Annotated in this window: 99 protein-coding genes, 3 tRNA genes and 1 pseudogene (2 of these 103 cut by a window edge); 71 read left to right on the forward strand and 32 right to left on the reverse strand. The window is 59.5% G+C overall.

All coding sequences use genetic code 11. The annotated features are described in order from the left end of the window. The 4 genes from AACP62_RS02125 to AACP62_RS02140 form a co-directional block, all read left to right on the forward strand. Positions 1-954, forward strand: partial view of a GTP-binding protein gene (locus tag AACP62_RS02125; protein WP_339346002.1) — the 3' end only. Its footprint begins 1,068 nt before the window's first position; 954 of the gene's 2,022 nt are visible here — the last part of the coding sequence; its start codon lies off the left edge, out of view; it ends in the stop codon at positions 952-954. A gap of 112 nt (positions 955-1,066) precedes the next feature. After that, complete coding sequence (locus tag AACP62_RS02130; protein ID WP_029678733.1) at positions 1,067-1,453, forward strand: VOC family protein; 387 nt, start codon at positions 1,067-1,069, stop codon at positions 1,451-1,453. Positions 1,454-1,510: 57 nt separating this feature from the next. Further along, a complete protein-coding gene (locus AACP62_RS02135; protein ID WP_339346517.1) occupies positions 1,511-3,043 on the forward strand; it encodes a xylulokinase in 1,533 nt (510 codons plus the stop codon). 367 nt (positions 3,044-3,410) lie between these two features. Beyond that, on the forward strand, positions 3,411-3,710 hold the full coding sequence (locus tag AACP62_RS02140) for a hypothetical protein (RefSeq protein ID WP_339346004.1): 300 nt from the start codon (positions 3,411-3,413) through the stop codon (positions 3,708-3,710). A gap of 364 nt (positions 3,711-4,074) precedes the next feature. Here AACP62_RS02140 and AACP62_RS02145 read toward each other — a convergent pair. Together AACP62_RS02145 and AACP62_RS02150 are read right to left on the reverse strand one after the other, a co-directional pair. Beyond that, positions 4,075-4,146 (reverse strand) — tRNA-Glu (locus tag AACP62_RS02145). Positions 4,147-4,206: 60 nt separating this feature from the next. Further along, entirely contained in the window at positions 4,207-5,100 is an 894-nt protein-coding gene (locus AACP62_RS02150; protein ID WP_029678731.1) for a glycosyltransferase family 2 protein, read from the reverse strand. A gap of 90 nt (positions 5,101-5,190) precedes the next feature. Here AACP62_RS02150 and AACP62_RS02155 point away from each other — a divergent pair, with 90 nt between their 5' ends. The 10 genes from AACP62_RS02155 (at position 5,191) to AACP62_RS02200 (ending at position 17,469) form a co-directional block, all read left to right on the forward strand. After that, complete coding sequence (locus tag AACP62_RS02155) at positions 5,191-6,630, forward strand: AI-2E family transporter (RefSeq protein ID WP_029678730.1); 1,440 nt, start codon at positions 5,191-5,193, stop codon at positions 6,628-6,630. Continuing rightward, positions 6,630-7,856 (forward strand): glycosyltransferase family 2 protein, encoded by a 1,227-nt coding sequence (locus tag AACP62_RS02160; protein ID WP_029678729.1) that lies wholly within the window; start codon positions 6,630-6,632, stop codon positions 7,854-7,856. The genes AACP62_RS02155 and AACP62_RS02160 overlap by 1 nt, the downstream gene beginning before the upstream one ends. 53 nt (positions 7,857-7,909) lie before the next feature. Beyond that, complete coding sequence (locus tag AACP62_RS02165; protein WP_044097855.1) at positions 7,910-8,755, forward strand: ABC transporter ATP-binding protein; 846 nt, start codon at positions 7,910-7,912, stop codon at positions 8,753-8,755. Further along, positions 8,752-10,383 carry a hypothetical protein gene (locus AACP62_RS02170; protein WP_339346006.1) on the forward strand — a complete coding sequence of 544 codons (1,632 nt, stop codon included), beginning with the start codon at positions 8,752-8,754 and terminating at the stop codon, positions 10,381-10,383. Before AACP62_RS02165 ends, AACP62_RS02170 begins: the two co-directional genes overlap by 4 nt. A gap of 32 nt (positions 10,384-10,415) precedes the next feature. After that, positions 10,416-11,921 (forward strand): D-alanyl-D-alanine carboxypeptidase/D-alanyl-D-alanine endopeptidase, encoded by a 1,506-nt coding sequence (gene dacB / locus AACP62_RS02175; RefSeq protein WP_339346008.1) that lies wholly within the window; start codon positions 10,416-10,418, stop codon positions 11,919-11,921. After that, a complete protein-coding gene (gene tilS, locus AACP62_RS02180; protein WP_339346009.1) occupies positions 11,863-13,050 on the forward strand; it encodes a tRNA lysidine(34) synthetase TilS in 1,188 nt (395 codons plus the stop codon). Before dacB ends, tilS begins: the two co-directional genes overlap by 59 nt. Further along, on the forward strand, positions 13,037-13,639 hold the full coding sequence (gene hpt / locus AACP62_RS02185) for a hypoxanthine phosphoribosyltransferase (RefSeq protein ID WP_339346011.1): 603 nt from the start codon (positions 13,037-13,039) through the stop codon (positions 13,637-13,639). The genes tilS and hpt overlap by 14 nt, the downstream gene beginning before the upstream one ends. Then, the gene (ftsH, locus tag AACP62_RS02190; protein WP_339346013.1) at positions 13,636-15,750 is read left to right on the forward strand and encodes an ATP-dependent zinc metalloprotease FtsH; all 2,115 of its coding nucleotides are present in this window, start codon (positions 13,636-13,638) and stop codon (positions 15,748-15,750) included. The genes hpt and ftsH overlap by 4 nt, the downstream gene beginning before the upstream one ends. A gap of 82 nt (positions 15,751-15,832) precedes the next feature. Beyond that, positions 15,833-16,915, forward strand: coding sequence for a dihydroneopterin aldolase (locus AACP62_RS02195; protein ID WP_339346014.1), 1,083 nt, complete (start codon positions 15,833-15,835; stop codon positions 16,913-16,915). After that, positions 16,912-17,469 (forward strand): DUF3180 domain-containing protein, encoded by a 558-nt coding sequence (locus AACP62_RS02200; RefSeq protein WP_339346016.1) that lies wholly within the window; start codon positions 16,912-16,914, stop codon positions 17,467-17,469. The genes AACP62_RS02195 and AACP62_RS02200 overlap by 4 nt, the downstream gene beginning before the upstream one ends. Before the next feature lie 83 nt (positions 17,470-17,552). Here the strand turns inward: AACP62_RS02200 and AACP62_RS02205 are convergent, their stop codons facing one another. Then, on the reverse strand, positions 17,553-18,467 hold the full coding sequence (locus tag AACP62_RS02205) for an acyl-CoA thioesterase (RefSeq protein ID WP_339346018.1): 915 nt from the start codon (positions 18,465-18,467) through the stop codon (positions 17,553-17,555). A 39-nt stretch (positions 18,468-18,506) separates the two neighbouring features. After that, complete coding sequence (gene ettA, locus AACP62_RS02210; protein ID WP_024626701.1) at positions 18,507-20,183, reverse strand: energy-dependent translational throttle protein EttA; 1,677 nt, start codon at positions 20,181-20,183, stop codon at positions 18,507-18,509. A gap of 304 nt (positions 20,184-20,487) precedes the next feature. Between ettA and AACP62_RS02215 the strand changes: the two genes are divergently transcribed. The 3 genes from AACP62_RS02215 (at position 20,488) to AACP62_RS02225 (ending at position 22,966) form a co-directional block, all read left to right on the forward strand. Further along, entirely contained in the window at positions 20,488-21,114 is a 627-nt protein-coding gene (locus AACP62_RS02215; RefSeq protein ID WP_339346021.1) for an ECF transporter S component, read from the forward strand. A 79-nt stretch (positions 21,115-21,193) separates the two neighbouring features. Continuing rightward, positions 21,194-22,822, forward strand: a complete 1,629-nt coding sequence (locus AACP62_RS02220) for a peptide ABC transporter substrate-binding protein (protein WP_339346023.1) — start codon at positions 21,194-21,196, stop codon at positions 22,820-22,822. A gap of 70 nt (positions 22,823-22,892) precedes the next feature. Next, positions 22,893-22,966 (forward strand) — tRNA-Ile (locus AACP62_RS02225). 174 nt (positions 22,967-23,140) lie between these two features. Here AACP62_RS02225 and AACP62_RS02230 read toward each other — a convergent pair. The 4 genes from AACP62_RS02230 to AACP62_RS02245 all read right to left on the reverse strand — a co-directional run bounded on the left by AACP62_RS02230 (position 23,141) and on the right by AACP62_RS02245 (position 26,581). Then, positions 23,141-24,034, reverse strand: coding sequence for an Ltp family lipoprotein (locus AACP62_RS02230; RefSeq protein ID WP_339346025.1), 894 nt, complete (start codon positions 24,032-24,034; stop codon positions 23,141-23,143). A gap of 95 nt (positions 24,035-24,129) precedes the next feature. After that, positions 24,130-24,330, reverse strand: coding sequence for a hypothetical protein (locus AACP62_RS02235; RefSeq protein WP_339346026.1), 201 nt, complete (start codon positions 24,328-24,330; stop codon positions 24,130-24,132). Positions 24,331-24,332: 2 nt separating this feature from the next. After that, the gene (locus AACP62_RS02240) at positions 24,333-24,683 is read right to left on the reverse strand and encodes a hypothetical protein (RefSeq protein WP_339346028.1); all 351 of its coding nucleotides are present in this window, start codon (positions 24,681-24,683) and stop codon (positions 24,333-24,335) included. Between the two features lie 1,121 nt (positions 24,684-25,804). Further along, the gene (locus AACP62_RS02245) at positions 25,805-26,581 is read right to left on the reverse strand and encodes a helix-turn-helix transcriptional regulator (protein WP_198205598.1); all 777 of its coding nucleotides are present in this window, start codon (positions 26,579-26,581) and stop codon (positions 25,805-25,807) included. 140 nt (positions 26,582-26,721) lie between these two features. Here AACP62_RS02245 and AACP62_RS02250 point away from each other — a divergent pair, with 140 nt between their 5' ends. After that, entirely contained in the window at positions 26,722-27,933 is a 1,212-nt protein-coding gene (locus AACP62_RS02250; protein ID WP_339346029.1) for a MalY/PatB family protein, read from the forward strand. Positions 27,934-28,020: 87 nt separating this feature from the next. Here AACP62_RS02250 and AACP62_RS02255 read toward each other — a convergent pair whose 3' ends face one another. Next, positions 28,021-28,794: a (S)-acetoin forming diacetyl reductase gene (locus tag AACP62_RS02255; protein ID WP_198205596.1), complete on the reverse strand. Its 774-nt coding sequence runs from the start codon at positions 28,792-28,794 to the stop codon at positions 28,021-28,023. A 207-nt stretch (positions 28,795-29,001) separates the two neighbouring features. Here AACP62_RS02255 and rpmE point away from each other — a divergent pair, with 207 nt between their 5' ends. The 8 genes from rpmE (at position 29,002) to AACP62_RS02295 (ending at position 37,242) form a co-directional block, all read left to right on the forward strand. Beyond that, the gene (rpmE, locus tag AACP62_RS02260) at positions 29,002-29,214 is read left to right on the forward strand and encodes a 50S ribosomal protein L31 (protein WP_015022244.1); all 213 of its coding nucleotides are present in this window, start codon (positions 29,002-29,004) and stop codon (positions 29,212-29,214) included. A gap of 103 nt (positions 29,215-29,317) precedes the next feature. Then, the gene (gene prfA, locus AACP62_RS02265; protein WP_101432704.1) at positions 29,318-30,406 is read left to right on the forward strand and encodes a peptide chain release factor 1; all 1,089 of its coding nucleotides are present in this window, start codon (positions 29,318-29,320) and stop codon (positions 30,404-30,406) included. Between the two features lie 23 nt (positions 30,407-30,429). After that, on the forward strand, positions 30,430-31,362 hold the full coding sequence (gene prmC, locus AACP62_RS02270) for a peptide chain release factor N(5)-glutamine methyltransferase (protein WP_339346032.1): 933 nt from the start codon (positions 30,430-30,432) through the stop codon (positions 31,360-31,362). Between the two features lie 88 nt (positions 31,363-31,450). Next, complete coding sequence (locus AACP62_RS02275; RefSeq protein ID WP_339346034.1) at positions 31,451-32,098, forward strand: L-threonylcarbamoyladenylate synthase; 648 nt, start codon at positions 31,451-31,453, stop codon at positions 32,096-32,098. After that, positions 32,095-33,285, forward strand: a complete 1,191-nt coding sequence (locus AACP62_RS02280; RefSeq protein WP_029678706.1) for an MraY family glycosyltransferase — start codon at positions 32,095-32,097, stop codon at positions 33,283-33,285. Before AACP62_RS02275 ends, AACP62_RS02280 begins: the two co-directional genes overlap by 4 nt. A 66-nt stretch (positions 33,286-33,351) precedes the next feature. After that, positions 33,352-34,899: an IMP dehydrogenase gene (gene guaB, locus AACP62_RS02285; RefSeq protein ID WP_029678705.1), complete on the forward strand. Its 1,548-nt coding sequence runs from the start codon at positions 33,352-33,354 to the stop codon at positions 34,897-34,899. A 194-nt stretch (positions 34,900-35,093) separates the two neighbouring features. Next, positions 35,094-35,795: an oligoribonuclease gene (orn, locus tag AACP62_RS02290; RefSeq protein WP_339346037.1), complete on the forward strand. Its 702-nt coding sequence runs from the start codon at positions 35,094-35,096 to the stop codon at positions 35,793-35,795. A gap of 40 nt (positions 35,796-35,835) precedes the next feature. Then, a complete protein-coding gene (locus AACP62_RS02295) occupies positions 35,836-37,242 on the forward strand; it encodes a PIF1 family DEAD/DEAH box helicase (RefSeq protein WP_339346038.1) in 1,407 nt (468 codons plus the stop codon). A 45-nt stretch (positions 37,243-37,287) separates the two neighbouring features. Here AACP62_RS02295 and AACP62_RS02300 read toward each other — a convergent pair whose 3' ends face one another. From AACP62_RS02300 to AACP62_RS02315, 4 genes are all read right to left on the reverse strand, one after another. Continuing rightward, a complete protein-coding gene (locus tag AACP62_RS02300) occupies positions 37,288-37,758 on the reverse strand; it encodes a GNAT family N-acetyltransferase (RefSeq protein ID WP_339346040.1) in 471 nt (156 codons plus the stop codon). Positions 37,759-38,011: 253 nt separating this feature from the next. Continuing rightward, the gene (locus tag AACP62_RS02305; RefSeq protein WP_339346042.1) at positions 38,012-38,791 is read right to left on the reverse strand and encodes a hypothetical protein; all 780 of its coding nucleotides are present in this window, start codon (positions 38,789-38,791) and stop codon (positions 38,012-38,014) included. Next, a complete protein-coding gene (locus AACP62_RS02310) occupies positions 38,791-40,305 on the reverse strand; it encodes a hypothetical protein (protein ID WP_339346043.1) in 1,515 nt (504 codons plus the stop codon). The genes AACP62_RS02305 and AACP62_RS02310 overlap by 1 nt, the downstream gene beginning before the upstream one ends. Beyond that, the gene (locus AACP62_RS02315) at positions 40,293-41,078 is read right to left on the reverse strand and encodes an ABC transporter ATP-binding protein (RefSeq protein ID WP_198177395.1); all 786 of its coding nucleotides are present in this window, start codon (positions 41,076-41,078) and stop codon (positions 40,293-40,295) included. Before AACP62_RS02315 ends, AACP62_RS02310 begins: the two co-directional genes overlap by 13 nt. Before the next feature lie 314 nt (positions 41,079-41,392). Here AACP62_RS02315 and AACP62_RS02320 point away from each other — a divergent pair, with 314 nt between their 5' ends. After that, positions 41,393-43,207: a proline--tRNA ligase gene (locus AACP62_RS02320; RefSeq protein ID WP_339346046.1), complete on the forward strand. Its 1,815-nt coding sequence runs from the start codon at positions 41,393-41,395 to the stop codon at positions 43,205-43,207. Between the two features lie 128 nt (positions 43,208-43,335). Here the strand turns inward: AACP62_RS02320 and AACP62_RS02325 are convergent, their stop codons facing one another. Further along, the gene (locus AACP62_RS02325) at positions 43,336-44,190 is read right to left on the reverse strand and encodes an exodeoxyribonuclease III (protein WP_029678697.1); all 855 of its coding nucleotides are present in this window, start codon (positions 44,188-44,190) and stop codon (positions 43,336-43,338) included. A gap of 1,131 nt (positions 44,191-45,321) precedes the next feature. Between AACP62_RS02325 and AACP62_RS02330 the strand changes: the two genes are divergently transcribed. Continuing rightward, on the forward strand, positions 45,322-45,822 hold the full coding sequence (locus tag AACP62_RS02330) for a single-stranded DNA-binding protein (RefSeq protein ID WP_339346048.1): 501 nt from the start codon (positions 45,322-45,324) through the stop codon (positions 45,820-45,822). Between the two features lie 119 nt (positions 45,823-45,941). Here AACP62_RS02330 and AACP62_RS02335 read toward each other — a convergent pair whose 3' ends face one another. Beyond that, a complete protein-coding gene (locus AACP62_RS02335; protein WP_339346050.1) occupies positions 45,942-48,035 on the reverse strand; it encodes a M13 family metallopeptidase in 2,094 nt (697 codons plus the stop codon). 174 nt (positions 48,036-48,209) lie between these two features. On the opposite strand from AACP62_RS02335, the gene AACP62_RS02340 reads away from it, so the two are divergent. From AACP62_RS02340 to AACP62_RS02350, 3 genes are all read left to right on the forward strand, one after another. Continuing rightward, positions 48,210-48,923: a DUF308 domain-containing protein gene (locus AACP62_RS02340; RefSeq protein ID WP_154312681.1), complete on the forward strand. Its 714-nt coding sequence runs from the start codon at positions 48,210-48,212 to the stop codon at positions 48,921-48,923. 103 nt (positions 48,924-49,026) lie between these two features. Beyond that, entirely contained in the window at positions 49,027-49,803 is a 777-nt protein-coding gene (gene map / locus AACP62_RS02345; RefSeq protein ID WP_029678693.1) for a type I methionyl aminopeptidase, read from the forward strand. A 332-nt stretch (positions 49,804-50,135) separates the two neighbouring features. Then, positions 50,136-51,425 carry a citrate synthase gene (locus AACP62_RS02350; RefSeq protein WP_339346054.1) on the forward strand — a complete coding sequence of 430 codons (1,290 nt, stop codon included), beginning with the start codon at positions 50,136-50,138 and terminating at the stop codon, positions 51,423-51,425. Between the two features lie 18 nt (positions 51,426-51,443). On the opposite strand, the gene dapD is transcribed toward AACP62_RS02350, so the two are convergent. After that, positions 51,444-52,403, reverse strand: coding sequence for a 2,3,4,5-tetrahydropyridine-2,6-dicarboxylate N-succinyltransferase (dapD, locus tag AACP62_RS02355; RefSeq protein WP_339346055.1), 960 nt, complete (start codon positions 52,401-52,403; stop codon positions 51,444-51,446). Positions 52,404-52,550: 147 nt separating this feature from the next. Between dapD and AACP62_RS02360 the strand changes: the two genes are divergently transcribed. From AACP62_RS02360 to AACP62_RS02415, 12 genes and pseudogenes are all read left to right on the forward strand, one after another. Further along, on the forward strand, positions 52,551-52,682 hold the full coding sequence (locus AACP62_RS02360; RefSeq protein WP_255297770.1) for a hypothetical protein: 132 nt from the start codon (positions 52,551-52,553) through the stop codon (positions 52,680-52,682). 109 nt (positions 52,683-52,791) lie between these two features. Next, the gene (gene prfB, locus AACP62_RS02365; protein ID WP_339346057.1) at positions 52,792-53,925 is read left to right on the forward strand and encodes a peptide chain release factor 2; all 1,134 of its coding nucleotides are present in this window, start codon (positions 52,792-52,794) and stop codon (positions 53,923-53,925) included. Positions 53,926-54,022: 97 nt separating this feature from the next. After that, positions 54,023-55,054 (forward strand): annotated as a pseudogene (gene ftsE, locus AACP62_RS02370) (cell division ATP-binding protein FtsE); the annotation flags it as partial. 794 nt (positions 55,055-55,848) lie between these two features. Then, positions 55,849-56,772, forward strand: a complete 924-nt coding sequence (gene ftsX, locus AACP62_RS02375) for a permease-like cell division protein FtsX (protein WP_339346059.1) — start codon at positions 55,849-55,851, stop codon at positions 56,770-56,772. A gap of 85 nt (positions 56,773-56,857) precedes the next feature. Further along, the gene (locus AACP62_RS02380; protein ID WP_339346061.1) at positions 56,858-58,282 is read left to right on the forward strand and encodes a CHAP domain-containing protein; all 1,425 of its coding nucleotides are present in this window, start codon (positions 56,858-56,860) and stop codon (positions 58,280-58,282) included. Between the two features lie 92 nt (positions 58,283-58,374). Then, positions 58,375-58,851: an SsrA-binding protein SmpB gene (gene smpB / locus AACP62_RS02385; protein ID WP_339346062.1), complete on the forward strand. Its 477-nt coding sequence runs from the start codon at positions 58,375-58,377 to the stop codon at positions 58,849-58,851. 286 nt (positions 58,852-59,137) lie between these two features. After that, positions 59,138-60,076 (forward strand): ABC transporter substrate-binding protein, encoded by a 939-nt coding sequence (locus tag AACP62_RS02390; RefSeq protein ID WP_339346063.1) that lies wholly within the window; start codon positions 59,138-59,140, stop codon positions 60,074-60,076. 107 nt (positions 60,077-60,183) lie between these two features. Beyond that, positions 60,184-61,158, forward strand: a complete 975-nt coding sequence (locus AACP62_RS02395; protein ID WP_154312664.1) for an amino acid ABC transporter permease — start codon at positions 60,184-60,186, stop codon at positions 61,156-61,158. 16 nt (positions 61,159-61,174) lie between these two features. After that, positions 61,175-61,987 carry an amino acid ABC transporter ATP-binding protein gene (locus AACP62_RS02400; protein ID WP_339346066.1) on the forward strand — a complete coding sequence of 271 codons (813 nt, stop codon included), beginning with the start codon at positions 61,175-61,177 and terminating at the stop codon, positions 61,985-61,987. 86 nt (positions 61,988-62,073) lie between these two features. Continuing rightward, the gene (gene glmS, locus AACP62_RS02405; RefSeq protein WP_339346518.1) at positions 62,074-63,966 is read left to right on the forward strand and encodes a glutamine--fructose-6-phosphate transaminase (isomerizing); all 1,893 of its coding nucleotides are present in this window, start codon (positions 62,074-62,076) and stop codon (positions 63,964-63,966) included. Positions 63,967-63,975: 9 nt separating this feature from the next. After that, positions 63,976-64,728, forward strand: a complete 753-nt coding sequence (locus AACP62_RS02410) for a pseudouridine synthase (protein WP_044097851.1) — start codon at positions 63,976-63,978, stop codon at positions 64,726-64,728. Positions 64,729-64,838: 110 nt separating this feature from the next. Then, positions 64,839-66,941 (forward strand): beta-galactosidase, encoded by a 2,103-nt coding sequence (locus AACP62_RS02415; RefSeq protein ID WP_339346069.1) that lies wholly within the window; start codon positions 64,839-64,841, stop codon positions 66,939-66,941. Here the strand turns inward: AACP62_RS02415 and AACP62_RS02420 are convergent. Continuing rightward, positions 66,898-67,695 (reverse strand): type III pantothenate kinase, encoded by a 798-nt coding sequence (locus AACP62_RS02420; RefSeq protein ID WP_339346070.1) that lies wholly within the window; start codon positions 67,693-67,695, stop codon positions 66,898-66,900. The two genes, AACP62_RS02415 and AACP62_RS02420, sit on opposite strands and share 44 nt — an antisense overlap. A 145-nt stretch (positions 67,696-67,840) precedes the next feature. On the opposite strand from AACP62_RS02420, the gene AACP62_RS02425 reads away from it, so the two are divergent. The 10 genes from AACP62_RS02425 (at position 67,841) to AACP62_RS02470 (ending at position 78,213) form a co-directional block, all read left to right on the forward strand. Then, positions 67,841-69,487, forward strand: coding sequence for an ABC transporter substrate-binding protein (locus AACP62_RS02425; RefSeq protein ID WP_339346071.1), 1,647 nt, complete (start codon positions 67,841-67,843; stop codon positions 69,485-69,487). A gap of 2 nt (positions 69,488-69,489) precedes the next feature. Beyond that, on the forward strand, positions 69,490-70,467 hold the full coding sequence (locus tag AACP62_RS02430; RefSeq protein WP_339346520.1) for an ABC transporter permease: 978 nt from the start codon (positions 69,490-69,492) through the stop codon (positions 70,465-70,467). Between the two features lie 77 nt (positions 70,468-70,544). Beyond that, a complete protein-coding gene (locus tag AACP62_RS02435) occupies positions 70,545-71,519 on the forward strand; it encodes an ABC transporter permease (protein ID WP_339346521.1) in 975 nt (324 codons plus the stop codon). Next, positions 71,503-72,297 carry an ABC transporter ATP-binding protein gene (locus AACP62_RS02440; protein ID WP_339346072.1) on the forward strand — a complete coding sequence of 265 codons (795 nt, stop codon included), beginning with the start codon at positions 71,503-71,505 and terminating at the stop codon, positions 72,295-72,297. The genes AACP62_RS02435 and AACP62_RS02440 overlap by 17 nt, the downstream gene beginning before the upstream one ends. Continuing rightward, positions 72,284-73,132 carry an ABC transporter ATP-binding protein gene (locus tag AACP62_RS02445; protein WP_339346074.1) on the forward strand — a complete coding sequence of 283 codons (849 nt, stop codon included), beginning with the start codon at positions 72,284-72,286 and terminating at the stop codon, positions 73,130-73,132. Before AACP62_RS02440 ends, AACP62_RS02445 begins: the two co-directional genes overlap by 14 nt. Before the next feature lie 246 nt (positions 73,133-73,378). Then, positions 73,379-73,744: a GntR family transcriptional regulator gene (locus AACP62_RS02450; RefSeq protein ID WP_339346076.1), complete on the forward strand. Its 366-nt coding sequence runs from the start codon at positions 73,379-73,381 to the stop codon at positions 73,742-73,744. Further along, positions 73,741-74,601: an ATP-binding cassette domain-containing protein gene (locus AACP62_RS02455; protein ID WP_339346077.1), complete on the forward strand. Its 861-nt coding sequence runs from the start codon at positions 73,741-73,743 to the stop codon at positions 74,599-74,601. Before AACP62_RS02450 ends, AACP62_RS02455 begins: the two co-directional genes overlap by 4 nt. After that, complete coding sequence (locus tag AACP62_RS02460) at positions 74,598-75,560, forward strand: hypothetical protein (protein WP_339346078.1); 963 nt, start codon at positions 74,598-74,600, stop codon at positions 75,558-75,560. The genes AACP62_RS02455 and AACP62_RS02460 overlap by 4 nt, the downstream gene beginning before the upstream one ends. An 88-nt stretch (positions 75,561-75,648) precedes the next feature. Then, positions 75,649-77,652, forward strand: a complete 2,004-nt coding sequence (locus tag AACP62_RS02465) for a RecQ family ATP-dependent DNA helicase (protein ID WP_339346079.1) — start codon at positions 75,649-75,651, stop codon at positions 77,650-77,652. A 78-nt stretch (positions 77,653-77,730) separates the two neighbouring features. Beyond that, entirely contained in the window at positions 77,731-78,213 is a 483-nt protein-coding gene (locus AACP62_RS02470) for an S-ribosylhomocysteine lyase (protein WP_029678668.1), read from the forward strand. Between the two features lie 79 nt (positions 78,214-78,292). Here the strand turns inward: AACP62_RS02470 and AACP62_RS02475 are convergent, their stop codons facing one another. The 5 genes from AACP62_RS02475 to AACP62_RS02495 form a co-directional block, all read right to left on the reverse strand. Further along, positions 78,293-79,192, reverse strand: coding sequence for a dihydrodipicolinate synthase family protein (locus AACP62_RS02475; protein ID WP_339346082.1), 900 nt, complete (start codon positions 79,190-79,192; stop codon positions 78,293-78,295). Positions 79,193-79,194: 2 nt separating this feature from the next. Continuing rightward, positions 79,195-79,992, reverse strand: a complete 798-nt coding sequence (locus AACP62_RS02480) for an amidohydrolase family protein (RefSeq protein ID WP_339346084.1) — start codon at positions 79,990-79,992, stop codon at positions 79,195-79,197. Position 79,993: 1 nt separating this feature from the next. Next, entirely contained in the window at positions 79,994-81,262 is a 1,269-nt protein-coding gene (locus AACP62_RS02485; protein WP_339346085.1) for an MFS transporter, read from the reverse strand. Between the two features lie 8 nt (positions 81,263-81,270). Further along, on the reverse strand, positions 81,271-82,062 hold the full coding sequence (locus AACP62_RS02490) for an SDR family oxidoreductase (RefSeq protein WP_045924701.1): 792 nt from the start codon (positions 82,060-82,062) through the stop codon (positions 81,271-81,273). Positions 82,063-82,143: 81 nt separating this feature from the next. Continuing rightward, entirely contained in the window at positions 82,144-83,427 is a 1,284-nt protein-coding gene (locus AACP62_RS02495) for an enolase C-terminal domain-like protein (protein WP_339346090.1), read from the reverse strand. A 150-nt stretch (positions 83,428-83,577) separates the two neighbouring features. On the opposite strand from AACP62_RS02495, the gene AACP62_RS02500 reads away from it, so the two are divergent. From AACP62_RS02500 to dnaG, 6 genes are all read left to right on the forward strand, one after another. After that, positions 83,578-84,633 (forward strand): LacI family DNA-binding transcriptional regulator, encoded by a 1,056-nt coding sequence (locus tag AACP62_RS02500; protein ID WP_339346092.1) that lies wholly within the window; start codon positions 83,578-83,580, stop codon positions 84,631-84,633. 146 nt (positions 84,634-84,779) lie between these two features. Continuing rightward, positions 84,780-85,415: an N-acetyltransferase gene (locus tag AACP62_RS02505; RefSeq protein ID WP_339346093.1), complete on the forward strand. Its 636-nt coding sequence runs from the start codon at positions 84,780-84,782 to the stop codon at positions 85,413-85,415. Positions 85,416-85,457: 42 nt separating this feature from the next. Then, entirely contained in the window at positions 85,458-86,816 is a 1,359-nt protein-coding gene (gene alr, locus AACP62_RS02510) for an alanine racemase (RefSeq protein ID WP_339346094.1), read from the forward strand. A 70-nt stretch (positions 86,817-86,886) separates the two neighbouring features. Further along, positions 86,887-87,345 (forward strand): Ohr family peroxiredoxin, encoded by a 459-nt coding sequence (locus AACP62_RS02515; RefSeq protein WP_339346095.1) that lies wholly within the window; start codon positions 86,887-86,889, stop codon positions 87,343-87,345. 18 nt (positions 87,346-87,363) lie between these two features. After that, positions 87,364-88,647 carry a deoxyguanosinetriphosphate triphosphohydrolase gene (locus tag AACP62_RS02520; RefSeq protein ID WP_339346096.1) on the forward strand — a complete coding sequence of 428 codons (1,284 nt, stop codon included), beginning with the start codon at positions 87,364-87,366 and terminating at the stop codon, positions 88,645-88,647. Positions 88,648-88,704: 57 nt separating this feature from the next. Next, a complete protein-coding gene (gene dnaG / locus AACP62_RS02525; RefSeq protein ID WP_339346097.1) occupies positions 88,705-90,795 on the forward strand; it encodes a DNA primase in 2,091 nt (696 codons plus the stop codon). A gap of 94 nt (positions 90,796-90,889) precedes the next feature. On the opposite strand, the gene AACP62_RS02530 is transcribed toward dnaG, so the two are convergent. Further along, positions 90,890-91,042 (reverse strand): hypothetical protein, encoded by a 153-nt coding sequence (locus AACP62_RS02530; protein WP_339346098.1) that lies wholly within the window; start codon positions 91,040-91,042, stop codon positions 90,890-90,892. Positions 91,043-91,602: 560 nt separating this feature from the next. Between AACP62_RS02530 and AACP62_RS02535 the strand changes: the two genes are divergently transcribed. After that, positions 91,603-92,376 (forward strand): HAD family hydrolase, encoded by a 774-nt coding sequence (locus AACP62_RS02535; protein ID WP_339346099.1) that lies wholly within the window; start codon positions 91,603-91,605, stop codon positions 92,374-92,376. Between the two features lie 10 nt (positions 92,377-92,386). On the opposite strand, the gene AACP62_RS02540 is transcribed toward AACP62_RS02535, so the two are convergent. Further along, positions 92,387-92,719 carry a nucleotide pyrophosphohydrolase gene (locus tag AACP62_RS02540; RefSeq protein ID WP_045935602.1) on the reverse strand — a complete coding sequence of 111 codons (333 nt, stop codon included), beginning with the start codon at positions 92,717-92,719 and terminating at the stop codon, positions 92,387-92,389. 67 nt (positions 92,720-92,786) lie between these two features. On the opposite strand from AACP62_RS02540, the gene AACP62_RS02545 reads away from it, so the two are divergent. The 5 genes from AACP62_RS02545 to AACP62_RS02565 all read left to right on the forward strand — a co-directional run bounded on the left by AACP62_RS02545 (position 92,787) and on the right by AACP62_RS02565 (position 100,176). Then, on the forward strand, positions 92,787-94,940 hold the full coding sequence (locus AACP62_RS02545; protein ID WP_339346101.1) for a DNA/RNA helicase domain-containing protein: 2,154 nt from the start codon (positions 92,787-92,789) through the stop codon (positions 94,938-94,940). Between the two features lie 105 nt (positions 94,941-95,045). Next, positions 95,046-95,990 carry a uridine-preferring nucleoside hydrolase UriH gene (gene uriH, locus AACP62_RS02550; protein WP_015022193.1) on the forward strand — a complete coding sequence of 315 codons (945 nt, stop codon included), beginning with the start codon at positions 95,046-95,048 and terminating at the stop codon, positions 95,988-95,990. Positions 95,991-95,995: 5 nt separating this feature from the next. Beyond that, complete coding sequence (gene uriT, locus AACP62_RS02555; protein ID WP_483413705.1) at positions 95,996-97,444, forward strand: uridine transporter UriT; 1,449 nt, start codon at positions 95,996-95,998, stop codon at positions 97,442-97,444. Positions 97,445-97,692: 248 nt separating this feature from the next. Continuing rightward, on the forward strand, positions 97,693-98,874 hold the full coding sequence (locus AACP62_RS02560; RefSeq protein WP_198205895.1) for an SLC13 family permease: 1,182 nt from the start codon (positions 97,693-97,695) through the stop codon (positions 98,872-98,874). Positions 98,875-99,024: 150 nt separating this feature from the next. After that, the gene (locus tag AACP62_RS02565; RefSeq protein WP_339346524.1) at positions 99,025-100,176 is read left to right on the forward strand and encodes an MFS transporter; all 1,152 of its coding nucleotides are present in this window, start codon (positions 99,025-99,027) and stop codon (positions 100,174-100,176) included. 46 nt (positions 100,177-100,222) lie between these two features. Here AACP62_RS02565 and AACP62_RS02570 read toward each other — a convergent pair whose 3' ends face one another. From AACP62_RS02570 to AACP62_RS02580, 3 genes are read right to left on the reverse strand one after another with little or no spacing between them, the layout of a single operon-like run. Next, on the reverse strand, positions 100,223-100,828 hold the full coding sequence (locus AACP62_RS02570) for a DNA-3-methyladenine glycosylase (protein ID WP_198205561.1): 606 nt from the start codon (positions 100,826-100,828) through the stop codon (positions 100,223-100,225). Next, on the reverse strand, positions 100,825-101,211 hold the full coding sequence (fdxA, locus tag AACP62_RS02575) for a ferredoxin (RefSeq protein WP_198205560.1): 387 nt from the start codon (positions 101,209-101,211) through the stop codon (positions 100,825-100,827). The genes AACP62_RS02570 and fdxA overlap by 4 nt, the downstream gene beginning before the upstream one ends. Then, positions 101,208-101,939 carry a helix-turn-helix transcriptional regulator gene (locus tag AACP62_RS02580; RefSeq protein WP_339346104.1) on the reverse strand — a complete coding sequence of 244 codons (732 nt, stop codon included), beginning with the start codon at positions 101,937-101,939 and terminating at the stop codon, positions 101,208-101,210. Before AACP62_RS02580 ends, fdxA begins: the two co-directional genes overlap by 4 nt. A 58-nt stretch (positions 101,940-101,997) precedes the next feature. Here AACP62_RS02580 and AACP62_RS02585 point away from each other — a divergent pair, with 58 nt between their 5' ends. Further along, positions 101,998-104,655 carry a multicopper oxidase domain-containing protein gene (locus AACP62_RS02585; RefSeq protein WP_339346106.1) on the forward strand — a complete coding sequence of 886 codons (2,658 nt, stop codon included), beginning with the start codon at positions 101,998-102,000 and terminating at the stop codon, positions 104,653-104,655. A gap of 25 nt (positions 104,656-104,680) precedes the next feature. On the opposite strand, the gene AACP62_RS02590 is transcribed toward AACP62_RS02585, so the two are convergent. Then, positions 104,681-104,926 (reverse strand): TM2 domain-containing protein, encoded by a 246-nt coding sequence (locus tag AACP62_RS02590; protein ID WP_172636718.1) that lies wholly within the window; start codon positions 104,924-104,926, stop codon positions 104,681-104,683. A gap of 834 nt (positions 104,927-105,760) precedes the next feature. On the opposite strand from AACP62_RS02590, the gene AACP62_RS02595 reads away from it, so the two are divergent. Both AACP62_RS02595 and AACP62_RS02600 read left to right on the forward strand, forming a co-directional pair. Beyond that, positions 105,761-107,317: a hypothetical protein gene (locus tag AACP62_RS02595; RefSeq protein WP_339346108.1), complete on the forward strand. Its 1,557-nt coding sequence runs from the start codon at positions 105,761-105,763 to the stop codon at positions 107,315-107,317. Between the two features lie 21 nt (positions 107,318-107,338). Then, positions 107,339-107,959, forward strand: a complete 621-nt coding sequence (locus AACP62_RS02600) for an NUDIX hydrolase (protein WP_339346109.1) — start codon at positions 107,339-107,341, stop codon at positions 107,957-107,959. A gap of 14 nt (positions 107,960-107,973) precedes the next feature. Here the strand turns inward: AACP62_RS02600 and AACP62_RS02605 are convergent. Next, positions 107,974-108,050: transfer RNA gene (locus AACP62_RS02605), tRNA-Arg, on the reverse strand. A 38-nt stretch (positions 108,051-108,088) separates the two neighbouring features. After that, on the reverse strand, positions 108,089-109,990 hold the full coding sequence (locus AACP62_RS02610; protein ID WP_339346111.1) for a 1-deoxy-D-xylulose-5-phosphate synthase: 1,902 nt from the start codon (positions 109,988-109,990) through the stop codon (positions 108,089-108,091). 178 nt (positions 109,991-110,168) lie between these two features. Between AACP62_RS02610 and purE the strand changes: the two genes are divergently transcribed. The 3 genes from purE (at position 110,169) to AACP62_RS02625 (ending at position 112,338) form a co-directional block, all read left to right on the forward strand. Next, positions 110,169-110,675, forward strand: a complete 507-nt coding sequence (gene purE, locus AACP62_RS02615; RefSeq protein ID WP_339346113.1) for a 5-(carboxyamino)imidazole ribonucleotide mutase — start codon at positions 110,169-110,171, stop codon at positions 110,673-110,675. Continuing rightward, entirely contained in the window at positions 110,659-111,825 is a 1,167-nt protein-coding gene (gene purK / locus AACP62_RS02620) for a 5-(carboxyamino)imidazole ribonucleotide synthase (RefSeq protein ID WP_339346114.1), read from the forward strand. Before purE ends, purK begins: the two co-directional genes overlap by 17 nt. A gap of 69 nt (positions 111,826-111,894) precedes the next feature. Beyond that, entirely contained in the window at positions 111,895-112,338 is a 444-nt protein-coding gene (locus AACP62_RS02625) for a Fur family transcriptional regulator (protein ID WP_339346115.1), read from the forward strand. On the opposite strand, the gene AACP62_RS02630 is transcribed toward AACP62_RS02625, so the two are convergent. Together AACP62_RS02630 and AACP62_RS02635 are read right to left on the reverse strand one after the other, a co-directional pair. Further along, positions 112,310-114,919 (reverse strand): bifunctional lysylphosphatidylglycerol flippase/synthetase MprF, encoded by a 2,610-nt coding sequence (locus AACP62_RS02630; protein WP_339346116.1) that lies wholly within the window; start codon positions 114,917-114,919, stop codon positions 112,310-112,312. The genes AACP62_RS02625 and AACP62_RS02630 overlap by 29 nt on opposite strands. A gap of 52 nt (positions 114,920-114,971) precedes the next feature. Next, positions 114,972-115,343, reverse strand: the end of a protein-coding gene (locus AACP62_RS02635; RefSeq protein ID WP_339346118.1) for an alpha/beta hydrolase. Its footprint extends 993 nt past the window's final position; the window shows 372 of its 1,365 coding nt (coding positions 994-1,365); the start codon falls outside the window, past its right edge; its stop codon occupies positions 114,972-114,974.

A 115,343-nucleotide genomic window follows, 5' to 3' on the forward strand; every position in this document is an offset into this window, starting at 1 on the left:
TCCTATGCAGTCGAGGCCGAAGGGGTGGACCCGCACCGCCTGTTGAGCGCCTTGCGCATCCTGGAGGATGAGGATCCCCTCCTGCATGTGGCCTGGCAGGAACGGCTCCAGGAGATTCACCTGCGTATCATGGGCCAGGTTCAGTTGGAGGTGATTCAGGAGGAGCTGGAGCGGCGGTTCGGCATGCAGGTCTCCTTCAGTCAGGGCGGGATCCTATACAGGGAGACCATCGCCGCTCCGGTTGAAGGGGTCGGGCATTTTGAGCCCCTCCGCCACTACGCCGAAGTCCATCTGCTCCTGGAACCCACGGAGCCGGGCAGGGGTCTCAGTTTCGCGTCGACCTGCAGTTTGGACCGCCTTGACGGGAACTGGCAGCGGCTTATCATGACCCACCTGGCGGAGAAAGAGCATCTGGGGGTTCTGACAGGGTCGCCCATCACCGATATGCGCATAACCTTGTTGGATGGGCGCGGGCACATCAAGCACACCGAAGGCGGGGACTTCCGCCAGGCCACCTACCGGGCAGTCCGGCAGGGGCTGATGAAGGCGCACAGTATACTTCTGGAGCCCTGGTACCATTTCAGACTCACCGTTCCCCAGGCGAATCTTGGCAGGGCCATGTCAGACATTTATCGGATGAAGGGCAACTTTGCGGAGCCACAGGCAGACGGGGATGTTGTCGAGCTGGAGGGGGATGCACCGGTATCGCAGATGCGTGATTATGCTATGGAGGTCAGTGCCTATAGCCACGGTTGCGGGCATCTGACCTGTTTTTTCAACGGGTATCGTCCCTGCCAGGACCAAAATGCCGTGGTGGATTCCATCGGCTATGACCCCGAGTCCGACCTGGAGAACACCCCTGATTCGGTTTTCTGCGCCCACGGAGCAGGATACCCGGTCAAATGGAACAAGGTGGAGGACTTCATGCATCTGCCTGGCGGCCAGTACATCTGAAACACAGCCTTGAGGTCTGCGCTTGGTTATCCTCGGCATCGAGCGGTACGAGGGAAGGATCATTCTGGGCGGTTTGCCATTGTTGCTTGATGATTCACCTAGAATTACGGGCATGATTGATCATCTGACGCTGAAGGTCCGTGACATCCAGGCTTCCATCGATTTCTATAGCAAGGCCCTGGCGCCATTGGGGTACGTGGCCAAGGCCCACCACGAGCCCACCATTGGGTTCGGTGCAGAGGATGACGGGGCCCACTCGGACTTTTATCTGACGCCGAGTGAGGACGGGACTGGCTCGCCGGTGACCCACATAGCCTTCAGGGCCGCCGATGCTGCAACGGTGGATGCCTTCTACAGGGAGGCGCTCGCTGCCGGTGGCCGTGATAATGGTGCTCCAGGGTTGCGCGACTATCATCCAAAATACTATTCGGCTTTCGTCTTGGATCCGGACGGGAACAATGTCGAAGCAGTGGTGGACTGGTCAGGGGCCCAGGGGTAACTGCGTCAGTCCACATACGGGATCATGTCAGCCTCGGAGCGGCTGGGAAGGCCTAGGATGACCGGTATGACCTATACAGCCGCATTCGATGTGGGGACCACGCAGGTCAAGGCCGTTCTTGTGGATGACCAGGGCTCTGCAAGAGAGTGCGCGTCCAGCGGTCTTCTGCCGATTGACACGGGTGACGGGCGTATCGAGCAGAATCCCGAGGATTGGCTACAGGCTTTCATCGAGGTGTCCCGTGATCTTTTGGCCAGGGCCGGGCGGAGCATCGAGCACTTCAAGAGCGACCAGGTCACCGGCATCATCATGAGTGGGCAGATGCAGGACCTGATCGCCCTGGATGCGCAGGGCCAGCCCGTCGGACCAGCGATTCTGTACGCGGATGGTAGGGCCGAAGAGGAGTCTGTTGAGCTGACTGAAATCTATGGGACTGAGTCCTTCCGCGCCCGAGTGGGGAATCCGTGCGATGGGTCCCTGCCCGTAGCCAAGCTGATGTGGATGTCCAGGCATCAGCCCGACCGGTATGCGCAGGTTCGCCATGTGCTCATCGATGCCAAGGATTATCTGATTTGGTGGCTGACCGGTGTTTACTGTGGCGATGTGACGGCCTGTTCGACGGCAGGCGCCATGGATCTGCGCTCGCGGAAGTGGAGAAGGGACATTCTGGAGGCAGCAGGCGTGGATGCTGCGATCTTCCCGGAACTTTACTGGCCTTGGGAGAGCGTCGGCACCAGCACGCCAGGCGCATCCGCTGCCACGGGGTTTGCTCCGGGAACCACAGTCTATGCGGGAATGGGGGATGCTGGGGAATCCACCTTGGCTGGCGGGGTATTCCATCCTGGTCAGTTCAATATCAACCTGGGCACATCCGGGTGGATTGCCACAGTGACAGACCGAGCTGTAACTGACCGCCCTGGGATGGTCAACCTGGCCTATCTGGGCATAGACAGCATCATCAACACGGTGCCATTCCTCAATGCCGGCAATGTGCATGCTTGGGCCACCGGAGTCTTCGCGGGGGGCAGTCCGACCGAGGGTGACGGCGACCCCTATCGACGAATGGGACACTTGTTGGAATCCAGCCCTGTAGGAGCGCGTGGTGTGATTTGCCTGCCCTATCTGGTGGGGGAGCGCTTCCCGATGATGAACCCCTTGATCCGCGGAGCCTATATCGGCATTTCTTCCGAGACCGGGGCCTGCGACCTTGCCCGAGCGGCGCTGGAGGGCGTGTCCTATTCGATTCGCCAGGGGCTCGACCTGATGGGCACGCCTATCGAACGCGTCACCCTGATTGGTGGCGGCACCCGTGAGCCCCAGTGGTGCCAGATACTGGCGGATATCCTTGACGCGCCCGTTCAGGTGCTTGATGATGCCCATCTCATGCCTGCAGTGGCCTTGGCCGAGCTGGTCTCTGTTGGCAAACAGATCGGCTCGTCTTCCCGGCCCGATCTGCAGGCCTTGGAAAAGTTGGTGGAGGCGAACCTTGTTGGACGGGTCTATTCACCCGACGACGCAAACCGTCATGTGTATGATGTCGGTTACAACCAGTTCCGTCGGTTATATCCGGTTTTGGATTCCCTCCGGTAAAAACCCCCGAATGCAATCGCGCTTTATGATTTCTGTGAGTACAGTCGAGGTTTGTGGAATGATCACTCTGGAAATTTAGAGTTTTCAAGCTTTTCGGTTTGAGACAATCATGTCTTCGAATGACAATGATAATTAGTGACTGTTCTCACTTAATCACGCGTTCTGCCATGTGAGGTTGTCGAAGTCCGATCAAGTAAAGTACTGTGTCAATTCCCTGATGAATCTGACATTAGGCTCAATGATTGAGAGTATAGAAGTTTCGAACAATAGAAATGGCACTTTTGTTCTTTTTCAATGATTCGCCTATGTACAGTAACTACAAGGGGAACGATTTGGTTGTCCAGAAAACGGGCTGAAAGGTATAATAATGACAAACAGTAATCCTCAACCTATGTACAGCGTCGAGGAAGCAGCAGATGAGCTCGAGTGTTCCCGAAGCGAGATAAAAGAAGCAGTGGGAGCACTAGGTCTAATACTTCCTCTTTCTGAGCAAGATCTAAAAAATATTAAATCGCATATACTGCTAAAAAGGGATGAAGAGGAAAAAATAAAGAAAAATGAACAAACCAAATCTAATGGTCAGAGTACATCCAGTCGGGTTATACAAGAAACTTCGGAACTCAAATCACGCAATCTAGAAGATGGGGATAGCCGAGGCATTGGCTGACGTATCATGTTTGTCGGTTAGATTGTGCAACAATATATCCGCATCGGGATTTCAAAAACTTTTTACAGGATAAGAGAGTAATAACTCTAACTTTAATTACTTTTATTTTTTATTAAAGGTGCATTAGAGAATATGCGATGATTCTCCTCAGATCTGCTAAAAGTTAACAACTTTAATTGTATGATGCATGGCGATTACTCGTTTAGTGCTTAAGTGAAAAGCAGATCTGAACCCCGTATCAAAGCTAAGTGCATAACTATATAAGGCTTGCCTTATGTGTGCATATCCCTATTTAGTAGGAAACAGAAATAAAACAATATCTTAAATCATAAGGCTAGATGTAAATCTTTATAGTGTACTTTTGTACCCCCGGAGAGAGTCGAACTCTCGCTGTCAGATTGAAAGTCTGGTGTCCTAACCGTTAGACGACGGGGGCGAACGTGCCCATGATACCCGCCCCCCATGGACCAGGCAAGCCTGGTGTGCCGTCCGCTGGTCAGTGGTCCTCCTGATCCAGCTCCTGGTCGCGCCGGTGGAAGAGCTCCATCTGTTCGCGGATCCAGACACGTTCCGCAGGGTTGATGTCGGCGGATTCCAGGTACTTCTGATAAACGGGGTAGAAGGCTCGCAGGATGGGGTAGATGGCGTAGAGGGTGTGCTCGGGCTTCTGCTCCCGGGTGTGCTGCGGGTGGGCATCGAAGGTGTTCTTGAAGCGCTGCATGTAGTGGCGGAAGGATGTGAAGGAGGTGTCCATCCGGCGGGCGCTGATGCCCACGTTCATGTCCTTGCAGTAGACCGTCTTGAACCCTTGGTCGATCAGGTGCAGGGAGATATCGACATCCTCGTGCATGATGTCCTCCTTGTCCCTGCAGACCTGGTTGCGTATGGCCCGCCAGGCCGTGGCGCGCAGGGCCATGTTGGAACCGTAAAGCAGGTATTGACCGTCATCCGCCCGGTAGATGGCCCGGCGGATGGTGTTGTCGCCCTTGAGTCCTATTCGCTTGCCCGGCATGTCGTAGTAGGCCACTGGACCGGTGGCGCCCATGGCTTTAGGGTCCCGGGTGAAGATGCCGGAGACCACTTCGACCCAGTTGGGACGGAGCATGCAGTCGGCGTCGATTCGGCCCAGCACGTCGCCGGTGGCCCGGTCAAGTCCGTAATTGCGTGTGGGGATCAGCCCTTGTTCGCTGTCCTGATGGAGGAGCTTGACATGCTGGTCAGGGTGCTGGTCGATGAATTGCTGGACGATGGAGGCCGTTGCGTCCGTGGAGTGGTTGTCGACTACCAGCACCTCTTTGGGTGCCTGGCTCTGCCTGGTGGCGTTCAGGAGGCAGTCTTCAATGCGTTCTTCCTCATTCCAGGCGGGTATGACTATGGAAACGGTCAACATACCCTTCAGGATACGTGTGCCCGGATACACTGTCGGCTCAACCTGCGTCCCATAGCCCGCCATGTCAGCCATCTTGGGATAATGGAACATATGGCCAACGAGCAAAAGCAGCGCTTCGATTTCGCGACGGTCTTCCCGCCCAAGGGGGATCCGCGCCGACCTCCGGAATGGTTCGGCCGCGCCCTCCTCTACGTGGTCATAGCAGTCTTCCTGGCCTGGTTCGCATACTCCTCCTGGTGGAAGATCGAATTCCTGGTGCTGGACGTGGTGATCGCCATCTTCGTCTCCCTGGCCATGGAGCCCCTGGTGCTCAGGCTGGTCAAGCATGGCTGGCGACGGGGAGCGGCCTCGGCGGTCACCCTGATAGGCCTGATCATTATTGTGATCGTCCTCCTGGGCATGTTCGGCAATCTGCTGGTCCAGCAGGTCATCGGCATGGCTAACGGCTTGCCGGCCCTCTATGAGCAGGTGGCGGAATTCATCGCCAACCGCACCCCCTGGCACCTGCCGGCCATGCAGGATTTGGGCGGGGAGATCGTCAAGAACATCCAGACATCCTGGGTGACGGACTTCGCCGGGCAGGCCTTGACCACCACCGTGGGGCTGGCAGGGTCCTTCATCAACATCATGACCGTCCTGCTGGTCATCTATTACATCTCGGCTGCAGGCCCCAAGTTGCGCCGCAGTCTCTGTCAGTGGTTGGCCCCCAGGAGCCAACGCCGCTTCCTCTTCGTCTGGACCATCGCCCAGGACCAGATCTCCAGCTTCCTGTTCAGCAGGACCATCCTGGCGCTCATCTCCGCGGCCTGCATGTCGGTTTTCCTGGTCATCCTCAAGGTGCCCTACTGGCTGCCGTTGGCCCTATTCTGCGGGCTGGTGTCCCAGTTCGTGCCCACCATCGGCACCTACATAGGCGGGGCCGTTCCCATAGTGGTGGCCTGGGGGAGCCGCGGACTGCTGATGGCTGTTATTGTGCTGGTCTACATCATCATCTACCAGCAGATCGAAAACATGATCCTGGCCCCCAAGATCTCCCAGCGGACCATGGACCTCAACCCGGCCATCGCCTTCCTCTCCGTACTGGCACTGGGGGCGGTCTTCGGCGCCCTGGGAGCCTTCCTGGCCCTGCCTCTGGCGGCCAGCTTCCAGGCCATCTTCTCGGCTTCGGTCAAGCATTACGAGCTGATCGACTCCCCACTCATGCAGGATCCCAAGCCGGTAGGCAAGTCCAAGGTGGTCGAGGGTGTCGAGGCCTTCAACGAGCACGTGGTCCAGCCGGTGGCCAGCCATGTGGGCAGCCGGTCCGCCAAGGGGACCAGCGCCAGGGTCCGAGTGGAAGACCCTGTCATGACCATTGCCAGCCAGCTCTACCCGGCATCCTCACCGACGGCCAAGGACCTGGACGAGTCGGCTACGGTGCCCATACCCAAGTCCGCCTCGGCGCCGGTAAAGCACAGGCCGCTCAAGGGTGCCGAGACCGGGGACGAGGCCTCCGAGGGGGAGGACAACCCCCGCAAGGAGTGGCGCTGATGGCCCTGCTTAAGGTGTTGGACGTTCTGATGCTGCTGCTGGGTGGAGTGGGCATCGTCTACCAGGCCATCTGTATCGTCATCTCCTTTGTCTCCAAGCCGGTGGTCTTTCCCGATGCCCCCTTCGACAAGCGGTTCGCCGTCCTTATTTCCGCCCGCAACGAGGAGCAGGTGGTTGGTCATCTGATCAACTCCATCAAGGAGCAGACCTATCCATTCTCCATGGTCGACATATGGCTGGTGGCCGACAACTGCACTGACGATACCGCTGGGCTGGCCAGATCCCTTGGCTGCCATGTGGTCGAGCGGCAGGATCCAAACCGGGTGGGCAAGGGTTACGCTCTGACCTTCTTGCTGGAGCAGATACTCGATCGGGGACTTGACTCCCGTTACGATGCCTACTTCGTCTTCGACGCGGACAACATCCTGGACCGTCATTACATAGAAGAGATGAACAAGGCCTTCCAGTCCGGCTTCCGCATACTGACCAGCTACCGGAACTCGGTCAACTTCTCGGACAACTGGGTTTCCTCCGGCTCGGCCCTATGGTTCATCCGCGAATCCCGGTTCCTCAACACCTCAAGGATGGTCATCGGCTCCAGCTGCCATGTGGGCGGCACCGGATTCATGTTCTCCAGGGAGGTCATGGAGCGCAACAACGGCTGGAAATTCCATCTGCTGACCGAGGACCTGGAGTTCACCATGGACTCGGTTCTGCACGGCGAGCGCATCGGCTATTGCGGCACCGCCATCCTCTATGACGAGCAGCCGGTCACCTTCAAGCAGAGCTGGCGGCAGCGGCTGCGCTGGAGCAAGGGCTTCCTGCAGGTCTTCCGCTACTACGGGCCTGCTCTGATCTCCCGGGCCTTCCGTGAACGCGACTTCTCGGCCGTTGATCTGACCATCCTGATCTGTCCCTTGACCGTCTTGGGCCTGGTCCGCTGCTTCTTCGGCCTGCTCTTCCCGGCTCTGGGTTTCGTGACCTGGACCAGCCAGGTGACCACCCTGATCGATGGCATAGCGGCCGGGATTCTGGGCCTCCTGGCCATGATGGGCCTGGCTGCCCTGACCGTGCTGGCCGAGCGGGACAAGATCGGCGCATCCAACAAGGAGCTTTTCGCCTACTGCCTGAGCTTCCCCATCTTCATGCTCAGCTACGTGCCCATCTCCTTCCAGGCCATTTTCGCCAATCCGGGATGGAAGCCCATCGAGCACTCAGGGCATTAAGGGCAGTCGTTCCTCAATCGGCAGCGAGAGGGGCATACGGTAGACTTAAGGCCATGTCCGATGAAGCGCAAGCAACCAGCATGACCGCCCAGACGGCAGCGGTCCCTCCGCCAGATCCGCATGCAGCGGTTTCTATCCGTGCCCTGGTCAAGTGTTATCAGGGTCGGCCCGCTGTCAACGCCCTCTCTCTGGATATTCCCAGGGGATCCTTCTATGGGATAGTCGGCCCCAATGGCGCGGGGAAGACCACCACGCTGAACATGATGACCGGTCTCCTGGTGCCCGACTCCGGCAATGTCATGATCCTGGGCAGGGACGTGTGGTCGGACGTGGATACAGCCAAGCGGATCATCGGCGTCATGCCCCAGGGCGATCAGATCTTCGATAGGCTGACAGGTCTGCAACTGCTGGTTTACTCGGGCATGCTTCGACGGATGTCGCGCAGTGAGGCCCTGGGCCGGGCCAGGGACCTGCTGGAGGCCTTCGACCTGACTGATGCCGGTGGCAAGCGGGTCTGTGATTATTCATCGGGCATGACCAAGAAGATCTGCCTGGCCACAGCCATGATTCATTCCCCTAGGCTCCTGGTGCTGGATGAGCCCTTCGAATCGGTTGACCCAGTCTCCAGCGCCAATCTCAAGGACATCCTGGCCGAGTATGTCGATACCGGAGGAACAGTGGTCATCTCCTCGCATGTTATGGCCTTGGTGGAGCGGATGTGCACCCATGTGGCCATCATCGACCATGGTCTGGTTCGGGCTGATGGTACGGTGGCCCAGGTCGCTTCCGGCGAGGACCTGGAGGATCGCTTCCTGGAGCTTGTCGGCGGCCGTCACCAGGCTAAGCGAATCGCCTGGCTGAACGGCTCCGGGTCCGAGGAAGACCAGGAGACGCAATGAGCGCGGCATCCACCATCATCGCCATGCGTTGGTCCATTACCTGGGGAACCGCCAAGCGTTCCTCCTGGCAGATGGTCGGCGCCATCATCAGCCTGCTCATGGCCATAGGCATCTGCCTAGCCTCATGGCAGGGTGCGCTGACACTGGGGAGCTGGCTGCCCACTGCCGGTCCGGGTGACCGGCAGCGTATGGGAGCCATATTGGTCCTGCTCCTGGTCGGGTTGACTCTGGGAGTGATCCTGATTCAACTGGCCTTTCTGGGCCAGGGGTCGAACCTGAGCCCTTCGCGATTCGTCCTGTACGGGATTCCTGACAGCCAGCTGCAGGTGGGGCTCTACCTGGCTGGGCTGACCGGGCCTGCGGGATTGACGGGTCTTGTCTGCTTCCTGGCCCTGACGGCCATCTATGCCCGCATGGGTGTCGGAGCTATGATCGTGGCTTTGATTGCAGCCCTGCTGGCTGTCCTGGTAATGCTGGCCTTGTCCCGGGCTGTTTTGGACCTGGTCGGTACCCTGGTGGTCTCCAAGCGCACTCGATCCGGGCTCTACCTGCTGGTCACCATGGTGATCATGCTTTTGTGCATGTTGCCCTCTCTGTTGGACAGCGGGATTATGGATGGCATTACAGTCGACACTGACTCCCTCGAGTCCTTGGCCGACACACTGGCCTGGACGCCACTGGGCGCTGCTGTCCGCCTGCCGGAGGATTTCATTTCCGGATCATGGTGGGCTCTGGTCGGACGACTGTGTATGGAGCTGGCCACCCTGGCTCTCTGCTTCGTGATCGGCATGCTGTGCCTGCGTCATGACCGTTTGCATGCTGGGGCGAGTGCTGAACGGTCGGTTGCCCCCAAGGGGCTGGGGATGTTGGGCCGGTCCCGGGACGCTGTGGATGCCATGGCTGCGCGATTGCTGATCTATCTTCGTCAGGACCCTCGCAGACTTGTTAGCTATCCGCTTCTACTTGTTGTGGTGATTCTATACGCGGTGATCTTCCGCCAGATGCCCATGATGCTGTGGTTGGGGCCGGTTGTGGGTGCCTGGGTGCTGGAGGTTCCCGAGGGCAATGCATTGGCCTACGATGGGCTTGCCCTGCGCATGGAGATAGCGGCGGGAGTGAAGGGTCGTGAGGACCGGCTCTCGCGTGTCCGGAGCCATCTGAGCGTGGCCATGCCCTGCATACTCCTGCTTGGACTGGTGACTTTGGCGCTTTCCGGGGCGATGAAGGGGGGACGAGATCTGGTCATCTCCCTGGATATGCTAGCTGTGACCGTAGGATTGCTCCTGTCTGGGCTGGGAGTTGCCCAGGTCTTCTCGGCTCTGCTGATCTATCCGGTACCCTCCATGGACCAACCTTTCGCCTCACCGCAGGGACGAGCCGTTGCCCAAGGCTTCCTGCCTTTGTTGCAGTTGCTGGCTAGCCTGGTGATTATGCTGCCCACCTTCCTGGTGGCATTACTGGCCATGACCACGGTCGGGATTCTTCCGCTCTGGCTGCCCATGCCCGTCGCACTGGCGAACGGTCTGATTGTGCTTGCCGTTGGTGTCGCTATAGGGTCTCGAATCTTCGATCGTCGTCAGTCGGCCATTCTGCTGACTCTGGATCGATATGCCTCTCTGCAGTCCTGAGACAGTGACAGGACCAGTACTAGGCTAGTTGGATGATGCTGACCGAGCCGAACTCGGTTGGCGAAGGCAAGTCCGGGAGTGAGCAATTGGGTGACAGACATCAGCTGCGCATGACACGCCGTCGTCGGATCAAGCGACGCTGGCGGGTGGCCTTGGCCATGCTTGTGGCTGTCGTGCTTGTTGTCGGCTATGCGTGCATGGACCTGGCCGATCTGGTGCCCGGACCTCTGACCTTGGTAAAGACCAGTCATTCTTCGGTCCCTCCTGCTGTCTTGATGGGCGAGCCGCCGACCCTGGTCGCAGACAAGCCTGGGTCAGCAGTGGATGCCGGTCGGGTTCAGCAGTTGGTCAACACTTTCGCTGGCACGCCGGGCCTGGGCAATGCATACTCGCTGGTCGTCCGGCAGGCTGATGGGCGCGTGCTTGCTCAAAAGAATGCCGACCAGGCGCGCCAGCCGGCCTCCACCATGAAGACCTTGACAGCAGCCGCCGCCGCATCCGTTCTGGATATGTCCTCACAACTGGATACTGAGGCGGTTCTGAATTCCTCTTCCTCCTCGCAGGCGACGCTGACCCTACGCGGTCACGGCGATATGCTTCTAGGGGTCGGCAAGGACGATCCTCTGCACGTCAATGGCCGGGCCGGTCTGGGGACTCTGGCCGAGAAGACGGCCCAAGCTCTGCACCAGCAGGGGATCAGCCGAGTGACCCTGGCCTACCAGGACACGCTCTTCGGCGACGATCGGTCGCCGAAGGGAATTGAAGCAAACAATGCTGATGGAATCTACTTCCAGGAACCTGTCGCTATGGCTGTGGATGAGGCCAGGCAGGGACGGACTGAGCCCGTCACCTATCCGGACGCGGGTGGGGTCTACCTGCCCAGGGTCCAAAACCCCGCAGGGGCTGCTGCAGCAGTCTTTGCCAGCCGTCTGATGGAGTCAGGTATTCAGGTAGACAATGCCCAGGCGCCCGATCGGACCGACCATGCACAGGGTAAGGTGCTGGCCCATATCAGTTCGGCACGGCTCAGCGAGATCATGTCGCTGATGTTGCGCAACTCCGACAACAGTCTGGCCGAGCTTTTCGGCCGTCTGACCGCCTTGGCCCTGGACATGCCCAACAGCCCGGCCGGGGCCGTGAAAGCAGTGACCAGCACGCTGAACAAGCTGGGCGTAGACACCACGGGCCTCAACATGGCCGACTGCTCGGGGCTGACCCCTGGCTCCAGTCTCAAGGTGGGTACCTTGGCGGACGTCCAGCAGCTGGCCCTGTCCGAGAAGGGGTTGACCCCCCTGGTCAAGGGTCTGTCCGTGGTGGGGCTGACCGGCACAGCAGCCAGACGCAAAATGGACAATCAGGCCGACGGGCTGATCCGGGTCAAGACCGGCACCTTGGACCATGTGACTTCACTGGCGGGCAACGTGATTCGGCGCTCAGGCGGTGTTCTGGTCTTTGCCGTAGTCGTCAACGATCCTGAGGATGTGGCTGCTGCCCGGCATGCTGTGGACACCCTGGTCGGATCCCTGGATCGGCTCTAAGCGGGAAGTGGCCTGGACCATGGTCTATTCAGCGGAGATGAAAAGGGCGGTGGGACTCCTGCGTTCGACCCTGGACCGGGAGGGCCTGGGCCTGCAGGATAAGCGGTTCGCCCATCACGGGATGCACCGGCCCGATCCGGATGCCCCACTGATTCTGGTGGCATGCTCGGGAGGCCGGGATTCCCTGGCCCTGGCCTGCGTTGCCCACCTGGTGGCCGATATGACCGGGTTGCGGTGCGGGGCCCTGCTAATCGATCATGGTCTGGTGCCAGATTCGGATCGGATCGCCGAGCGCGCGGCTGGAACCTGCCGGGAACTGGGATTAAATCCGGTCCACGTCACCAGAGTGGATGTGCCCGTCACCTCGGCTGGTCCCGAGGCCGATGCCCGTGCAGCCCGTTATCAGGCCCTCTCCGAGCAGGCCCTCAAGCTTGGCGCCAGGGTCGTCCTCCTGGCGCACACCCGAGACGATCAGGCCGAGACGGTGCTGATCGGCCTGATTCGCTCCCAGGGGTTGGAGGCCATCACCGGCATGGCCCGGCGTGTGGAACGTGGAGGAATGCGCTACCTGCGCCCATTCCTGGACATGGATCGGAAAGACACCACGGCCATTTGCCGTCAGCAGGGGATCCACTGGTGGGACGACCCCACCAACGGCGACGATCAGCCGGCCGGCTCGACGCTTCCAGAGTCACTGCCGCTGCGCTCGCGTATTCGTCATGACCTGCTGCCCGCCTTGAATCGCTTCGCCGGCCGGGACATGGTCCGCCGCCTGGCCCTGGGTGCGGATATGGCCCGTCTTGATCAGGATTATCTGGACACCCAGGTGGATGGGTTGCTCCAGCGACTGGTCGCCCGCCCTGACTCGGACCAGAGAGCCGAGGGGGTGCTGGCCTGCTTGGATGCACGCGGATTGGCCGACTGTCATCCGGCCCTGCGCACCCGCTTGCTGGCCCAGGTGTTGACCGGGCTGGGCATACGGTTCACGGCCGTGCAGGTCCGGGCCCTGGATGATTTGGTATGCCGATGGCACGGCCAGCAGGGCCCCCGTTTTCCCAGCTCCCATACAGCAATCCGTAAGGGTCAAGTCATTCTCATATGCAATGATGGAGACCATGCGCATCGCTGATATTCAATCCCATATCGACCATGAACTGGTGTCCAAGGAACGGATAGAAGAGCTGATCAACCGGACGGCCGAGCAGGTCAGCCGGGATTACCAGGGTAAGAACCCGATCATGCTGGCCGTGCTCAAAGGGGCTTTCAACACGCTTGCCGCCCTCTCACAGGCCGTCACCATACCGGTTCAGATCGAGTTCATGAGCATTTCCAGCTATCCGGCAGGCAAGACCAGCGTTTCCAAGGGGGACCTGGACATCAGGATGGATCTGGACTGCGATGTGCGCGGACGGCATATTCTGATCGTTGAGGATATTATCGATTCCGGCTACACCTTGCACTGGTTGGTTGAGCATCTCAAAGAGCGAGGAGCTGCATCGGTGGAGATCTTCACCCTGCTGGACAAGACCTCGCGACACGAGGTCGAGGTGGATGTCAAGTATCCAGGGTTCGCCATACCCGACGAATTCGTTGTGGGCTTCGGACTGGATTACGACGAGCAGTACCGTAATCTTGATTCGATAGCTGTACTCAGGTCCGAGGAATACATGGACCCGACCCAGGAACAGGATCATCAGGATCAGGGGGAGCAGTCATGAGCTACTCGCAGGGACCGCAGCAGGGTCCGCCCAATGGAGGCAGGGACAACGGGGACAAGGGCAACAACCCCTTCAACTTCAACCTGGGCAACAACGGTTCCGGCCCCAACGGGGGCAACCGCTCCTTCTGGCGTTCCCCCTGGCTCTGGGGGATTCTGGCCGTGGTCATCATCCTGGCCATTTTCGGCTTCTTCAGCAGCCAGAACGGTGCCCAGACCATCAACACCCAGGATGGCCTGGAGCTGCTGAACGACCACAGCAGCATAATCAAGAAGGCCGAGATCACCGAGAAGATGCAGGTCGTCGAACTCAAGCTCAACAGCGACTTCGTCAAGGATGTACCCGGCTTCCGTGGCAACCGCACCTCCAAGAACTTCGGCAAGGACGTGCAGTTCTACTACGTTGAGGCCCAGGGAGAGCAGGTTGTCAAGGCCGTCGAGAAGGCCAAGCCCTCCGAGGGGTACAACTCGGTGGTGCCGCAGACCAGCATGATGAGCTACCTGATCTCCTCCATCCTGCCCATGCTGATCATTCTGGGAGTCTTCTGGTTCCTGCTCTCGCGTATGTCTTCGGCGGCCGGCGGCGGCATGTTCGGAATGGGCGGCAAGAAGAACTCCGCCCGGCTCAACGACGGGCAGACCCCCAAGACCAAGTTCTCGGACGTGGCCGGAGAGGAAGCCGCTGTCCAGGAGGTGGAGGAGATCAAGGAGTTCCTCAAGGATCCCTCCAAGTACAAGGCCCTGGGCGCCCGCATACCCCGAGGCGTCCTGCTCTATGGCCCTCCTGGAACCGGTAAGACCCTGTTGGCCAGGGCCATTGCCGGGGAGGCCAGCGTGCCCTTCTACTCAATGGCAGGCTCAGATTTCGTCGAGATGTTCGTCGGTCTGGGCGCCTCCCGAGTGCGTGACCTGTTTGACGAGGCCAAGAAGAATGCGCCGGCCATCATCTTCATCGACGAGATCGATGCAGTAGGCGGCAAGCGCGGCTCCGGTATGAGCGGCGGTCACGATGAGCGCGAGCAGACCCTGAATCAGCTGCTGGTCGAAATGGACGGCTTCGACAATGACACCAACCTGATCATCATTGCAGCCACCAACCGTCCCGACATCCTGGACCCGGCCCTGCTCAGGCCCGGCCGGTTCGACCGTCAGGTGGCCGTGGAGGCCCCGGACCTGGAAGGCCGCGAGGCCATCCTCAAGGTCCACGCCAAGGGCAAGCCTTTCGTGCCTGATGTGGATCTGCATACTGTGGCCGTGCGTACACCCGGCTTTACTGGCGCAGACCTGGCCAATGTGCTCAACGAGGCGGCTCTGTTGACCGCTCGCTCGGATGCCCAGCTGATCGACAACCGGGCCATCGACGAGGCCATCGACCGTGTGCTGAGCGGACCTCGGCGGCGGACCAAGGGCATGGCCCTGGCTGAGATGCGCAACACCGCCTACCACGAGGGCGGCCACGCCATGGTTGCTGCGGCCCTGCACCATACCGATCCGGTCACCAAGGTGACCATTCTGCCGCGTGGACGGGCCCTGGGTTACACCGCGGTCATGCCCACCACTGACCGCTACTCGCAGTCCCGCAACGAGCTGCTGGACCAGATGGCCTACGCCATGGGTGGCCGCGTTGCAGAAGAAGTAGTCTTCCACGACCCGACCACCGGTGCCTCCAACGATATCGAGAAGGCCACCAGCATCGCCCGGCAGATGGTCCTGCAGTATGGCTTCTCATCCAAGCTGGGTGCCATCAAGTGGGCTGACGAAAACGACCAGGATTCCGGGCTTGATGCTTTGAAGCCCCACAACTATTCGGAGAAGACCGCCGAGGCCATCGATGAGGAAATCCACAATCTTATCGAGACGGCACATCAAGAGGCCTGGCAGATCATCACCGAAAACCGTGACGTGTTGGACGAGCTTGTTCGGCAGCTCCTGGTCAAAGAGACTTTGAACAAGGACGAGCTGGCTGCGGTCTTCGCCGGCTTGCGCAAGGCTCCCGAGCGTCAGCTCTGGCTGTCTGCGCCGGATCGGCCGGACTCCGAGCAGCCACCTGTGGAAATTCCTGAGGAGCTCAGGCGCAGCGTAAACGGGCCGTCCGCAACGGACCAGCACTGAATTCTGGATCGGCTCGGTGCCTTGCTTATGGTTCCGGGCCATGCGGCAGTGAATGTTCCAAGGCAAGGGAGGAGCGTACATCATGGATGCCATCCGTCTGAGCTCCATCAAGGTCGCACCCCTGCATGGCCGGCAGAAGTCTGGATTCGGCTATCAGGTCGATGCCGTCCTCTACCTGGATTTGAGTGAGGCAGGCAGACTCAACGACGGCACCCAGACCGTGGACTATGTGCAGATTGTCCGTCGTATCGTCAACTTGATCCAGAACGAGCCGGCCTATGAGATTCTGGAATCTCTGACCGCCAAGGTGGCAGATGCCATTCTGCTCTCCCACCAGATTCGCCGCACGAGGGTTACGGTCACCCGTCTGGGCGCTGATCAGGGAACAGGAGTCGATTTTCAGGTAGGCGTCACCCTTGAACGTGCGGCCGACGATCAGATGGAAGGCAACCCGGGCAGTATGGAGTCTGGACGTGTAAGCGGCGGCGGGAATGCAGCTCTAGGGCATCCTTCCCTCCTGCTGTCCGGACAGGCCGATTCTGGTCATGCAACGCAGGCGAGACTGCGTCACCCCGTGACTTCCTCTACGCAGAACGAACTGTCCTCAGTTCCGGAGAACGATGACGAAGCGAACGGTCAGCAGACTGTTGGGGGAGCTCAACCACAGGGCCTTCTGATGCGTGATGTGATTGCTCTGGAAGGAGCATCGGGAACTGACCGATTGACCATGCTCCGTGCTCTTGCAGCCCTGGACGGGATCCCCGGCAGCCAGTTGGTCGGCATCTCGCCTCTGTATACCTACCGGGATGATCAGGGGGCTCAGCGTCTATCGGCTGTGGTTATCCTACAGACGCCGCTGAATCTGCGGGAGCTGCGGTCTGCTCTGAACATGGTGGCCGCTCCTATCAGACAGATGGGCGGGCTGGATGCCGATGTGGTGGAGGTGGAGACCTCGGACGGCTCGGTTCCGTCATCTCAGGACCGCCCTCCTCTGCTGACCGCTGATGCTCCATCGCGCATTCTGATCCCCTGGGCCTATTTGGAGCCTGAACACTGTCTGCCTGGCGCTGACGGATCCTGCCTGGCAAGCCTGGCCAACCGTGCTCCCGACCGTGATCGCATCAGCCTGGTCTCGGAGGACTGGATTCTGGACGGTCTGTCATGAGGGCCCGCCGCACACCGCTCGTGCACTACCTGGTCGCCCTGGTCCTTGGGCTGGTGGGAGGCGCCGGCATCTCGAAACTTGGCATGTCCACCAGGACGGACCTGATGGGGGTTCCCTGGCTGGTCAGCGTATTGCTCTTCCTGCTTGGGGTGGCCATCCTGATCATGGCCTTCCAGGTGCATCGCTACGCCAAGGGGGACCGCAAGGAGATGGATCTGCGCTTCGCGGTAAATGTGCTGATTATGAGCAAGGCCTTGGGCATTGCCTGTGCAGCCCTGTTGGGCTGGTACGGCAGTCAGGCCCTGATCAGCATGGGCCATGCAGGCGCGCCCTATTACACACGGGTCATGCAGGAGTGCCTGGTCGCCTCCCTGGTCTGTCTGCTCGATGTGGTGGCCGGAGCAGTGGGGGAGTGGCTCTGTCAACTGCCACCGGATGACGGACCTGAGAACCCCGAACGGCGCAAGAAGTCCTCACGAAGACCCATGGCCGATGCGGCCGATACCGCTGATAGGGCGGAGATAAAGGCCGATTCAGGCAAAAGGCATGGCTGACAGCGTTCGAGGCTATAGCTTCAGATATTCCTGAAGATGGTCGACCTGTTGTCTGGGAAAATATACGGCGATCCGGTGGACGCTCAGTCTTTGGGCACCCTGATCATGGCCTCTTGAACCATGTAGGCAGCTAGGTCACCCCGGCGGGTGTAGACCTTGGCCATGCACAGGCTGCGTCCGTGATCGGCCACGGGGGACTCCTGAATAAAGCAGTGCCACTCGCAGGGGTCCAGATCCTGATACCACCACATGGCATGGTCGATGGATGCGAAGGAGATCCCCGGGGTGGTCATGCTCAGCCCGGCACGGCGAAGGGCGGGCTCCATCATGATCTGATCGCATTCCATGGCCAGCAGGGCCCGGCGCATCAGCGGGTCCAGGTCGGCCTTTCCCTGGGTGCGGCTCCATACGGCCTGGCGATTCCTGTTGCCATCCTTGGAATCTTTATTTTCTGCATCATCAGCATCGTCCAGCAGTACCGTGCCGCCGACATGGCGCATGTCGAAGGGGCTCTGATGGGCGTAGTAGTCAGCGAAAGCGGACTGATCGGCATAGGGTTCCATCAGCTGCCGGGAGCCAGGCAGATCCTCCGGATCAGGCAGCCCTGTCGGCATAGGGTCGGCATAGCGGATGCCCTCTTGGCCGACCTGCTGGTAGGAGAGCAAGGCGTTCAGGATAGTCCGTTCACCCTGGTGCAGATCAACTCGTCGGGAGGAGAAGGAGCGTCCGTCGCGAATGGTCTCGACTTCCGCTTGTACGTCCTGATTCAGGAGTCCAGTGCGCAGGTAATAGGCGTGCATCGAGTGGGGCAGCCGACCTTCGGGCACGGTCCGCCCGCCGGCCATAATGGCCTGGCCCAGCAGCTGACCTCCGTAGAGGCGACCGGTTGGGAAGTCCAGTGATTTGCCCAGAAAACGGGAACGGCCATCGGCGGGCTGCTGCTCCTGCAGGTTCAACCCAGCGATGGCCTGGGCCAGTGCTTCGTCCTCGGTGCTCATGCTTTTCCTCGGCCCTCAATCCCTCGTGGTGTATTTCGTTCAGCGGGTCAGCTTGCGGTGGATGCGGTGGGGCCTGGAGGCCTCCTCGCCCAGACGCTTGACCTTGTTCTCCTGGTAGGCCTGGAAGTTGCCCTCAAACCAATACCAGGAAGCCGGATTCTCGTCCGTGCCCTCCCAGGCCAGGATATGGGTGGCGATACGGTCCAGGAACCAGCGGTCGTGGGAGATGACCACAGCGCAGCCAGGGAAGGCCAGCAGGGCGTTCTCCAGACTTTCCAGGGTCTCCACATCCAGATCGTTGGTGGGCTCATCCAGCAGGAGCAGGTTGCCGCCCTGCTTGAGGGTGAGTGCCAGGTTCAGCCTGTTGCGCTCTCCGCCGGAAAGCACGCCGGCCGGCTTCTGCTGATCCGAACCCTTGAAGCCGAAGGAGGCTACGTAGGCGCGGGTAGGCACCTCGACGCCGCCGACCTCGATGAAGTCCAGTCCTCCGGAGACCACTTCCCAGAGGTTCTTGTTGGGATCGATGCCCTCGCGGTTCTGATCCACGTAGGAGATCTTGACCGTGTCGCCGACCTCCAGGGTGCCCGAGGTCAGGGGCTCCAGGCCCACGATGGTTTTGAAGAGCGTGGACTTGCCCACGCCGTTGGGGCCGATGACGCCCACAATGCCGTTTCGAGGCAGGGTGAAGCTCAGATCGTCGATCAGGACGCGGTCGCCGAAGGCCTTGTGGATGTGCTCGGCCTCCAGCACCTTGGAGCCCAGGCGGGGTCCCGGCGGAATCTGGATCTCCGAGAAGTCCAGCTTCTTGTTGTTCCGGGCCTCATTCTCCATCTGCTCGTAGCGCTCCAGGCGAGCCTTGTTCTTGGCTTGCCGGGCCTTGGGGGAGGAGCGGACCCATTCAAGTTCGTTGTTGAGACGCTTGGCCAGTTTGGCATCCTTCTGCCCCTGGACCTCAAGACGCTTGGCCTTGGTCTCCAAGTATGTGGAGTAGTTGCCCTGGTAAGGGTAGAGATGGCCACGGTCCACCTCGCAGATCCACTCGGCCACGTTGTCCAGGAAGTACCGGTCGTGGGTCACGGCCAGGACGGCACCCTTGTAGGTGTGCAGGTACTGCTCCAGCCAGAGGATGGATTCGGCGTCCAAGTGGTTGGTGGGCTCGTCCAACAAAAGCAGGTCGGGGGCCTCAAGCAGAAGCCGGCATAGGGCCACCCGGCGGCGCTCGCCTCCCGAGATGACCGAAACCGGGGTGTCCGGGTCGGGGCACTGCAGGGCATCCATGGCCTGGTCCAGCTGGGAGTCAAGGTCCCAGCCATTGGCGGCATCGATCTGCTCCTGAAGCTGGCCCATCTCGGTCATGAGAGCGTCGTAATCGGCGTTGGGGTCAGCCATCTGTTCGCCGATCTGGTTGAAGCGGTCCACCTTGCTCATGATGTCGCCGAAGGCCATGCGGATATTCTCGCCCACGGTCTTGTCCTCGTCCAGAGGCGGCTCCTGCTGGAGGATGCCTACCGTGTAGCCGGGGGTGAGCTGTGCCTCGCCGTTGCTGACCGTGTCCAGGCCGGCCATGATTCGCAGCAGGGTGGATTTGCCCATGCCGTTGGGGCCCACCACGCCGATCTTGGCGCCGGGCAGGAAACTCAGGGTCACATCGTCCAGGATGACGCGGTCGCCGAAGGACTTGCGCGCCTTGATCATCTGATAAATGAATTCGGCCAAGAAGCTACCTCACAGAACCTTAGAAAGACAGTGCAAACTGCATTCATGGTAGTGGGAACTTCTGACTTATGCGCCGGGCTGATAAGCAAGCTAAGGCAGGCGGATGGCCACCTATAAACAAGACCTATGACCAGACCCTGGTTCTGCCGCCTTGGTCGGGATAGCCTTGAGTCGACGTTCCCGCCCGGCATGCGCAGGTCAAGGAGCGTCGGACGGGCCTTTGCCTGCTTGGGCGGGTCCCTTCTTATCGCTGTGCGCATGAGGAATGGGCCGTCCGCTCTATGGCGGTCGCAAGGGAGTATCAATGACGGTAAAACAGCAGCAGGGTCGGATTTCCGCTTCTCATCGGTTGCGCTGGAGGCCGCTTGACATTGCGGTCGGCGCCGGCCTGGGCGCGGTGTCGGGGTTGATTTACTGGTTGGCCAGCCTGCTCGCCTCGTGGATATTCCCGCTGATGACGGCCCTGCTTCCCGGGGCGGCGGCCCTTTTGCACGGGGTCTTCTACTTTCCCTGTACCCTGTCCTTGTTGATACTGCGCAAGCCCGGCGCGGCCGTCTACGTCGGCATTATCGGCGTCCTGGTCGAGATTCTGCCTGGCAATGCCTATAACGTGCCGATGATTTTGGTGGAGGCCATCGTCGAGGCCCTTTGCGCTGAGCTGGCCTTCGGAATATTCCGCTACCGCCGGTGGACCCTGGGAACGACCGTTCTGGGAGGTATCCTGATAGCCTTGGTCTATAACGCGTTTCTTCTGGCCTTCTACTATCAGGGGGTCTCCCTTCTCAGTCCGAGGGGGATCATCGGCACCGTCTGCGAACTGATCAGCGGAGTGGTCCTGGCTGGGCTGGTCAGCTGGTTCCTATTCCGGGCCATCGGCAGCACCGGTGCTCTGGATCGTCTGGCATCCGGGCAGGATGTCAGGCAGGTCTGAATATCGGCATCCTCGCCCAATCGACTGATTGACTATATCTTTCGTGACAAGGCCCGTACCGGGCAGGAAAGGTCCTATCATGACTAAGCTTCGTTCCTACCTCGCGGCGGTGCTGCTCCCGCTTATCCTGGCGGTGGGCGCCTGCGGCACCTCCCAGGCTTCCCAAGAAGACCGGGTCGACCCTCGGGCCGCCATCAGCGTCAACAATGCCGAACCTACGGCTCCTCTGATCCCCTCCAGCACCAACGACACCGCAGGATGGAAGGTGGTGACCCAGCTCTTCGACGGGTTGGTCGCCTTCGATGCCAAGGGCGGAATGACGCTGGTTCAGGCCAAATCGATTACTCCCAATGAGGATGCAAGCCGGTACACGATTGTCCTCAAACCGGGACTCACCTTCAGTGATGGGGAGAAGATCACAGCCAAGACCTATGCGGATTCCTGGTCTTTCGCGGCGAATGCAGCCAATGGGCAGCTGGGTGCCTCGGCTTTTTCGACCATCGCTGGGTACGAGCAGGTGCAGGATGAGCATGGCGACCCCAAGGCTCCTCTGTCTGGTCTTCGGGTGGTTGACGACCTGACCTTGGAGGTGACCATGAGCAAACCGGATTCCTCCTTCCCCTACAAGGTGGGAGATGTGGCCTTCCTTCCCCTGCCGGCATCCGCCTACAAGGACATCAAGTCCTTCGGTAAGAAGCCAATCGGGAATGGACCCTACCGCTTCAAATCATGGGTGCCCAACCAGGGAATCAAGCTGGAGAAGGATCCCACATACAAGGGACCGCGCAAGGCTCGCAACGGAAGCCTGGAGTTCAGGGACTACCAGAGTCTCGATGCCGCCTATGCCGATATCCAAGCCGGTCACCTGGATGTGCTCGATACGGTTCCGGTCTCCCGCCTGAAAACCTTCCATACCGATTCGGGCCTGCAGCCCTTGATCAAGCCGGGGCCTGCCTTCCGGTCCCTGACCATCCCGCAAGGCCTGCAGCATTTCCAGGGGCAGGAAGGTGCTCTTCGTAGGGCGGCCCTGTCATATGCCTTGGATCGCAAGGAAATAGCCGACAAGGTCTTTGCTGGTTCAGTTACGCCGGCCACTGATTTCCTGGCCCCAACCATCAGGGGGAATGCCTCCGACATCAAAGGCAAAGCGGTATTGAACCATGATCCGGACCAGGCCCGTAAACTTTGGAAGCAGGCTGACGACATCTCTCCCTGGGAGGGCACGCTTCGCATCGCTTACAGCGCCGACGGGGCAGACAAGGACTGGGTTGATGCGGTTCTGCATGAGTACGCCCAGGTTCTGGGCATCAAGACGGAACCGAATATCTTCCCGACGGGCAAGGAATTCAATACGGCGGTTCACAACCGTCAGGTCAACAGTATTTTTAATTCGGGCATCACCTCGGACTATCCCCACCCCGAAGGTTACTTGGTTCAGGGGTATGCCTCCAGCCAGGCCGATGGCAAGGGACTGAACAATGGGGACTACAAGAGCGCGGAATATGATGCCATCCTTTCCCGTGCTGCCTCCAAGACCGACCAGGACGAAGCCATGCAGGATTACCGCCAGGCCGAGGCCGTGCTCTTCAAGGATCTTCCGGTGTTGCCGCTCTGGTACAGGAAGGTCTCGGCAGTGGCCGGCAAGCAGGTTCGCCAGGCTCCTTTCGGATACATGGGTCTGCCTGTCTACAACCAGATCACCAAGTAGGTCCGACAACCCGGACCTGGCTGATGACGAGTCGTTTTGATACCATGACTCTGACCGATACGGTCGGCGCGGGGCCTTAGCTCAGTCGGTTAGAGCAAACGACTCATAATCGTTCGGTCCAGGGTTCAAGCCCCTGAGGCCCCACACTACGAAACCCCTGCAGGCACAAAGCCTGCGGAGGTTTTCTCATATCTGCTGGGATAGGGTTCGGACTCAAAATGTATACTAAATGTATACTATATTGCACGGGAAAACCGGGATGGTAGGGCAGACATAGAAAAAGCCCCGCCGGAGCGGGGCCGGATCTGTAGCGGTTGGCTACTGGTTGAGGTGCTGCACGGCGTAAGCCGCTTCCTCCGGCGTGAACTTTTCTCCGTACTGGCTGGTGAGCTGCTCCTGGATGGCTGCTGGGCTCATATGCATGGTCTCCTGGTATTCTTTGGCTTTGGCAAGGGCATTGGCGTTGTAATCAGCTTGGAGGTTGTCTACGGCGTATTGAGCGGCTTGCTGAGAGAATTTCTCTCCGTTCTCGCTTGATAGCTGTTCGCGGATACCTTCCTTGGACATGTGCATAATGCTTGAATAGTCTTGAGCCTTCGATAGAGCGGATTGGTGCTCGGCTGGGATTTCTTTCTGCTGTGCGCTGCCCCGCGCATCATTGGATGAGGCTTGGTCGGCGTTTCGTTTGATCCTTGCCGCTTGGGGGTGGTCTGGGCAGAAAGCTAGGACCTTGTATCCGTCCTTGGCTTCTTCTGCGTTGGCGAAGGGGTTCTTGTCTGGATCCTTGTTCGTGTCGCTGCGCCCGTCGATTGGGTATCCTGTGGTGCTGGCGCATTCTGCCAACACGCGTGTGAATCCATCGTCCGCGTCGGAGGCGTCGTCCTTTGTTTGGACCTTGCTCAAGGCTGTTCTCTGTTCCTCGGTGGGGTCTGGTGTTTCTCCCTGGGCCATACAGTCGAGCGGCGACGGGTACTTCCATGAATCCTTGTAATTTTTAATGGTTATAAGCTTGGTCTCGCCTTTATCGTTTTTAACGTCGTTGCCATTGTCATCTTTTACACTGCATGAGAAGAACAAGGGACGCTGGTCATACAAGGAGTCTGCGGAGTCGCTTGATGGTTTCGGTTTTGCGGTTGTGTTTTTAGGCGCACAACTGGCAAGGCTTGCCATCAAGCCACAGCACATAATGAAACCAAGAACTCTCTTGCTCATACAACTACCTTAGCTGCTATTGACCTGCCGACCAGCAAGCTGCTTCGCGGGCATGGGAAAAGCCCTGCCGGAGCGGGGCTCATTTTTTTTTTGTCTTACTTGAACAGGCCCCAGATGCTGAACGTGGTCTTCCGGTAGATCTTGTTGCAGGCGTCTTTCCTGGGGTTCCGTATCCACCCCATGCCTTCCTTCCCGTAGCCGGGGATGAGGGCCTTCTTCGCCTGCCGCTTCCACTTGCCCGTGGTTCGCGCCTTGAATGAGCGTCTGGGGCTAGGGGTACGCATGCCGATCTTCATGGCTACTTTCCCATATGGGACTGCAAGTACTCGGAAAGGCTGTCGAAGAAGGTAGTGAGGTTCTTCGCGTTCTTGGAACCCTGCCATACGGCGTTGCCACCAATCTTCGCCGCCACAGTGACGTTGACTTTCGCTCCGTCTCCGCTGGGGGAGACGACTGCTGTCATCTTCTCGCCCCATGTGGTCATGCTGATGCCGGTGTTGAAAGTGCAGGTGCAGGATAGATCGTCGGCGTGCTTAAGGGCGAAGCGTCTTGACTTTTCTAGCATCCCTTTCATCCCGTCGTACACAGTGCTGACCGGGAGATTGTAATAACGCTCCTGCACATCCTGATTTCCGCCGAATAGTCCCATTTCATTCGTCCTCTCCTTGCGTCTTCGGTGATTATCAGCAGGTTATCAGGAGCGGCCGAATTGCATAGTTCTCTGGATGTTTCCTGAATTGTTCAGGTGTAGCGAACACGAGGTGTGACCAGACTGTGAATACGACGATCCGTGCCATATTCGGTAATCGTTTGACGGTAGCCAACAGAAGGCTTCTCAAAGATTGTTTGAGGGCAAAAAGTAGCAATAATACCAGTTGATGTATCGTTTTGTCATCTCCTGCGGGTCGGGTACAGCGGGGCAAGTCACAGACAAGAGCCGCCTCGCAGACGGCATGGCTTAGGAGCCAGATCTCGGTGCACTACCGCAGACTCAACAAAATGCGAGTTGCCACTCAGGCATATACGGACCAAATTGACGCTTATCATGTCCTGTCGTATCTTTAAAGCGTTCGCACAGATGCTCGAGTGAAGCCCAGAGAAGGGCTCTACAGGACATAAAAAAGGGAAGCCACTCACGGCCTCATAATCGTTCGGTCCAGGGTTCAAGCTCCTGAGGCCCCACACAAGCAAGCCCCGGAACCTTGAAAGTTCCGGGGCTTTATTAGTGGATTGAATTAAGAGCTCAAGGTTTTTGCCTGAACACTGGTTCACGTCTTCAATGACTGCCAGCGAAAGCCATGAGGGTTTTGAGCCTCGAACTTTCTTGATAGTCTTAGTAGAAGGACAGCCCCGGCTATTGTCGGGGCCATCCTCTCGTCGCCTAGCTCTAGCATCCATGATTCACCGATGCAGAATGTACGGCTTCACATGTAAGCCGGGGGAAAAGAGCTAGGCGCGTTTTTTATGTCGGATCATAGGGCATCCTCGGTGTATATCCACTCTTCGGTGCCCCAAGCGTGCATACGTAGACAACCATAAGATCTGCGCATGTCGCAATAATCCGGAAGCGTTTCCGTAGAACCGCTAAGTATGAGAATTTATCAGGGAAAAGAATAAGGGACGAGCTCGAGTAGGAGCCGTCGGCATATGCCGGGAAACTATACGCATGTACATCTCCTCTGGAGCTGAAAATAGTTCAACCCCTGTAGGTCCATCGTGTATACGTCCCCCGTATATCTGTTCTTAATCATACACCCTGGAGGGGGTGTGTCAAAGCTGAGCAGGGCGAGCCGAAGTGCTCTGATCAGGGCCCGCAGCAGCATTGCGTATCGTATGCAAATAGCGGTAGACGCTGGGGGAGGAGATCCCCAGAGCTCGAGCAACCGTGTCCACTGAGCCCTTGACCAGAAAGACCCCTGACCCATCCAGTCGCGTAATCAGCTGCATTCGCTCCTGCCGGTTCATCCTTGCCGGAGGAATACCAAGTTCTGCGGCGAACTTGGCAATATTATGCGTCACCACTTCGTCTGTGTTGACGGAGAGTATTTCACGGGTCGATTGGTCGGTCCCGGTCTCGGCGTCTGATTCTTCTGGGGCGGTCGCATCGTCGTTCAGCTCCGCAGCAGGATCGGACAGTCCGAGAGCATCCAGATAAGCACTGGCCCGTCTGAGCTCTTGGCTGGCCTGTCGGAGGGCGGAATTGTCAAAATTAATGCAGAGAAAGCCGATCACCCGTCCCCTAGAATTTCGCACGAACAGAGTAGAGGAGACCATAGGGTGTCCCTGGACGGTGTAGCTCGTGTTATGGGTCAGATAGTTGTGCTGGTCGTATTCGTGGTTCTGCCAGATGTGCCGGACCAGGTCGGTGGCTGGGCTGCCTATGGTGCGTCCACTCAAATTGCCATTGGCTATGGCAACCACCGCATGTGAAAAATCCCTGACGTTCTGAAGCACCACTTCCGTCTTGGGCCCGAGGATTTTACCCAGGAAGTCCACTAGCGGGACGAAAAGCTGTAGAGAAGATGAAACGGGCTTTGATGCACTCATTTTGTCACCCCATCCACTGACTAAAGCCAGATAGTAGCATCGCTGCTCTGGTATTGGACGCAGACACTCGGGCGGAGCCCACGGCTGTAGACTGGCGGAAGGTCGCTGCGAGCGCATCTGCACGGGATGAGAGGTTGACTATGACATACGATTTCACCAGCATCATGGATAGGCACGGTAAGGACGCCATTGCGGTTGACTGCCTGGGCGCCGAGCCCGGATTCGCCCCCGACCCTCCCAAGGAGGGCTTCGATGTCATTCCCATGTGGGTGGCCGATATGAACTTTCCTACGGTGCCGACCATACCCGAGGCCATCATCGAGCGTGCCAAGCATCCTGCCTTCGGCTATTTCAATCCCACTGACGAGTACTACGACGCCATCATCAACTGGCAGCGCACCCGCAATGGCGTGGAGGGCCTGACGGCCGAGGACATCGGCTATGAGAACGGGGTCCTGGGCGGCGTCGTCTCGACTTTGACGGCCTTTGCTGCTCCGGGCGATGCGGTATTGCTCCATAGCCCGACCTATGTCGGCTTTACGTCCTGCATTGAGAACAACGGCTACCACATTGTGCACAGCCCCTTGAAGAAGGACGAGCAGGGCGTCTGGAGGATGGACTTCGAGGATATGGACCGCAAGCTCAAGGAAAACAACATTCATGTGGCGGTCTTCTGCAGCCCGCACAACCCCTGCGGCCGTGTCTGGGAGAAGTGGGAGATCGTAAAGGCCATGGAGGTATATAAGGAGAACGACTGCGTGGTCATCTCCGACGAGATCTGGTCAGATCTGATCCTGTCGGGCCATAAGCACATCCCCACCCAGTCGGTCAGCGAGGATGCCCGCAACAGGACAGCTGCCTTCTACGCGCCCAGCAAGACCTTCAACCTGGCCGGGCTGGTCGGCTCCTACCACATCATCTACAACAAGTACCTGCGTGACAGGATTGTGGCCAAGGGGTCCAAGGCCCACTACAACGACATGAACGTACTGTCCATGCATGCTCTGATCGGGGCCTACAGGCCCCAAGGCCAGGAGTGGGTGGATGAACTCCGGCAGGTCCTGACCGATAACGTGGACTACGCCTACGATTACATCCGGCAGCATTTTGAGGGAGTCGAGCTTTCCAAGCCCCAGGGCACCTACATGCTCTTCCTTGATTGCACACAATGGTGCAAGGACCACAATCTGAGCCTGGACCAGCTGCTCAAGCGTGCCTGGGATGTGGGTGTGGCCGTCCAGGACGGGCGGCAGTTCAAGGCTCCCTGCGCCATCCGCATGAACCTGGCCCTGCCCTTGAGCCGTGTCCAGGAGGCCATGGGCCGTCTGGACAAGTACGTCTTCAACGCCTGATGATCTCTAAATGAACATGGACCCTCGCTGTCGGACAGAACCGGCTGGCGAGGGTCCATCATATGTGGACGAAGCCTTGCTACAGACTCACTGGAACTGCATGCCGCCGTCCACAATCAGGGTCTGGCCGGTTACGTAGTCGGAGTCATGCCCGGCCAGGAAGGCTACGGCATTGGCCACATCCTCCGGCTCGGAAAGCCGTCCCAGGGCGATGCCGTCCGAGAAGGTGGACATGCCCCACTCGTCATCCTTGCCGGCGTTGACCCCGACCTGATGAGCGATGTCCATCATCATGGGCGTCTTGACAATGCCGGGGGCGTAGGCGTTGGCGGTGATGCCCTCCTTGGCAAGATCGCGTGCAGCCACCTGAGTCAGGCCGCGGATGGCGAACTTGGTGGAGGAGTAGAGCATCAGGTTGGGGTTGCCCACCACGCCGGCCTGGCTGGCGGCGTTGATGATCTTGCCCCCGTGGCCCCGATCGCGGAAGGCCTGAACGGCGGCCTGCATTCCCCAGATGGTTCCCGCCACATTGACGTGGTAGACCTTGTCGAACAATTCCGGCGTGATCGACTCGATGGGGGTGGTCGGTCCCAGGCCGGCGTTGTTGACGATCACATTGAAATCGCCCAGCTTGGTGGCGGTCTTCTCGACGGCTGAGCGCACCTGGACACGGTCGGTCACGTCCAGGGTGACGGCCATGGCCCGTCCCTCTGATTGATTGATGGAGTTGGCCACTGCCTGGGCCTTGTCTGTATTCATATCCGCCACGGCCACGGCGAATCCATCCTTGGCCAGACGGCGGGCAATAGCCTCGCCGATTCCCTGGGCTGCCCCTGTAATGAACGCTACTTCCTGCTGCATTGCTGCCCTCCTTTGTCGCCTTGCCGGGCCGGTCGGCCCGACTGTTTGATTCTAAAGGGCGCTCGGCTCGCCACACCGGTTGGCGGATTCGGCGTGTGGCGCAAGGGTGCCGTAATCTCTTCGGGTTGCGCTAGACTATTACGCGGTTGCCGGTTCACGTCCGCCACAGGGGCGGTCGACCCGGGGCCCTTGGATCTAGGAGTAACCATGAAGCAGGGAATTCATCCCGATTATCATCCCGTTGAGGTCACGTGCTCGTGCGGCAATACCTTCATCACCCGTTCGACCGCTCCCGGCGATCATATGACGGTTGATGTCTGCTCGCACTGCCACCCCTTCTACACCGGCAAGCAGAAGATTCTGGACACCGGTGGTCGCGTGGCTCGGTTCGAAGCCCGTTACGGCAAGAGGACCAAGTAGCACTTCCAACGCCAGTCCCTTCCGGGTCGCTCTGCTATGCCCGGTGGGGACTGGCGTTTTTTATGACTTGAACCATGCGGATAAGCGGACGGGAAGGGTGCAGATGAGCGAGGAGCAGTTTCCGGCGGCGGTGGCTGCCGTCGAGGAGTACGGTCGCCTGGAAAAGCAGATGAGTCAACCCGAAACGGCTTCAGATCCGGCGCAGATCCGCAAGTTGGGTCGCAGACATGCTGAGCTCGCTCCCATTGTTGAAGCCTATAAGGCCTACCAGAGCGCCTTGGAAGACAGCCAGGCGGCCGAGCAGATGGCACGGGAGGATCCTGACTTCGCGCAAGAGGCCAAGGCCATGGCTGACCGGATACCGGACCTGGAGCAGACCCTGCGCACCGCTCTTATTCCGCGCGACCCCGATGACGGCCGCGACACGATCATGGAAATCAAGGCCGGCAGCGGCGGCGAGGAGGCGGCCCTCTTCGCCGGCGATCTGATGCGCATGTACGTGCGGTATGCCGAAAAGCGTGGCTGGACCACCGAAATCATGAGTGAGAACCGTACTCAGCTGGGCGGGGTCAAGGATGCCCAGCTGGCCATTCGCGCTCGCGGCCAGGTGGCTCCTGCCGACGGCGTCTGGGCTTCACTCAAGTACGAGGGCGGCGTCCATCGGGTCCAGCGTATTCCCGTCACCGAGTCCCAGGGCCGCATTCAGACTTCAGCCGCCGGAGTCATCGTCTTTCCTGAGGCCGACGAGGACGACGACGAGATCGAGATCGACCCCAAGGACCTCAAGGTTGACATCTTCATGAGTTCCGGCCCGGGAGGACAGTCCGTCAATACCACCTACTCGGCTGTGCGCATGACCCACATTCCCACCGGCATCGTGGTCTCCATGCAGGATGAGAAATCCCAGATACAGAATCGCCAGGCTGCCCTGCGGGTGCTCAAGTCCCGTCTGCTGGCCATGAAGCACGAGGAGGAGGCCGCCCAGGCCGCCGACATGCGCCATTCCCAGGTCCGTTCCCTGGATCGGTCCGAGCGTATCAGGACCTACAACTTCCCGGAGAGCCGGATCGTGGACCACCGAACCGGCTACAAGGCCTACAACCTGGAACAGGTGCTGGACGGCGACCTGCAGGCCGTTATCGACTCCGATATTCAGGCCGATGAGGCCCGCAGAATGGCATCACAGGGGTGAATCAGCAGGAGCATGGGACCAGTATGGCTGAGCTGGTCGATAGGGGCCATCGCCTGCTGGCCCAGGCCGGTGTGCCTACGCCGCTCAATGATGCCAGGCTGCTGCTGGCCGATGCCCTTGGATGCGATCTTCATCAGCTGGATCAGGCCCTGCTCTTGGACCGGACAGCTGAGGAACTGCTGACGAATGAAGGTGGTCGCAGACAGGCTGATGGTTTTCAGTCGGCGGCCCTGGACCGTTATCGGTCCCATCTGCAACGGCGGGCCGGACGCGAACCCCTGCAGTACATTCTTGGCCATGCCTACTTCCGTTATTTGGATCTCCGCCTGGGACAGGGGGTCTTTATTCCCCGTCCTGAGACCGAAACGGTGGTCCAGGCGGGAGTGGATGCCTTGACCAGGGTGGATCATCCACTGGCAGTGGATCTGTGCTCGGGCAGTGGGGCTATCGGCCTGTCCCTGGCCACAGAGGTTCCAGGAGTGCGGGTCCGGGCCGTGGAGGTCGACAAGGAGGCATATCGGTGGGGCGCGTTGAACGCCGCCGCTCAGGAGGCCGCCATCCGGGAGGTTGGATCCGATTATCAGCTGATGCTGGCCGATGCCACGGATCCCGCCACCCTGTCTGATCTGGATGGCCGGGTGGATCTGGTCATCAGCAACCCTCCCTACGTCCCCATGGATGCGATTCCCAGCCAGCCTGAGGTGCGTGACTGGGATCCGGACCTGGCCCTCTATGGCGGTTCGCCTGACGGATGCCTTTTGCCCTGCCGCATTCTGGACAGGGCCAAAATCCTGCTGGCTCCCGGCGGTCTGCTGGTCATGGAGCATGACGTCTCCCAGGGACCGGCCATGGTCGCTGCTGCACAGGCCAGGGGGTACCTTGAGGCACGCACCCATCAGGACCTGACTGGTCGAGACCGTTACCTGACAGCCCGGCGGCCAGTCTTCGCGTCCTAGCGGCCTGCCGTGGTCCTGGGATAGATTAGTAGCTGGTCACGTGAACATGTCGAGCCGAAAGGTCGTGATGCAGGGTATGAGCCGGGTGATGACCTATGACAGTCGCTCGCCGCAATTGCTGGCCCGGGTGGTGGCTGCCGGAGGACTGGCGGTCATTCCTACCGACACGGTCTATGGCATCGTCTGTGATCCATGCAATGATGCGGCCATCGATAGGCTCTTCCGGGCCAAGCATCGTCCCAGGACCAAGTCCATTCAGGTGCTGCTGGAGGGGGTCGAGGCCATGGACCGGCTGGATCTTAGCCTGCCTGCGCCTCTGGATCGCCTGGCCGACGCCCTGTTGCCGGGTCCCTTTTCGCCTATCGCCCTTGTGGGGAGGTCCTGCCCCCTGCGCACCCCTCGGATGGAGCCCGATGGTCCCACCCAGGCCGTCAGGGTTCCTGACTCGCCCATCTGTCGGGCGCTCCTGCAGGTGACCGGGCCCTTGGCCGCTTCCAGCGCCAACCGATCGGGCAATCCCAGCGTGGAAACCGTCCAGCAGGCCAGAGCCGAGCTGGGTGACAGCGTCGACCTTTACCTGGACGGGGGGCCGACCCCGGGTTCAGTGGCCAGCACGGTGGTGGAAGCCGACAAGACTGATCCTGACGGAATACATGTGCTGCGGCAGGGCGTAATCGGCGAGGCCCGGGTCCGTGCCCTTCTGCCGGGCCGGTCCAGCGGAGGTGAGGGCCAGTGAGGGTATACCTGTTCATTGCTGCCATCGCTGGCGGGGCCACCTGGCTGGTCATGCCCATGGTTCGTCACCTCGCCATCCGTGTCGGCGCTGTAGGCGTGGTCCGCGCTCGCGACGTACATAAGGTGCCCACCCCTAGGATGGGCGGCCTGGGCATGTTGATCGGCTTTGCGGTGGCCATGTGCTTCGCCTCCCGCATTCCCTTCATTACAGGCCTCTTCCAGTCCGGCCATCAGGCCTGGGTCATCCTGGCCGGGGCCGTGGCCATCTGCCTGCTGGGTATAGCCGACGACCTTTGGGATCTGGACTGGATGCTCAAGCTGGCCGGCCAGTTGCTGATTTCGGTCTTCGTCTCCTGGGGCGGTATCCAGATCATCTCCCTGCCTCTGGGATCCCTGGTGGCGGCCTCGCCCAGCCTGTCCATGGCCATCACGGCATTCCTGATCGTGGCCTCCATCAATGCGGTCAACTTCGTGGATGGGCTGGACGGCCTGGCTGCAGGCATCGTGGCAATAGGAGGCATCGCTTTCGCCATCTACTCCTATATCATCGCCCGCATCTCGCCCGACTACGCCTCCCTGGCCACGCTGATCGACGTGGCCATGGTGGGCATTTGCGTGGGATTCCTCCTGCACAACTGGCATCCGGCCAAGCTCTTCATGGGCGACTCAGGATCCATGCTGCTGGGATACCTGATCACCTGCGCCTCCATTGTGGTCACCGGCCGGCTGGATCCGGCCACCATTCATGCCAGCATCTATCTGCCGGCCTTCATGCCCATTCTTCTGCCCATCCTGGTGCTTTTCCTGCCTGTTCTGGACATGTGCCTGGCCATCGTCCGAAGGCTCAGCCACGGGCAATCCCCCATGCACCCCGACCGCATGCACCTGCACCACCGTATGCTGCGCATCGGTCACACGGTTCGTTCCGCTGTCCTTATTCTTTGGGGCTGGGCCGCCCTGATCGCCTTCGGCTCGCTCTTTATCCTTTTCTTCCGTCTGCGATATGTCCTGATCGGTCTGGGCCTGGCCGCCATACTGCTGACCTTCGCCACCCTCTACCCCTACTACCGCCGTCGACTTCCCGAGATCAGGCGCGAGAACGCCCTACTTGCCGCCCAGGGCTCGCAGCATGCTGCCAGACCGCCTTGGCATCGCAGGAGCCGCCACGATAACAATGAGGACAGCTGATTCGCTGGATGAAACAGTACGGACACGATACTCTTAACGGTCAAGAAGCACTTGTAGCATGGTGCTATGGCTATGGAAAACCCACAAAGCGAACCCTCCTCCTACACTCAACTGCCCGACGCCTTCCAGAAAATCGGTCTGGCCTATGACGACGTCCTTCTGCTGCCCAACGAATCCGATGTCATCCCCTCCGAGGTAGACACCACCACCCGGCTGACTCGGAACATCACCATGAAGTCCCCGGTTCTTTCGGCCGCCATGGACACCGTCACCGAGGCCACCATGGCTGTGGCCATGGCCCGTAACGGCGGCATCGGCGTCCTCCACCGCAATCTCAGCATCGAAGATCAGGCCAATCAGGTCGACATCGTCAAGCGCTCCGAGTCCGGTATGATCTCCGACCCCCTGACCGTCACCCCGGATGCCACGCTGACCGACCTGGACAAGCTCTGCTCCACCTACAAGGTCTCCGGTCTGCCTGTGGTGGATCGTCGGCAGCGACTGGTGGGCATCATCACCAACCGTGACATGCGCTTCGTCAATCCCGCCGACTTCGACCGGCTCAAGGTCAGCGACATCATGACCAAGGACCACCTGATCACCGGTCCGTCCAACATCACCAAGGAGGATGCCCACCAGCTTCTGGCCAAGTACAAGGTGGAGAAGCTTCCCCTGGTCGATGACGAGGGCAAGCTGACCGGGCTGATCACCGTCAAGGACTTCGTCAAGACCGAGCAGTACCCCGAAGCCACCAAGGATGAGCGCGGCCGTCTGCGCGTGGCCGCCGCCGTCGGATTCTTCGGTGACGCCTGGCAGCGCATCACCGCCCTGGCCGATGCCGGGGTAGACATCTTGGTAGTGGACACCGCCCATGGCCACGCCAAGCTCATGCTGGATATGATTCGCCGGATCAAGGCTGATCACGCCTTCGACCATGTGGATGTGATCGGCGGCAATGTGGCTACCCGCGAGGGCGCCCAGGCACTGATCGATGCTGGAGTTGACGCGGTCAAGGTCGGTGTGGGCCCCGGCTCCATCTGCACCACCCGTGTGGTGGCTGGCGTGGGTGTGCCCCAGCTGACCGCGGTCTACGACGCCGCCCTGGCCTGCCGCCCTGCCGGTATCCCTCTGGTGGCCGACGGCGGAATCCATTACTCGGGAGACATCGCCAAGGCCATCGTGGCAGGGGCCGATTCGGTCATGCTGGGCGGTCTGCTGGCAGGCACTGAGGAGGCCCCTGGTGAGAAGGTCCTCCTGCATGGCAAGCAGTACAAGGTCTATCGGGGCATGGGCTCCCTGGGTGCCATGGCCCCTCGCGGCAAGAAGAGCTACTCCAAGGACCGCTACTTCCAGGCCGACGTCACCAGCTCCGATAAGGTGGTGCCCGAGGGTGTCGAGGGCGAGGTGCCCTACCGTGGTCCGCTCAACTACGTACTCTACGAGCTGGTCGGCGGCCTGCACCAGACCATGTTCTACACCGGTGCCCGCACCATCCCCGAGCTGCAGCGCAAGGGCCGGTTCATTCGGATCACCGATGCCGGTCTGCGTGAATCGCATCCCCATGACATCGTCATGACCAAGGAGGCCCCCAACTACTCAGGCTTCCACAACTAAGCCTACATAGGCGGGTGATCGGCGCAGGATCTCATCAGGACCTGCGCCGATTGCATATCTCGTGCCCGTTACGGTCCGGTGGGACGGGCTGACGAATCCTCTGCCGGTCACGTGCTGGCGGTATCTTGTAATGTTCCGTCCAAGGCGGCGGAAGGAGCGATCCGGGGCCCGACCCGGATCTGAAAGGCGTACAGATGAGCGATAAGAATGATCTGACTTTCTCTGCGGAGGAATCCCGCATGATCTGGATAGACTGCGAGATGACCGGTCTGGATATCTTCCATGACGAGCTGTGTGAGGTCTCCGTTGTTCCCACCGACTTCAACATGAAGGTTCTGGACAAGGGCATCGACCTGGTCATCAAGCCCTCCCAGGCGGCCCTGGACCATATGGGGGATTTCGTCAGGAAGATGCACACCTCCTCCGGCCTTATCGAGGAGATGAAGACCGGACTGGGCCTGGAGGAAGCCCAGCGTCAGGTGATCGAGTATGTCAAGCCCTTCCTGCCCAAGAACGGCAAGGCCCATCTGGCAGGCAACTCGGTGGGCTCCGACAAGAAGTTCCTCGACAGGTACATGCCCGATCTGATGGCTCTTCTTCATTACCGGGTCATTGACGTGAGCACCCTCAAGGAGCTGTCCCGCCGCTGGTACCCGGACGTCTACAAGAACAAGCCGGCCAAGCATGGCGGCCACAGGGCCCTGGCCGACATCATCGAGTCCATGGACGAGCTGCGCTACTACCGCTCCATGTTCTTCCTTCCGGCTCCCGGACCCGACCAGGCCCAGTCCAAGGCCGGGGCGGAACAGATCGAGCAGACCAGTCTTCTGCGCCATTACGAAGAGTCCGGCAATCCTGTCGAGGATGCCAACAAGCCCGAGAAGACCGACTACTGACAGGCGTGGCCATGTACCTCTGACGTGGCACCATGGAGGCATGCAGCAATCCGAAGCCTTGACCATATTGAATGCGGGGGCCAATGCCTTCATCACAGGTGCCCCCGGGTCAGGCAAGACCTTTGTGCTCAACGAGTTCGTCGCCCAGGCCCGCCAGGCCGGGGCGGTTGTGGCGGTGACCGCCTCGACCGGCATCGCCGCCACGCACATCAACGGCCAGACCATCCACTCCTGGAGCGGGGTGGGAATCGCCACCTGCATGACCGAATCGCTCTTGAAGCGGATCAAGACCCGCCGCCGCAGGCAGATCGAGGGCACCGACATCCTGGTCATCGACGAGGTCTCCATGATGCACGCCTGGCTCTTCGACATGGTGGACCAGGCCTGCCGTGCTGTCCGTCACAGTCCCGAACCCTTCGGAGGGATCCAGGTGGTCCTTTCCGGGGACTTCTTCCAGCTGCCGCCGGTGACTCGGTCCAACCGAGCTTCAGGAATACCGCCCAGCCCTGAATTCCAGGCTGCCCGGGAACGCTACGCCCAGGCCGGCAAGGACCCGGACGGGTTCGTCACCGAATCCCTGGTCTGGCAGGACCTGGAACCGGTCATCTGTTACCTGACCGAGCAGCACCGCCAGGACGATGGACAGCTGTTGACCGTCCTGACTGACATCAGGGAGGGCGGCGTCACCCAGGAGGACCATGATGTCCTGGCTACCCGTGTGGGCGCTGTGCCCGCTCCCGGCCAGGTGGCGGTCCACCTCTTCCCGGTCAACAAGCAGGCCGACACGCTCAACGACCAGCGCCTGGCCTCCATCGACGAACAGGCCCACCATTACCAGGCCACATCCCGGGGCGAGGCCAGACTTGTGGAGCGTCTGAAAAAGAACATGCTGGCTCCCGAGGATCTGGCCCTGAAGACCGGAGCCGCAGTCATGGCCCTGCGCAACGACCAGGATCATCAATATGTCAACGGCTCCATAGGTACAGTCAGCGGATTCACCAGCTCGGCCAAGGGGGGATGGCCGATCGTCTCCTTCCAGAATGGCAACGTGGTCACCATGAAGCCGGCCGCCTGGGAGACCATGGACGGGGACACGGTCTTGGCCGCCGTCAACCAGGTACCTCTTCGCTGTGCCTGGGGGATCACCATCCACAAATCCCAGGGGATGACCTTGGATAGGGCGGTCATGGACCTGAGACGGACCTTTGCGCCAGGGATGGGATACGTGGCCCTCTCCCGTGTGGAAAGTCTGGATGGGCTCTACCTGACGGGCATCAATGAGCACGCCTTCCTGGTCTCTCCTGATGCCGTCGTTCTGGATGCTGGCTTGAGGGCCGAATCCAAGGCGGCCTGCGCCCGTCTGAAAGATGAAGGTCCTGAGTCCTTCACCAAGCGCGCCGTCGGTCAGGAACCGGAAGACGAATTCAACCAGGACCAGCTTTTCTGAAGGGTCGGCCTTACCTGTCTTGGGCCGGTGCGGTCGCTCGGGTCGCTAGAGACACCATGACAGACGGACCATGTCTTTAAGGGTGATTCCGTTCTCGACAATGGGCTGTTGGTAGCGGTCTACAAAATAATCCCGCACAATGCGGTCCATGCGAAATCCGCATGTCTGGTAGAAGCAAAGGGCTCCAAAACTGGTGGATCCGGTGCCCACTTCCAATCTTCTCAGACCCAGCCCGACAGTTTCCATCTTGGCTCGCTCTATTAATCTGCTTCCAAGTCCCTGTCTGCGAAAAGCACGGTCTACGCTGATATTGGCGATTTCCAGGGTATCCGTGTTTCGTCTGACAAGCAGCATGACACCGGCCAGGGCTTGTTCCACTCGGATTTCATAGGCGCGGGAATTGGTGAAAACGTCATGGATTATCCGTTCCGAAGGATCTGCCTCCAGGAGAAGCGTCATGTGCTCTGCATCGAGGTCGGTGAAGGTCTGGATGGTCATACCCGGCTCTGATGACATAGGTGCCCGCCTTGTCCTTGTAAATCAGAAAACCTGTTTGATATACAACCATCATATCTTGGTCCTCTTTATAGGAGAGGGTAATACTGGAGAGATGCCGGATGTCAGGATGTTAGGTTGAGGATTTGCCGACCTTTTCCGGTATGCGCCGTTTGGTTTGGGTTCGGTTGACGGCCAGGTGGACTCGGACAAACTCCTGCGCTGCTAAGGCCGGCAGGTTCTTGCACCTCTCACAAGCAGCTATGCTGGCTCTTTATTTCTTGTCCATGATCATTCCCCGGCCTCCGGTAACCGTCCAGAGTAAGACGGCGAAGACTGTCAAGACCGCTGCAATCGCCGGCCAGATCCCCTGTCCAGGAACAGGCGGTTTGATGTCCTCGGGGTATAGACGAAGCGTCAGCCCCATGCCTACCTGCATACCTTGGCTGGCGATATTGATCACTGCCAGCCCTACGCCCAGCCCAAGCCCGTAGAAACGACCCAGTAATGCGATGCCGAGCATGACCAAGGATGCGTCGACCAGGCCGTTGCAGGCAGCCAGTCTGAGCAGCGACTGTGCGGTTGTCGGGTCGCCGTGGGAGCTAGGTATGGTAAGGAGGAGGCTGAAAAGAAACGGCAGCATCAGCACGCCTGTCCCGGCAGCCAGGGCTCGCCAACGGACGCGCGCCAGGTTCAGGCGCTCCCAGGTGGGCATAAGTGGGGCGAGCATGACCAAAGCGCATGCGCTGAACGCCGCATAGGCCAGCTCGGCCATGGGCACGATACTTGGCACGGCGCTTTTGCCTTGTGGGCATTGGGTGTGCACAGCGTCGTTGAATACCACTGCATGTGGATCAGGAAGGCAGACGTACCCGTAATAGGCTGGTCGAGCATAGATCTCTCCGCCGGTAGCGGAAGCGGAGACGGAGGCAAGCAGGAAGGGTACGGCCGCAGCCAGCGCGATGAATGCCAAGGCCGCCCATGGGTTGCGCCCAGCCAGCCATCCGACCGAGATTCCGCCCTTCATGGAACCACGTCGATGCCGGCCGCCCATCAGTGGTTCTTCCCCAGATCATTGATGACATTGGACGGCGTGACGGCGCAGCGTTCGATCTCAGAGAGGTTGCGACGCACATAGGCATGGAACTCTTCATTAGTGGCATCGTTGAGCAGATCGGCGGCAGGGCCTCGGGCGCTTCCCATCCCGGATGCCCCGCTTCCTCTGCCACCCATCGACTCGTAGGCGGTCTCGCTCATGCGCACGGGCAACTGCTCCAGCACGAAGGCGGACACGCTGGCACCGTCATCCAACGTCCCTTGTTTATAAACGTTTTCAAGTGCCGTAGCCGCGCAGTCGGCATGGACGAATTCCTTCACAATGGTCTCTGTGACGTTTTCTAGGCCGCTGTATCGTCCAGTGCGTTCGGTGACTGTGTCGGTCATTACCTGTATCTTTTTGCCGCCCAAGTGTTGCAGTTCGGTCATGCCTTGCCCGGTGAGATTCCATGCCTGGCCATGGGTTGTGGGCGTAAAGGCGTTGCCCAGCAAAAGCACAAGGCCCGAGCTGTCCTCCACACTGTCCTTGGGGAACCATGAGGCGGCCGACCGCATATATCGCATATAGCGTCTCAGGTGGGCGCCATCATCCGGGTGGGCACACACTGATAGCGGCACGCCGTCTATGCTTTTGCAGACGGGGGTGAACGGAGCGGACCGGCGCCATTCTGCCGGACCGGACATGGCGATCAGGCCCCCGGCAGCAGTCGGAACAAGCAGAAGCACCGCCAAGGGGGCGACTATCCATGACAGGCCGGGCCGCCACCGGTGCGCGGTCAGAATGCATGCCGCTGTGGACGCGGCCAGCACTACTACGACCAAGACCCAGCGTGCTGTCACCGCTGAAGGGTTAATACTGAGTCCCGGCTCGGCACCGATGCCCGTGTTCATCACGGGCATCGCCACCGCAAGCGGCGACCCCCAAGATTGGGGAAACACATCTCCCCTGGGGGTGCGTGGCATCAGCAGCATCACGCTGACCCAACACAGAGCGGCAGGCAGGAGCGTGGCCGGAGCCAGGGACCAGCGGCTACCCATGATGGTGCCGAATGAGTAACCTAGGGCGAACATAGCTGCTGGCGCTGCCATGCCCATGAGCAAGGCTCCCACGGGAACCGACCCGCCAGTGAACCGCAGTGTCTGGACGATGGCAGGAAGACATCCTGCCGCATAGGCCAGGGCACACAATGCAGCACCCTTGAGGACAGGAACGCCGTATCTTCGGACAGCCGAGCCTCCAATCCAGGGTGGCGCCACCATAGATCGAGGGGAGCATGCCTTCCAGGCGCCCCATGCCCCGAACATGCAGGCGATTACATCAGTTACCAGATGCATGAAGGTCAGATCAAGCTGTAATTGGGCATTTGTCAACGCGAACAAAGACACGTCTGATCGGCCAATTCCATAGTTGCTCACCGAGCTTACGGCCGGATACGACATCATTGCAAGAAAGAACACCAGCGAGCTCACCGGTGACAAGGGATTAAGCAACCGGGCCATCATGAAATCCATTCCTGGTCGGATGGCAGAGGCTCGGTCCCTGTCAGCAGTCGTCGATAACCGGATTCCCAAGGAGATGCCATAGAGTCCTCAGGAGCGGCCAAGGCGGCGAGATCATCCATACCCCCGTTCAGGAGCAGATGCCCGTGATCGAGCACCAGTACACGGTCGGCAATTGCGGCCAGGTCCTCGACCAAATGCGTGCTCACCAGCACTGTGTGGCTGTCGGCATAGGCATCGAGGAATTTACGCACCTCAATGCGCTGCACTGGGTCGAGGCCAACGGTCGGCTCATCCAAGACAAGCACGTCGGGACGGGCGACAATTGCACACGCGATGCCCGCACGTTGACGCATGCCACCGGACAGGCTGCGCACCGGGCGGCGGGATTCCCCAGACAATCCCACCTGCTCCATGGCCCACACTGCCGCATCGCAGGAGGCATTCCAGGACAAGCCCCGCGCCCATGCGGCATACCGCACGTTGCGCATAAGACTGGAAGCATTCATCAGCTCGAAAGATTGTGGCAAATAGCCAATCCGACTCCTGGCCCGATGTCGTCCGGAGTTGGTCAGCACATTCGCGCCGGCTATCCTGACACTGCCCGACGAAGGACGCGACAAGGTGGTCACAATATTCATCAGCGTCGTCTTGCCGGCACCATTGGGTCCCAAGAGCCCGAATACGCCATTGCCGAAGCTCAAGGACACATCTGACAGCGCCTGTTTACGGCCGTAGGAGAAGGACACGTGCGAGAGAGAAACGTCTACTTTATAAGTCACCATTGAACCAAGCTAATAAAAAGATTGAACTAATTTTACTTCAAAATTCATTTAATTGTACATTACACAACTGCTCGAGTCAAATCGGTGTGCTTGACAAAGCGCATGAACGGTATTCGGAATTGTTCTAAGAAGTTGCAGTCTCTGTATTCCGCAGCGTCTCGATTGATCTCAAGAGATGATCCGAGGCGTGGCCGCCAGAACTATGTATGATGGGCGCGATCAATAATTTCCAGATTTCAGGCTCTCCTGCAGCAAATTGTCACAGGTCATCTTCTATGGCTGCTTGTCCCTTTGCGCGCATATCTTTGGGAGGTATGAGAACCAAAGCCATGCGCATGTCAACCCTCTTTCTGCGGACCCTCAGGGAGGATCCGGCCGACGCCGATGTGGACTCGGCCAAACTCCTTCAGCGTGCCGGATACGTCCGCAAGGTGGCCCCTGGCATCTTCACCTGGCTGCCACTGGGTCTGAAAGTCCTTGACAAGGTCCAGGCCGTGGTCCGTGAGGAGATTAACGGCATTGGCGCCCAGGAGGTCCACTTCCCGGCCCTGCTGCCTCGCGAGCCCTACGAGGCCACCCACCGCTGGGAGGAGTACGGTGAGAATCTCTTCCGCCTCCAGGACAGGCACGGCGCTGATTACCTGCTGGCTCCCACCCATGAGGAGATGTTCACCCTCCTGGTCAAGGACATGTACTCCTCATACAAGGACCTGCCGGTTGTCCTCTACCAGATCCAGACCAAGTACCGCGACGAGTTCCGTCCCCGCGCCGGGCTGATCAGGGGTCGTGAGTTCATTATGAAGGACGCCTATTCCTTCACTGTGGATGAGGAGGGGCTGAAGAAGGCCTACCAGGATGAGCGCGGCGCCTATGAACGAATCTTCAAGCGCCTGGGCGTCAATTACGTAATCGTCCACGCGGTTTCCGGACCCATGGGGGGATCAGAGTCCGAGGAATTCCTGGCTCCGCTGCCCATAGGCGAGGACACATTTGCCCTGGCTCCCTCGGGGAAGGCGTGGAACGTGGAGGCGTTGACCACCCCGCCCCCCGAGTCCGTCGACTATTCCGAGACCCCGGCCATGCAGGAGCTGGATACCCCCGACTCGACCACCATCGACACTCTGGTGGAGCGGTTCAACCAGCTGCATCCCCGCCAGGACGGCCGGGACTGGACCGCTGCCGATACTTTGAAGAACCTGATTGTGGCCGTCAAGCACCCTGCCGACAATGACCATCCCGAGGGCTGGCGGGAGCTGGTGGCCGTCGGCCTGCCGGGCGACCGTCAGGTGGACATGAAGCGGCTGGAGGCCCAGTTCGCCCCGGCCGAGATCGAGGAGGCCAGTGAGGCTGACCTTGCGGCCCATCCCGAGCTGGTCAAGGGGTACATTGGTCCTCGCGTGCTGGGCCCTCAGCGTTCGGACAGTGAGTCCGCCGCTCATATCCGCTACTTCCTCGACGCCCATGTGGCGCCCGGCTCAGCCTGGGTGACCGGTGCGGATGCCCAAGGAGTGCATCTGGCCAATGCGGTCTACGGGCGTGACTTCCAAGCCGACGGAGTGGTGGAGGCCGCCGAGGTCCGTCACGGGGATATGAGCCCTGACGGATCAGGACCGCTCAGCTTCGAACGTGGCGTGGAGATAGGGCAGGTCTTCCAGCTTGGACTGAAATACTCTGACGCATTGGGTCTGAAGGTTCTGGACCGCAACGGCAAGGCGGTACCGGTCTGGATGGGTTGCTATGGCATCGGCATTTCCCGTGTGCTGGCCTGCATTGCGGAGATGCATCACGATGACAAGGGTCTGGCCTGGCCCAAGGCTGTCGCTCCTGCCGCGGTTCATGTGGTGGCCACCGGCAAGAAGCAGGAGGCCTTCGATGCCGCTGAGAAGCTGGTCGCCGATTTGGAGGACCGTGGCGTGGAGGTCCTCTACGATGACCGGCCCAAGGTATCCCCCGGGGTCAAGTTCAAGGATGCCGAGCTGATCGGGGTGCCCCTGGTCGCCATTGCCGGACGCGACACCATCGCCAACGGCACCATCGAGATTCGCAACCGCGACGGTTCGGATGTGCAAGCTGTTCCTGCTGATCAGGCCGCTCAGGTGATTCTTGATCGGATCGCAGCCCTGCAGTAGGGCATGCCACACCCATGGTTGCTTATCGCAACCAATATAGAGGGGCGGGGCCCTGGTCACGTACATCATGGCGTGACCAAGGCCCCGCCCTTTTGGTCGTATCGGTTTGGGTTCAGGGATCTATCCGGTCAGATGCGCAGCAGAATGGGCAGATGGTCCTGGCGCTCGCCGGTGTCCACGGGTTCACTGGTGCTGACCTGGTCAGCGATCCGGTTGGAGGTCAGCCAGTAGTCGATGCGCCAGCCTGAGTTGTTGATCTTGCTCTTCGGGGCACGCTGGGCGAACCAGGTGTAGATGCTGCGGCGGTCATCGTAGAATCCGGCGGCATCGCCATGGATCTTTCGGAAGGTGTCGGTGAAGCCGGCGTCCAGCAGAAGGCCGAACTTCTCGCGCTCCTGGTCGGTGAAGCCGGCGGAATGGTGGTTGGATGCCGGGTTGGCGATGTCGATCTCCTCGTGGGCCACGTTGAAGTCGCCGCAGGCCAGGACCGGCTTGCGGGCATCCAGTTCCTGCAGGTAGTGACGGTAGCAATCGTCCCAGACCCCGCGCGGCTTGAGCCTGACCAGTCCCGATCCGGAATTGGGGGTGTAGACCGTGGTGACGAAGCAGTCCGGGAACTCCAGAGTGAGCATGCGGCCCTCGTCGTCCATGGTGTCCGGAGCGCCGATGCGGGGGCGGGTCACGGTAGGCTCCGGCAGGCTCTTGCGGTAGAGCATGAGCGTGCCTGCGTAGCCTGTGCGGGCCGGGGCCTCGGAGCGGCGGTCCACCTCCTGGTAATCGGGGAAGTAGCGCATGAGCGCCTTAAGGATGCCTGCGGATTTCTTCTGGTCACCGTTGAGTTTGGTCTCCTGGATGGCTACGACATCGGGGTCCAGATCCCGGATGGTCTCCACCACCTTCAGGGAGAGGGCGCTGCGGCTGCTCTTGCCCAGCAGGGCGGCGTTGAGCGAATCGATATTCCAACTGACCAGCGTGTGAACCATGACTGCGGGTCCTTCCAAACCGTACCGATGTATCTGCTCTCACAGTTTAGCCCAGGACCAATGCTCGATGGTCCTAGGCATTAAAAGGGGACCCTCTGAATCCGGTTGTGGGTTCCATTGATGCATTTTTTGGCATTTGCGCACAAGACATCGATAAATCAGTCCTCCATCGAGACACGTTGAGCGAATGCCTTTCTCGAACGCTGTTCGCCTGGTCTCTCTCGCCGATCTTGAGACTTGTCTTCATGTCTGCACGTCAGCCTCGACCAGAGTGATTCACGCCTGGTGACTGTTCGAGGAGGCTGCGACCTTCTCCGGTTCGGAATGGAGCTGTCTGAGTCTCTCATTTTTTTTTGTGCAATCATGTGCTTTCTGACGGATGGTGACTGGTTACGACCGTCCATCTGGAGTGTTCATGAGGTAATCGGATCAGCGTCACTATAAGCGGCCGGGAACATGATAATGAGCGGCGTATAGCACAAGCCGCCACCCGTTATCGGTGATGGAGTCATAGGAATTAAACGCCAGGGCCGCCCATGAGCTATTGCCTGGATTTATGTATGCTGTGTTCTGTTCTTCCTGAGGTATCGAATCAACAATGTAACGAGTATGGCAACTGCCACTATCGCTACTACACCTGCAATCGCTCCTGCAATCATGTTGTGTTCACTCTCTCCTTGAATGATTACCAATTGTGAGTCGTCGAGGCATTATCGCCGTTGACTTTTATCTGCATCCAAGCCATCCATTTTATGTTATCAAGCTTTCCCTGTTCTTGACTTTTCATAATTATGGGTAAACCCACCTTGCTTTACCTGACGAGATAGGTCCTTCCAGCAATTGACCTATTTCATGTTCTTATGGAAGAAGGGTTGGATCGTCCACAATGTAAATCAGGCCGAGTTCGTTCGACCACAATGGTCTGCAAATCAGGTGCGGGGACGTGGGCGGAGGCAGGATTGATTCACCGTTCGACGGAGGGTTCCTGGCTGGGGCCAGTCCCTTCCCCCGCTCCGATTATCCGCGCTCCGGTCGGGGATCCTCCGTCGAATGGCCTCACCGCTGCAGGATCAGGAATCAACTGGCAGATTTACAGCGTCGGATTCATAACAACAACAGAGAGGTTCCGGTATGTCCATCAACGAAATAAAAACAACCGTCTTCGGCTTCATGGGGACCCAGCCAACGCGTTTGGGACAGCCGGGGTCCACGCCTGTCTGCTCCTTTAGATTGGGCTCTACACCGGCCTATTACGATGCTGCAGCTGGGGTGTGGAAACGGAAATCCACCACCTGGCTGACGGTCAAAGCCTTCAGGACTCTGGCGGTCAATGCCCTGGCCTGTCTGCACAAGGGTGATCCGGTAATGGTTTCCGGCTCCTTGGTAACGGAGGAGTGGACCAGTGACGGTCAGCCGCATAGCAGTCTGGTCTTGGTGGCGGATGGCATCGGTCACGACCTGGCACGTGGACAGGACACCTTCACCAGGATCCGATCTGGTGATGCGCCTATTGATGAGGGGGCCGACGGTCCGGATCCATGGATCACGCCGCCGTCATCTTCGCCGTCCGAAACTGCCTCTGCGTCATCTGCGGCCGAGGTGGCATCGGTGAAGGCTCCCAATGCCGGATGAGCAAAGGTTGTTTCGGCCAAGCAAGACGAAGGCGGGAGGCCGACTGATTCCCGTCGACCTCCCGCCTTGATCAGCGGGCTAATTGAAGCCGTCAAACAACGATTTCAATCAGAACAGGTTTACCAGATCTTGACCCGTGCGTCGGGTTCCAGCCACATGCCGTCGTCGGCGGTGACCCCGAAGGCCTGATAGAAACGATCCACGTTCCTGACGATGCCGTTGGTGCGGAATTCAGCAGGGGAGTGGGGGTCGATCCGCAGATACTGTTCGGCCAATTGATCCCTGTTCTTGGTCCTCCAGATGGAGGCATAGGACAGGAAGAACCGTTGCAGACCGGTGTAGCCGTCCATGACTGGAGCCGAGGCCAATGCCTGGTCCATAGCCGCATCATCTGTCCTGGCTGTGCCGCCCTCCTTCTTCTGTAGGGAGAGTGCATAGGCCTTGATGGCGATGTTGACGCCTCCCAGATCCCCGATGTTCTCGCCGATGGTCAGTGCTCCATTGACATGGGGTGCCTGCTCGGGCTTGTCGGCGTACTTCTCGGCGAGCTGTTGGGGGACGAACCCGTTGTACTGCTCAATGAGTGCCTTGGTCCGCTGCTCGAAGTTCTCACGGTCCTGCGGGGTCCACCAGTCCTGCAGACGCCCGTCGCCGTCGTACTTGGAGCCCTGATCGTCGAATCCATGGCCGATCTCGTGGCCGATGACCGACCCGATGCCTCCGTAGTTGACGGCATCGTCGGCTTCTGGGTTGAAGAAGGGCGGCTGGAGAATGGCTGCGGGGAAGACGATGACGTTCAGAGTGGGCTCGTAATAGGCGTTGACCGTCTGAGGGTTCATCAGCCACTCTTCCTTGTCCACGGGCTTACCGGCCTTGCCGAACTGATAGCCGGACTCGTAGAGGTTGGCCCGCCGCATGTTGTCGACCAGGCCCAGCTTTTCGTCCACAGCCAGGGCCGTATAGTCGCGCCAGTGCTCGGTGTAGCCGATCTTGGGTGAGAATTTGTCAAGCTTGGCCAGAGCCTTGACCTTGGTCTGTTCGCCCAGCCAGTCGCTTGAGGTGATGGAGACCCGGTAGGCATCGATCAAGTCCCCAACCAGGGCCTCCATGCGGGCCTTGCTGGAGGCAGGGAAGTGCCGGCGCACATATTCGCGTCCAACCTCCTCGCCGCAAATGCCGTTGACCAGGGAAACGGCTCGCTTCCAGCGGTCACGCATCTTGGTCGTGCCTGAAAGGACCTTGCCGTAGAAGTCGAACCTGGCCTGATCGAAGTCGCTGCTGAGCAGGCCTGCCCACTCGATCAGGGTGTGTACGCGGGCCCAGAGCTTGAGATCCTCAAGGTCGCCGGTTTTCCAGAGCTCGTTCAATCCCTGCAGGAAGGAGGGTTCGTGCACAATGGTCCTTGACAGGGCTGTGTTCAGATTGACCGGTTGCAGATTGGCGACAGGGCTGGCTGCATATGCCTTCTGCCAGGACTCGATCCAGGTGTGCAGATCGAAATCGGCGAGCGTTGACTCCAGGTCGGTCAGGGTGGTGGGATTGTAGGTACGATCCTCATCTCTGGTGGACACGTTGTCCCAATGGCGTGAAGCTATACGAGTCTCGACCTCAAGGAAGGACTCCGCCTGCCTGTGGGCATCCTCCTGGTCGTCGGCGTAGCCGGAGAGCCTGAGCAGGGAGGCGACCATGTCGGTGTAGGCCTGGCGTACGGGTGCGTAGCTCTTCTCACGGTAGTAGGCCTCGTCGGGAAGCCCGAGTCCGGCCTGCTCCATATGTGCCACGTTGACGCCAGCGTTTCCTGGATCGCCATAGATGGCAATGCCGAACAGATCGGGGCCACCAGTGGGATTGAGCCGGCCCAGCAGGCTGGTCAGTGCCTTCTTGTCGGGCACGGCATCAATGGCCTGCAGGTCTGGGCGGATGGGTTCCATCCCTGCAGCTTCGATGGCATCGGTGTCCAGGAAACTGCGATAGAGCAGGGCTGACTTGACAGCCGGGGACTCCGGGTCCTCAAGGATTTCATGGATCTGTGCTTCGGCATCCTCGGCAAGCTTGTCGAAGGAGCCGAACCGGGAGCGGTCTTCGGGCAGGCTGTAGGTGTCGATCCAGGGGCCGTTGACGAAGCGGAAGAGGTCGTCCTGTGGCCGAATGACCGAGGAGAAGGAGGCCGGATCAAGTCCGGAGGAGGTCTTGGATTCAGTAGATTGTGCCATGCCACAAGCCTAGCCATCTTTGGTGACATGCCGTGCCCTGGGTTGCAGGGAATCAGCGGACCGGCGAACCATCTGCCGAAGGGAAAAGCCGCGATTGCCCCCTTGGTGATTTAAACTTGGAAGACGGTAACAGGACAGCGGCTCGGCTGCCCTGAGTGAGCGAAAGAGGACGGTATGACGGATCCCATGCAGGGCGGTCAGCCCAATCAGTACGGTGGTCAGGATTCTTCGCAGAATAACGGCCAATATCAGAATAATTATGGCCAGAATAATTATGGTCAGTATGGGCAATACCCCGGCTACCAAGGGCGCCCGCCACGGATGGATCCATTCTCCATGATCGCCGAGGATCTGGGATTCAGAACCCTGCGGGCCATCCGCATCATTATGGGCGTCATGGGCGTGATTGGAGTCATCCTAGGCCTGGCCCTTCTGCTCAGGCCGGACAAGACCCTGATCGCCGTGACCGTGGTGCTGGGTATCTACTTCATCATCTCCGGCGTGGTCCGTCTGGCCACCTCCATCGTGACCAAGGGGCTTCCTGGCGGTTGGCGTGTGCTGGGCGTCCTCTTTGGCGCTCTGATCGCCGTCGGCGGTATTGTCATCGTCAGGAACACGGCCCTGTCCGCTTCTGCGCTGACCCTACTGGTCACCATCATCGTGGGCATCAGCTGGATTATGGAGGGAGTGATGAGTCTGGCCGCCTCCTGGGGACTCCCGCATTCAGGCTGGGCCATCTTCTCGGGCATCGTTTCAATCATCGCCGGAATCATCGTCATGATCTACCCGCTGAGCTCCGTTATCTTCCTGGTCATCTTCAGCGGGTGTGCCCTTCTGGTGCTGGGAGTCGTATCCATCATCAGGGCCTTCACCTTCGGCCGGAACTGAGAGCCGGACTCGTCCGACTGACCCGATAATACTGAGAGGTAGTACTTGGGCAGGATCCTGAGGGGTGGCACCCGCGGGCACCAATTATGAAAGGACGCAGAGGATGATCGAGCTCAAAACCAAGCAGGAGATCGAACAGATGAAGCCGGCGGGCAGATTTGTCGGCAGCATCCTCAAGGAGCTCAAAGCCATGAGCAAACCCGGGGTCAACCTGCTGGAGCTGGACGACTACGTCAAGGATAGGATCAACTCCCGTAAGGGAGCCACCTCCTGCTATGTGGACTACGCACCTGATTTCGGTACCGGCCCCTTCGCCCACTACATCTGCCTGTCCGTCAACGATGCCGTCCTGCATGGGGTGCCTTATGACTACAACCTCAAGGATGGTGACCTGCTCTCTCTGGATCTGGCCATCAACGTGGACGGCTGGGTGGGCGACTCGGCTATCAGCTTCGTAGTGGGTGAGCATGCCGATCCAGAGGATCTGCGGCTGATTCGGACCACTGAAGAGGCCCTGAAGGCGGGTATCGCACAGGCTCAGCCCGGCAACCGCCTGGGTGACATTTCCGCTGCAGTCGGTGAGGTTGCCCATGAAAACGGATACAGCGTCAACCTGGAGTTCGGCGGACACGGGGTAGGACGAATCATGCACGGCGATCCCCATGTACCCAACGACGGCACACCTCATCACGGTTACAAGCTGCGCCCGGGCCTGGTCATCGCCATTGAGCCTTGGTTCCTGGCGACCACCGATCAGATTTACCAGGACCCCAAGGATGGTTGGACCCTGCGCTCTGCAGACGGATCGCGCGGCGCCCACAGCGAGCACACCATCGCCATCACCGAGCAGGGGCCTGTCATCCTGACAACCAGGGACTGAGTCGAAGGCTGTCCGAAGTCGAATTAGGACTATAAGGGACCCAGGAATGTCCACAATGTGGATGCTCCTGGGTTCCTCTTTGATACTGGCCCTTCTCTCCTGGCCTTGTGCCCGCAGGCTGGTGCGGGAACGAAGACGGCACTGGCTTGGACCTGCGCGTCGTAGGTGGGGATGACAGATTCATGCTTGAAGTTACAAGCCGGTAATCGAAGTCGTGGTTGTTTCTGCTAGCATGTCGGCAATTCCACGCCGGTACAGGTGCCGGTAGCCTGATCCGGCATGGCCGTCGACTCTCACTGGCACCTCACTGGTTGATTAACAGGAGGTGCGTGGTGTCTACTGCACGGTTGTCCATCGATTCCGAACAGGTTGATCTTCCCCTGGTTCGTGCCACCGAAGGGCCCGACGGCATTCTGGTCTCCTCCCTGCGCAACGACGGCTGGGTCACGCTGGATCCCGGATTCCAGACCACGGCCCAGTGCGTCTCGGGAATCACCTTCATTGACGGCAAGCGGTCCATACTGCGCTACAGGGGCTATGCCATAGAGGACCTGTGCGCCCAGTCCAATTTCCTCGAAGTGGCCTGGCTGCTGTCCCACGGCGAGCTACCTGATGCCGAGCAGTACCAGCGGTTCCGCAGCCATGTCCTGGGCCACACGCTGGTAGGGGAGGACTTCCGCCATCTGCTCTCGTCCTTCCCCCGCCAGGCCCATCCCATGAGTGTGCTGGCTGCGGCGGTCAACGCTCTGGCGGGCTTCCACCCGGACACCTGTGATATTGACGATCCCGACCAGTTGGATGAGGCCAGCGCCATCATCATGGCCAAGGTGCGCACCATCGTTTCCCTGATTCATCGTCGTCGCCGCGACCAGCCTCTGCTCTACCCGGACAGGACCTGGGGTTATGTGGAGGATTTCCTGCGGATGAGCTTCGCCATGCCCTACCAGCCCTATCAGGCCGATCCTCTCAAGGTGCAGGCCTTGGACAAGCTTCTGATCATCCATGCCGACCATGAGCAGAACTGCTCTACTTCAGTGGTGAGGATTGCCGGATCAGCCCGGGCCAACCTGTATTCGGCAGTGGCTGCCGGCATCAATACCCTGTCAGGTCCCCTGCACGGCGGCGCCAACGAGGCCGTGCTGCGTCAGTTGAAGAGCATACGTGATTCAGGTCTGGGCGTGCGGGGCTATGTGGACCAGGCCAAGAGCGAGGGACGAAAAATCGCGGGTCTGGGCCACCGGGTCTATAAATCCTATGACCCTCGCGCGGCCATCGCCAAGCAGTGGCTCTACAAGCTCATGGACGAACCCGACCAGGATAAAAATGCTGAGGATGCGGAGCTCTTCGACGTGGCTTTGGAGCTGGAGGACCTGGCCCTGCACGACGATTACTTCGTTGAGCGCCACCTCTATCCCAACGTGGACTTCTACACCGGGCTCATCTACCGCGCCATCGGCTTCGACCCGGAGATGTTCACCACGCTCTTCGCATTGGGACGCATCCCCGGATGGATCGCCCAGTACAGGGAGATGCTGGACGATCCTGACACGAAAATCGGTCGTCCCAGGCAGGTCTATACCGGTCAGGGACCACGCGACTACCTGCCCATGGAGCAGCGCTGAGCCCGATGGCCGCCTGGCTCAATTGGCGTGTAGCCGCTCGTTCAGCTCGATTCCCTTTTTGCGGGGTAGGGCCTTGACCTGGCCAGTGCGGGAGTCACGGATGAAGAGCAGATGATCCCGTCCGCTGAGCTCTGCTCCCTTGACCACTTGGTCGCCTAGGCCGATCTTGGTGCCGGCGGTGACGTAGAGCCCTGCTTCAACCACGCAGTCATCGCCCAAAGAGATACCGATGCCGGCGTTGGCTCCCAGCAAGGAGTGCTGGCCGATGGAGACCCGATGGCGGCCTCCGCCGGACAGGGTGCCCATGATGGAGGCTCCGCCGCCGATGTCCGAACCGTCTCCGACCACGACCCCCTGTGAGATTCGCCCTTCGACCATGGAGTGGCCCAGGGTTCCGGCGTTGAAGTTGACGAAGCCCTCGTGCATGACCGTCGTTCCCGGTGCCAGGTGGGCGCCGAGCCGAATCCGGTCAGCGTTGCCGATGCGTACCCCCTCGGGAACCACGTAATCCACCATGCGGGGGAACTTGTCCACGCTTAGCACCGTTACCTGCGTCATCGGGATGCCCGGCATGGACCCGCTGGCTGCAGCCATGACTTCTGACCTGCGCAGGGCGAAGTCCTCCACGGCAAAGGGTCCGTAGTTGGTCCAGACCACCGTGGTCAGCTGTTCGAAAATCCCGTCCAGGTTCATGCTGTTGGGCGGTGTCAGGCGCATGCTGAGCAGGTGAAGCCGCAGATAGGCGTCGGCGGCATCGGCTATCGGGCCATCCAAATCGGATACGGTGAAGACCGGTACCCTTCGGATGCCACGGGCGTCGGGCTGGTTGTGGACCTGGTCGCCGAAGTCGTGGTTGGGGCGGTTGGCCGGGGCCGGCGGTGTGGAGATCTCGGCCTTGGGATACCAAACGTCCAGGGTGCGGCCCTGCTCGTCCTGGCTGGACAGGCCCCAACCCCATGCGGTGCGTGCTGTGCTCATCGTTCCTCCTTCAGGCGATGCGGTCGTGTTGACATCAAGTTGTCTTACAGGATAAGCCGGTCGACGCTCAAATACAGGCGGTCCGTCCGACAGCCGGGTCTGGATCGTCGCCAGCCAGGTCCCAGCCGATAGGTAAAATCATCAGCTATGAGTGCCTACAGTCATGAGCGGGAGCGCCGGGAGCGTCGGCGCCGCAATACGGCCAGGGCGGTCTGCCTGGTCATCGCCGTGGCATTGCTGGCCAGTCTTGTCATCCCAGCCATCTTCAGCGGCCTTTGACCCGGCCCGTCCAGTCGGCGGGAATCCTGCTGTTACAGGCAAAGGCAAATGAATGAATGAAGAAGGTGGCCGGCTCGTGCGGAGTTGGTCTGGAAAGCGGTGAGACGGCATGGCAGAGATGGATTTTGCTCAAGCATTGGAGCAGGCCAAGGCCAAGTACGAGATGATTTCCAAGGCGCTGGACCCGGAGGGTTTGCGCTCTCGGATTGCGGATTTGGAGCGTCAGGCCAGCGCGCCCGGACTCTGGGACGACCAGGAGAATGCTCAGAAGGTGACCAGCAGGCTCTCGGCCCTGCAATCCCAGCTCAAGCACCTTGAGTCCGCATCCTCCCGGCTGGACGATGTGCAGGCCCTGGAGGAGCTGGGCCAGGAGGAGCATGATCAGGACACCCTGGTGGAGGCCCGCAAGGAGATCGACTCTTTGAGGTCCGACCTGGATGACATGGAGATTCAGACCTTGCTGGATGGGGAGTATGACGAGCGCGCTGCCGTGGTCACCATCCGCTCGGGTGCCGGCGGGGTGGATGCGGCCGACTGGGCGCAGATGCTTCTGCGCATGTACATGCGTTGGGCTGAGAGGCACGGTTTCTCCACCAAGGTCATGGACACCTCCTACGCGGAGGAGGCCGGCATCAAATCGGCCACCTTCCAGGTGGACGCCCCCTACGCTTACGGCCGTCTGTCGGTGGAGGGCGGCACCCATCGTCTGGTGCGGATCTCGCCCTTTGACAACCAGGGCCGACGGCAGACCTCTTTCGCCGCCGTCGAGGTCATTCCCCTGGTGGAGCCCACCGATCACATCGACATCCCCGATTCGGACATCCGCGTGGACACTTACTGCTCCTCCGGCCCCGGCGGCCAGGGTGTCAACACCACTTATTCGGCCGTGCGCATTACCCACCTGCCGACCAACATCGTGGTCACCATGCAGGATGAGCGCAGCCAGATTCAGAACCGCGCGGCTGCCATGGCTGTCCTGCAGTCCCGGCTGCTGGTTCTACGGCACGAGGAGGAAGCCAAGAAGAAGAAGGAACTGGCCGGCGACATCAAGGCCAGCTGGGGTGACCAGATGCGCTCCTACGTGCTGCATCCCTACCAGATGGTCAAGGATCTTCGCACCGGATACGAGACCTCCGACACCCAAGGGGTCTTCGACGGTGACATTGACGCCTTTATCGAGGCCGGCATTCGCTGGCGGCATCAGCAGCGGGTCCAGGCTCGCGAGGAGGAAGCCAACAAGTAGGGCTTCGTCCGGCTCAAGTCTGGTCGGTGTTTCATGGGTGAGTAGTGTTGGTCTTCTTGATAGCCTCTGTATGGGAATACCGAGGAACGGAGTGTAAATGGCGTTGATTTCGCTCAAGGGCGTGACCAAGATTTACCCCAAGGGGTCCCGTCCAGCCTTGGATAACATCAGCCTGGATGTCAATCGCGGGGATTTCGTTTTTCTGGTGGGCGCCAGCGGGTCGGGCAAAACCACTCTGCTGCGTCTGCTCCTGCGCGAGGAGGAGGCCACCGAGGGGGAGATCCGTGTTGCCGGCAACGACCTGCGACGTCTGCGCAACCGCGAGATTCCCGGCTATCGGCGTTCCATCGGCTTCGTATTCCAGGATTACAAGCTGCTGAACAACAAGACCGTATGGCAGAACGTAGCCTTCACGCTGGAGGTCATCGGCGCCCGTCGATCCACCATCAAAACCCTGGTGCCCCAGGTGCTCAAGACTGTGGGGCTGACGGGCAAGGAACACAACTATCCCCACGAGCTCTCAGGCGGCGAGGCCCAGCGTGTGGCTCTGGCCCGGGCCTACGTCAACAACCCGGAAATTCTGCTGGCGGATGAGCCTACCGGCAATCTTGATCCCACCACCTCCCTGGGCATCATGGAGGTCCTGGATGCCATCAACAGGACAGGCACCACGGTGGTCATGGCCACCCACAACGAGGAGATTGTCAACTCCATGCGCAAGCGGGTGGTGGAGTTGCATACGGGTCGGATCATGCGCGACGAGGCCCACGGTTCCTACGATTCTTCGCGCTTCTTCCCCGATGCCGAAGTGGCTGCGCGCTCTCATCACGCCATTGGGGATCCCGCCGACGGCGATGCCCTGGACCGTGCACGTGAGGCTGGAGTTGGAGGGCGCCGTCCGGTTCAGATCGTCGTACAGGACGGGAACAGCTCGGCCACCGAGCCCATTGCGGATGGAACCAAGGGGGCCAAGCAGGTGGTCCAGGCGGTTGCACAGGCTGTCAACCAGGGTCAGTATGGCGACGAGGGGATCGCGCGTCTGGCCAAGTCCATGCATTCGGGGAGAACCGGACGTTATGGGCAGGTCTTCACCTCGGTGGAGGACACCCTGACCTGGGGCAAGGGTCTGGGCAGTCTTGAATCTGGGCAGGAAGATTCCAGCCGCCACGAAGACGCGGCTGTAGGACAGGCCGATCGGAGGACCGACTCTGATCCGGATGAGCGGTTCCGCAGGCCTGTGGCCCAAGGCAGCAAGGATCAATCAGGTCAGTCGAGCGACAGTTCCGGTGACAGGGACCGCGACAAGGCAGGTACTGATCATGGTGAGTCTGCCAATCACGCCCATACTGAACGTACGGCTTCCAGAAAATCTCCCAAGCCTACCCGTGGTTCGGATGCTGTTCAGCCCAAGGCAACCGATGAGGGCAGATCCCAGGGTCGGCAGACCGAGGAATCGAGCGGCAGGGAGCAGGACGGGAAACGAGGCGGTGCCAGCAAGGGTCTCGCGCATGACGAACGTATTCGTGATCGAGGTCAAAGTGCTCTTAAGAATGATGACAAGGCCAATGACCGCCGATCGATGAAGAACTCTTCCGCCAAGACTTCTGATAGTGAGCAAGGGTTCAAGAGGCCCGATCAGCCTTCGGGGGCTGATGTCTCCAGTCCAGCCGAGCCGACCGACAAATCCAATCAGGATAGAGGCCAGGTGAAGCAGGACGGGGCGAAATCCTCAGAACAGGCCTCCGAGAAGAGCAGGGCCGATAAAAAGGTCTCGACAAGCGAAAATCATCATGGCGTCGAGTCCATGGGAGCCCCGCCGGCTCCACCGGCTCCACCTGAAGCCCCCAAGGCGGCCAGGAAGTCCCATCGAGAGAACGACGCACAGGCTCGGGATGAGCATGATGACGAGAAGAAGGCGGCACGATGAGACTGCGGTTCATCCTTTCCAGCACCTGGGACAACCTGCGCCGCAACGGGTCCATGATCCTTTCGGTCATGCTGGTCACCTTCATCTCCTTCCTGTTCATAGGTGCCTCGGGCCTCATGCAGGCTCAAATCAGCAAGGCCAAGGGGGACTGGTACGACCAGGTGGAGGTGGTGGTCTGGCTCTGCCCTGACGGCACCAGCCAGGCGGCCTCATGCGCTACCGGCAAGGCGCCCACCGATGACGAGATCGTCAAGCTGGAGAACACCATCAATACCGAGCTGAGCGACTCCGTGGCCAAGATCACCTATCAGAGCCGTGAGGACTTTTTCAAGAACACCTTCCTCAAGCAGTATCCTGACGGCACTTACGAGGGAAGGACCATGACCGCGGCGGACATGCAGGCCTCCCTGCGGCTCAAGCTCAAGGACCCGACCAAGTACCAGGTGGTCTCCGAGGTGTTGTCCGGACGCGATGGGGTGGAGGAGGTCTCCGACCAGCGTCAGATATTCGACCCCGTCTTCAAAATTCTCAACAGAGCCACGGCGGTCACCTTGGTCCTGGCTGTGGTCATGGTGATTGTGGCCATTCTGCTGACCGGCACCACTATCAGAATGAGCGCCGCCTCCCGTCGAAACGAGACGGAGATTATGAGACTGGTGGGGGCATCCAACTGGACCATTCGGCTGCCCTTCATCCTGGAGGGCGTGGTGGCCTCCTTGCTGGGTTCGCTTCTGGCTGTCGGAGCGCTAAGCGCCATCGTCAAGCTCTTCATTACCGACTGGCTGGCTCGCACGGTCCAATGGATGCCCTACGTGAACCAGTCCACGGTCCTGCTCATAGCTCCAGCCTTGATCTTGGGGGCCATGCTCTTGTCCGCGCTGGCCTCCTCCATCTCCCTGCGGCGGTATTTGCGGACCTGATTTTCGGCGACTGGCCAATCGATCAGGGGCGCAATCTCTGTCATAATGATGACTAGCATGGATAGCGATAGTGAGGGACTTGACCATGAATCGTACCAAACGGTGGGAGGCTATCTGCGGCCTCATCGGATCGTTGGCCATGATGCTGGGCGGCGGAATCCTCGGACTGTCCGTAGCGCCTGAACCGGCGCGTGCCGACTGGAGCAGCTACCAACAGAAAGTCCAGAACCACGCGGCCCTGAAGAGCAAGCTGGCGGGGGTCAGTGCCCAACTTGCCAACCAGATACTGAGTCTCGATGATCTGACTTCCAACCAGATTCCAGCTGCGCAGCAGAGTGCCATCGATGCCCAGCAGCAGGCCGAGCAGGCCGACAGCCTGGTCCAGGCTACCAACGATCGCCTGGAGGCGGCCCGCAAGGATCGCGCAGATCTGGAGGCCAAGATTCGTCAGACCGGCCTGGACTATGACGATGCCAAGGCTGGTGTAGCGCAGATGGCCAGAAAGAGCTTTCATGGGTCCGAGACTTCTCAGATCATGGATGTGGTGACCAAGTCCTCAAGCACCCAGGACTTTGTAGACAAGATGCAGTCCGATGCGGCTGTAACCAGGTCCGAAGCCAATACGGCCAACGATGCAGCCAACACTCTCAACTCCTCCATGAACCGCAAGCAGCGTCTGGAGGCTATCGAGGAGCAGATCAGCACGCTTAAGGCCAAGGCTGACCAACAGCAGGCGGTAGCCCAGCAGGCTGTAGCGGCGGCTCAGGCCAAGCAGGACCACTTGCAGGCCCTGCGTGACCAGGGAACCGCAGCCCGCAAGCAGTTGGAAAGTCAAAAGGCTGCCCTGACCACACAGTCCGCCCGAGAGGCCGCAGATATCGTGGCCACTGAGTCCATGATCGACTCTCTAAACACCGGCAATCCAGGCGGCAACGCGGACCCGCATGCCGGAGGAGCCCAGCAGATCAGCAATGGCGGCGGATCCCGTCCAGCACAGAATTCACGGCCTAATCCGTCCAGAAACAATGGCGGCGGTGGCAATAGTGGCAGAGGCAACGGTGGCGGTGGCGGCGCCTCCGGCATGAATTATGCAGTGCCGGGCAGTTGCCCCTCAGGTTCCGGATTCTGCTATGGCCATAACACTGGCAATTCAGTGGGCGGCAGTGCCTACCCTGCCAGGCAGTGCACACTTTGGGCCTATATACGCCGTTCGCAGCTGGCTTTGCCTGTGGGCTCTTATATGGGCAACGGGGCTGATTGGGCCGGCACGGCGCGTGGTCTGGGTTATCTGGTCAACAACACCCCTCATGTCGGTGCTGTCATGGTCTTCGCCCGTGGCCAACGGGTCACTCGTTGGAACGCCAATTGGTCCTATGGCCACGTGGCTGTGGTCGAGCGGGTCAATTCGGATGGATCGGTGCTCATTTCCGAGGGTGGCACTGGTTTTGCCTCCTTCCCTACCTATGAAACGGTCTATGGGGCAGGCAACTACCAATATATTCATTACTGATGCCGATGCGGGCCAGGTCCGTCGCTTGGAACGGTATTATCGCTGTCCGGAGTGCCAGGTAGCCTCCTTGGCGCGATCGAGAGGAGGATATTATGGCTAAGGAAACCGGTACATCGATGATCGCCCAGAACCGTAGGGCCCGTCATGACTACCAGATCGAGGATCGGTACGAGGCCGGCATCGCGCTGACCGGGACCGAGGTCAAGTCGCTGCGTGAGGGGCGTGCCTCCCTGGCCGAGTCATTCGTCAGCATTGACCGGCGGCACGAGGTCTGGCTGGAGAACGCCAATATCCCTGAATACCTCAATGGGACTTGGAACAATCACGCCCCCAAGCGTAAGCGCAAGCTGCTGCTCCACGCCCAGCAGATTGTTCGCTTGGAGCGGCAGATTCAGGCCAAGGGCTATACCATCGTGCCCTTGAGTCTGTATTTCAAGGACGGCAAGGTCAAAGTCGAGATCGCTGTGGCTCGAGGAAAGCGCGAGTATGACAAGCGCCAGTCTCTTCGGGAGGAGCAGGATCGCCGCGAGGCCCAAAGGGCCATGCGCTACCGCAACAGGCGCGGCTGAGTTCTCGGATAAACCTACAGAATTTCTTGAGTCTCATAACGACCGACAATCGCCCACTGAGGGCTTTCCGTTCTATACACATTCGACACGCCCGGGGCCGATGGCAATCGACAGTGGTGGATAGCGTCTTTGGCCCGCTATAGAGCCGAAAACACCAGGGTATTCAGTCAGCAAGATTGAGTTAACTTTATTTTGTATGCATAAAAATACAAATATGTGCATAATAGTGCATGTCAATCAAGAGACATGAGGGGTCGCTTCGGGGCGGTCCGGAAGAGGAGAAGACATGGGCAAGATCAAGGCGGTGTTGGCGGCGGCTCTGAGTATCACCCTGCTGGCCTCCATCGGAGCATGCGGAACCACCGACGAAGCGGACACCAGCAGTGCGTCGGGTAAGGCCACCACCAGCTCCCATCCAGCGGCTTTTGACGTCAGCGGCATCAAGAAGGATCCTGCCATCGCGGCCAAGGTGCCCGAGTCGGTTTCCAAGGACGGCAAGCTGACCGTGGGTATGGAGACCTCATATGCGCCTGGCGAGTTCATGAATGAGGACGGGAAGACCCCCATTGGCTATGACGTTGACCTGTCGAACGCCATTGCCAAGGTCATGGGGCTCGAGGGGGAGATGGTCAGTGCCTCCTTCGATACCATCATCCCAGCCATCGGCAGCAAGTATGACGCGGGAATCTCCAGCTTCACCATCACCAAGGAGCGGATGCAGTCGGTCGACTTCGTCACCACCTTCAAGGCGGGCACGGCTTTTGCCGTCAAGAAGGGGAACCCCTCAAAGATCAATCCTGACGACATCTGCGGCGTCAAGGTCGGCGTGCAGACCGGGACCATCGAAGAGCAGCAGGCGGCCGACAAGATCTCGGCCGAGTGCAAGGCCAAGGGCAAGAAGCCCGTGGATGTGCAGTCCTACAAACAGCAGACCGATGCCGCCACGGCAGTGGTCAATGGCAAGATCGATGTCTTCTATGCTGACTCCCAGGTGACCGGGTATGCCATCAAGCAGACCGACGGCCAGTTGGAGAAACTGGGCAAGGATACCGACATCGTCCTGCAAGGTGCCGCTCTGAAGAAGGGCAGCGGTATGGCCGAGGCCACCCAGGCGGCTCTTCAGAAGCTGATTGACGACGGCGTCTACGCCAAGATCCTCAAGAACTGGGGCGTCCAGAGCGGTGCGGTCGAAAAGGCTGAAATCAACCCTGCGGTCTCTGACTGAGGCAGGGTCAGGCGCGGATCGTCATATCGGGCGACCCGCGCCTAAGCAGGTGGTTCGGCCAATAGGCTAGGCCTGAACAAATACAGTGGTGCGGAAGGAAGCAGGAGATGCATACCAAGAAGGGGACGGACCAGATTCAGATCCCCGGCAGAATACATGCCAGGCCGGTGCGTAAGCCAGGGCCGATCGTAGCTGCCGTCATCGTGGCCATCTTCGTGGCCATGCTGATCCACGGCATGGTGACCAATCCCAACTTTGATTGGCCCACGGTCTGGAAGTACCTCTTCAATGAGCACGTCCTGGACGGCATCAAGTGGACCCTTCTGCTGACCGTCTATGCCATGGTCCTGGCCACAATCCTGGCTATCATCCTGGCAGTTATGCGCAAGTCGTCCAATCCTGTCCTGCGCTGGGTCAGTTGGTTCTTCATCTGGTTCTTCCGCGGCACTCCTGTATACACCCAGCTGGTCTTCTGGGGCCTGCTCTCCGTGCTGATTCCCAAGCTGGCCATCGGTATCCCCTTCGGTCCCGAGTTCTGGAGCATTGACACCAAGACCGTGCTGAATGCCACCGTGGCCACGGTTCTGGGTCTGGGACTCAACGAGGCCGCCTATCTTTCTGAAATCGTCCGTGCCGGCATCGAGGCTGTGGATCCCGGCCAGGAGGAGGCGGCCAAGGCTCTGGGCATGCCGCCATCCATGATCATGCGGCGGATCGTCCTGCCTCAGGCCATGCGCATCATTGTGCCGCCTACCGGCAATGAGACCATCGGCATGCTCAAGACCACATCCCTGGCTCTTGCCGTGCCCTTCACCCTGGAGCTCCAGTTCGCCACCAACGCCATCGCCAACCGCATCTACAAGACCATCCCGCTGCTGATTGTGGCCTGCATCTGGTACCTGGTCATCACCTCCGTTCTGATGGTCATCCAGGCCCAGCTGGAGAAGCACTATGGCAAGGGCTTCGACTCGCGACCCCTGGCCGGGTCGGGGGCCAAGGACGGCAAGGATGGCGAGGACCCGCAGACCCGTCAGGAGACTGACAAGGTCAACAAGGTCATGATGGCCGGGCTGAACGCCTGAGCGCAGGAGGAGAATCATGGACGAGGACAGGCAGACCAAGAAAGACGGTCAAGGCGGCAAGGATCCGGCCATCATCATCAGGAATGTGCACAAGGTATTCGGCGATCAGCATGTGCTGCGGGGTATCAACCTGGAGGTCATGCCCGGCACGGTAACGGCCGTCCTGGGCCCTTCCGGTTCCGGCAAGTCAACGCTGCTGCGGCTGATCAACCAGCTGGAGACCCGTACAGCCGGCGAAATCTATGTGGACGGCGAGCTGACCGGGTACCGGAAGATCAATACCAGCAAGGGCCCTGTGCTGCAGACCCTGGACGACAAGGCCATTGCCAGGCAGCGCTCCAAGATCGGCATGGTTTTCCAGCGTTTCAACCTCTTCCCCCACATGACTGCCTTGGAGAACGTCATGGAGGCGCCGGTCCATGTGGGACGGGTTCCCAAGACCGATGCCCGCAAGGAGGCACAGGCACAGCTGGAACGTGTAGGGCTGGAGGACAGGATGGACTACTATCCCGCCCAGCTCTCCGGCGGCCAGCAGCAGCGTGTGGCTATCGCGCGAGCCCTGGCCATGCACCCTGACATCATGCTCTTCGACGAGCCCACCTCAGCCCTGGATCCGGAGTTGGTGGGGGAGGTCCTGGGGGTCATGCGGCAGGTGGCTCAGCAGGGCATGACCATGGTGGTGGTCACCCACGAAATGGGCTTTGCCCGCGAGGTGGCTGAGCAGATCGTCTTCATGGACCAGGGTGTCGTAGTGGAACAGGGAGGCCCTGACATCATCGACCATCCTCGCACCGTGAGGTTCAATGAATTCCTGCATACCGTGCTCTAGTCTCAGGCTCTGCCAGGTTGTAGAAATTCCGGCAAGAAGCCTTCTGGACGGGCTGAGGCGGGACTCCCGTGGCTAGACTGGGGCCCATGTGCGGAATCGTCGGTTATGCGGGATCAGTACGGACGGCCTGCGGCAGACCCTTGGAGGTCTGCCTCAAGGGCCTGGAACGCTTGGAATACCGGGGCTATGACTCGGCCGGAGTGGCCCTGGTTGCCCCTGGGATGGCGCGGGTGGCCGTACGCAAGAAGGCCGGGCGCTTGGGTAATCTGGTCGCCGATCTGAAGGCCAAGCCAATGCCCGAAGCCACTGTGGGCATCGGCCACACCCGTTGGGCCACCAATGGCGAACCCACTGACGTCAACGCTCATCCCCACATCAGCCGTGACGGCAAGGTCGCGCTGATTCACAACGGGATCATCGAGAACGCATCCAGGCTTCGTCTGGACCTGGAGACCGAGGGATATACCTTCGTCTCCTCCACGGACACCGAGGTGGCTGCCAAGCTTCTGGGCAAGATCGCCCAGGAGATTATCGATGCCACCGGCCAGCCGGACATCTTCGAGGCCGTCAGGCGGCTGGCCCGTATGCTCAAAGGGGCTTTCACCATCTTGGCCGTGGACTCAAGGCAGCCCGATCTGGTGGTGGGCATCCGACACGATTCGCCGCTGGTGGTTGGCCTGGGAGACGGAGAGAACTACCTGGGCTCCGATGTGGCGGCCTTCGTGGCCTATACCCGTCAGGCCATGGAGCTGGGTCAGGATCAGGCGGTCTGCATCAGCGCGGACCAGGTCCTGGTCACCGATTTCCAGGGTCATCCGGTGGAACATCCGCGCCGCTACACCATCGACTGGGATGCCTCGGCCGCCGAAAAGGGCGGATGGGATTCCTTCATGGACAAGGAGATTCACGAGGATCCTGCGGCGGTCTCCAACACTCTGCTAGGACGGTACGACGAGTCAGGCGACCTGGATCTGGACGAGGTCCACATCGATGAGGATGTCTTCCGTCAGATTGACAAGATCATCGTCGTGGCCTGCGGAACGGCCTCCTACGCGGGCCTGGTGGCCAAGTACGCCATCGAGCACTGGGTTCGCATTCCGGTGGAGGTCGAGCTGGCCCATGAGTTCCGCTACCGTGATCCCATTCTGACCCCGCGCACTCTGGTCGTGGCCATTTCCCAGTCCGGGGAGACCATGGACACGCTGATGGCGCTCCGGCATGCGCGCGAGCAGGGTTCACGGGTTTTGGCCATCTGCAACACCCAGGGGTCCACCATCCCCAGGGAGTCCGATGCCGTGCTCTACACACACGCCGGCCCCGAGGTGGCTGTGGCCTCCACCAAGGCCTTCCTGGCCCAGATCGTGGCGGCCTACCTGCTGGGGCTCTACCTGGCCCAGGTCAAGGGAACCATGTATCGAGACGAGATCCACCAGACCGTCGACAGCCTCAAGGCCATGCCTGCCAAGATTCAGAAGGTGCTGGACGGTCAGGCCGAGGCCATCAGCCAGACGGCTCAGCGCATGTCCAAGGCCCACTCCTTCCTCTTCCTGGGGCGGCATGTGGGTTATCCGGTGGCCCTGGAGGGGGCACTCAAGCTCAAGGAGATCGCCTACATCTTCACCGAAGGGTTCGCCGCCGGCGAGCTCAAGCACGGGCCCATCGCCCTGGTGGAGCCGGGGGAGCCTGTGGTGGTCATCGTCCCCAGCGCCCGGGGCCGCAATGTGCTGCACGACAAGGTCATCTCGGCCATCGAGGAGGTCAAGGCCCGCGGTGCCTTCACTATCGTCGTAGCCGAGGAAGGCGACCCGGACGCCGACCGCTATGCTGACGTGGTCTTTTGGCGGCCGCCCTGCCCGACCCTGCTCAGCCCCCTGGTGGATGTGGTCCCCCTGCAGTTGTTCGCCCTGGACATGGCCCGGCTCAAGGGCCTGGACGTGGACAAGCCCCGCAACCTGGCCAAGTCGGTCACTGTGGAATAGAGGCTGTCCATGGTCGTCGGGTCCGAGCAGCGGGGGCATCGGATCGTTCTGGAGGAGCCGCAGATCCCCTTCGAGCCCAAAGTCATCTATGAGGACCGTCGCATCATTGTGGTCGACAAGCCCCACTTCCTGGCCACCATGCCCAGGGGGATGTGGCACGCAGAAACCGTGTTGATCCGAATGCGACGGCTCTACGGGGAGCCCGACATCATACCTGCCCACAGGCTCGACAGGGCCACCGCGGGTGTGCTGGTCCTGGTGCGCGATCCGGCCGCCAGGCGGGCATACCAGATGCTCTTCCAGGAGCATCGCGTGCGCAAGGTCTACCAGTGTCTGGCGCCGGTGCGACCCATGGTTCGTCCGCGGACCGGCACCGTGCGACATCTGGATCCGCCGCGGGTCTTCCCGCTAGAGCGCCGCTCCCGGGTTATCAAGCGTCGAGGGGTTCTCCAGGCCTGGGAGGAGCGCGGACCGGTCAATGCCATTACCAGGATTGAACTGGCGGCGGGCCGGGGATGTCTGGCCACCTACACGCTCTATCCGCAGACCGGCAAGACCCATCAGCTTCGTGTGCACATGAATGCCCTTGGGCTGCCCATCGTGGGCGACGATCTTTACCCCAGAATCCAGGCCCGGGCCTATGACGACTTCTCCCGGCCGCTGCAATTGGTGGCCCGTCGCCTGGAATTCACCGACCCCTTCACCGGGGTTAAGCGCATCTTCATCTCTTCCGTTCCCTTGGATCCTCAAGGAGAGGCCTGAACAGTCAGCCTGGTGGGACATAATGGTCAGGGGATCCCGGAGCCGCGGGACGACGTGGACGCGGCAGGCGTCCCCGTCCGAGGATTGAGACGGACCAGGAGGTTCTACCCATGAGCAAACCAACACGGCGGCCCTATCGATGGCCCAAGCATCTCAAGGGTCAGCAGTCCCTCTGGTACGGATGCGACTACAACCCCGACCAGTGGCCCGAGGATGTCTGGGATGAGGACATCAGGCTGATGACCAAGGCAGGGGTCAACGTGGTGGCCCTGGCTGTCTTCTCCTGGTCGCGCATTGAGCCCAGCGAGGGCATTTTCGACTTTGATTGGCTGGACCGGATCATCGACAAGCTTGGTCGGGCGGGTATCGGGGTCAATCTGGCCTCGGCCACGGCCTCGCCGCCGCTCTGGCTGACCCAGGCGCATCCCGAAGTCCTGCTCAGGGACGAGCGAGGCGACACGGTCTGGCCCGGGGCCCGGCAGCACTGGCGGCCCACCTCGCCGATCTTCCGCTCCTACGCCCTGAAGCTCTGCCGGGCCATGGCCGAGCACTACCGGGACAACCCCTATCTGGTGGCATGGCATGTGGGCAACGAGTATGGCTGCCACAATCGCTTCGACTATTCCGACGATGCCATGAGGGCCTTCCAGCGTTGGTGCCGCCACCGTTACAAGGACATTGAAGCCGTCAACCGCGCCTGGGGCACGAATTTCTGGTCGCAGAGGCTGAGCGACTTCTCGCAGATTCTGCCGCCGCGTTTCATCGGTCAGGGGAATTTCCAGAATCCGGGACGCATGCTGGACTTCGAGCGGTTCAGCTCCGATGCCCTCAAGGATTTCTACATGGCTGAGCGTGACACCCTGGCTGAGATCACTCCGGATATACCTTTGACCACCAACTTCATGGTCAGCGCAGGCGGATTTGTCCTGGACTACGACGACTGGGGTGACCAGGTGGACTTTGTGGCCAATGACCACTACGCGACGCCGGGCAGGGATCATCTGGAGGAGCTGGCCTATTCCTCCAGCCTGGTGGATGCCATTGCCCGTCGGCGTCCTTGGTGGCTTATGGAACAGTCCACGTCGGCGGTCAACTGGCGGCCGGTCAACCCCCGCAAGGAGCCCGGACAGCTGGAGCGCGATTCCCTGGCTCACCTGGCACTCGGAGCTGATGCCATCTGCTATTTCCAGTGGAGACAGTCCCGGGCTGGCGCGGAGAAGTTCCACTCGGCCATGCTGCCTCATGCCGGCGAGGACACGGCCGTCTTCCATGATGTCTGCCAGCTGGGAGGGGACCTGCAGGGGCTCTCCCAGGCCGGTCTGGCCGGCAGCACGCTGGCAAAGGCCCCACTGGCACTGGTCTTCGACTATGGGAGCCAGTGGGCCAGCTCCCACGCGTCCTCGCCCAGCGAGCGCGTCGAACATGGTCAGGAGCCACCGGTCTGGTACCGTGCCTTTCTGGACAACGCCATCCGGCCTGATGTCCTGCCGGTCAGGGCCGCCTGGGAGGAGTACCCGTTGGTGGTCCTGCCAGCCCTCTACCTGATCGACACCGATCTCTCCAAACGGTTGCACAAGTATGTCCATAGTGGAGGGCGGCTGATCGTCACCTGGGGCAGCGGTATCGCCGACGAGCAGGACCGCGTCTGGACCGGTGGGTATCCGGGGCCGCTTCGGGACCTGCTGGGGCTGTCGGTCGAGGAGTTCGCACCCATGGCTCCCGGCACGCCTGGTGTTCTGGACCATCTGGATCTGAACAACGGGGTCACGGCTCGAGATTGGGCCGATGTCATCGGCCATCTGGACAAGGGCACCAAGGTTCTGGCAAGCTACCGGGCTGATCCCTGGACGGGGATGGATGGCATGTCGGCCATGACCGTCCATGACTGGGGTCATGGCAAGGCCGCCTACCTGGGTTGCCGTCTGGATGCCCAAGGTCTGGCCAAGGTCATTCCTGCCCTGTTGGAGGCCTTGGACGTTGCCGATATGAGATCGGCTCAGGGCGACCCCGATCTGTTGAGAGTTGAGCGGGTCAGCGAGGATGATCGGACGCGCTTTGTCTTCCTGTTCAATCGGACCAGGCATCCGGTGCAGGTTCAGGTGGAGGGCCAGGTCCTGGTGGGCTCGCTGGCAAGCCTTGACGGGGATGGCAAGCAGGCCAGTCTGCAGGTCAATGGCGCGCTGGTGCAGCGTGTGGTCGGCCATCGGCATTGAGCTGGTGAATCCTGTACATGCCGGCGAAGATCAGCTCGGGATCGTAGACCTCGATCAGGTCGGTGTCTTGTGAGAAGGTACGACCCATGCCGCCCGTGGCCACCACATGGAAGTCCCGGCCTATCTCACTGCGGTACTGCCGGATGATCCGCTCCAGGCCGCCGAGGAAGTTATAGTATAGCCCGGCCTGCATGGCCGTCCTGGTGCCCGTGGCCATGATGGTCTGAGGACGGGTGATTTCCACCTGGGGCAGCTGGGCGGTCTGGCCAGCAAGGGCCTGGGCTCCCGAGCGGATGCCAGGTACGATCAGGCCTGAACGTATGGCGCCCTTGGCGTCCACATAGTTGAAGGTGGTGGCCGTGCCGAAGTCGATGACCAGGACCGGCCCTCCGTAGCGGTGGAAGGCGCCTACGCAGTCAGCGAGACAGTCGGCGCCCAGGGAACGCGGGTCATCCAGTCGTATGTTCATGCCGGTCTTCACGCCGGGGCCCACCACCATGGGGTCGATGGAAAAGAAGCGGATCAGGCAGGACCTGACGGCGTGCATGACCGCGGGAGCCACCGAGGAGATGATGGCGTCCTGCACATCCGCAGTCTTGTAGCCGGCCAGGGCCATGAGCTGCCCCAGCAGAAGCCCGAACTCATCAGCCGTGTGGTCGATTCTGGTGGTCAGCCTGTAGGAGGCGGCGACCCGGTCGCCCTCCATGAATCCGACCTCGATGTTGGTGTTGCCGATGTCGATGGCCAGCAGCATGTCTCTTCCTCCCTGCCGTCGTCCGGGCGCGTGGCGCTTTCCGAATCCATCCTAAGCGCATAAGCCTTGGTGATGGCTTCGGGGAGTATGCTGGTGGGCGGTGATCGACCAGAATGGCGGTCAACCGCAGCATAAGGATTCGTCAATGAATGCAGATCGACACGGCACGCATGCCCACGGCAGCGTGACCGCAACAGATACAGACGCGGCCCAGGAGTCAGGCCCCAGCACTGACCCCGAACTCAACGTCAGGATCAGGCCCATGAGGTCGGGCGGCAACACCCTGCCCTGGAAGCTGCTCAGTCTCCTGCTGGCCCTGGCCTTGGCATTCTCCCTGTGGACTGGGCATCGTGGAGTCGCTGGCCAGGCCGAGGGCGGAACCGTGGCGGACACGGTCACGGTGGGACTCAAGCTGGCTCCCACCAATCTGGACATCCGCAACCAGTCGGGCACAGCGCTTGATCAGCTCCTGATCGGCAACGTCTATCAGGGTCTGGTGTCACGGGATTCCCGGAACCGGGTGCGTCCGGGCCTGGCCAGGACCTGGAATGTCTCCGAGGACGGTCTGGTCTACACCTTCCACCTGCATGAGGGCATCCGCTTCTCAAATGGTCATGCTCTACGGGCCCAGGACGTGGTCGACTCCATTCGCGGGCTCATGGCAGGCCACTATCAGGGCAGCGAGATGCTGGAGGGCTTCCAGGGCGTTCAGGCTTCGGATCCGCTGACGGTGCGTCTGACGCTGTCAAGGCCCTACCAGGACCTGCTCTGGCAGCTGAGCGGCCGGGCTGGCCTGGTCTTTGACCGACGGGCCCATTACGACATGAAGACCCAGGCCGTGGGATCCGGACCGTATCTGCTGGACAGCTTCCGCCCAAACGACTCAGTCACCCTCAAGGCCGATCCGCACTACTGGGGCAGCGATAAGCCTAAGACACAAACCATCATCATCCGTTACCTCAATGACGATAACGCTGCCATCAACGCCCTGCGCAGTGGGGATGTGCAGGTGCTGGCTCCGGTCACTGAGAACCTGGCCAGTCCCTTCCGCAACAACCCCGACTTCCAGGTCAAAGCAGGCGACGACACCGACAAGTACGTCCTGGCCATGAACGGCAAGGGTGTTGCTACATCCGACCTGCGGGTGCGGCAGGCCATCCGCTATGCCATCGACCATCGGCAGCTGATTGCCTCCCGGGGCGGATCGGACGGTGCTTTGGGTGGCCCCATACCCTCGCTGGATCCCGGCTATCAGGATTTGACCGGGCTCTACCCCCATGATCCGGAGCAGGCACGGCGGCTTCTGGCCCAGGCCGGGTATGGTCCCGACCACCGGCTGAAGCTGCGGCTGACTTACGCAAACACCTACGGCAGCGAGTTGGGCGATCAGCTGCGCTCGCAGCTGCGCCAGGTGGGCATCGACCTGGACGTGCGGGTGGTGGAATTCTCGGTCTGGCTGCAGGACGTGCATGCCAACAAGGATTACGACCTGTCTCTGGTGGATCATGGCGAGAGCCACGACTTCCATCAGTGGGCCAACCCCGGCTACTACTACAACTATGACAATCATCAGGTCCAGGAGCTCTACCAGAAGGCCATGGCCACGACCTCCGCCGATGACTCCGACAGGCTCCTGGCCCAGGCCGCCCGGGTCGTCAGCAACGACGCGGCGGCGGACTGGCTCTTCAATTACCGGGTGACCACGGCCTGGCGGACGGGGTTGGAGGGCTTCCCAGTCGATTTGAACCAGTCTCTCATGCCCTTGTCCGACGTGATTTATAGGCGGGCATGACCATGGCCAGATTCCTGATGCGGCGCCTGGTGCTGTTCCTCTTAGCACTGATGGGCATCTCCCTGCTGATCTTCCTGGCACTGCGCATCCTGCCCGGGGATGTGGCGGCTGTCATGGCCGGGCTGGATGCCCCACCTGAACGTGTCGACCGGCTGCGTCGGCAGATGGGCCTGGACCGCTCCTATCCTCGGCAGTATCTGGATTGGATCAGCGACTTTCTGAAAGGGGACCTGGGCAGGTCCATTCTGACCAACCGTTCCATCGCCTCCCAGGTGGGCATACGGGCCCAGATTACTTTTCCGCTCATTCTTTTGGGACTGGGCGTGGCCCTGCTGCTGGGCATCCCCCTAGGCTGCGCCGCCGCTCTGGCGCGCTCGCCGCGAATGCAGTCCTTCAGCCACATGGCCGCCATCGTGGGTGGATCCGTACCGGCTCTCTGGTCAGGACTGCTTCTGATTATGCTCTTCGCCAAGGGGAGCGGTCTGATCGGCCTGTTGCCCTCCCAGGGCTTTCCTGCTCTCGGCTGGGCTCAGCCGGGGCAGGCTCTGTCGTCCTTGACCCTGCCTGCTCTGTCCACCGGCATCATCGTGGGCGCCGGCATCATGCGGTACACCCGCTCCCTCCTGACCGATATGCTCTCTTCGGGGTATGTGGACATGGGCATGGCCTGCGGGATGACCCGAACCCAGGCCGTCCTACGCATCGGCCTGCGGCTGGCCTCCCCCCAGCTGGTCTCGGTGGTAGGGCTGACCATGGCTGAGATGATTACGGGTGTCATGGTCAGCGAGAACCTGTTCGCCCTACCGGGCCTGGGCTCCATGCTGATCACCGATGTGGGCAACCGGGATCTTCCGGCTGTTCAGTCCGAGCTGCTTCTTCTGGCGGCCTTCTTCCTCTTTCTGGGACTCCTGGTGGACGTTACCCATAGGCTGATCGATCCGCGTTTTCGAGGTGCGGCCAGGCAGGAGGTGGCTGACTGATGAGCTGTGAACACGCAGACAGGCCCCGCTTGGGATCGAAGGCCGCATTCCCGGGCCGACTGGGATTCTTCGGACGGATGCGGGTGGTGCTGGCCAGCATGTGGCGCAAGGCCTCGGGTCGATACTCGTTGATTGTTCTGGCCGTATGGATCCTGGTCTCCCTGGTCTCCAGGTTCTGGACCCCGGTGCCTATCTGGACCACCGACGGGTACCGGATCTGGCGGGCCCCCAGCCGTGACCACCTGTTGGGTACGGACGGCACTGGAGCAGACATCCTCTCCTGGCTGATGGCGGGGTCGGCAACCAACCTGGCCATCAGCTTTCTGGCTGTCATCCTATCAGGCGTACTGGGACTTCTTCTGGTCATGGCCATGGTTTCGCACCGCTCTGGAGTATCGCAGACGGTCGTAGTCCTGGTCGATGCCCTGATCTCCCTGCCTACAGTGTTGTTGGCTCTGATTCTGGCCGTTCCCCTGGGGCCCAGCATCGCCGTGGTTGTCGTGGCCTGCGGATTCGGCTACGGACTCAACCTGGCCCGAATTGTAAGGCCCCAGGCGCTCCTGGCGGCAGAGTCGGACTATGTGCAATCCGCCCGGCACAGCGGAGTCGGGTCCTTCAGAATCTTCTGCACCCATCTGGTGCCCAATGTCATTCCGGTCCTGTGCGTGCAGCTTTCCATGTCGGCGGGGACCTCCGTTCTGGCTGAAGCAGGGTTGACCTACCTGGGGGTGGGCGTTCCCTCCGGTCTGCCCTCCTGGGGGCACTCGCTGACCGCCTCGGTCAAGTTCATCAACGTTTTTCCGCTGACCGTGCTCTGGCCTGGCCTGGTGGTCACCATGGTGGTGGTGGCACTGAACCTGTTCGGTGATGCCCTGCGTGATGCCATCGATCCGGTCACCAACTCCAGGCTCAGGGCCGCCGTGGCTGCCGTCGGACGGTCTGCTCTTCAACCTGCGCCTCAGGCAGTTTCTGCGCAATTAGATGATTCCGATCATCTTGTCGAGAATGCGATTTACGCAGGCGAGGGAGGCAATGATGTCGCTGAATATTGACGGTCTGAGCCTATCCATCAATGGACGCACCATTCTTGACAGGGTGAACCTCAGGGTGGCGGATGGACAACGGGTCGGCCTGATCGGCTCCTCAGGCTCAGGAAAGTCGATGATTGCCCGCAGCGTTCTTGGCACCGCACCACTGACGGCCTCCCTGTCGGGATCCATTCTGGTGGACGGGCTCCAGATTCTCGGTTCCGATGACCGGTCCCTGGCAGACTTGCGCGGTGCCCGGATGGGCATGGTCTTTCAGAATCCTTCTACAGCCCTGAACCCGGTAAAGAAGATTTACGACCAGGTGGAGCTCCCTCTTCGCCGCCACTATCGCCTGAGCGCCCAGGAAAGGCGCAGACGGGTCATGGAGATATTGCAACAGGTCGGGTTGGATGCGGATCTGGCTGGCTCCTATCCGCATGAGCTGTCAGGGGGTCAGCAGCAGCGGGCGGCTATAGCCACGGCCCTCGTCACCAAGCCCAGACTGATACTGGCAGACGAGCCCACCACAGCCCTGGATGCCATCACCCAGCGGCAGATTGTTGACCTACTGGTCTCCCTGGTCGACCAGAGCGGGGCCTCCCTCCTGTTCATCACCCATGACTTCTCCGTCCTGGCCCGGGTTGCTGATTACTGCTACATCCTCGACGCGGGCCGATTGGTGGAAAGCGGGCAGACGCAGAGCATTCTGCGCGACCCATCCAGTCCACAGGGCAGGACTCTGGTGAGAGCTGCCAGAGAGTTGACGCTGAGCGCAGATGGAGGCAAGCATGAGGCTGACTGACGATGCACCTGCCGATCCGATCCTGACCGGAAAGGGCCTGACCAAGGTCTATGCCTCCACGGGCAGCGGCATGGCTCGAAAGGCCGCGGTTGACGGAATCGATGTCTCACTCCTGCCGGGGGAGTGCCTGGCAATCATAGGGGAGTCTGGTTCAGGGAAGACCACGCTTTCCCGTCTGCTCCTTGGCCAGTTGAGGCCTGATGCCGGACAGGTGGCATACGAGGGCAGACCAGTTCTGCATGGTTCCCAGGCCGCCAAGGCGCTTGCCCGGGACTCTGCTCTGGTCTTTCAGAATCCCTTTGCCTCCCTGGATCCCCGGTGGACCATTGGCCGGTCAGTCGCTGAGCCTCTTCTGGCTGCCAGACGCAGGGGGAGCGGGCACCTATGGCATCGTCGTCAGGACGGGACGGGTCTTGCCGATCAGGTGGCCAAAGTCTTGTCAGCGGTTCAGCTTGACCCCGACAGGCTTATGACGGCCTATCCCTCGGATCTGTCCGGAGGCCAGGCCCAGCGGGCGGCCATAGCCCGGGCTTTGATTGTCAAGCCCCGGATACTCTTGGCTGATGAGCCTATGAGCGCCGTCGACGTCTCGGCGCGCGTAGGGATTCTCCATACACTTCAATCCATCATGGCACAGTCCAGGCAGCAGGCCGATCCGTCGAATGGCATGTCCATGATCATCATCTCCCATGATCTGGGCGTTGTCCAGCACATCGCAGACAGGGTCATGGTGCTCGTCCGGGGCAAGGTGGTGGAGGAGGGGCCGGTGAACGCCATTCTCAATCATCCCAAGCAGTTCTATACCAGGCAGTTACTGCCAGCTGCGACCCTGTAGGTACCGGATTCATCCGGCATTCCGGCAAGCGGAATTACATGAGGACATGCCCGTCCTGGCCGGGATGAAGGTGGGCGGCGGGAGCACATGCGCAGAGCAATCGGGCGGATTACGACTGCATCCGATTTGACGGTTGTGATAGGGAGTCGTAGACTGTTGGTTAGTTACTCAAGTAACTAAGTAATAAACAGTTATAAAGGGTCCTAATTCGACGCTCCGAATCAAGGCAGACAAGGCGGTCAAACGATGGCGATCGAAATACCGGATAGTCGGCCCGTTTTTGTGAAGGTGGCAGACCGGTTGGCCGAAGCCATAGCCGAGGGTCTGGTCGCCGACGGTGAAAGGATTCCCAGCACCACGGAAATCTCCACCGCCTACCAGATCAACCCGGCCACCGTTCTCAAGGGGATGAACCTACTGGTCGACCGGGGCCTTCTGGAGAAACGGCGGGGACTGGGCATGTTTGTCACTGCCGGTGCGGGCCGGAGTGTTCGTGAGCGTCGCAGGAGGGAACTCCTGAACGGAAGGTTCCAGGATCTGGTCGAAGAAGCCAAGGCTCTGGACGTATCCCGTGAGGACCTGGACGCCATCATAGAAAGGGTCTACCAATGAGTCTGACAGTTTCCAAGGTGGACAAATCGTACGGAAAGCTGAAGGCCCTGGATGAGATCTCACTCTGCTTTGAGCCCGGCAATATATACGGACTCTTCGGGCGGAACGGGGCCGGCAAGTCCACCCTGTGCAATCTGATGACGGGCAGGGCACTTCCTGACCAGGGGCTGATCCATCTGGATGGAAGCGATCTGGTCAACGACTCAAGAATCGCTCGCCGCGTGGCCTTGGTCAACGAAACCTGGCCCTATCCATCCCGACGGCACATTAGACAAGCATTTGCCATGGCCGAGGGGTTTTACGGCGGTTTCGACTGGGACTTGGCTGAGGGTATTCTTAAGAGCTTCGCGTTGAGGCCCACTGACACCTTTGCCTCCCTTTCCATGGGGCAACGTCAGGTGGTAAAGGATGTCATCGGACTCTGCCTGCCTGTGGAATACCTCATTCTGGATGAACCGACGACAGGAATGGATGCGGCGGCCAGGGAGAGGATCTACTCCTTTCTTCTGGAGGCCTATCAGCGTCGCGGACCGACCATGATCATCGCCACCCATATCCTCAACGAGGTCAGCCAGCTCATCTCCCGCGCCACGATCATCGACCAGGGGCAGGTCCTGCGATCTTTCAGCGTGGATGATCTGTCAGCCCTGGGGACCACTGTCACCGGCCGTCCGCGCGACGTGGAGGGCTACCTTGCACAGGGCGATCCGAAGCTGCTGGGCAGGCAGCGCATCGGCGACCTGCTGCGCGTCAGCTTCGAGGGTCCGGTGCCCGACGAGCAGCCCAAGGGGCTTATTGTCGCCCCCATGGATTTGCAGACCTACTTCGTCCAGATTACGGAAGGTGCGGCACAATGAGTAACACGCAAGTTGCAGAGTCGGTAGGGACGAAGACCAAGCCGGGGTCAGACAGCCCCGACCTAGGTGCTGGACCTGCTGAAGGCTGGGCTCGAATCAAGCGTTTCCTGTCGCCTGCGGTGCAGACCCGGATGGCCCTGCGCGTACAGGTGATGCCGAGGCTGATCGTCTTTTTGATTTGGGCTCTCGTCCTCGCTCTGGGAGTCATGGGGTTTATCCCCTTGAGCTCTGGATTCACCGGTCTGTTCACCGAGATGGTACTCATGGCCACCGCCTTTGTCTGCTCACTGACGACTTTCCGGCCCCTGATCTCCAACGCTGTGACCCGTTCTACAATCGCATGGACCCAGATCATCTCCAATGTGGTCATGGCCCTGGCGACAACCACTTTCATGATCGTGATCGCGATTATCAGCAGCCTAGGCCAAATCGGATGGATGCCTTTTACGGAAAGTTACCAAAGATTTCTCGAACAGGGCTGTTCGCCTTGGAGGCTGACTTTTGATCCCTGGAGCGTGTCATGCTTTAACCATTCGTATGTCCAGCAGCCGTCCCGTTGGCTGGCTCTGGCGCTGCATATCTTTATGGTGCAGGTGGTCTTCGTTCTGCTGGGCCAGGTGCTGGGTGACCTCGCTGCCCGTCTTGATTTAAAAGGCGGATGCCTGCTGCTGGTAGGGCTGTTGATCTGTGTTGGTTTCTGGCATTCGATTTCCGGCTGGAATTTCTGGGGATGGCCGCAGACGGCGGTTCAGATGATCAACCTGGCGCGCGGCCATTGGATGTACAAGACCTTGAGTCCCTTCATGAATACTGACCTATGGGGATACTTCACCGTGTATGTGCTCTGGCCCCAGGTGGTTTTCACCCTGGTCTTCTCCGCCATATGCATTCTGTTCAGCTACTGGCTCACCAGTCGTCGGCAGCTCCCGGCCATCCAAGGGTTCAGCATTCTGAATTAGTGGCAGGATGGTTGCATCCCGGCGACGATTGACCACATGGTCGTTCGCCCACTGCTTGACTCCTGCCGGGGCAATAGACTGGGGAATCATGGTGGACATCCAGGATGCAGGGCAGGCGCTGAAGCAGTATTTCGGATATGAGTCCTTTCGCCCGGGTCAGGAGGATCTGGTCAAGGCCATCCTGAACGGGCGGGACTGCCTGGGTGTTATGCCGACTGGGGCCGGCAAGTCCATCTGCTATCAGATTCCTGCCACTCTTCTGGACGGTCTGACCATCGTCATCTCCCCCTTGGTCTCCCTGATGAAGGACCAGGTGGACGGGTTGGAGGATGCCGGCATTCAGGCCGGGTTCGTCAATTCGACCCAGGATATGGATGAGCAGTCCCTGGCCCTGGCTCAGGCCGCCCAGGGACGTAGCAAGATCCTCTATGTGGCTCCCGAGCGGCTGGATGCCCCTAGATTCAGAGAATTCGCCCAGCATACGAGGATCTCCTTGCTGGCTGTGGATGAAGCCCACTGCGTATCCCAGTGGGGTCAGGACTTCCGCCCTGCCTACTTGGGCATCGGCGACTTCATAAGATCCCTGCCTAACCGGCCCACGGTGGCAGCCTTCACCGCTACGGCGACCGAGAAGGTCCGGCGCGACATCGTATACATGCTGGGCTTGGACGACCCTTACGTCGCGGTGACGGGATTCGACAGGCCCAACCTTTTCTTCGACGTGATCAAGCTGGAGAGCAAATACAAGAATCGCTGGGTGGTCCAGTATGCCCTGAAGCATGGCGATGACTCAGGCATCGTTTACTGCGCCACCCGCAAGGAGACCGAAGCCCTGGCGGATGATCTGACCAAGGCCGGTGTCGGCGCTGTCAGCTACCACGCTGGCATGGATGCCCAGGACAGGGAACAGGCGCAACGGGACTTCGTCAACGACAAGGTGCAGGTGGTCGTGGCCACCAATGCCTTCGGTATGGGCATCGACAAGTCCAATGTGCGCTATGTCATCCATCACAACATGCCTGAGAGCATCGAGGCCTACTACCAGGAGGCCGGCAGGGCAGGACGCGACGGCGAGCCGGCTCGTTGCTCCCTGCTGTGGAACGAGAGCGACATCGTCACCCGCAGGCGCCTGCTGGACATGGACAACGGCAACGACAGACTGACTGGTGAGCAGGCTGAAGCCGTCAGGGCCGAACACCGGCGTTTGCTCAATGTCATGATCGGCTATTGTCGAACCACTGGCTGCCTTCACCGGTACATGCTGCGGTACTTCGGCGAAGAGGTGGACCAGGCTGCTGCAGGTCTTTCCCCTGCCGAGGCCGATAAGGGCAAATCCGTACCAGCAGGGCGTCCCGAGACGGGCAGCGGCGGCTGCCAGAACTGCTCCAACTGTTTGAGCACCTTCACGACCATCGATGTCAGCGATGTGGCCCGTGCCATCAGCAGATGCGTACATGACGTGCATCAGGGGTTCGGTTCCGGCAAGATCGCCCAGATCCTCCGTGGCTCGCGCTCGCAGGACCTTCTTCGGCGCGGGCTGGATCGGTGCCCCAGCTATGGCGTCCTGGCCCAGGTTCCAGAGGCACGAATCCGCGACGTGCTCAACCAGATGGCTTCGGACGGGTATCTGTACATCACCGAAGGACGGCTGCCCATGGTCCACTTCGGACCAAAGGCCGCGCAGACGGTCAGTCCGGACTTTCATTATGAGATCAAACGGACGGAACGCCCGAGTGCTCCAGGCAAGGTCTTTGGTGGCGGGACTTCTTCGACACTCGGCGATGACGGTCTCGAGCAGGCCGGTGCAAGCGATGCCAGCCCAGAGGACGAGGAACTTTTCCAGAAGCTGCGCGACCTGCGGACCAGCATAGCCCGCGAGATCGGCAAGCCTCCCTATATCGTCTTCTCCGACAAGGCGCTGCGCGATATGTGTCGCCTTCGGCCCGTCGATGATGCGACCTTCCTGGCTGTCAACGGAGTGGGGCAGCACAAGCTGGAGCAGTATGGACCCCAGTTCATGGGGGTCATCTCAGAGTTCTCGGCCAGAAAAGCAGTGAATGTGGTCATGGGTGCCGCCGGATCTGATAGGTAGGTCGGCCTACCATGAGATATACATGACTTCATCAAGGTTGCCTTTCATACCGGGCGCCCGACAGGAAAGGAAATAACAATGGCTGACAAACCTATTGTGGAGAGCTTCCAGCTGGATCACACCAAGGTCAAGGCGCCCTACGTTCGTCTGATCGACGAGGAGAAGGGCCCCCAGGGAGACATCATCTCCAACTATGATCTGCGCCTGGTTCAGCCCAACCAGAATGCCATTCCGACTGCCGGGCTGCATACCATTGAGCACACTATCGCCGTGCTCCTGCGCGAGCGCATTCCCGGCTATATTGATTGCTCGCCTTTCGGCTGCCGGACGGGTTTCCACCTGCTGGCCTGGGGTCGTCATTCGACCGAAGATGTGGCCAAGGCTCTGAAGGAGTCGCTGGAATTCATCGCCGAAAAGGCCACCTGGGATGATGTGCCCGGCACCGAGATCACTTCCTGCGGCAACTACCGTGACCATTCGCTCTTCTCGGCCAAGCAGTGGAGCCGCGACATCGTAGCAGCTGGTATCAGCTCCGATCCTTACGAGCGCAAGCTGGTCTGATCGCTGACAGACAAGCAACTGGGCCTGGGGAAGGGTGGGTTCCTTTCCTCAGGCCCAACTCGATGCAACAGGCGAAAGCTCAACTACGCAATATGTTTTCGATCTGTTTCATCTGATCGGTATCGATCTGCATAGCCGGTTCGCGGATTCGTGTGCTGATGGGAAGACCCTGCAGTCGCACAGCTCCCTTGATGGCCGACACGAACAAATCCGCAGTGTCGTAAATCGCCATCAGGTGGTTGATGCGTCGGGCCTTGTCTAGCGCAGTCCGGTAATCGCCCTTTTGATAGGCTTGATGCATGGCCACGAAGGTTTCCGGCTCCACGTTGGTCAGACCCGACAAAACACCGTTGCCTCCGCAGATGCGATTGACCATATAGTATTCGTCGAATCCGGAAAACACCGAGAACTCGGGGCTGACACGTCTGACTGCCGATACAACTCGGCGTGTGTGACTGATTGTGTCCACGGTGTCTTTGATGCCAACGATGTTTGGACATTCCTGGGCCAGTCTTGCGACCAACTCCGGGGAGCAGTCGTTACCTGTACGAGCAGGGAAGTTGTAGAGAATAACCGGTACAGCCGAGGCGTGGGCGATGCTGGTGAAATATCGATAAGCGGTCGGTTCCGAAGGGCCGAAATAATAGGGGCTGACAGCCACCACGGCATCGGCGCCGATTTGTCCAGCAAACTTGGTCAGATCCATGACCCGGTCCATGTCAGTGTCGCCCACTCCGACGAATACCTTCATGCGCCCCCGTATATGGTCGACGGCGAATTGCAGGGCTGAGCGCTTCTCTTGGATATCATAGGCATAGAACTCGCCGATGCTTCCGAATAGGAGCACCCCATTAATGCCAGCCTGGATCAGATGGTCCAGATGTTGTCCCCACAGATCGGTGTCGATGACTCCTTGATCGTCGCTGATGGTAATCGACGGACAGAATATTCCCTCGAATTTGGCTGATGATGTGCTCATGTTCACCCTTCCACAGTAAGCATATCGGCATTGATCCCATAGGCCCTCATGGCATTCTGCTTGAAGAAGTCCTCATCAGGGCCAAAAGTATCCAACATCAGTTGCCAGTGTTCCTGGAGTGAGGAGTGCACGGTGACGACCGGCCAGTTGGAGGCATAGAGAATCCTGTCCGGGGGGAATGTGTCCCTGACGAAGGCGACGATGTCGCGATCGACCGGCAAGTCGCCTGACACCTTGATATAACAGCGCGGCAAGGCCGCCATGGCCTCTATGGCCTTTCTGGAGGTCGGCGACAAGTCGGGCATATTGCCAAGATGGTCCATTATGACAGTCAGGGAAGGAACCTGAGAGAAAGCCTGAGCCATGTCCGGCAGTTCTGTCCCCCTGTTGCATAGCTCAAAGGGCAGGCCCTTATCAGCCATGGCGCGGAGCCCAGCGGTGAAGGAGGGTTCCATGCAACGGCCGCGAGGGGCTGAGTCAGTATGCAGTGGCTCTCTGATGCCCGTAGCATTGATGGGCACCCTCATATAGGGTCCTACCTGGACGCGGAGCATTCGGGCAAGAATTTTGGGGTCATTGTTCTCATAGACCAAGCGGTCCTCTAATAGGGGGTCGTCCGAGTCTACTTCCACATAGACTCCGCCCAGAAATTCCACTCCCAGCTGCTCGTACTCGCTTTCCAGATCATGAAGGGAAAAGCTCCGATTCAGTGAGGGCATTCCGTCCAGCCATGGCAGATGCTGCCGTTCAAGATCCCACATATGGAAGTGAGCATCGATGACCTGTAGTTGTCGTGTCATGTCAGGCTCCCTGCTTAAGACCTATGCGGCACCCGCGGAAGGCATACCAGGCGATGTAGAGGAACCCGGGCACGGTCACCAGCATGGCGATTTCGATGCCCATGGCATCCTGGATGGCACCCAGCAGCAGTGGTATCAGGGCCGCTCCGACGATGCTCATAACCAGTGCCGAAGAGCCGGTCTTGGCATCGTTGCCCCTGATGCCTTTGAGCGTCAGCGAGAAGATCGTGGGGTAGCCGATTGATATGAACAGATAGGCAATCAGGAAGCAGATGACCGAGAATCGTCCCAGACCCAGGAATACCAGAACCATCAGCACGGCTGTGATGCACATGTAGACGCCCAGTATCTTGCCGGCATCGAATTTGGTCATCAACGGAGTGGTCAGGAACCGGCCAAGGGTGAACAGCAGCGACAGCAATGCCAACAATGTGGCAGCCAGACCAGCGGTGATGCCGGCGCCCCAGTGTTTGAGGGCATAAGCGGAGAACATGGCCATGCCTGCCACCTGCAAGCCGATAAAGATGAACTCGGCTATCACGCCCAATACGAAGTAAGGGCGTTTCAGCAGGCTTGAAGTGCCCGAACCAGTGCCAGTTTTCCCTTCCTGATCGTCATCGCCAGGAGGTGTTGGCAGTTTGAAGACGATGAAGACAGCCAATACCAGTAGCAGAACGATGCCGATGACGATATAGATCATCCTGGTATCAGAAAGGAACTTGACCTTGGCTTGCTCAAAGCCTGGCTCTTTTGGGGTCAGGGTTTTGGATAGCACTCTGCCCAAAATCAGAGGCCCCACCACGTTGCCGACGCCGTTGAAGCTCTGTGCCAGATTGAGTCTGAAGGATTCGCCTTTTTCATCGCCCAGCTTAGTGACGTAGGGGTTGCAGTTGGTCTCCAGAGATGAGGCTCCCAGCGCTACCACGAACATGGCGAACAGGAAGAGTCCGTAGCTGGCCATATTTGTGGCCGGCACCACGATGAATGCTCCGACTGCGAACAGTATCAGTCCGGAGATGACCCCGCCCTTGTAGCCGAAGCGCTTGGAGATGATTCCGGCTGGGATGGCCATGACGAAGTAGGCTCCGTAGTAGGCCACCTGTAGCAGTGATGCCTGGGTGCTGTTCAACTCCATATAGTTGCTGAACGGACTGTTGAGGGCGTTGACCAGGTTCATGGTCAACCCCCAGATGAAGAAGAGTCCGATGACCAGGGTTATGGCGACAGTGGCCTTGGACCCGCCCTTGTTTCGTGTATTTGTATTTTCCATGGCAGAGCTCAATTCAGTGCCCGGTCCAGGTGGACGTATCCGCCATCGACGAACACCCATTGGCCGGTGGTGTGTGATGCGCGATCAGAGAGCAGGAAGGTGGCGGTGTTCCCGATCTCCTCGGGTGTGGTCATGCGATGTTCCAGAGGAATCTTGTCTGTGATGACTGAGAGACGGGCCTGCTGGGCCTTTTCATCGCCAAAGGTCTTGATCCAGTCGGCATAGAGCGGGGTCCAGCATTCCGAGACCACGATGGCGTTCACTCGTACGTCATCGTGCACCAAGGCCGCAGCCCATTCTCTGGTCAGGCCCAGAACTCCGCCCTTGGCTGCCGCGTAGGCGCTGGTCTTGCCCTGACCGGTCACGGCGGTTTTGGAGGTGATGTTGATGACGGATCCGTGGCTTTCCTTGAGGTAGGCACAAGAGGCATGCATGAGCTCGTAGTAGTGGGTGAGATTGCCGTGTACGGAACGCTCGAACTCCCGCCAGTCAGTGGTTTCCAAAGCTTTGTTGTCGTTGACTCCAGCGTTGTTGACTATGCCATCGATATGGCCGAATTCCTTGTGTACCTGCTCCACAATGGGGGCTATGCCGTCGGTGTCATTCAGATCCAAAATGAAGGTCCGGTAGGTATCGGTATAGGCCTCGATGTCTTTGCAGAACTGGTCCCTGGCTGACTCGTCACGGTCTATGACTGCGGTTATGGCGCCCTCCTGGGCCAGTTGTAGGGTTATGCCCCTGCCGATGCCCTTGAAGCCACCGGTGATGATGAATACCTTGTTCTTGAGATGCAAATCCATGAGAACTCCTTTGTCTATATGGATGGATGATTTGTTAGAGGTCCAGTGATTGGACCGGATTTTGATTGAGGTGGGCCGTTCTCACTCCTGGTGGAGGTAGCGCTGTGCGGTTTCCACGGTCATTTCGGCTCCATTGCCGGGGGCGGTCGGTGCCTGATACATGCCTTGGCTGATACGCACGGGGTTCACGAAATATTCGTGCTGGTTGTCCACGTATTCGATCATTCGGCCGTGTGTGGTGCAGGAGACGGCTGCATAGTCGAACATGGCGAAGTGGCAAACCATCTCGCATAATCCGACTCCGCCGGCGTGGGGACAAACTGTCTTGTGGAACTTGCGAGCCAGCAGGTATTCCAGAACTATCTCCTGGGGGCCTGCCACTCTGGTGGCGTCGATCTGCATGATGCCAAAGGCATTAGCCTGCAGGAATTGCTTGAACATGATGCGGTTCTGCATTTGTTCGCCGGTTGCCACGGGGATGGGATTGATGGCTCTGGCAATGGTTGCGTGGCCGATGATGTCGTCGGGGCTGGTAGGCTCTTCGACCCATGCCAGGTCAAAGTCGTGGAAATGGTTGATCCAATCAATGGCTTGAGGGACATCCCAGACCTGATTGGCGTCGACGGCCAGGCGGACGTCGGGACCGATGGCATCCCTGGCCAGTCCTAGACGGCGTATGTCATCATCGAGGTTCTGGCCTACCTTGAGCTTGATTTGCTTAAAGCCCTTTTCCTGAGTCTCCCGTTTAGCAATCTCCACCATTTTTTCGTCGCTGTAGCCAAGCCAGCCCGGTGCTGTTGAATAACCGGGGTACCCGTGCTGGCGAATGTCCTCGATGCGCTCCTTCTTTCCGGATTGCCCATCCTTGAGGATGTCTATGGCCTCCTCGGGGCGCAGGGCATCGGATAGGTATCTAAAGTCCAATGTGCTGACAAGATCCTCAGGATCCATTTCAGCCAGCAGCAACCACAGAGGTTTTCTAGCCCTTTTGGCTTTCATGTCCCATAGAGCACTCAGCAGTGCTCCGATAGCCATGTGCTCGACTCCCTTTTCCGGCCCCAACCAGCGCAGCTGTGAGTCATGGACCAATAGGTCCCAGGCCAGGCCCATGCTGTCCAGCAGACGTTCAACCTCCAGGCCACGCAGAGTCTCTCCTATGGAATCTATAGCTCTGCAAACAACATCGTTGCCTCGTCCGATGGTGAAGACCAGACCACAACCTTTGATGCCGTCGTCAGCCGAGGTGTGTATTTCCACATAGGCGGCCGAATAGTCAGGATCCTTGTTCATGGCATCTGACCCTGACAGGGTCAGAGAAGTGGGAAAACGAAAGTCATACGTTTTCACCGCAGTGATAGTACTCATCGTGGCTCCTTTGCCAATCTAGTGAACGTATACCTCAGTATAGGCGTAGAGATGGAAATTTGAAAATTAGAAATGTAAAAATTCTAAATCTGACATGGACGTTTTCGTGGCGTCGTTGGTTACGATTGGTTGGTAATGGAAAGGACGCACATGGCCAGACAGGAATCCGGCAATCCGCACGTCGGCGCCATAGCCGAGCAGCTCGGCATCTCTGCTTCGACCGTTTCCAAGGTGATCAACGGTCGACCGGGCGTGGCGGCAAAAACCCGTCGAAGGGTCGAAAAGGCATTGGCTGATCAGGGCTATGCGCATCCCCTTGTCAGTACTAAAATCGCCCAAACTATCGAGTTGGTTGTGGATTATATTGCCAACAACGGCACCATTGAGATGATACGTTATGCCTCAAAGTGGGCTTTGGATGCCGGTTTGGCTCTGACGGTGACACAGACTGATCACCAGCGGCGTGCCGAGGAGTGCCTAAGGGGGATCATTGATCGCAACCCGCTGGGTGTGATAACCCAGATGTCCTCCATAGACCAGGAGGGCAAGAATGTGCTCAAAGCAAGGGGCATTCCCCTGGTGGCGGTCGATCCGGTTGATTTGGTCAGTGATGAGGACATGAGCATAACGCTAGACAATTGGACCGGAGGATACCAAGCGGCCAAATGCCTTCTTGATGCCGGGCACCGGTGCATTGGCGTTATCGCCGGACCGGCGAATGTACAATCTGCGCAAGCCAGATTGGCTGGATACCGAGCAGCATTAGCAGCCATTGGTGCCAGTCTGCCGTCGAGCATGGTTCAGCAGGGAGACTATTTACCTGACAGGGGGTACCAAGCCGCCTGTGATCTGCTAGACCGCGCTGAGCGACCGACTGCGATTCTGGCCTGCAATGACTTGACAGCCGTCAATATCTACAGAGCGGCGCGTGAACGTGGGCTGGAGCCCGGGCAGGACCTGTCCGTAGTCGGATTTGACAATGTCTATCCATCCTCTTACTTGATGCCCGCCCTTACCACGGTGGACCAGCCTTTTGATCTGATGGCCAGGATGGCTGTGGGAATGATCCTCGATGCACGCCAGGGCAAGGAGTTCCAGCGACATGTGGTCATGCCAACCCGTCTGGTCAGCCGGCATAGCGTGGTCAACCTGACTCGTGCCCGTCGTCTGCGCTCGGAAGGCCGGGTTCAGGAGAGCGCAGAATAGCCCAAACTATTCCCCGATTCGCTCAATGCGTACTCACTTCGTGACTGCCTGCTGATGGATACACTCGTACTTCGGCAATCGCGGGGGCGGGTCTCGCCCCTGCCGCACCGGTCGAGAAAGAGGTAGCCACAGTGAGCAGGTACGCGATGGAAACTGCACGTTGGATCCGTCATGCCACAATGGACGACTTTGAAGCGATCATGTCTGTCTACGCCTACGCCAGAAAGCGGATGGCCGAGACCGGCAACCCCCGTCAGTGGGGGGACAAGTATCCCCTGCCCGAGCGCATCCGCGAGGACATCGCCGGGGGCCACACCATGCTCTTGGTTGACGATGCAGCTGATATGGATCAAATTCCAGAGGATCCCGCCTATCCTGAACCCGAGTTGGACGAGCATAAGGGCAGCCACGAGCGCATCATCGGTGTCTTCGCCCTCTTCCATGATCCGGAACCTGATTATCGGGTCATCGATGGCAGCTGGCTGGATGACCGGCCCTATACCACCATCCATCGGGTGGCCGCCTCGGGACTGGGGCGTCACGCGGCCGGGGACCTGCTTGACTGGAGCATGCGCCGGTACGAGAACATCCGCGCCGATACGGGACTAAAGAACTATGCTATGCAGCACATCCTCGAGACTCATGGCTTCACCCGCTGCGGCAACATCATCATGCCTGAGAACAAGGAGATCGAGAACGTGCGGGTGGCCTACCAGCGGCACGATCGTCCCCTTGACCTGGCTGAGCGCGAAAGGGAGGCCAGGCGCTTGGTCACAGTCTGAGAGCGGGGGCAGACCGTCGCAGCGCCGTCGCACAATGGAGCCATGACATTGAGTGCAGCACCGGCATGGCAGTTCTCCGGGCCCGAGGGCCAGGGGCATTACGAGCAAGCTCTTCGGGCCTATCCTGGGCAGATTATTGTGGACTTGCGGACCTTGAAGGCCAATATGGCCACCCTGGTTAAGCTGGTTCATTCCACGAACCCCGGTGCTGCAGTCATGGGTGTGGTCAAGGCCGATGCTTACGGCCATGGGCTCATCCCTGCTGCTCTGGCGGCACTGGCTGGCGGGGCCACCTGGCTGGGTACGGCCCAGTCCCGAGAGGCCCTTCGTCTGCGCCGAGCAGGCATCGGATCCGACCGTTGCCGGGTTCTGTCCTGGATGTTCAATGGGGACCGCGCCCCCTTCGACCAGCTGATTCGGGCTGACATCGACCTGGGTGTCGGTTCATTGAAGACCATGGACATGGCGGCTCAGGCAGCAGATCAGGTTGGTAGGCCTGCCCGTGTCCACATCAAGGTGGACACAGGCTTCGGACGCAACGGCTTTACTCCTGAAACCTTCGGTGAAGCCCTGCGCGAGCTCTCCCGCCTGTCTGCTCAGGGCCTGTTGGAGCCTGTGGGTCTTTTCAGCCACCTGGCAGTGGCCGACATGCCTGACGTTGACGAGTTCGTGTCGTCCACTGACGAGCAAATCGCCCTCTTCGAGGAGTTTTCTGACAGGATGACGGCCGCCGGCATGAAGCCCGCAATCCGGCATCTGGCCAACACCGCCGCCACGCTCACCCGTCCAGGGATACGTTATGACCTGACACGTCCTGGCATCGGCCTGTACGGATACGAGCCCGATCCCTCCATGGGGGCTTCGGCCGATTATGGTCTGCGTCCGGCAATGACCCTCCAGGCCCAGCTGGGCACCGTCAAGGATATGTCGGCCGGTCATGGCATATCCTACGGACGCACTTATCTGACGGAGAAGCCGACAAGCACGGCTATCATGCCCCTGGGTTACGGCGACGGGATTCACCGATCTGCCTCAGGCTTCGACCGCGAGGGCGCCATGGGCCGAGAGCGCCTGGGTGGCCCCGTCCGTCTGATGACTCGCCAAGGGCCCAAGTTGGTTCGCGTCGCTGGCAGGGTCTGCATGGACCAGTGCGTTCTTGATCTCAAGGGTATGGCTTCCGACTTGGGAGCCAGCGAAGGCGATACCGTTGTTCTCTTCGGGCCAGGTCGGGGGGAGGATCAGGCTGAGCCAACCGCTGATGACTGGGCCCGGGCCGCCGACACCATCAGCTATGAGATTTTCACTTGTCTGAGTAGTCGGATTCCACGGCTCTACGTGGGCGTGCATGAGGTGGTCGACCCCGCCGACCTGCACCTGATTGCACCTGAATCCATTCTTTGAGACAACTATCACAGGTAGAACCTAGGCTTGGGGCCTTGTCAAGGCGCAATATAAGTGGTGAGATGAGGTTATGACTACATATACAGGAAATGAACTAAGCAATATATCATACACAGCTGTAGCTGACATCACCGGTGGCCGCGAGGGCCATGCGGACAGCCATGAGCCTGATCTCTCCCTGGACCTGGATACACCCAAGGCCATGGGGGGCAAGGGTCAAGGCACCAACCCCGAGCAGCTCTTCGCAATCGGCTGGGGTGCCTGCTTCCAGGGAGCCATGGGTCTGGCCGGCAAGGAGTTGCGCGTGCCGGCCACCAAGCTGGCTCAGAGCAGGGTGCGTACCCATATCTCCCTCGGCGACCAAGGCGAGTCCTTCGGTATCAAGGCTCTGATCGAGGTCTGCCTGCCCGGCGTCGATCGTGATCTGGCTACCCGCCTGGTGGAACGCACTCAGGAGCTCTGCCCATATTCCAAGGCCACGGCGGGCAATGTGCCCACTGAAGTGGTGGTCGTGGACGATTTCGACTGAACGGAGCGGACGCGCCTGATGGGCACTGACGAGGAGGGCGGATCTCGCCTGCTGGCTGAGGGCTACTCCGCCCATGATCAGGAACGGTGGGCACCGGAGCCTCCGAAGACCAGTAGCAGGACTGCCTTCGAACGTGACCGGGCGCGCCTGGTTCATTCTTCGGCGCTGCGTCGGTTGGGGGCCAAGACGCAGATTCTTGTCGCCGGCACTGACGACTTTGCCCGCACACGACTGACCCATACCCTGGAGGTGGCCCAGATCGGACGGCAGATCGGCACCATGCTGGGCTGCGACCCCGATGTGGTGGACTGCGCCTGCCTGGCCCATGACCTGGGTCATCCGCCCTTCGGCCACAACGGTGAGCGTGCCCTGTCCTCGCTGGCCTCCGACATAGGAGGATTCGAGGGCAACGCGCAGACCCTTCGCCTACTGACCAGGCTGGAGCCCAAGGTCTTCCACCCGGACGGACGCTCAGCAGGGGTCAACCTGACCAGGGCCGCCCTGGACGCTGCGGTTAAATATCCCTGGACCCTGGCCGAGGCCTCGGCTCATCCCAAGGGGGAGAGGACCGCCAAGTTCTGCGTCTATCCCGATGACCAGGAGGTCTTCCATTGGCTTAAGCAGGGAGCACCGCGGGCCAGCACGCCTATGGAGTGCCAGGTCATGGATCTGGCTGATGACATCGCCTACAGCGTTCACGACGTGGAGGATGCCATCGTGGTCGGCTCATTCGTGCCCGAACGACTGGCTGAGCCTCGAATCATCGATGGCGTGGTCCGGGCCGCCCGATCCTGGTATGGGGACCGTTGGGATGCTGACCAGCTGGTCCGGGCATTGGAGACCGTCCGTGGCATGTTGCCGCTGGGTTTCGATGGGTCACGCCGCGCCCTGGCTACGTTGAAGAACACCACCAGCTATCTGATAGGCCGCTTTGCCGACTCCGTGGAGGCAGCCACTCGAAGCCGCCACGGCCAAGGTCCTCTGACCAGGTACTCGGCGGGACTGGTCATTCCTCCCCGGACCTCCTACGAGATTGTGGCCTTGAAGGGGATTGCCGTCTACTTCGTCATGGCTCCCCGTGAGAAGGAGCCCTTCCACGCAGAGCAGCTGAAAATCGTGACCGACCTGGTTGAGGTGATGATGGCCGACTCGCCAGCCCCCTCGGATGCTCTGGAGGATGTCTTCCTGGAGGATTGGCGCCAGGCGGGTTCGGATGGTGAACGCCTGAGGGTGGCCATCGACCAGGTGGCCTCCCTGACCGACGGTTCGGCGCTGGCCCTGCATTCCCTGGTCTGCCCCTAGGCCTGCGGCATTTATGCCGGGCGCAACACATCGCCCTGAACCGGTAGGCTGGGTGTCATGTCCGGAATGATCAAGAAGGAAGACATCGAGAAGGTCAGAGCCAAGGCCGATCTGTATGAGATCGTATCTGAAAGCGTGACTCTGAAGCCTTCAGGTTCCGGCACTTACATGGGCCTGTGCCCCTTCCACGACGAGAAGTCTCCCTCTTTTTCGGTGCGTCCGTCCATGGGGGTCTGGCACTGCTTCGGCTGCGGCCTGGGTGGCGATGTTTTCACCTACGTGGAGCAGGAGGAGAACGTCGAGTTCGGCGATGCCGTCGAGATCCTGGCAGACAAGTACCAGATCGAGCTGCATTATGAAAACTCCCGCCAGGACAAGCGCCGCGGGTCCAAACGTTCCCGGCTGCTGGAGGCCAACGAGGAAGCCCAGCGTTTTTTCGTTTCGCAGATCATGAGCAAGGAGGCGCTGGCGGCGCGCAAGCTCTTGGCGGGCAGGACCTTTTCCCAGGCTGACAGCGCACATTTCGGCTGCGGATACGCTCCACGAGGATGGGACAACCTGGTTCGCCATCTGGCTACCAAGGGTTTCACCCAGCAGGAGATGCTGGATGCGGGTCTGGCCAGGCAGGGGCAACGGGGGGTCTATGACTACTTCCGGGGCAGGGTCACCTGGCCTATCAGGGATTCCACGGGCCGTACCCTTGGCTTCGGCGCTCGCAAGCTCTATGAGGACGACGGCATCAATGCCAAGTACATCAACACGCCGGACACCCAGCTCTACCGCAAGAACCAGGTGCTCTACGGCATCGACCTGGCCAAGGATGCCATCGTCAAAAAGCGGCAGGTGGTCATTGTGGAGGGTTATACCGATGTCATGGCCTGCCACCTTGCCGGCGTTGACACGGCTGTAGCCACCTGCGGCACTGCATTCGGCGAGGACCACGCCAAGATCGTCCGTCGACTCATCTCTGATGACGCCTTGGGGGCTATCCAACTGGTGGGACCGGTCCAGGGCTCCCGGGTGGTCTTCACCTTCGACGGGGATGCCGCCGGGCAGAAGGCCGCCCTGCATGCTTTCGGCCTTGACGGGAGCTTCCTGACGCAGACCTTCGTAGCGGTGGCCCGGGAAAATCTGGATCCCTGCGATTTGCGTATCCGGTACGGTGATGAGGCCGTGCGTTCCCTGGTCGATCATGCCCGGCCGCTGTACGACTTCGTCATCGACACCGCTGTGGCCATGTTCGACACCCAGTACACCACCGGGCAAATGGGGGCTGTCAAGGCTGTGGCACCCATCCTGGCGCAGATCAGGGATCGCTCCCTGGTGGGGGCCTACACCCGCAAGACCGCCAGAAAAATCGGCGTGGATCTGGATCTGCTGCGTCAGGAGGTCAACAGGGCCCGTCGCAAGCTGCATGTAAAGGACCAGGATGCCTATGCGGTCCGCACTCCTCACCGCGGTGCAAATGAATCGGGGGGTCGCGCGGGCCATGGCAGCGACGACGCCATGCAACGCCGGAGGATACAGCGTGAGGATGCCCTCCGACAGGGCTATCATCACATCGATGATTCGGTCTTCATTTGCGAGCAGCAGTTCATGGGCGTGCTTATCCAGATTCCCAGGGCGGTCGGATCCGATGCCTTCGGCCAGCTGAGTCCGGAAAGTTTCGAGGTTCCGATTTTCCGCTCGCTCTATCGGGCGGTGCAGGCCGCCGGAGGACTGCCCGACAGGAAAACGCCCCAGGGACTGTGGATGCATAATCTGACCAAGGCTGGCGGGCCCATGCTGGAGTCGGCCATCAACGAGCTGGCTGTCATGCCCTTGCCGCTGAATTTGGATAAGCAGGAGGATAGGCAGAGGGGCTCAGTACCGGGCTCCAAGAAAGGCGATAAGGGGGACGAACAGGGTGCAGACTCCGATGACACGGATGTTCAGTTGAAGCAGCCTAGCCCGGAGGAGCGTCAGTATGCTTCCGAGTTGCTGGCAAGACTGTTGGACGCCACCTACATGCGGCTTATTGCCTCGGCCAGGCATCGGATGAATCAGTTACCCGACGGTCAGGAGAAGTTCGATCTTCTTGGCCAGCTCACCCAATACGAGACCCAGCGCAACGAATTGCGCAATCAGGTCTTCGGCAACGCTGAGTGAACTGGTGGCCCGATAATTCGTCCTTTCCATCCTTGTCGAAGTTTTACTTGTAGACAGGGGCGGAGAGGACTTGAGGTAGGTGTGGTCCCACCCGTTAGGTGGGGAAGGAGATCTGGGAGTTGATGCAGGTCATTACGGTGACAATGATCGCGGTAATGATGCCACCCAGATAGGGATTCCTGGTGTGACGGTAGATCGCCTGAGCCTCCAGATGCAGGACGGCCAGTTGGACCAAAGGTGTCAGCATCCAGTCGGGTGTCTGCGTGTCGATACCAAAAAGACTGTTGGCTCCGATGACGAAGAAACATCCATATCCAGGTGCTACTACAAGCAACGCAGAAGCTTGAACAGCGACAAATTCATTGTTGATGCAAGGCAGAGTTTGAGAATTCTTCCTTGTTTATAAACCCGTAATGCCTTACAAATATAGTATTACTGGTAAAGCATGATAATTCACTCTTTGTCCTTACTTTGGCTGTATGGCACATTCTCAAGTACCGAGCGGGTGGGCGGAATACGCCGTGGTATTAGGCTTGAACATACAACGCCGAAGGACGGCTTTACATTACAGCCAAGAGTTCGTCGCCTATAATGCCAACCTTTCCCGATTCGCGTATCAACAGTTGGAGCATGGTCAGTCGCGACCCGGGAGCCCAGCCAATCCCAGTTTGATCAACATAATGGCAGTTGCTCAAGTGCTTAATCTGGGTCTGGATGAGCTGCTACCTGATCCATGGCCGGATCTTCATGCCAAGTAATGCGCAGCAGCGCTATTCTCAAGACGAGCCTTGCCGATAGGGTGAATGCATGAACATGGAGCATAAAAGGGAAGAAAGCCGTGCCGGGTCGACTGACAAAGCCCGGTCTCCTATGGGTCACCGACCGCTTGCGGTCTTCTGGGACATGGACGGAACCTTGATCGATTCAGAGCCCTACTGGCATCAGGCGGAGGTCGATCTGGTGCGCAAGCATGGGGGGGACTGGAATGCCGACATGGGCTGGCAGGTTTCCGGCAAACCTCTCACCAAAGTGGCAAGCTTAATGCGGGAGCGTGGTCTTGACCTTCCTGAGGACCAGATTCCGGATTTGTTGATCGATGGGGTAATCGCCATGGAGGAGCGTCACATGCCATGGATCGAAGGGGTTCGTGCCATCCTGACAGACCTGGTTGAGGCTGGCATCCCTTCGATTCTGGTCACTACTTCGCCACGCCGCATGGCTCAGGCTGTGGTCGCCAAGGCACCCAAGGGGGCTTTTGCCGACTATGTTTGCGGGGATGATGGGCTGGCCCAGAAGCCCGATCCTGCCCCCTATCTGCATGCAGCCGGTCTGGTGGGCATCAACAGCCCTGATCTGATGGCATCCTGCCTGGCTTTCGAGGATACCTTGACCGGCATCACTTCGGCTGTGGCATCAGGAGCCACCACTGTGGCCTATACCGGCACCAATCCGGTCGACACCTCGTCAGGTCCTCAGTTCGCTTCCATAAACAGCTATCGGGGAGTCACCTTGGATGATCTATCCGCACTGATCGCCAAGCGACTCGGACGGTCGGGGTCGTCGGCTGCGCAGACCTGCTGAATCGATCCGCCTACTGCAGGGGCCGGTATTTCCGGCTGGAGCCGCGTGAGGTTGCCACCGGATACCTCTCGGCCGTCCTTTGCAGTTTGTCCATGATGATTCGGTCCATGTCCAGATCCAGCCGATCCGCCAGCTGGATGCAATAGGTGAGCACGTCAGCCAGTTCGTCGGTCACGTGTCCCTCATCTCCGTCCCTGGGATCATCCCCCCACTGATAGCATTCCAAGAGCTCGGCGGCTTCGATGCAGATTGATTTGGCCAGATTTGCGGGCGTATGGAATTGATCCCAGTCGCGCTCGTGCACAAAATCCATCACCGCTGTTTCCGTTTCCTTGCTGATCATGATTTCGAGCCTATCAGTCGGCTCTCCTTGGATCAGTTTGGTATGGGTTCGTGGCATAGTGAAAATCATGGATTCATCAAGTGCGCCGCAGCCTGTGGTGATGACTCTGCCCTATGGCAATTTTAGGGATGAGGATTTTTCCAAGGCCATCGCTGAGTACAAGCAGGCGAAAGCCGTTGGCAGTCAGGGCAGTAAGTTGGAGGGGAGGCTGCTTGAGGAGCTGTTCCTGCGCTATCCCACTGTATATATTGTCTCTGCCGACCTAGGGGACAGCAGCAAAAAGCATGGCGGTGGACCCCCTTATGTGGTTTACGTCGGTGAGACCAACGACATCCGTTCTCGAACCAGGCAGCACATCGAGCTGGATCCACGGACCCGGACGGATTGGGAACGCCTGGTGCGATTCATGCGCAATCATCAGGACAGGGTCTGCCAGTACATCATCGGTGATCGCCACTTCAATAAGTCCCTGACTCTGGATATGGAAAATCGGTTGATGGGGTATATGCAGAGCGTAGACGCGGTCAAGCTGGTTATGAACCGTAGAACCAACGCTCAGGATATGTATTACACCAGCGATGAGTTCGACAGCATCTTTTCCAAGGCCTGGCAGACCCTGCACGAAATGGAGCCCGATCTGTTTCCGGAAGAGAAGGCGATTCTGGACTCCGCCCTGTTCAAGGCCTCGCCCTTCCGCAAACTCACCGACGAGCAACGGCGGGCTGAAGAGGCTGTGCTGCATGTGTTGGAGTCGGTCATTGTTCAAAATCGTGACGAGGGTTTCCACTCATTGACGGAATCGACAGGACCGGTTCGGATCAACGATAAAGTCCATACCCAGGTCATTGTCGTTCAGGGCATGTCAGGGACCGGCAAGACCGTTTTGCTCAGCCATCTCTTCTATCAGATATGTGCCAGATATGGCATCTATGGGAACTTGAACGGCAAGGACGATAACCGTTCGGCAAAGGCCAGGCAGCGTTCCTACATCATTGTCAACCAGGCCGAGCAGGCCAATGTCTATAACCAGATGGCTCTGAAGCTTGGATTGCAAAAGCAACGCGGCCAGTGCGTGGTTGGCGCTGTCCAGTTCATCAATCGGTTCAGCAAGCACACCAATCGAAATGGCCGATCCACAGGCAGGGCAGCGGATCCTATGAATAGCGTCGATGCCAAGGCGGATGTGGTGCTGATTGACGAGGCACACCTGCTGCTGACACAAGGGTCGCAGAGCTACTCCGGAGGCAACCAGCTCTACGATATTCTCCGGCGGTCAAAAGTGGCCATCGTGGTCTTCGACCCGGAACAGGTCTTGCGTGGATCCCAGTTCGTGGATGCCCAGGAAAGTCGGCTTCTGGGATTGACGGGTTCCGAGCATGGCACAACCTTCTCGCAACCCATGCTCATCCGTGAGAAGTCACGGGATGGCCAACATGTACGCGAGGATACCTTCCAGGTCAGTCATGTTCGTTTGGACCAACAGATGCGCATTCAGGCTGACCCTGCAACCTGCGCCTGGCTGGATCGGATGACAGTCAAGGATGGCGTCATTGGTCCCTTGCGTCCGGATCCTTCGGAACATCCTTATGAGATCAAGGTATTTGACTCGCCTACGGACTTGAGGAAGTTCATTCGTCGTAAGGACCAGGAGCAAAGGGGCGAGGGCTCCTTGGGCCTCTGCCGACTCCTGGCCACCTATGACTGGCCTTATAGCAGCAAGAATCAACCGGATCCACGCGAACCCTCCCGACATTGGCAGGTTGCACTACGCCAAGAGGATTCAGGTCAATGGGTGTGGGCCGAAGAGGGGCAGGACGGGGATGGTGAATTCGCCATGCCCTGGAATTACGAGCTATATGAGGCGCAGGGAAACTCCACTGCAAATCACCGGATCGCCTGGGCCGAGTTGCCTTTCACCATTGATGAGGTGGGCTCCATCTTCACCATCCAAGGTTTTGATCTCAACTACGCGGGGGTCATTATCGGGCCCTCGGTCACTTACAGGAACGGAAAGATCGAATTCGAACCCAAGTTCAGTTGCAACACATTGGCGACCAACCAGCGGTCGGAGCCGGAGATGAATCCTGTGGATAATCTTCGGCACGAGTTCAATGTGCTGCTCAAACGAGGGGTGCACGGATTGGGGCTATTCGCAGTTGATCCCGAGCTTCGGGATCGACTGGCCTGGGCAGTGGGTGGGTTCGCCCAGGTCCGGGACTGACCAGTCTAACGCGCCTACATCGATTGAATGCCAATCAGCGGTATCATGTCCTGGGCCATGATCCATGGCCCAGGACATATTCATGAGAAAGGTGTAGGCGAGTATATGACGACGCGCAAGATCATCCTGGACTGCGATCCGGGTCATGACGATGCGGTGGCTATCCTTCTGGCAGTAGGCGATCCGCGGATCGACCTGATCGGAGTGACTACGGTTGGCGGCAACCAGAGTCTGGACAAGGTTACCTACAATGCGAGGGCTGTGCTGGAAAAGGCTCATGCGCGCCAGGTGCCGGTCCATGCCGGATGCGATAGGCCGTTGGTGCGTCCTCAGGAAGTGGCCGCGTCCATCCATGGCCAGACCGGCCTGGACGGTGTCGAGCTGCCTGAGCCTACCCGGCCCCTGGATCCTGGCCACGCCGTCGATTGGATCATCGAAACCATCATGCGCGAGGAGCCGGGCACGGTGACTCTGGTTCCCACTGGGCCTCTGACCAACATCGCCATGGCCGTTCGCAAGGAACCCCGCATTGTTGATCGCGTCCGCGAGGTCGTGCTCATGGGCGGCGGCTACCATGTGGGCAACTGGAGCGCTGTCGCTGAATTCAATATCAAGGTGGATCCCGAGGCTGCTCATATCGTCTTCAATGAGTCTTGGCCGGTCACCATGGTGGGGTTGGATCTGACCCACCAGGCCCTATGCACTCCCGAGGTTCAGCAGCGCATCGAGGGCATCGGCACCGATCTGGCCCATTTCGTCAGCGGGCTGATGGACTTCTTCCGCAAGTCCTACCAGGACAACCAGGACTTTGTGGATCCGCCCGTGCATGATCCCTGCACCGTTGCCTATCTGATCGACCCCTCTATTGTGAGCACCCGTCGCTGCCCGGTTGATGTGGAGCTGCGCGGGGACCTGACCTGCGGGATGACCGTGGCCGATCTGCGTGGTCCGGAACCCTCTGCCGAAGACTGCCACACCCAGGTGGCCGTCAAGCTGGACTTCCAGGGATTCTGGGACCTGGTGGTCAAGGCCATCACTGCGATTGGATGAGATCAATGAAGACTTCAAACACAGCCGAACCCAAGACTGACAAGCCCGATACCACGACCGCTGGCGGCTCAGGCTCTTCCATCGTCGCCTTGATGACGGCACTGATGGCCGCCGTCTTCGCCTTCCAGCTCAATGCCTCCATGCTCTCGCCGGCCCTGACGACCATGGGGACCGAGCTCAATGCCAGCAGCTCCAGCATCGGTCTGACCCAGACGGTGTTCTTCACTTCTTGTGCGGTCTTCTCTCTCTTTCTGCCTCGGCTGGGCGATCTGGCCGGCCGCAAGAAGGTACTGCTGGGCATGCTGAGCCTGACGGCGCTGGGATGCGTGGTTTCTGCTCTGGCGCCCAATGTGACGGTGCTTATGATTGGCCGCGTCATTCAGGGAGTGGCCGGTCCGGTCGTCCCCATGACCCTGATCATGCTGCATGCCGAGGTGACTGATGAAGCCCGCTACGCCAGGCTCATGGCTGTCCTCACTGCGGTCAACGGCGGCATCGGCGGCGTGGATGCCATCCTGGGTGGCTGGCTGGCCGGCACTTTCGGCTTCCGCTCGGTCTTCTGGTTCATGGTGGCCATTGCGGTAATCGCCGTACTCCTGGTGGCCCTCTTCGCCCGTGAGAGCTATGCGGACAATCGCCCCCGCATGGACTGGGCCGGTGTGGTCTTCCTGTGCATCGCCTTCCTGGCGGCCTACCTGGCTATCAATGAGGTCGAGAAGCTGGCCCAGGCGCGCTGGATTCTGGTAGTCGTCGAGATCCTGGTGGCTGCGGTCTTCTTCATGATCTTCTGGAAAGTCGAGAGCACCACTTCGGCGCCCATGGTCACCACCACCTACCTCAAGCAGCGGCGTACCTGGGGCCTGCTGCTGACGACTCTCACCACCATGGTCGGTGTCTTCGCCATCATGAACGGGATCGTTCCGGCTCTGGCCCAGGACGGCGAGGTCGGCGTCGGCCTGAAAGCCAGCATCGTCTCCTTCGCCACACTGACCCCATATGCCCTGGTTGGCCTGGTCTTCGGCCCGGTGGCCGGGACGCTGGCTTCGCGCTTCGGCTACCTCAAGGTTCTGAGAGTGGGCCAGTTGGTCAGCGTGCTGGGACTGGTCTTTGGCATCTACGTCTGCCTGGCCCCCAGTATCTGGAGTCTGGTGCTCCTCTCCCTGATCCTGGGCGTCTCCTATGCGGGGACGGCCAACATCATGCTCAACGGGCTGGGCGTGGTCCTGTCTCCTTCGGACAACACCGGGTATCTGCCGGGACTCAACGCCGGAGCCTTCAACCTGGGTTCAGGCCTGAGCTATGCAGTCCTCTATGCATTCATGAGCGGCTTGGCGGCTTCCGGTGGAGCCCGTACCGGCTATGTGGCGGCCATGATCGGCGGCGGCGTGCTGGTGCTGATTGCCCTGGCTCTGTCCTATCTGATTCCGGATCCGGAGCGATTGAACGACAAGTAATATTGCGATCTAATAGGGGCTCTGCGAAAGTGCTGATTCGCAGGACCCCTTTCCATGCTTCAGCCGGCCGGTATCCGACTCTATGAACATTCGACAAGGGTCGAAAGTCGGGGCCAGACAGACTAGCAGCCAGTAGCGCCGAGTGTCCCGACCCTGGGATCAGGGGCGGAAAATAGCGTCAGGAGAGGTCCTGTAAGCCGGGGGCGGGCGCGTAAACTAAGTGAGGAATTCGTTCGCCGGAGGTGACCATGCAACATCGGGTGATCGGACTGCTGAAAAACGAGACCGTCCTGGTCGTCGCGGCAGTCATCGCTCTCGTATCCTGCATCCTCATTCCGCCCGACCGGCAATATCTGGGTTACATCCACGTCAATACCCTCACCCAGCTGGGATCCCTGATGATGGTGGTTTGCGGATTTCAGCGCATCGGGGTCTTCCATGCCATCGGAGCCGGCCTGCTGAGTCGTGTCCGCTCGGTGCGGGGCCTGGCCTTGGTCCTGGTTTCTCTGCCTTTCTTCTCAAGTATGTTCATCACGAATGATGTGGCCCTGGTTACTTTCGTGCCTTTTGCCATCGCTGTTCTCATCATGGCCGGTCTGGAAAACCATGCCCTGTTGATTGTCACCTTGATGACCCTGGGCGCCAATGTGGGCAGTATGCTGACGCCCATCGGCAATGCCCACAACTTATATCTCAAGGCCCGCTCCGAGATGCCTACCGGGGAGTTCCTCCTCCTTATGGCGCCTTACGCCCTGGTTGCGGCTCTGATGCTCTTCCTGTGCTGCTGGTTTGCCTTCAGAAATCAGCATTTGAACAAGTTCGAGGGCATGGATCCGCAAGAGATTCGCCGCAGCGTACTGGCGCCCAGGGAGGATGGGATACAACCTCAGGTGAAAGAGATGCAGCAGTCCAGCGGATGGCGCATCGCTGTATACCTCATGCTCTTTTTTGTCTGTCTGCTCGGTGTGGCCAAGCTGATTCCCCAATGGGCCATGGTTCTGGTGGTGGCGGTGGCTTTCCTGATCTGTGACAGGCGGGTCTTTCTGCATGTGGATTGGGGACTGCTGCTGACCTTCGTGGCTTTCTTTATTTTCATAGGCAATGCCAGAAGGATCCCCCAGTTCTACAACCTGGTCAGTAGCCTGGTCAATATCCACCCTTTAATCACCTCGGTCCTGTGCAGCCAGCTCATCAGCAATGTGCCGACGGCCCTGCTGGTCTCAGGTTTTTCGACAGCCTGGCATCCGATTATTCTGGGCACCAACCTGGGTGGGCTCGGAACCCTGGTCGCTTCAATGGCCTCACTGATTTCCTACAAGGCTGTAGTCAAGCAGTATCCGGGCAAGAAAGGCGATTACCTGAAAATCTATACCGTTTTTAATCTGCTCTTCCTCGTCGTGTTGGTTGGCATGGCACTGCTGCTGGAGTAGACTGCCCTCCATCGACCAAATGGTGCCGCTAACATTGAGAGGGAGGCAGGAACGATGGAACCGGCCCCGTGCACGTCTAAGCCCAAGGACACAGGGATATTGACCAGACGGAATCTTGGGGTTCTGGTCGGAATCATGGCCTTGGCCATCATGTCGCGGTTTGACTCCATCATCTCTCCTTCCGTCGCAGCCATCCAGGCATCCTTTTCCCATACCGATCCCTCCACCGTTGAATCGGTGGTCTCCATAGGTTCTTCGGCAGCTATAGTTTCAGCTCTTGTATTTGGCCAACTCTTGACCAGAATGAGTTTCAGAACCGCTGGCTGCATCAGCTGTCTGTGTGTCGCCCTGGGCGGCTTGATGCCCTTGGTTGTGCACAGCAGTGTAAGTCAGCTGCTTTTGTTTGCTTTGGTAGTCGGGTTTGGCGTGGGTATCGCTACCACAGTTCTCCCTAGTTTGTCGGCCAGGTTTTTCTGCGGGAAGCAGTTGGCGGCGCTGATGGGGCTGGTCCTTGCTGTTCAGGATGGCTCTTCCATGCTGGTTCTTGCTCTCGGTGGTGTTCTGGCCAAGGGAGGATGGCTGCACAACTATTGGCTCTATTTCCTGGCCTTGCCTGCCCTGGTCTTGGTCATCTTCATGGTCCCCGGTGTCGGTGCCGTCGAGGAGGAGTCGGGAAAGGTCGTAGGTTCTAAAGTATCGTCCTCCCGAAAAAGCGGACAATGCTGGTGGGCTACCATTTCCTGTATTCTTATCGGGTTTCTGAGCATTTTCCTGGTCGCGGTCCTCTACAACAAGCTTGCAGTCTACATAGCCAAGTACGGTCTTGGCGGCACCAGCGCAGCCGGGGTGGCCCTGATGTTCAACACGGGTTCCTCGGTCGTGATCGGGCTTAGTATCAACGCCATCAAGCGGATTTGTCGACAATGGACCATTCCGGTCGCCTTCCTTCTGATGGCCCTGGGCGCCCTGCTCTTCCTGACCACCCGCTCCTTCCCGCTGGTTTGCTTATCCGCCTTCCTGGTTGGTTCAGGTAGTGCCATCAATATGGCTACCTGCCCCTTCCTCCTGTCCAATCTGACTCCACGCAAGCGCTATCCACTGGTAATGGGAATCTTTTCGGCCACCACCAGCCTCGGTTTTACGGCATCCACCTGGGCCTTCAAGGCTTTTTCATCAGTGTTTGGTCTGGATCCGGTAACAGGCAGTTTCATAGGAATGCTGATCATCGCTCTGCTGGCTGCTGTCATTCTCTCGCTTGTCCGCTTCCAGAGCTGTGTGGAATCCCGCTACATTGAGCAATAAGCCACCCTTTAGGCTGTAGAAATCAGAATTATAGGATTCTGTCCTTTCATCGCGACAGGTAGGGGTTGCCGGTGATGACGAATCGTCGTAGGGTCTCTTTGGCATGGGAGATGCCTATTCGGGGGGTTGCCGTGATGGTCTCGTCCTGATTCAGCACTGCGGCTGCCAGGCGGATGGGCGGTTTCCTGAGGTCATGGCCGTAATTATGCTTGTCGATGTCCAATGCCTGGCAGAGCTTGGCGGGGCCGTTGGTCAATTCCCGATCCGGGTGACGGCCGTGCCTGTGGCTGCGTAGAAGATCCAGACCCTGCACTGGCTGGCAGGCTCGAATCAGTACCCCGGCGCCGAATCCGTCCTCCTGACAGGAGATATTCATGCAGTAGTGCATTCCATAGGTAAAGTAGACGTACATGTGTCCGCTGGGGCCGAAAAGGGCATCGTTGCGGGCTGATCGTCCGTGATAGGCATGGCTGGCCGGATCATTCTGATCGTAGGCCTCGGTTTCCACGATCCGAACCCTGGCCTGTTCACCTTCCGTCTCGTAGTCCCGGATGATCAGGCAACCCAGAAGCATCCGGGCGGCCTCCTCCACAGGACGGTCCAAAAAGTCAGGGAAGACCAGGTAATCGTCCTGGCTTGAACCGGCCTTCATTCCGTTTGGTCCTTGCGTACCCAGACCGCGCGCTGGCCGCGTGATTCCGGCTGAATGCAGACGAAGTTATCCTGGTGGGGCAAGGCGGCGACCTTTGGATGGTCGTGATCGTAGGGACCCTGGGCCTGTGCGCCGCCTGCATCGCCGACCTGGGCAAAGAAGTCTTCGGAGGCATCCTTGAACCAGGTCCATTCCTCAGGCAGGTCCTCTTCGTAGAAGATGGCCTCCACGGGGCAGACCGGCTCGCAGGCACCACAGTCGATGCATTCGTTGGGGTTGATATACAGGTTCCTGGGGCCCTCGTAGATGCAATCCACCGGGCACTCGTCCACGCAGGCCTTGTCCTTGACGTCCACGCAGGGCTGGGCAATTACGTAGGTCATTGCTTTACTTTCCTCCTTGGTTTGTTGTCCACTTTCGCTACTTTCAGAAAGCATCCTTTTGGCGAGGACAGGGGTTTCAGCAATATACGGGCCTTTTTATCCTTGGCCGCCTTGCTGTTGCCTTCCACAATTCCTTGGATCATGCCCAGATGGATTGTGCAGATAATGGGATGGCTGTTGACACTGTCCAAGAAGGGGCATGAGGTCAGATACAAGCTTGCTGAATCCGGATCTGCCGTAACCGGAGCAAAACCCAGACCGGCCAGAGTGTTGAACAGTGTCTGAGTCATGCTCGATGACACGTCCTTTTCTGCATTCGCCCCGCTTTGTCGGGCCAGGGCACGACCCCAGACCTTACCTGCTTTCAATGCAGCCCTATCCCTGCTGCCAGTATCGGGACAGGCGGTTTCCAGAGCTATACAGAGCGAGGAGATCATATCCTCCTGGGCGCAGTTTGTGGATGTGGGGGAGTAGATGACAGCCGGCCTGCCTCGACCGGTTGATTGACCGTTGCTGTCTTTTCCCTGGCGGACCGCCTCTCCTTGTTGTACCAGACGTTCAAGATGGAAACGAGCGGTCGTCGGATGAATGCCGAAGGCTGTTCCAATTTGCTGTGCGGTTACACCTGTACCGGTCTGTTCGGCCGCCACATGCAGATAATCCAAGATTGCAGAACGGATCTCCTCCCCGCTTCTGCGCCTGCCGTGGGCTTGAATTTCCTGACTCATCGATTAAATTGTATAACTATCAAATCAATTATCAACCCAGGACAAGGCGGACAGACCCATGCACAATGACCAGAAGATGCGCAAGTCCGGCGGCAGAATGGCCTTGCCCAGGTCCAGGATGGTCCTCCTTATCGGCGCAGGCCTGGCTGCGTTGCTTGGCCTAGTTGCGGCGCTGATTCGTTCGGATCTGATTCACCCCTCGGGCAGGGTGCCCCTGGCTGATCTGCACGGCGGACTCATGGTCTATGGGTTTTTGGGCGCTGCCATTGGCCTGGAGAGGGCAGTGGCCTACCGCAGCGGGGGATCCAGCAAACCTACATGGGGATTTCTCGCTCCTGCCTTGGGTCTGTTGGGGTCCCTGCTCTGCCTGCTGACGTTGATAATTTCAAGCCGCGCTACTGCTCCGGCATGGGCCAGGGTGGAGCTTTTTGGCGGCATTCCGTGGACTTTATCCATGTTGATCCTGACAGCCATGTACTTGGCCATCTGGCGTCGGCAGCCCTCTGCAGAGGTGCTCATACAGGTTCTCGGATCCCTGGTGGGTCTGGTCGGGGCTGGTGCTTGGGTTGCAGGATTGGACGCCGCGGTTCTGGCCCCAACCTGGCTCTTCTTTCTGGTTCTGACCATCGTCGGTGAGCGGGTGGAGCTGGCCAGGGCGGTCTTCTCGGATATCCGTCTTGAATCAGGAATCCTGGGGCTCAGCCTCCTGACCGTCCTGATGCTGCCGGTCCAGGCCATGGCGCCTTCGGTCGGCTATCCACTTCTGGGGCTGTCTCTGGGCCTGCTTCTTCTGGTAATGGCCAGTCATGATGTGGCCAAGGGCACCTTCCGTCATGGTGGTCTGCCGGGATTCATGGGCACCTGCATGCTGTCGGCCTACGCTTGGGGGCTTCTGGCTGCTTTCATATGGATGGTGGCACCCCTCGATTCCAGTACCTACTGGGGCGACATGGCGCTGCACGCGCTGGCTGTCGGATTCATCATGACCATGGTCATCGCCCATGTCTGCATGATTGTCCCCTCGGTCATTCGAAGGCCTCTGCCCTTCCACCCGCTCCTTTGGGGTGCCTGGGCACTTATGCAGGTTGGTTTGCTGATCAGGCTCCTTGGAGCCATCAGGGTATACACGCCCTTGTGGAAGGCGGGGAACCTGCTGAATGTTCTGGGAATCCTCTCCATGATGCTGACCGTGGTGTATCTGGCTGCTCGCGGCAAGCAGGTTCTGGCGTCCAAACGCTACCGTCGGCGTCAGCCCGAGGATTCGCAAAACGAACGAGTGGGGACCCTGGCCCTGAGGACGGACCTGATTGCCACCTCGGTTACAGTGTTGGTCCTGGTGGCCGCCGTGGTCTTGATGGCCCTGCGGCCGACGCTGGCTGTCTCGGTCGGGGCAGCACCCAGTGTCGGAGGCGTCCATGAGGCTTCGTCGAAGAGCGTCCAGCCGACGGGTCACACCAGCAGAGCTTCAATCAAGGTGAAGGGGATGGCCTTTGTGCCGGATGTCATCACCATCAATGCAGGCGACCGGCTGGTTGTAGATTTTCAAAATACTGGAGATCAGCGGCATGACTTGGTTTTCGCCAATGGCAAGAGCACCGGGTCAGTTCCGGTGGGCCAGAGCGTCTCGGTCGACGTGGGGGTCCTGGGGGGCGACACACTGGGCTGGTGCTCGCTGGCAGGGCATCGCCAGATGGGTATGGAGCTCAAGGTCCAGGTAAAGGGTGGAACTGTTGCTGAACAAGGTCAGTCCTCCGCAGGGAAGATGGCCCTAAGCCATATGCCTTCAGCTGCCAAGCTCAAGTCACAGGCTGAGAAGAGCGACCCCGCCAAAGCCGCCCTTCCGCCACTGGGCAATCAGGGAAAGGCTGGAACCAGAAAGTACACGCTGGACGTCAAAGAGCGCAAGGAGCAGGTTGCTGCAGGGCTTGAGCGCACGGTCTGGAGCTTCGACGACGCGAGCGATTCACGGGATAGGGGATCGCGGCCCCTGGCCCAAGGTCCAGTGCTCAGAGGCCGGGTGGGAGACACCTTTGAAGTAACCATCAGAAACAAGGGAAGTATGAGCCATTCCATTGACTTTCATGCCGGGCCGGCCGTCCCACAGACCATGATGCGCAACATAGAGCCGGGCAAGGAGCTCCTGTACACCTTCACCGCTGATAGGGCAGGCATTTGGATGTACCACTGCAGCAGCGACCCCATGTCAAACCATATAGCCAACGGCATGTACGGGGCCGTGGTTGTCGATGACGGTACCCTGCCGCCAGTGGCTGCGGAGTATGTTCTGGTCCAGTCTGAGATTTATCTGGGGTCCAATGGAGGGAGTGCAGATGCTGAAAAGGTGGCGACCATGAACCCGGATATCATGACCTTTAACGGACGGGCCTTTCAATATGACGCCCACCCTCTCAAGCTGGAGAAGGGGCAAAGAGTCCGCATCTGGGTTCTGGATGCGGGTCCCAATCAGCCGCTGTCCTTCCATATCGTGGGCACCCAGTTCGATACGGTCTGGACCGAGGGCCGCTACCTGATTGGCGGAGGTTCAGGAGCGAATTTTACCGCTGCTTCATCGGCCGGGGCGCAGGTCCTATCCCTGCTGCCGGCCCAAGGTGGCTTTGTGGAGCTCAAGGCCGATCAGCCAGGCGACTATTCCATAGTCAACCACGTCATGAGCCTGGCCGAGAAGGGTGCGCATGGCATCCTGCGGGTGTCATGACGCAATTAATCGGCGTCTGTCGTCTTCAATCCTGCAGCTGGAGTCCCTTGCCGTCCATGTGGTAAGGCGAGCCTGGATGTGAGCCAAGAATCTGCGCACCTTCTACGATGGCCCATACTGAAGAGATGAGAGGGCCGATGAAGAGGACGAAGATGGTGATCAGCAGCTGTGCGACCCCACGCCCGGTCTTACCCAGATAAAAGTTATGTATGCCGAAGCCGCCTAGGAAGAAAGCCAGAATGGCTGCTGTGACCTTCGACTTGTTCGACATACCCGGTCCGTTGATATATTGGGCCTGAAGCTGCCAAGGTTGAATTTGGGCCGGTCCGGTGGTGCTGTTGGATTGAGGCGTATATGTGGTTTGGCCATAGGGATTCTGCGGCTCTCCCTGGGTGCTCGTGCTCGGAGCCTGCCAAGTTTGATTCGTATCCGGGTACCCGTTGGCAGTTGCTGAGGGATTACCCTGCTGGGAAGCAGACTTGTAGCTTTGGTTGGAAGGCTCTTGCCCGTATCCCCTGTAGCCTGAATAATTCTGGCTTGCCTGAGCCGTCGGGTCTTGGTTGTCGCCTGTTTGCTGATCTGTTGGTTTATACCAATCGTTCATGGTTGCCTTTCTTATCCATATCATTGTGGGAATGCAACATTATATCTCCAAGAGGGTTTGACTAAAGAGAGGACTTGGCCCTGAAATCTGTTCAGCCAAGACTTAAAAAAGTAGGGCAAAGAATTATTCGGTCATTATTTGGCTATGGATATGTGCTTTGCGCCGGTGGCGTCGGCTGTTCTGTGGATCCTATGGAAAACGGCTGATCCTAGGTTTGGTTGTTGAATCGAATATGCTTTGCAAGAGCAGAGCGCGGGCTTGCAGACAGGCAGAGAGGGTCAGTGAGCAAGGTTCTCATTCATGGCTACAGGCATATTCGAGTTTGTGTTTATTTGCAGATGGTTCCCAAGGGAAGCGGCAACCGTGGTGCGGAATATTCCTTGTCTCCATGACCAGCAATCGGTCTTTTCGGCGTTTTCTTTCATGACTCAGTTGCTTGTACCGGCTTTAAGGGGGGAATGTGCTGAACGAGCAGACAAACACGAGGTCTAGCATAAAGACATGAGTCAGAGCGTATGCCCGTATGCCATCATGCTGACCAATTTCGATTCAGAGGAACAGCTGAACGATTGGAATCAGGTCAGGCTTCTATGCAACAACCAGGATAAGCAAAAGTGCGATCAAGAGCGCATTCCAGAGGTGAATTCGAAGTTCTGGTCAGATGGTCCTGACGGCGTGAGCATCTGCGAGAGAACCATTCAGCAGCATCCGCAGTTTCTCGAACGATTCGCAGGCATTCTCAGAACGGCATTCCTCTATAGTCCCCAAGTTCTTGTCACTGATGCTGAGCTTTTGGATGGCGTCTATTTTCTGGCGTTTGGTCCTGATGTTGTTCTTGATCTTCTCGGGCAGAATGGTTATGAAAAGCCTTTCCTCACCGTATCCGGCAGACAACCGACCTTGGAGCAGTGCCTGCTGAGGTTCACTACGGTGCCGCTTGACCATCAGCATCAACTTTCAGCCGGAGCAGAGACGGTTAGCCTGCCGGATATAGGTACGTTGCGTCCGCTGCAATATCAGGTTTTGCAGAAGACCATCACCTCTGAAGAAAGTCAACGGTTCGTTCCCCAGGCCAGAGCCGTCTTGAGTGAGAATGTAGAGGATAATTGGTCAATAGCTCACAGGATCGCTTGCTTGTACTCCGCATACTGCCAGCAGGATCCGTCTGAGGGTACCTGCCAATTGCTGGCTCAGCGCTGGCAGGAATGGATAGATGCCGAACGGAAGGGTCTCATCAGGTATGAGCAACAACGTTCTCAAACCGAGTCGAATTCCGGCATCGTCCGCAGCTTTAATGATGCCTTTCTTCCTGTTGTCAGCGAAAACGCCGATTGCCTGCGTTCCTGGTGTTCCACATCCAAGGCGAACGAGGCGGAAAAGACCGCATTTCGGGATGTCTTGGACAAGATAAGTCATGAGCCGAGGCGGTCCAAGGCCTTTGCGCTCATCAAGCATTCTGCTTTGCCCTTGGGCACGACTGATTGCAATAGGACCATGGAATGTGACCAGCAAACGCTGGTGGACTGGTATCAGTTCGTCTACCGCTTAGCAATGGCGGATTACCTGGGCTGCTGCCTTATGGCCGTACAAAGCAAACCGAATTCGTATGAGCGCTATGCTGGCCGGACAGGTGGGCGCTCATTGATGCTGTCGGGCAAGGTAACAGAATTGTTGGGGCAGATGCCTTCCGGCTGTTTCGTGCAGTTCTGTTATCAGTCAAGAGATGCGATACAGCAGTGGCGTAATTGTCGACCGAACGCCCCGGACTCTGACCAGCAGCAGCATATTCGTAACATTGCCTATTGCGTGCAGAAGTTTGCATCGCAGCTAGACCGAAAACAGGACAATTGTAAAATTATCAAACAGTTTATTGCGACCCTGATCATCGCATCCATATCTGTTTTTTGTGACAAGATCATTTTTTCAAGTTCAATATCCATTATCGTGATATTGACTGGGGCTTGGTTCATTGAAGTATTTCCCGAGTTGCTGACAATGATGGAATGGATGCACGACCAGCATACGGCAACGCAAACCATGGTATTCGCTCAACGGTAATCATCGACCAGGAAGGTGACTGTGAAAAACGCTGATGAGTTGAGGCCTAGGGTTCCTCTGCAGGAAATAAGGCGTAGGAAAGTCTTCGAGGAAGCCGGGGGAGCCGACTTTACCGTGACTGCTGTGGACGTCAAGGTGAGGGACACAGGTGCAAACATGACCTTGCACGTGGCATCCGTCAAACAGGGTCGACCGGGTGTGATCTGTGTGACGGTCGTAGAACGAGGGGGGGAGGACTTCTATCTGATAGCGCGCCACTGGCGGGTCGCTGTAGAAGACTGGCTATGGGAATTTCCGCGAGGTATGGGGGAGCAAGGCGAGAATCCCCAGACTACAGCCATCCGTGAATTGCATGAAGAGACCGGACTGTGGGCTCAGCCTGATGCCGTCCGTCAGTTGCACAGGCTTCATGCCGATGCCGGGGTGCTTCAAGACGACGTGCGGGTGATGGAAATACGGCTTGATGACGTTTCATCCATTCCTGTATTCGATAGCGTCAAGCAAGGCGGTGATTGGGAATTGGAGGATCTGCAATGGCTGCGGTCAGCTGATATTACCAATATGATCCGTGATGGACGACTGATTGATGGGCTTACCATTGCCGCATTCTCAATACGAGAGATTGATAAGCACATCCAGTGAGTTCGTAGTGCAATTGGTGACCCCGGAGAGATTCGAACTCTCGACCTACAGATTAGAAGTCAGTTGCTCTATCCAGCTGAGCTACGGGGCCAAACCCTTTCATTGTACCCGCCTGGGTCCACCGGCGGGTCAGATCCATGAAGCCTGGTCGGTAAGGGCATCCGATATGGCTCGAGTCATTGCCGGAACGGTCATGCCATACCTTTCCAGCAGGGTGGTCTTGGGGACCCGGTCGTTGAACTCCTTGGCCGCTCCGAAGGCCAGGGTGTGAACCTGACTAGGCCCGTAGTATGCAGCCACGGCTTGGCCCCAGCCGCCGTCCAGCTGACCGTCCTCGATGGTGACCACCAGGGGGTGGGTACTGGCCAGGGCATCCAGGGTCTGCTCATCCAGGCGGTCATAGCGATGTGGGTCCACCAGTGTGGGCTTCAGCCCCGTGGACCTCTCCAAGGAATCAGCAAGATCGCGGCCAAGTGGGAGGGCGTCGCCGAGAGCCAGTAGGGCTACGGTCTTACCTTCTTGCAGGATTCGATAGTGATCCCAGGGAGCAGCGTCCGATCCGCATTCAGCATTGGTCTTCGAGGGATTTGCAGCCAGATCCATTGGCTTGGCTGCGCGTTCTGTCGCCAGCGTGCGATCGCCGGGCACCCTGATGACCACCGGCTGCCGGGCCGGACCCGTGGCCCAGGCCAGCATGTCCAGGAATTCGGCCCCGCTGGTCGGAGCCAGGCAGGTCAGTCCGGGGATGCCTCGCATCATGACCATGTCGGCCGTACCTGAATGCGTGGCATCGGTTTTGGCAATGCCAGTTGAAAAAACCAGCAGAGTCACCGCGCTGCTGTTCAAGGCCATCTCCTGCTCAATCTGGTCGTAGGCCCTCTGGAAGAAGGTGGCCGAGGTGGCGACCACGGGCGTGCCTCCGGCCTTGGCGATGCCCGCGGCGTAGGCTATCGCGTGGGATTCGGCGATGCCCACGTCCCGGTAGTGGTTCCCGGCCCGCTGGCGGAAGTCGGGATCGATACCGTTGGACAGCGGCGTAGCAGGGGAGATGACTACCAGGCCCGGCTCTTGTGGGAACCTGGCCTCCAAGGCCTGCATGGCCATTCTTCCGTAAGACTTTCGTGAGTTGGGCAGGCGACCAAGAGAGTCCAAACCGTCCTGCCAGTGGTTGGCCTCCACCGGACCTTCAGCGGGCAAATCCGGCAGGGAAGTCATATGAGCTGTTTGTCCATCGCTCTGAGTTATGGAAGTCGGGCCGATTTGTCCCTGGCTGCCCTGTCCCAGCCCCAGGCCTTTGCGGGTGTGGATATGGACCACCACCGGATGGTCGGTGCCTTTAACCTGACGGAAGGCCTCGATCAGATCCTCGATTCGGTTGCCCTTATCCACGTAGCGGTAGTCCAGTCCGAGGGCGCGGAAGGGGTTGTCCGGGCTGCGTCCCCCACTGGCACGCAGGGCCGCCAGGCTCTTGTAGAGTCCCCCGTGGTTCTCGGCGATGGACATTTCGTTGTCATTAACCACGATGATCAGATTGCCACCCTGCTCTGCTGCCCAGTCCAGCCCCTCGAAGGCCGGTCCGCTGCTCAGGGAACCATCCCCGATGAAGGCGATGATGTTGGCCTTGCCGCCGGTCGCATCCCGCTGGGCGGCCATTCCGCAGGCCAGACCGATGGAGGTGCCGGTATGCCCCAGCATGAAGTCGTCGTAGGGGCTCTCCTTGGGCGAGGTGAATCCGGACAGATCCTCATGATGCTCGGGGTCCGTGTAGGCCCGGCGCCGACCGGTCAGGATTTTGTGGGTGTAGGCCTGGTGGGAGACGTCGAAGATCAGATGATCATGAGGCATATCGAAGACGTAGTGCAGGGCGATGATGGGCTCGATGGTGGCTAGGTTGGAGCCCAGGTGGCCGCCGTGACGTCGACAGAAGCGGATCAGCAACTGACGGATCTCGTCGGCCAGTCGATTCAGCTCTTCCACGGAGAGAACCTTCAGATCCTGTGGGGAGTCGATGCTGTCCAGAAGCTTGCCCATAACCCTCCTGTCAATTTCCGTGATGCAATCCAATGATTCTAGGTCTGGGGCGGGTGTTTGGAACCGCTGAAGGCCCGATGTTCACAAGGCCCGGCCCTTACATCCATAGGACCGTCACGATTGGCTGCTTCTCCCCGGTCTTGCGTAGTATCGGATGTGCATGAACATTGGAGGGCCGATGGCTGACAATACACATGAAGGGGCACGCGTCGCAGTGATCATGGGATCATCAAGCGACTGGGAGACGATGAAGGAAGCCTGTCGGATGCTGGACCGGTTCGCTATCGTCTACACCAAGGAGGTCATCTCCGCCCATCGCACACCTGGGCGCATGGCGGAGTTTGCGCATCAGGCCCGTAGCCAGAGTATAGGGGTCATCATCGCCGGGGCCGGTGGGGCAGCGCATCTGCCGGGCATGGTGGCGGCCCAGACCACGCTGCCGGTCATCGGGGTGCCAGTGAAGTCCCATGCCTTGAGCGGGGTTGATTCGCTCCTGTCCATCGTGCAGATGCCTGCCGGTATTCCTGTGGCGACCACGGCCATAGGGGCATCCGGGGCTGCCAACGCCGGTCTGCTGGCGGCTTCGATCCTCTCCATCAACAATCCAAGGCTGGCTCAGGCCCTGGATGACTACCGTGCCGAGCTGGCCCGATCTGTGGAGGCTTCCAATGCCAAGCTTGTCTGAGGAGACCAAGGGAAGAATTGACCACCTGGAGCCGGGGTCCGTCATCGGGATCGTGGGCGGTGGCCAGCTGGGACGGATGATGGCCTTGAGCGCCCGCTACCACGGATTCCGCATCGGTGTGCTGGATCCCACGCCCGATGCTCCTGCGGCCCAGGTGGCCGACTTCCAGGAGACAGCCGACTATGGCAACCTCGATGCCCTCAAACGGCTTGCCGAACGCAGTGATGTGCTCACCTACGAATTCGAGAATGTGGATGCCGATGCTCTGGATCAGGTGAGGGACCGTGTGGCCGTTCCCCAGGGGACCGACCTGCTCAGGGTCACCCAGGACCGGGTCCACGAGAAGACCTTCATCAACCACCATGGCATCGATACCGCCCCTTGGAGGCAGGTTGACAGTCTTGAACAGCTTGACTCAGCCCTGAAAGAGTTGGGCATGCCCGCTGTACTCAAGACGCGAACCGGCGGCTATGACGGCCACGGCCAGGCGGTTCTGCGCACCAAAGAGGATCTGCGGGCCCTGAAAGCGCAGATGAAGGGCCGGGACTTCCCGCCCTCCGTGCTGGAGGGATTCGTGGACTTCGCCTTCGAGGCCTCCATACTGGTCTCAGGCAATGGCAAGGACTATGTCACCTTCCCCATGGTGCGCAACGAGCATCGTCACAACATCCTGCACATGACCCTGGCACCGGCACAGGTTGAGCCCGAGATGGCCGACCGCGCGCGTGACATGGCCCTGACTTTGGCTGACGGCTTCAAGTTGGCCGGCACCTTGGCCCTTGAGCTTTTTGTCATGCCCGATGGCGGTCTGGTGGTCAACGAGTTGGCTCCGCGCCCCCATAACTCCGGCCATTACACCATCGAGGCCTGTTCCATGGATCAGTTCGATGCCCACATCCGGGGCATTGCCGGGTGGCCCCTGCCCAATCCCCGCCTGCTCAGCCCAGCGGTCATGGTCAACGTTCTGGGCCAGCATGTGGCCCCGGTCAGGGGGCTGCTGGGTGAGCACCCCGAATGGTTCCTGCATGATTATGGCAAGGCCGAAGTGCGCACCGACCGCAAGATGGGGCATCTGACGGTGTTGACCGACGATCCGGAGCGGACAGCCAAGGAACTGGAGGCCACAGGCTGCTGGTCTGACCTGGACTGAACCGAATCCTCACATCTGTCCCGGTAATCCGGATGTAGGCTTGGTGGAGCCCAAGGAGTGTATCTAATCATGAACGCTGGCTCATCCGTCGGCCGCCGGACGCGGCAGAAGAACGCCATCTGGAGGGTTCTTCAGGCCCAGAACGACTTCGTCTCAGCCAAGGAGCTGCACAGACTTCTTCGTGATTCGGGCCAGCGAATCGGCTTGGCCACGGTCTATCGGCAGCTGGGGTCCCTGCAGATGTCCGGCAGCCTGGACTGCATTGAGCATGGAGGCATTCGCCTTTACCGGGTCTGCCTGGCCCAGCGGAGGCACCATCACCATCTGGTCTGTGAACATTGCGGCAGGACCGTCGAAATCAGCCCGCCGGACGATGGCTGGCTGAAGGCCGTGGCAGCTGAACATGGCTTTACGGTCTCCTCGCACACCTTGGAGGTCTACGGCCTGTGCAGCAGCTGTCGGGACCGCTTCGGTCAGACAGGCGTCAGTGATTCTCCCGGCCCTTGGGCATGATGGTCTTGATGGCATCCCAGGCCTGTGAAGCCTTGAGATTAGGCAGGTAGGCCTGGACCACGGCCAGTCCGATTTGGGCCAGCTGGGCCGGGTCAGGATAGCAGATATAGACCGGGTGCTCGCTGGGCTGGAACTTCTTCTTGAAGAAGAAGAGCGATCGGAAGCCATAGGCCGGTTCCATCAGGTCGGCTACCATATGCAGGGCATGCTGCAGGAAGGCAGTTCGATTCTCGCCCTGACTAGCGTCATCGTCTTCGTTGCTGTCCATGCCGGCCAGGGGAGCGGCCGACAGGCTCATGAATTCCGCTGTGCCCTGGTCGCGCAGCCGCTCGGCCATGCGTGCTATCAGGAACTCCATGATCCCATTGGGGCTGTCGGTCCTGTGCCTCATGAAGTCCAGGGTCCAGCCGATTACCTGGCCCTGGCGGTAGGTGGGCATCCAGCTGGTCACGGCCAGTACCTTGCCCTGGTCGTCCACGGCATAGAGGATGGCCATGCGTGGGTCCCTCAGCTCATCCAGACCACCCAGGGTGAACTTCATCTCAGGAAGCGCCTTGAGCTCGGCCCACTGCTCGGAGATGTCCACGATCTGCGACTGAACATCCCAGGAGGCGTCGTTGAATGTGGTCAGCACGTCGGTGATGTTGTCACGCTTGGCCTTGTTGATGGCTGTGCGAATGTCCTGCCACTTCTTGCCCTTGGTCTGCCAGAGGCTGGGAGTGACCACCATCTCCGTGCCGACTGTCAGGGTTGACCAGCCGCGTGCAGCCAGCAGATCGCGCTGGGGCTTGTGGACGCTGTAGAAGACCGGTGACCAGGAATGGGCGTTGCAGAAGCGCGTGAATTCGTCCAAGTCGTCCGCATACTCCTCAGGGTCGCCGAATGGGCCAGTGGTGGTCAAGGCTATGCCGTGCAAAAGCCGGTAGGCGATGCCAGAGCGGCCGCTTGGGGAGAACCAGTAGCTGTTGCCCTCCCAGGTGGTCATGAAGGACATGCTTTCGCCACCGTACTCGACCAGTTTGTCAGCCTCCTGGCGTTCGCTGCCGTTCTGGATGACTGAGCTGCGCATCCAGGAGAGCAGAACCACCAGAACCACCAGCCAGAAGATCAGCCCTATTCCATGGCTGACCATTCTCCCTGTGGGGGTACGCGGCACCAGGGCTGGAAGGAAACGTGAAGCCACTCCATTGGGCAGGTAGAGCGAAGGCAGCTGGGAGAGTGCTCTGCTGGTGGTGGGCCGGGGATTGAAGGAGCCGGGACTGATGGCAGTGAAGGCCATGTAGCCCATGGCGGTGGCCAGGAAGGCCAGGACGATGGCTGCCCAGCCCAGTTGTAGACGTGAAGTCTTGGTCCGCACCAGGAAGATTCCCAGGTTTCGCACCAGGAACCAGCTGAGAATCAGCGGCGGCAGGGTGATGATCAGCAGAGAGGGCAGTGCGCCGTGACGTATGGCCTGGGGCAGCCCTTCGCCGATGGTCAGTGGGAATACCAGGAAATAGAGCAGGGCCATGACGATGGTCAGGGCGTTGAGAACCACCCCGGTGACAGCGGCGACCCGGCGGCCGTGGTAGATTCCCCAAGCTGCAACCAGCATAACCAGGGTGGGCATGATTAGGGAGGAGATGCCAGTGGGGGCGTGACCGGCGACCAGGCCGTAGTGGGCGTAGCAGCTGACCTGGTTGTTTTCTGCAAGGCAGCGAGACAGTGCAGCGCTTCCGCCTGTATTGGAGCCCATGAATGTACCAAGAGGGGTAAGGAAGCCGGCGCGGATGCGGGAGGAAACGGTGACCAGGGGGCCGAGAGCCAGAACCGTGGCGACCGCCCCCAGCAGGTGGCGGGTCTCGTAGGATCCGCTATGGCCGTGCGGATTGGCATCCTGGACCGGTCCGTGCCAGAGGTGGCCGGTCAGGTGTCCGATCAGCGCTGCCGCCAGGGCGCAATAGGAGCCGGGGTTGCCGGTGTAGAGCACCATAAGGATCAAGGCTGTGTAACCTATGGTGGCGATCCTGCGTCGCCAGAGGAAGTCGCTGAAGGGGATGGATGCCATCAGGGACCCGACCACCAGGATGATAGGGCTGAGCGACATGGGCACTTTGATGAACCAGGCCCAATGGTCCTGAAGGGCATTGATCAGCCAGCAGATGATCAGACCGACCACCGCACCGCCTACAGCGCTAATGACTGAAGCCAGCACAGTGCGCCTGCGCCCCAGCCGGGTCTCGGCGATGCACAATATGACCAATACCAGGGCAACGTCTATAACCAGCGGCAGGGGACCCGGGGTGATGACCAGGGATACCAGCAGTCGTGCAAACTGAACCAGGAGTGAGGGCCGACCCTGTCCATGGAAGGGCCGGGAGGCCTGACGAATAATCAGATCGGACAGAGGCATGCCTAGCCGGTTTCTGCCAGGAATGCGCAGCAGCCAGATCAGCAGCCAGCTGATCAGATTGAGCAGGATCAGTCCGAGGCTGAAGGCCAGTGCAAGGGCGTGGCGTCTGGCCCATCGTGCCAAGTCTGTCAGCAAGACACTCTTGGCTGAAGGTTCCATCAGTCTGGATCCCTTATTCGTTGTCTGCATGATTGTGGCGGCTCTTTCTGCTGATGATCTCTATTGACCTGCTGTATCGGCTTCAGCTGATGTTCATCTCAACAATATCCGGAAAGTCCTGGACTGGTTGGGACATTGGTCCAAGTCCCATGGCTTCGCCCAGCCATTCCAGTCCGGGCTTCCAGGCTGTCTTGACTGTATGCCAGTCATGGCCCGACCCTTGGGTTATGACGGCCTCCACGCTCATACCAGCCTGGTCGGCGGCCTTGGCGATGACCATCATATTGTGTTGGGACTCCTTGTCGTTGGAACCGGCGGCAGTGAATAGCCGCTGGCTCGATGGCGCCCGATCCTTGATGGCTTTGGCGGGAACCTGGGCCAGGAAGCGTTTCCGGTCGCCGCCGAAGTAATCCTGGATCATCTGGTCCCGTCGACCCTGGGTCGGCTCCAGCTC

The sequence above is a fragment of the Bifidobacterium apis genome, assembly GCF_036986835.1.
In the GTDB taxonomy this organism is placed as follows: Bacteria; Actinomycetota; Actinomycetes; order Actinomycetales; family Bifidobacteriaceae; genus Bombiscardovia; species Bombiscardovia apis_A.

Coding starts and splice junctions, on each gene's coding strand:
- AACP62_RS02130 (WP_029678733.1), top strand. CDS start 1,067: ATGATTGATCATCTGACGCTGAAGGTCCGTGACATCCAGGCTTCCATC.
- AACP62_RS02135 (WP_339346517.1), top strand. CDS start 1,511: ATGACCGGTATGACCTATACAGCCGCATTCGATGTGGGGACCACGCAG.
- AACP62_RS02140 (WP_339346004.1), top strand. CDS start 3,411: ATGACAAACAGTAATCCTCAACCTATGTACAGCGTCGAGGAAGCAGCA.
- AACP62_RS02150 (WP_029678731.1), bottom strand. CDS start 5,100: ATGTTGACCGTTTCCATAGTCATACCCGCCTGGAATGAGGAAGAACGC.
- AACP62_RS02155 (WP_029678730.1), top strand. CDS start 5,191: ATGGCCAACGAGCAAAAGCAGCGCTTCGATTTCGCGACGGTCTTCCCG.
- AACP62_RS02160 (WP_029678729.1), top strand. CDS start 6,630: ATGGCCCTGCTTAAGGTGTTGGACGTTCTGATGCTGCTGCTGGGTGGA.
- AACP62_RS02165 (WP_044097855.1), top strand. CDS start 7,910: ATGTCCGATGAAGCGCAAGCAACCAGCATGACCGCCCAGACGGCAGCG.
- AACP62_RS02170 (WP_339346006.1), top strand. CDS start 8,752: ATGAGCGCGGCATCCACCATCATCGCCATGCGTTGGTCCATTACCTGG.
- dacB (WP_339346008.1), top strand. CDS start 10,416: ATGATGCTGACCGAGCCGAACTCGGTTGGCGAAGGCAAGTCCGGGAGT.
- tilS (WP_339346009.1), top strand. CDS start 11,863: ATGTGGCTGCTGCCCGGCATGCTGTGGACACCCTGGTCGGATCCCTGG.
- hpt (WP_339346011.1), top strand. CDS start 13,037: ATGCGCATCGCTGATATTCAATCCCATATCGACCATGAACTGGTGTCC.
- ftsH (WP_339346013.1), top strand. CDS start 13,636: ATGAGCTACTCGCAGGGACCGCAGCAGGGTCCGCCCAATGGAGGCAGG.
- AACP62_RS02195 (WP_339346014.1), top strand. CDS start 15,833: ATGGATGCCATCCGTCTGAGCTCCATCAAGGTCGCACCCCTGCATGGC.
- AACP62_RS02200 (WP_339346016.1), top strand. CDS start 16,912: ATGAGGGCCCGCCGCACACCGCTCGTGCACTACCTGGTCGCCCTGGTC.
- AACP62_RS02205 (WP_339346018.1), bottom strand. CDS start 18,467: ATGAGCACCGAGGACGAAGCACTGGCCCAGGCCATCGCTGGGTTGAAC.
- AACP62_RS02215 (WP_339346021.1), top strand. CDS start 20,488: ATGACGGTAAAACAGCAGCAGGGTCGGATTTCCGCTTCTCATCGGTTG.
- AACP62_RS02220 (WP_339346023.1), top strand. CDS start 21,194: ATGACTAAGCTTCGTTCCTACCTCGCGGCGGTGCTGCTCCCGCTTATC.
- AACP62_RS02230 (WP_339346025.1), bottom strand. CDS start 24,034: ATGAGCAAGAGAGTTCTTGGTTTCATTATGTGCTGTGGCTTGATGGCA.
- AACP62_RS02235 (WP_339346026.1), bottom strand. CDS start 24,330: ATGAAGATCGGCATGCGTACCCCTAGCCCCAGACGCTCATTCAAGGCG.
- AACP62_RS02240 (WP_339346028.1), bottom strand. CDS start 24,683: ATGGGACTATTCGGCGGAAATCAGGATGTGCAGGAGCGTTATTACAAT.
- AACP62_RS02245 (WP_198205598.1), bottom strand. CDS start 26,581: ATGAGTGCATCAAAGCCCGTTTCATCTTCTCTACAGCTTTTCGTCCCG.
- AACP62_RS02250 (WP_339346029.1), top strand. CDS start 26,722: ATGACATACGATTTCACCAGCATCATGGATAGGCACGGTAAGGACGCC.
- AACP62_RS02255 (WP_198205596.1), bottom strand. CDS start 28,794: ATGCAGCAGGAAGTAGCGTTCATTACAGGGGCAGCCCAGGGAATCGGC.
- rpmE (WP_015022244.1), top strand. CDS start 29,002: ATGAAGCAGGGAATTCATCCCGATTATCATCCCGTTGAGGTCACGTGC.
- prfA (WP_101432704.1), top strand. CDS start 29,318: ATGAGCGAGGAGCAGTTTCCGGCGGCGGTGGCTGCCGTCGAGGAGTAC.
- prmC (WP_339346032.1), top strand. CDS start 30,430: ATGGCTGAGCTGGTCGATAGGGGCCATCGCCTGCTGGCCCAGGCCGGT.
- AACP62_RS02275 (WP_339346034.1), top strand. CDS start 31,451: ATGACCTATGACAGTCGCTCGCCGCAATTGCTGGCCCGGGTGGTGGCT.
- guaB (WP_029678705.1), top strand. CDS start 33,352: ATGGCTATGGAAAACCCACAAAGCGAACCCTCCTCCTACACTCAACTG.
- orn (WP_339346037.1), top strand. CDS start 35,094: ATGAGCGATAAGAATGATCTGACTTTCTCTGCGGAGGAATCCCGCATG.
- AACP62_RS02295 (WP_339346038.1), top strand. CDS start 35,836: ATGCAGCAATCCGAAGCCTTGACCATATTGAATGCGGGGGCCAATGCC.
- AACP62_RS02300 (WP_339346040.1), bottom strand. CDS start 37,758: ATGTCATCAGAGCCGGGTATGACCATCCAGACCTTCACCGACCTCGAT.
- AACP62_RS02305 (WP_339346042.1), bottom strand. CDS start 38,791: ATGGGCGGCCGGCATCGACGTGGTTCCATGAAGGGCGGAATCTCGGTC.
- AACP62_RS02310 (WP_339346043.1), bottom strand. CDS start 40,305: ATGGATTTCATGATGGCCCGGTTGCTTAATCCCTTGTCACCGGTGAGC.
- AACP62_RS02315 (WP_198177395.1), bottom strand. CDS start 41,078: ATGGTGACTTATAAAGTAGACGTTTCTCTCTCGCACGTGTCCTTCTCC.
- AACP62_RS02320 (WP_339346046.1), top strand. CDS start 41,393: ATGAGAACCAAAGCCATGCGCATGTCAACCCTCTTTCTGCGGACCCTC.
- AACP62_RS02325 (WP_029678697.1), bottom strand. CDS start 44,190: ATGGTTCACACGCTGGTCAGTTGGAATATCGATTCGCTCAACGCCGCC.
- AACP62_RS02330 (WP_339346048.1), top strand. CDS start 45,322: ATGTCCATCAACGAAATAAAAACAACCGTCTTCGGCTTCATGGGGACC.
- AACP62_RS02335 (WP_339346050.1), bottom strand. CDS start 48,035: ATGGCACAATCTACTGAATCCAAGACCTCCTCCGGACTTGATCCGGCC.
- AACP62_RS02340 (WP_154312681.1), top strand. CDS start 48,210: ATGACGGATCCCATGCAGGGCGGTCAGCCCAATCAGTACGGTGGTCAG.
- map (WP_029678693.1), top strand. CDS start 49,027: ATGATCGAGCTCAAAACCAAGCAGGAGATCGAACAGATGAAGCCGGCG.
- dapD (WP_339346055.1), bottom strand. CDS start 52,403: ATGAGCACAGCACGCACCGCATGGGGTTGGGGCCTGTCCAGCCAGGAC.
- AACP62_RS02360 (WP_255297770.1), top strand. CDS start 52,551: ATGAGTGCCTACAGTCATGAGCGGGAGCGCCGGGAGCGTCGGCGCCGC.
- prfB (WP_339346057.1), top strand. CDS start 52,792: ATGGCAGAGATGGATTTTGCTCAAGCATTGGAGCAGGCCAAGGCCAAG.
- ftsX (WP_339346059.1), top strand. CDS start 55,849: ATGAGACTGCGGTTCATCCTTTCCAGCACCTGGGACAACCTGCGCCGC.
- AACP62_RS02380 (WP_339346061.1), top strand. CDS start 56,858: ATGAATCGTACCAAACGGTGGGAGGCTATCTGCGGCCTCATCGGATCG.
- smpB (WP_339346062.1), top strand. CDS start 58,375: ATGGCTAAGGAAACCGGTACATCGATGATCGCCCAGAACCGTAGGGCC.
- AACP62_RS02390 (WP_339346063.1), top strand. CDS start 59,138: ATGGGCAAGATCAAGGCGGTGTTGGCGGCGGCTCTGAGTATCACCCTG.
- AACP62_RS02395 (WP_154312664.1), top strand. CDS start 60,184: ATGCATACCAAGAAGGGGACGGACCAGATTCAGATCCCCGGCAGAATA.
- AACP62_RS02400 (WP_339346066.1), top strand. CDS start 61,175: ATGGACGAGGACAGGCAGACCAAGAAAGACGGTCAAGGCGGCAAGGAT.
- glmS (WP_339346518.1), top strand. CDS start 62,074: ATGTGCGGAATCGTCGGTTATGCGGGATCAGTACGGACGGCCTGCGGC.
- AACP62_RS02410 (WP_044097851.1), top strand. CDS start 63,976: ATGGTCGTCGGGTCCGAGCAGCGGGGGCATCGGATCGTTCTGGAGGAG.
- AACP62_RS02415 (WP_339346069.1), top strand. CDS start 64,839: ATGAGCAAACCAACACGGCGGCCCTATCGATGGCCCAAGCATCTCAAG.
- AACP62_RS02420 (WP_339346070.1), bottom strand. CDS start 67,695: ATGCTGCTGGCCATCGACATCGGCAACACCAACATCGAGGTCGGATTC.
- AACP62_RS02425 (WP_339346071.1), top strand. CDS start 67,841: ATGAATGCAGATCGACACGGCACGCATGCCCACGGCAGCGTGACCGCA.
- AACP62_RS02430 (WP_339346520.1), top strand. CDS start 69,490: ATGGCCAGATTCCTGATGCGGCGCCTGGTGCTGTTCCTCTTAGCACTG.
- AACP62_RS02435 (WP_339346521.1), top strand. CDS start 70,545: ATGCGGGTGGTGCTGGCCAGCATGTGGCGCAAGGCCTCGGGTCGATAC.
- AACP62_RS02440 (WP_339346072.1), top strand. CDS start 71,503: ATGTCGCTGAATATTGACGGTCTGAGCCTATCCATCAATGGACGCACC.
- AACP62_RS02445 (WP_339346074.1), top strand. CDS start 72,284: ATGAGGCTGACTGACGATGCACCTGCCGATCCGATCCTGACCGGAAAG.
- AACP62_RS02450 (WP_339346076.1), top strand. CDS start 73,379: ATGGCGATCGAAATACCGGATAGTCGGCCCGTTTTTGTGAAGGTGGCA.
- AACP62_RS02455 (WP_339346077.1), top strand. CDS start 73,741: ATGAGTCTGACAGTTTCCAAGGTGGACAAATCGTACGGAAAGCTGAAG.
- AACP62_RS02460 (WP_339346078.1), top strand. CDS start 74,598: ATGAGTAACACGCAAGTTGCAGAGTCGGTAGGGACGAAGACCAAGCCG.
- AACP62_RS02465 (WP_339346079.1), top strand. CDS start 75,649: ATGGTGGACATCCAGGATGCAGGGCAGGCGCTGAAGCAGTATTTCGGA.
- AACP62_RS02470 (WP_029678668.1), top strand. CDS start 77,731: ATGGCTGACAAACCTATTGTGGAGAGCTTCCAGCTGGATCACACCAAG.
- AACP62_RS02475 (WP_339346082.1), bottom strand. CDS start 79,192: ATGAGCACATCATCAGCCAAATTCGAGGGAATATTCTGTCCGTCGATT.
- AACP62_RS02480 (WP_339346084.1), bottom strand. CDS start 79,992: ATGACACGACAACTACAGGTCATCGATGCTCACTTCCATATGTGGGAT.
- AACP62_RS02485 (WP_339346085.1), bottom strand. CDS start 81,262: ATGGAAAATACAAATACACGAAACAAGGGCGGGTCCAAGGCCACTGTC.
- AACP62_RS02490 (WP_045924701.1), bottom strand. CDS start 82,062: ATGGATTTGCATCTCAAGAACAAGGTATTCATCATCACCGGTGGCTTC.
- AACP62_RS02495 (WP_339346090.1), bottom strand. CDS start 83,427: ATGAGTACTATCACTGCGGTGAAAACGTATGACTTTCGTTTTCCCACT.
- AACP62_RS02500 (WP_339346092.1), top strand. CDS start 83,578: ATGGCCAGACAGGAATCCGGCAATCCGCACGTCGGCGCCATAGCCGAG.
- AACP62_RS02505 (WP_339346093.1), top strand. CDS start 84,780: ATGGAAACTGCACGTTGGATCCGTCATGCCACAATGGACGACTTTGAA.
- alr (WP_339346094.1), top strand. CDS start 85,458: ATGACATTGAGTGCAGCACCGGCATGGCAGTTCTCCGGGCCCGAGGGC.
- AACP62_RS02515 (WP_339346095.1), top strand. CDS start 86,887: ATGACTACATATACAGGAAATGAACTAAGCAATATATCATACACAGCT.
- AACP62_RS02520 (WP_339346096.1), top strand. CDS start 87,364: ATGGGCACTGACGAGGAGGGCGGATCTCGCCTGCTGGCTGAGGGCTAC.
- dnaG (WP_339346097.1), top strand. CDS start 88,705: ATGTCCGGAATGATCAAGAAGGAAGACATCGAGAAGGTCAGAGCCAAG.
- AACP62_RS02530 (WP_339346098.1), bottom strand. CDS start 91,042: ATGCTGACACCTTTGGTCCAACTGGCCGTCCTGCATCTGGAGGCTCAG.
- AACP62_RS02535 (WP_339346099.1), top strand. CDS start 91,603: ATGAACATGGAGCATAAAAGGGAAGAAAGCCGTGCCGGGTCGACTGAC.
- AACP62_RS02540 (WP_045935602.1), bottom strand. CDS start 92,719: ATGATCAGCAAGGAAACGGAAACAGCGGTGATGGATTTTGTGCACGAG.
- AACP62_RS02545 (WP_339346101.1), top strand. CDS start 92,787: ATGGATTCATCAAGTGCGCCGCAGCCTGTGGTGATGACTCTGCCCTAT.
- uriH (WP_015022193.1), top strand. CDS start 95,046: ATGACGACGCGCAAGATCATCCTGGACTGCGATCCGGGTCATGACGAT.
- uriT (WP_483413705.1), top strand. CDS start 95,996: ATGAAGACTTCAAACACAGCCGAACCCAAGACTGACAAGCCCGATACC.
- AACP62_RS02560 (WP_198205895.1), top strand. CDS start 97,693: ATGCAACATCGGGTGATCGGACTGCTGAAAAACGAGACCGTCCTGGTC.
- AACP62_RS02565 (WP_339346524.1), top strand. CDS start 99,025: ATGTCGCGGTTTGACTCCATCATCTCTCCTTCCGTCGCAGCCATCCAG.
- AACP62_RS02570 (WP_198205561.1), bottom strand. CDS start 100,828: ATGAAGGCCGGTTCAAGCCAGGACGATTACCTGGTCTTCCCTGACTTT.
- fdxA (WP_198205560.1), bottom strand. CDS start 101,211: ATGACCTACGTAATTGCCCAGCCCTGCGTGGACGTCAAGGACAAGGCC.
- AACP62_RS02580 (WP_339346104.1), bottom strand. CDS start 101,939: ATGAGTCAGGAAATTCAAGCCCACGGCAGGCGCAGAAGCGGGGAGGAG.
- AACP62_RS02585 (WP_339346106.1), top strand. CDS start 101,998: ATGCACAATGACCAGAAGATGCGCAAGTCCGGCGGCAGAATGGCCTTG.
- AACP62_RS02590 (WP_172636718.1), bottom strand. CDS start 104,926: ATGTCGAACAAGTCGAAGGTCACAGCAGCCATTCTGGCTTTCTTCCTA.
- AACP62_RS02595 (WP_339346108.1), top strand. CDS start 105,761: ATGAGTCAGAGCGTATGCCCGTATGCCATCATGCTGACCAATTTCGAT.
- AACP62_RS02610 (WP_339346111.1), bottom strand. CDS start 109,990: ATGGGCAAGCTTCTGGACAGCATCGACTCCCCACAGGATCTGAAGGTT.
- purE (WP_339346113.1), top strand. CDS start 110,169: ATGGCTGACAATACACATGAAGGGGCACGCGTCGCAGTGATCATGGGA.
- purK (WP_339346114.1), top strand. CDS start 110,659: ATGCCAAGCTTGTCTGAGGAGACCAAGGGAAGAATTGACCACCTGGAG.
- AACP62_RS02625 (WP_339346115.1), top strand. CDS start 111,895: ATGAACGCTGGCTCATCCGTCGGCCGCCGGACGCGGCAGAAGAACGCC.
- AACP62_RS02630 (WP_339346116.1), bottom strand. CDS start 114,919: ATGCAGACAACGAATAAGGGATCCAGACTGATGGAACCTTCAGCCAAG.